Source organism: Thiomonas arsenitoxydans (genome assembly GCF_000253115.1).
GTDB classification, from domain to species: Bacteria; Pseudomonadota; Gammaproteobacteria; order Burkholderiales; family Burkholderiaceae_C; genus Thiomonas; species Thiomonas arsenitoxydans.
The window spans coordinates 1,485,024-1,599,220 of the sequence record NC_014145.1; the positions used below are offsets into that span (position 1 = coordinate 1,485,024).

At 65.1% G+C, this 114,197-nt stretch carries 105 protein-coding genes, 1 pseudogene and 1 riboswitch (2 of these 107 cut by a window edge); of the genes and pseudogenes, 56 read left to right on the top strand and 50 right to left on the bottom strand.

Translation table 11 applies throughout. The features are described from left to right. The 4 genes in view from THI_RS06820 to THI_RS06835 are tightly spaced (at most 19 nt apart) and all read right to left on the bottom strand, a layout consistent with a single transcriptional unit that may run on beyond the window. Window positions 1-331, bottom strand: partial view of a hypothetical protein gene (locus tag THI_RS06820; RefSeq protein WP_013105516.1) — the 5' portion only. It extends 284 nt beyond the left edge of the window; the window shows 331 of its 615 coding nt (coding positions 1-331); the start codon lies at window positions 329-331; the stop codon falls past the left edge of the window. A 6-nt stretch (window positions 332-337) separates the two neighbouring features. After that, complete coding sequence (locus THI_RS06825; RefSeq protein ID WP_013105517.1) at window positions 338-2,353, bottom strand: chemotaxis protein CheA; 2,016 nt, start codon at window positions 2,351-2,353, stop codon at window positions 338-340. A 19-nt stretch (window positions 2,354-2,372) separates the two neighbouring features. Continuing rightward, window positions 2,373-2,930 carry a protein phosphatase CheZ gene (locus tag THI_RS06830; protein WP_013105518.1) on the bottom strand — a complete coding sequence of 186 codons (558 nt, stop codon included), beginning with the start codon at window positions 2,928-2,930 and terminating at the stop codon, window positions 2,373-2,375. Further along, a complete protein-coding gene (locus THI_RS06835; RefSeq protein ID WP_041608586.1) occupies window positions 2,927-3,346 on the bottom strand; it encodes a chemotaxis response regulator CheY in 420 nt (139 codons plus the stop codon). Before THI_RS06835 ends, THI_RS06830 begins: the two co-directional genes overlap by 4 nt. A 155-nt stretch (window positions 3,347-3,501) precedes the next feature. Between THI_RS06835 and THI_RS06840 the strand changes: the two genes are divergently transcribed. The 5 genes from THI_RS06840 (at window position 3,502) to fliW (ending at window position 7,285) form a co-directional block, all read left to right on the top strand. After that, window positions 3,502-5,592, top strand: coding sequence for an EAL domain-containing protein (locus THI_RS06840; RefSeq protein WP_013105521.1), 2,091 nt, complete (start codon window positions 3,502-3,504; stop codon window positions 5,590-5,592). Between the two features lie 107 nt (window positions 5,593-5,699). Then, entirely contained in the window at window positions 5,700-6,044 is a 345-nt protein-coding gene (locus tag THI_RS06845) for a flagellar biosynthesis anti-sigma factor FlgM (protein WP_013105522.1), read from the top strand. Window positions 6,045-6,056: 12 nt separating this feature from the next. Further along, on the top strand, window positions 6,057-6,485 hold the full coding sequence (locus THI_RS06850) for a flagella synthesis protein FlgN (protein ID WP_013105523.1): 429 nt from the start codon (window positions 6,057-6,059) through the stop codon (window positions 6,483-6,485). 24 nt (window positions 6,486-6,509) lie between these two features. After that, complete coding sequence (locus THI_RS06855) at window positions 6,510-6,773, top strand: carbon storage regulator (protein ID WP_013105524.1); 264 nt, start codon at window positions 6,510-6,512, stop codon at window positions 6,771-6,773. A gap of 68 nt (window positions 6,774-6,841) precedes the next feature. Continuing rightward, entirely contained in the window at window positions 6,842-7,285 is a 444-nt protein-coding gene (gene fliW, locus THI_RS06860; RefSeq protein ID WP_041608932.1) for a flagellar assembly protein FliW, read from the top strand. Between the two features lie 53 nt (window positions 7,286-7,338). On the opposite strand, the gene THI_RS06865 is transcribed toward fliW, so the two are convergent. The 16 genes and pseudogenes from THI_RS06865 to flgB form a co-directional block, all read right to left on the bottom strand. After that, entirely contained in the window at window positions 7,339-8,079 is a 741-nt protein-coding gene (locus THI_RS06865) for a flagellar brake protein (RefSeq protein WP_013105526.1), read from the bottom strand. A gap of 11 nt (window positions 8,080-8,090) precedes the next feature. After that, on the bottom strand, window positions 8,091-9,371 hold the full coding sequence (locus THI_RS06870; protein ID WP_013105527.1) for an EAL and HDOD domain-containing protein: 1,281 nt from the start codon (window positions 9,369-9,371) through the stop codon (window positions 8,091-8,093). A gap of 120 nt (window positions 9,372-9,491) precedes the next feature. Next, window positions 9,492-11,924 (bottom strand): glycosyltransferase, encoded by a 2,433-nt coding sequence (locus THI_RS19300; RefSeq protein ID WP_407830057.1) that lies wholly within the window; start codon window positions 11,922-11,924, stop codon window positions 9,492-9,494. Window positions 11,925-12,395: 471 nt separating this feature from the next. Continuing rightward, a pseudogene (locus THI_RS19615) lies at window positions 12,396-13,736 on the bottom strand (glycosyltransferase family 2 protein); the annotation flags it as partial. 14 nt (window positions 13,737-13,750) lie between these two features. Next, window positions 13,751-15,004 (bottom strand): flagellar hook-associated protein FlgL, encoded by a 1,254-nt coding sequence (gene flgL, locus THI_RS06890; RefSeq protein ID WP_013105529.1) that lies wholly within the window; start codon window positions 15,002-15,004, stop codon window positions 13,751-13,753. A 17-nt stretch (window positions 15,005-15,021) separates the two neighbouring features. Continuing rightward, window positions 15,022-17,025: a flagellar hook-associated protein FlgK gene (gene flgK / locus THI_RS06895; protein ID WP_013105530.1), complete on the bottom strand. Its 2,004-nt coding sequence runs from the start codon at window positions 17,023-17,025 to the stop codon at window positions 15,022-15,024. Window position 17,026: 1 nt separating this feature from the next. Then, a complete protein-coding gene (locus THI_RS06900) occupies window positions 17,027-17,425 on the bottom strand; it encodes a hypothetical protein (protein ID WP_013105531.1) in 399 nt (132 codons plus the stop codon). A gap of 38 nt (window positions 17,426-17,463) precedes the next feature. Further along, the gene (gene flgJ, locus THI_RS06905; protein ID WP_013105532.1) at window positions 17,464-18,567 is read right to left on the bottom strand and encodes a flagellar assembly peptidoglycan hydrolase FlgJ; all 1,104 of its coding nucleotides are present in this window, start codon (window positions 18,565-18,567) and stop codon (window positions 17,464-17,466) included. Window positions 18,568-18,589: 22 nt separating this feature from the next. After that, window positions 18,590-19,819 (bottom strand): flagellar basal body P-ring protein FlgI, encoded by a 1,230-nt coding sequence (locus THI_RS06910; protein WP_013105533.1) that lies wholly within the window; start codon window positions 19,817-19,819, stop codon window positions 18,590-18,592. Window positions 19,820-19,833: 14 nt separating this feature from the next. Beyond that, window positions 19,834-20,538 (bottom strand): flagellar basal body L-ring protein FlgH, encoded by a 705-nt coding sequence (locus THI_RS06915; RefSeq protein ID WP_231836433.1) that lies wholly within the window; start codon window positions 20,536-20,538, stop codon window positions 19,834-19,836. 8 nt (window positions 20,539-20,546) lie between these two features. Further along, the gene (gene flgG, locus THI_RS06920; RefSeq protein ID WP_013105535.1) at window positions 20,547-21,332 is read right to left on the bottom strand and encodes a flagellar basal-body rod protein FlgG; all 786 of its coding nucleotides are present in this window, start codon (window positions 21,330-21,332) and stop codon (window positions 20,547-20,549) included. A gap of 46 nt (window positions 21,333-21,378) precedes the next feature. Continuing rightward, window positions 21,379-22,116 (bottom strand): flagellar basal-body rod protein FlgF, encoded by a 738-nt coding sequence (flgF, locus tag THI_RS06925; protein ID WP_013105536.1) that lies wholly within the window; start codon window positions 22,114-22,116, stop codon window positions 21,379-21,381. A 20-nt stretch (window positions 22,117-22,136) separates the two neighbouring features. Further along, window positions 22,137-23,384: a flagellar hook protein FlgE gene (flgE, locus tag THI_RS06930; protein ID WP_013105537.1), complete on the bottom strand. Its 1,248-nt coding sequence runs from the start codon at window positions 23,382-23,384 to the stop codon at window positions 22,137-22,139. A gap of 82 nt (window positions 23,385-23,466) precedes the next feature. Then, complete coding sequence (locus THI_RS06935) at window positions 23,467-24,165, bottom strand: flagellar hook assembly protein FlgD (RefSeq protein ID WP_013105538.1); 699 nt, start codon at window positions 24,163-24,165, stop codon at window positions 23,467-23,469. A 41-nt stretch (window positions 24,166-24,206) separates the two neighbouring features. Next, window positions 24,207-24,623, bottom strand: coding sequence for a flagellar basal body rod protein FlgC (gene flgC, locus THI_RS06940; RefSeq protein WP_013105539.1), 417 nt, complete (start codon window positions 24,621-24,623; stop codon window positions 24,207-24,209). A 14-nt stretch (window positions 24,624-24,637) separates the two neighbouring features. Next, window positions 24,638-25,045, bottom strand: a complete 408-nt coding sequence (flgB, locus tag THI_RS06945) for a flagellar basal body rod protein FlgB (RefSeq protein WP_013105540.1) — start codon at window positions 25,043-25,045, stop codon at window positions 24,638-24,640. Window positions 25,046-25,281: 236 nt separating this feature from the next. Between flgB and flgA the strand changes: the two genes are divergently transcribed. The 24 genes from flgA to fliN all read left to right on the top strand — a co-directional run bounded on the left by flgA (window position 25,282) and on the right by fliN (window position 49,346). Continuing rightward, a complete protein-coding gene (gene flgA / locus THI_RS06950; RefSeq protein ID WP_013105541.1) occupies window positions 25,282-26,016 on the top strand; it encodes a flagellar basal body P-ring formation chaperone FlgA in 735 nt (244 codons plus the stop codon). Window positions 26,017-26,193: 177 nt separating this feature from the next. Then, on the top strand, window positions 26,194-27,171 hold the full coding sequence (locus THI_RS06955; RefSeq protein ID WP_013105542.1) for a GGDEF domain-containing protein: 978 nt from the start codon (window positions 26,194-26,196) through the stop codon (window positions 27,169-27,171). Window positions 27,172-27,250: 79 nt separating this feature from the next. Next, on the top strand, window positions 27,251-28,294 hold the full coding sequence (locus THI_RS06960) for a histidine kinase (RefSeq protein WP_231836435.1): 1,044 nt from the start codon (window positions 27,251-27,253) through the stop codon (window positions 28,292-28,294). Beyond that, window positions 28,291-28,800: a chemotaxis protein CheW gene (locus tag THI_RS06965; protein ID WP_013105544.1), complete on the top strand. Its 510-nt coding sequence runs from the start codon at window positions 28,291-28,293 to the stop codon at window positions 28,798-28,800. The genes THI_RS06960 and THI_RS06965 overlap by 4 nt, the downstream gene beginning before the upstream one ends. Continuing rightward, window positions 28,797-29,846 carry a hypothetical protein gene (locus THI_RS06970; RefSeq protein ID WP_013105545.1) on the top strand — a complete coding sequence of 350 codons (1,050 nt, stop codon included), beginning with the start codon at window positions 28,797-28,799 and terminating at the stop codon, window positions 29,844-29,846. Before THI_RS06965 ends, THI_RS06970 begins: the two co-directional genes overlap by 4 nt. A 94-nt stretch (window positions 29,847-29,940) precedes the next feature. Then, window positions 29,941-31,479, top strand: a complete 1,539-nt coding sequence (locus tag THI_RS06975; protein ID WP_013105546.1) for a flagellin N-terminal helical domain-containing protein — start codon at window positions 29,941-29,943, stop codon at window positions 31,477-31,479. Between the two features lie 115 nt (window positions 31,480-31,594). After that, window positions 31,595-32,026: a hypothetical protein gene (locus THI_RS06980; RefSeq protein WP_013105547.1), complete on the top strand. Its 432-nt coding sequence runs from the start codon at window positions 31,595-31,597 to the stop codon at window positions 32,024-32,026. An 81-nt stretch (window positions 32,027-32,107) separates the two neighbouring features. Then, complete coding sequence (gene fliD, locus THI_RS06985; RefSeq protein ID WP_013105548.1) at window positions 32,108-34,072, top strand: flagellar filament capping protein FliD; 1,965 nt, start codon at window positions 32,108-32,110, stop codon at window positions 34,070-34,072. Window positions 34,073-34,096: 24 nt separating this feature from the next. Further along, window positions 34,097-34,510, top strand: a complete 414-nt coding sequence (gene fliS / locus THI_RS06990) for a flagellar export chaperone FliS (RefSeq protein ID WP_013105549.1) — start codon at window positions 34,097-34,099, stop codon at window positions 34,508-34,510. Between the two features lie 72 nt (window positions 34,511-34,582). Beyond that, window positions 34,583-35,188, top strand: a complete 606-nt coding sequence (locus THI_RS06995; RefSeq protein ID WP_013105550.1) for a PilZ domain-containing protein — start codon at window positions 34,583-34,585, stop codon at window positions 35,186-35,188. A gap of 39 nt (window positions 35,189-35,227) precedes the next feature. After that, window positions 35,228-36,109 (top strand): flagellar motor protein MotD, encoded by an 882-nt coding sequence (motD, locus tag THI_RS07000; RefSeq protein WP_013105551.1) that lies wholly within the window; start codon window positions 35,228-35,230, stop codon window positions 36,107-36,109. Next, entirely contained in the window at window positions 36,106-36,909 is an 804-nt protein-coding gene (locus tag THI_RS07005) for an SPOR domain-containing protein (protein WP_013105552.1), read from the top strand. The genes motD and THI_RS07005 overlap by 4 nt, the downstream gene beginning before the upstream one ends. Window positions 36,910-36,945: 36 nt before the next feature. Further along, the gene (locus tag THI_RS07010) at window positions 36,946-38,073 is read left to right on the top strand and encodes a sigma-54 interaction domain-containing protein (RefSeq protein ID WP_013105553.1); all 1,128 of its coding nucleotides are present in this window, start codon (window positions 36,946-36,948) and stop codon (window positions 38,071-38,073) included. Window positions 38,074-38,202: 129 nt separating this feature from the next. After that, window positions 38,203-39,696: a sigma-54-dependent transcriptional regulator gene (locus THI_RS07015; protein WP_013105554.1), complete on the top strand. Its 1,494-nt coding sequence runs from the start codon at window positions 38,203-38,205 to the stop codon at window positions 39,694-39,696. Between the two features lie 99 nt (window positions 39,697-39,795). Next, entirely contained in the window at window positions 39,796-40,149 is a 354-nt protein-coding gene (fliE, locus tag THI_RS07020) for a flagellar hook-basal body complex protein FliE (protein WP_013105555.1), read from the top strand. 68 nt (window positions 40,150-40,217) lie between these two features. Beyond that, complete coding sequence (fliF, locus tag THI_RS07025; protein WP_013105556.1) at window positions 40,218-41,924, top strand: flagellar basal-body MS-ring/collar protein FliF; 1,707 nt, start codon at window positions 40,218-40,220, stop codon at window positions 41,922-41,924. Then, window positions 41,914-42,930, top strand: a complete 1,017-nt coding sequence (gene fliG / locus THI_RS07030; RefSeq protein ID WP_013105557.1) for a flagellar motor switch protein FliG — start codon at window positions 41,914-41,916, stop codon at window positions 42,928-42,930. Before fliF ends, fliG begins: the two co-directional genes overlap by 11 nt. Window positions 42,931-42,965: 35 nt before the next feature. Then, a complete protein-coding gene (locus tag THI_RS07035; protein WP_013105558.1) occupies window positions 42,966-43,700 on the top strand; it encodes a FliH/SctL family protein in 735 nt (244 codons plus the stop codon). 10 nt (window positions 43,701-43,710) lie between these two features. Continuing rightward, window positions 43,711-45,057 (top strand): FliI/YscN family ATPase, encoded by a 1,347-nt coding sequence (locus THI_RS07040; RefSeq protein ID WP_013105559.1) that lies wholly within the window; start codon window positions 43,711-43,713, stop codon window positions 45,055-45,057. A 92-nt stretch (window positions 45,058-45,149) separates the two neighbouring features. Then, window positions 45,150-45,641: a flagellar export protein FliJ gene (locus THI_RS07045; protein WP_013105560.1), complete on the top strand. Its 492-nt coding sequence runs from the start codon at window positions 45,150-45,152 to the stop codon at window positions 45,639-45,641. 99 nt (window positions 45,642-45,740) lie between these two features. Then, the gene (locus THI_RS07050) at window positions 45,741-47,051 is read left to right on the top strand and encodes a flagellar hook-length control protein FliK (protein WP_013105561.1); all 1,311 of its coding nucleotides are present in this window, start codon (window positions 45,741-45,743) and stop codon (window positions 47,049-47,051) included. Between the two features lie 167 nt (window positions 47,052-47,218). Further along, the gene (locus THI_RS07055) at window positions 47,219-47,788 is read left to right on the top strand and encodes a flagellar basal body-associated FliL family protein (RefSeq protein ID WP_013105562.1); all 570 of its coding nucleotides are present in this window, start codon (window positions 47,219-47,221) and stop codon (window positions 47,786-47,788) included. A gap of 83 nt (window positions 47,789-47,871) precedes the next feature. Continuing rightward, window positions 47,872-48,882, top strand: a complete 1,011-nt coding sequence (fliM, locus tag THI_RS07060; protein WP_013105563.1) for a flagellar motor switch protein FliM — start codon at window positions 47,872-47,874, stop codon at window positions 48,880-48,882. Between the two features lie 29 nt (window positions 48,883-48,911). Next, window positions 48,912-49,346, top strand: coding sequence for a flagellar motor switch protein FliN (fliN, locus tag THI_RS07065; protein WP_013105564.1), 435 nt, complete (start codon window positions 48,912-48,914; stop codon window positions 49,344-49,346). Window positions 49,347-49,367: 21 nt separating this feature from the next. Here fliN and THI_RS07070 read toward each other — a convergent pair whose 3' ends face one another. From THI_RS07070 to mutL, 10 genes are all read right to left on the bottom strand, one after another. Then, window positions 49,368-50,861 carry a methyl-accepting chemotaxis protein gene (locus THI_RS07070; protein WP_013105565.1) on the bottom strand — a complete coding sequence of 498 codons (1,494 nt, stop codon included), beginning with the start codon at window positions 50,859-50,861 and terminating at the stop codon, window positions 49,368-49,370. A 33-nt stretch (window positions 50,862-50,894) separates the two neighbouring features. Continuing rightward, window positions 50,895-53,135, bottom strand: a complete 2,241-nt coding sequence (locus THI_RS07075; RefSeq protein WP_013105566.1) for a chemotaxis protein CheA — start codon at window positions 53,133-53,135, stop codon at window positions 50,895-50,897. Then, window positions 53,132-53,473 (bottom strand): STAS domain-containing protein, encoded by a 342-nt coding sequence (locus THI_RS07080; protein WP_013105567.1) that lies wholly within the window; start codon window positions 53,471-53,473, stop codon window positions 53,132-53,134. The genes THI_RS07075 and THI_RS07080 overlap by 4 nt, the downstream gene beginning before the upstream one ends. A 20-nt stretch (window positions 53,474-53,493) precedes the next feature. Further along, window positions 53,494-53,862: a response regulator gene (locus tag THI_RS07085; protein ID WP_013105568.1), complete on the bottom strand. Its 369-nt coding sequence runs from the start codon at window positions 53,860-53,862 to the stop codon at window positions 53,494-53,496. Between the two features lie 47 nt (window positions 53,863-53,909). After that, the gene (locus THI_RS07090) at window positions 53,910-54,908 is read right to left on the bottom strand and encodes a methyl-accepting chemotaxis protein (protein WP_013105569.1); all 999 of its coding nucleotides are present in this window, start codon (window positions 54,906-54,908) and stop codon (window positions 53,910-53,912) included. A 60-nt stretch (window positions 54,909-54,968) separates the two neighbouring features. Then, window positions 54,969-55,346 (bottom strand): response regulator, encoded by a 378-nt coding sequence (locus THI_RS07095; protein WP_013105570.1) that lies wholly within the window; start codon window positions 55,344-55,346, stop codon window positions 54,969-54,971. 140 nt (window positions 55,347-55,486) lie between these two features. After that, complete coding sequence (locus tag THI_RS07100; protein WP_013105571.1) at window positions 55,487-56,122, bottom strand: response regulator; 636 nt, start codon at window positions 56,120-56,122, stop codon at window positions 55,487-55,489. Between the two features lie 13 nt (window positions 56,123-56,135). Beyond that, window positions 56,136-57,236, bottom strand: a complete 1,101-nt coding sequence (locus THI_RS07105) for a sensor histidine kinase (protein WP_231836437.1) — start codon at window positions 57,234-57,236, stop codon at window positions 56,136-56,138. A gap of 47 nt (window positions 57,237-57,283) precedes the next feature. Beyond that, entirely contained in the window at window positions 57,284-58,213 is a 930-nt protein-coding gene (gene miaA / locus THI_RS07110; protein WP_013105573.1) for a tRNA (adenosine(37)-N6)-dimethylallyltransferase MiaA, read from the bottom strand. Window positions 58,214-58,217: 4 nt separating this feature from the next. Next, entirely contained in the window at window positions 58,218-60,056 is a 1,839-nt protein-coding gene (gene mutL, locus THI_RS07115; RefSeq protein ID WP_176140476.1) for a DNA mismatch repair endonuclease MutL, read from the bottom strand. Window positions 60,057-60,292: 236 nt separating this feature from the next. Here mutL and THI_RS07120 point away from each other — a divergent pair, with 236 nt between their 5' ends. Beyond that, the gene (locus THI_RS07120) at window positions 60,293-60,937 is read left to right on the top strand and encodes a DedA family protein (RefSeq protein ID WP_013105575.1); all 645 of its coding nucleotides are present in this window, start codon (window positions 60,293-60,295) and stop codon (window positions 60,935-60,937) included. Between the two features lie 51 nt (window positions 60,938-60,988). Here THI_RS07120 and lexA read toward each other — a convergent pair whose 3' ends face one another. Beyond that, the gene (lexA, locus tag THI_RS07125) at window positions 60,989-61,708 is read right to left on the bottom strand and encodes a transcriptional repressor LexA (protein ID WP_176140477.1); all 720 of its coding nucleotides are present in this window, start codon (window positions 61,706-61,708) and stop codon (window positions 60,989-60,991) included. A 199-nt stretch (window positions 61,709-61,907) separates the two neighbouring features. Between lexA and THI_RS07130 the strand changes: the two genes are divergently transcribed. Then, window positions 61,908-62,870, top strand: a complete 963-nt coding sequence (locus THI_RS07130) for an asparaginase (protein ID WP_013105577.1) — start codon at window positions 61,908-61,910, stop codon at window positions 62,868-62,870. A gap of 258 nt (window positions 62,871-63,128) precedes the next feature. On the opposite strand, the gene THI_RS07135 is transcribed toward THI_RS07130, so the two are convergent. The 3 genes from THI_RS07135 to THI_RS07145 form a co-directional block, all read right to left on the bottom strand. Next, on the bottom strand, window positions 63,129-63,917 hold the full coding sequence (locus tag THI_RS07135) for a BPSS1780 family membrane protein (RefSeq protein WP_013105579.1): 789 nt from the start codon (window positions 63,915-63,917) through the stop codon (window positions 63,129-63,131). 78 nt (window positions 63,918-63,995) lie between these two features. Then, window positions 63,996-64,937: a homoserine kinase gene (locus tag THI_RS07140; RefSeq protein ID WP_013105580.1), complete on the bottom strand. Its 942-nt coding sequence runs from the start codon at window positions 64,935-64,937 to the stop codon at window positions 63,996-63,998. A 74-nt stretch (window positions 64,938-65,011) separates the two neighbouring features. Further along, a complete protein-coding gene (locus tag THI_RS07145; RefSeq protein ID WP_013105581.1) occupies window positions 65,012-65,359 on the bottom strand; it encodes a hypothetical protein in 348 nt (115 codons plus the stop codon). A gap of 34 nt (window positions 65,360-65,393) precedes the next feature. On the opposite strand from THI_RS07145, the gene polA reads away from it, so the two are divergent. After that, window positions 65,394-68,162 (top strand): DNA polymerase I, encoded by a 2,769-nt coding sequence (gene polA, locus THI_RS07150; RefSeq protein WP_013105582.1) that lies wholly within the window; start codon window positions 65,394-65,396, stop codon window positions 68,160-68,162. Window positions 68,163-68,195: 33 nt separating this feature from the next. Here polA and THI_RS07155 read toward each other — a convergent pair whose 3' ends face one another. Then, a complete protein-coding gene (locus THI_RS07155; protein WP_013105583.1) occupies window positions 68,196-68,900 on the bottom strand; it encodes a fumarylacetoacetate hydrolase family protein in 705 nt (234 codons plus the stop codon). Window positions 68,901-69,134: 234 nt separating this feature from the next. Between THI_RS07155 and THI_RS07160 the strand changes: the two genes are divergently transcribed. From THI_RS07160 to THI_RS07175, 4 genes are all read left to right on the top strand, one after another. Next, window positions 69,135-69,425 carry a FeoA family protein gene (locus THI_RS07160; RefSeq protein WP_013105584.1) on the top strand — a complete coding sequence of 97 codons (291 nt, stop codon included), beginning with the start codon at window positions 69,135-69,137 and terminating at the stop codon, window positions 69,423-69,425. Next, entirely contained in the window at window positions 69,422-71,773 is a 2,352-nt protein-coding gene (gene feoB, locus THI_RS07165) for a Fe(2+) transporter permease subunit FeoB (protein ID WP_079668470.1), read from the top strand. The genes THI_RS07160 and feoB overlap by 4 nt, the downstream gene beginning before the upstream one ends. Next, window positions 71,770-72,072 carry a FeoC-like transcriptional regulator gene (locus THI_RS07170; RefSeq protein ID WP_013105586.1) on the top strand — a complete coding sequence of 101 codons (303 nt, stop codon included), beginning with the start codon at window positions 71,770-71,772 and terminating at the stop codon, window positions 72,070-72,072. The genes feoB and THI_RS07170 overlap by 4 nt, the downstream gene beginning before the upstream one ends. A gap of 89 nt (window positions 72,073-72,161) precedes the next feature. After that, window positions 72,162-73,151: a potassium channel beta subunit family protein gene (locus THI_RS07175; protein ID WP_041609191.1), complete on the top strand. Its 990-nt coding sequence runs from the start codon at window positions 72,162-72,164 to the stop codon at window positions 73,149-73,151. Between the two features lie 32 nt (window positions 73,152-73,183). Here the strand turns inward: THI_RS07175 and THI_RS07180 are convergent, their stop codons facing one another. Both THI_RS07180 and wrbA read right to left on the bottom strand, forming a co-directional pair. Further along, window positions 73,184-73,462 carry a YkgJ family cysteine cluster protein gene (locus THI_RS07180; RefSeq protein WP_041608935.1) on the bottom strand — a complete coding sequence of 93 codons (279 nt, stop codon included), beginning with the start codon at window positions 73,460-73,462 and terminating at the stop codon, window positions 73,184-73,186. Continuing rightward, window positions 73,462-74,064 (bottom strand): NAD(P)H:quinone oxidoreductase, encoded by a 603-nt coding sequence (gene wrbA, locus THI_RS07185; protein WP_013105589.1) that lies wholly within the window; start codon window positions 74,062-74,064, stop codon window positions 73,462-73,464. Before wrbA ends, THI_RS07180 begins: the two co-directional genes overlap by 1 nt. Window positions 74,065-74,264: 200 nt before the next feature. On the opposite strand from wrbA, the gene THI_RS07190 reads away from it, so the two are divergent. The 7 genes from THI_RS07190 to THI_RS07220 all read left to right on the top strand — a co-directional run bounded on the left by THI_RS07190 (window position 74,265) and on the right by THI_RS07220 (window position 82,143). Beyond that, on the top strand, window positions 74,265-76,076 hold the full coding sequence (locus THI_RS07190; protein ID WP_013105590.1) for a bifunctional diguanylate cyclase/phosphodiesterase: 1,812 nt from the start codon (window positions 74,265-74,267) through the stop codon (window positions 76,074-76,076). A 2-nt stretch (window positions 76,077-76,078) separates the two neighbouring features. Further along, complete coding sequence (locus THI_RS07195; RefSeq protein WP_041608936.1) at window positions 76,079-77,032, top strand: fatty acid desaturase; 954 nt, start codon at window positions 76,079-76,081, stop codon at window positions 77,030-77,032. Window positions 77,033-77,203: 171 nt separating this feature from the next. Further along, window positions 77,204-77,336, top strand: a riboswitch (TPP riboswitch). Window positions 77,337-77,367: 31 nt separating this feature from the next. Beyond that, a complete protein-coding gene (gene thiC, locus THI_RS07200; RefSeq protein ID WP_013105592.1) occupies window positions 77,368-79,386 on the top strand; it encodes a phosphomethylpyrimidine synthase ThiC in 2,019 nt (672 codons plus the stop codon). Beyond that, window positions 79,383-80,480: a glycine oxidase ThiO gene (thiO, locus tag THI_RS07205; protein WP_013105593.1), complete on the top strand. Its 1,098-nt coding sequence runs from the start codon at window positions 79,383-79,385 to the stop codon at window positions 80,478-80,480. Before thiC ends, thiO begins: the two co-directional genes overlap by 4 nt. Beyond that, window positions 80,477-80,710 (top strand): sulfur carrier protein ThiS, encoded by a 234-nt coding sequence (gene thiS / locus THI_RS07210; protein WP_050985923.1) that lies wholly within the window; start codon window positions 80,477-80,479, stop codon window positions 80,708-80,710. The genes thiO and thiS overlap by 4 nt, the downstream gene beginning before the upstream one ends. A 1-nt stretch (window position 80,711) precedes the next feature. Then, complete coding sequence (locus THI_RS07215) at window positions 80,712-81,566, top strand: thiazole synthase (protein WP_013105595.1); 855 nt, start codon at window positions 80,712-80,714, stop codon at window positions 81,564-81,566. Window positions 81,567-81,570: 4 nt separating this feature from the next. After that, complete coding sequence (locus THI_RS07220) at window positions 81,571-82,143, top strand: TMEM175 family protein (protein WP_013105596.1); 573 nt, start codon at window positions 81,571-81,573, stop codon at window positions 82,141-82,143. A gap of 3 nt (window positions 82,144-82,146) precedes the next feature. Here THI_RS07220 and THI_RS07225 read toward each other — a convergent pair whose 3' ends face one another. The 4 genes from THI_RS07225 to THI_RS07240 all read right to left on the bottom strand — a co-directional run bounded on the left by THI_RS07225 (window position 82,147) and on the right by THI_RS07240 (window position 87,195). Next, entirely contained in the window at window positions 82,147-83,943 is a 1,797-nt protein-coding gene (locus THI_RS07225; RefSeq protein WP_141130536.1) for an ArnT family glycosyltransferase, read from the bottom strand. 219 nt (window positions 83,944-84,162) lie between these two features. Then, complete coding sequence (locus THI_RS07230; RefSeq protein ID WP_013105598.1) at window positions 84,163-84,486, bottom strand: hypothetical protein; 324 nt, start codon at window positions 84,484-84,486, stop codon at window positions 84,163-84,165. Window positions 84,487-84,571: 85 nt separating this feature from the next. Beyond that, window positions 84,572-85,441 (bottom strand): EAL domain-containing protein, encoded by an 870-nt coding sequence (locus tag THI_RS07235; RefSeq protein ID WP_013105599.1) that lies wholly within the window; start codon window positions 85,439-85,441, stop codon window positions 84,572-84,574. A 2-nt stretch (window positions 85,442-85,443) separates the two neighbouring features. Further along, the gene (locus THI_RS07240; protein ID WP_013105600.1) at window positions 85,444-87,195 is read right to left on the bottom strand and encodes a hypothetical protein; all 1,752 of its coding nucleotides are present in this window, start codon (window positions 87,193-87,195) and stop codon (window positions 85,444-85,446) included. Window positions 87,196-87,391: 196 nt separating this feature from the next. On the opposite strand from THI_RS07240, the gene THI_RS07245 reads away from it, so the two are divergent. Both THI_RS07245 and THI_RS07250 read left to right on the top strand, forming a co-directional pair. After that, window positions 87,392-88,246: a DUF6502 family protein gene (locus THI_RS07245; protein WP_013105601.1), complete on the top strand. Its 855-nt coding sequence runs from the start codon at window positions 87,392-87,394 to the stop codon at window positions 88,244-88,246. After that, on the top strand, window positions 88,236-89,912 hold the full coding sequence (locus tag THI_RS07250) for a DUF5666 domain-containing protein (RefSeq protein ID WP_231836503.1): 1,677 nt from the start codon (window positions 88,236-88,238) through the stop codon (window positions 89,910-89,912). The genes THI_RS07245 and THI_RS07250 overlap by 11 nt, the downstream gene beginning before the upstream one ends. An 80-nt stretch (window positions 89,913-89,992) precedes the next feature. Here THI_RS07250 and THI_RS07255 read toward each other — a convergent pair whose 3' ends face one another. Beyond that, the gene (locus THI_RS07255; RefSeq protein WP_013105603.1) at window positions 89,993-90,316 is read right to left on the bottom strand and encodes a PepSY domain-containing protein; all 324 of its coding nucleotides are present in this window, start codon (window positions 90,314-90,316) and stop codon (window positions 89,993-89,995) included. Window positions 90,317-90,522: 206 nt separating this feature from the next. Between THI_RS07255 and THI_RS07260 the strand changes: the two genes are divergently transcribed. Beyond that, window positions 90,523-92,226, top strand: a complete 1,704-nt coding sequence (locus THI_RS07260) for a multicopper oxidase family protein (protein ID WP_013105604.1) — start codon at window positions 90,523-90,525, stop codon at window positions 92,224-92,226. 2 nt (window positions 92,227-92,228) lie between these two features. Here the strand turns inward: THI_RS07260 and THI_RS07265 are convergent, their stop codons facing one another. From THI_RS07265 to THI_RS07280, 4 genes are all read right to left on the bottom strand, one after another. Continuing rightward, window positions 92,229-92,708: a hypothetical protein gene (locus THI_RS07265; protein ID WP_013105605.1), complete on the bottom strand. Its 480-nt coding sequence runs from the start codon at window positions 92,706-92,708 to the stop codon at window positions 92,229-92,231. A gap of 98 nt (window positions 92,709-92,806) precedes the next feature. Then, the gene (locus THI_RS07270) at window positions 92,807-95,971 is read right to left on the bottom strand and encodes an efflux RND transporter permease subunit (protein ID WP_013105606.1); all 3,165 of its coding nucleotides are present in this window, start codon (window positions 95,969-95,971) and stop codon (window positions 92,807-92,809) included. After that, window positions 95,971-96,975, bottom strand: coding sequence for an efflux RND transporter periplasmic adaptor subunit (locus THI_RS07275; RefSeq protein ID WP_013105607.1), 1,005 nt, complete (start codon window positions 96,973-96,975; stop codon window positions 95,971-95,973). Before THI_RS07275 ends, THI_RS07270 begins: the two co-directional genes overlap by 1 nt. Before the next feature lie 6 nt (window positions 96,976-96,981). Further along, a complete protein-coding gene (locus THI_RS07280) occupies window positions 96,982-98,376 on the bottom strand; it encodes a TolC family protein (RefSeq protein ID WP_231836439.1) in 1,395 nt (464 codons plus the stop codon). A gap of 200 nt (window positions 98,377-98,576) precedes the next feature. Here THI_RS07280 and THI_RS07285 point away from each other — a divergent pair, with 200 nt between their 5' ends. After that, complete coding sequence (locus tag THI_RS07285; RefSeq protein ID WP_041609195.1) at window positions 98,577-99,254, top strand: heavy metal response regulator transcription factor; 678 nt, start codon at window positions 98,577-98,579, stop codon at window positions 99,252-99,254. Then, on the top strand, window positions 99,244-100,788 hold the full coding sequence (locus THI_RS07290) for a heavy metal sensor histidine kinase (RefSeq protein ID WP_231836442.1): 1,545 nt from the start codon (window positions 99,244-99,246) through the stop codon (window positions 100,786-100,788). Before THI_RS07285 ends, THI_RS07290 begins: the two co-directional genes overlap by 11 nt. Window positions 100,789-100,845: 57 nt before the next feature. Here the strand turns inward: THI_RS07290 and THI_RS07295 are convergent, their stop codons facing one another. After that, window positions 100,846-101,430, bottom strand: a complete 585-nt coding sequence (locus THI_RS07295) for a hypothetical protein (protein WP_013105611.1) — start codon at window positions 101,428-101,430, stop codon at window positions 100,846-100,848. A gap of 138 nt (window positions 101,431-101,568) precedes the next feature. Here THI_RS07295 and thiE point away from each other — a divergent pair, with 138 nt between their 5' ends. From thiE to THI_RS07310, 3 genes are all read left to right on the top strand, one after another. Next, entirely contained in the window at window positions 101,569-103,083 is a 1,515-nt protein-coding gene (gene thiE, locus THI_RS07300) for a thiamine phosphate synthase (RefSeq protein WP_013105612.1), read from the top strand. 256 nt (window positions 103,084-103,339) lie between these two features. Continuing rightward, window positions 103,340-104,632, top strand: a complete 1,293-nt coding sequence (locus THI_RS07305) for an NAD(P)/FAD-dependent oxidoreductase (protein WP_013105613.1) — start codon at window positions 103,340-103,342, stop codon at window positions 104,630-104,632. A gap of 22 nt (window positions 104,633-104,654) precedes the next feature. Further along, window positions 104,655-105,185 (top strand): helical membrane plugin domain-containing protein, encoded by a 531-nt coding sequence (locus THI_RS07310; RefSeq protein ID WP_013105614.1) that lies wholly within the window; start codon window positions 104,655-104,657, stop codon window positions 105,183-105,185. A 15-nt stretch (window positions 105,186-105,200) separates the two neighbouring features. Here THI_RS07310 and THI_RS07315 read toward each other — a convergent pair whose 3' ends face one another. Next, complete coding sequence (locus THI_RS07315; RefSeq protein WP_013105615.1) at window positions 105,201-106,829, bottom strand: 3-(methylthio)propionyl-CoA ligase; 1,629 nt, start codon at window positions 106,827-106,829, stop codon at window positions 105,201-105,203. A gap of 57 nt (window positions 106,830-106,886) precedes the next feature. On the opposite strand from THI_RS07315, the gene THI_RS07320 reads away from it, so the two are divergent. Next, window positions 106,887-107,966 carry a transporter gene (locus THI_RS07320; RefSeq protein WP_197535439.1) on the top strand — a complete coding sequence of 360 codons (1,080 nt, stop codon included), beginning with the start codon at window positions 106,887-106,889 and terminating at the stop codon, window positions 107,964-107,966. A 5-nt stretch (window positions 107,967-107,971) separates the two neighbouring features. Here the strand turns inward: THI_RS07320 and THI_RS07325 are convergent, their stop codons facing one another. Both THI_RS07325 and fabI read right to left on the bottom strand, forming a co-directional pair. After that, entirely contained in the window at window positions 107,972-108,889 is a 918-nt protein-coding gene (locus THI_RS07325; protein WP_013105617.1) for a hypothetical protein, read from the bottom strand. Between the two features lie 32 nt (window positions 108,890-108,921). After that, on the bottom strand, window positions 108,922-109,731 hold the full coding sequence (fabI, locus tag THI_RS07330) for an enoyl-ACP reductase FabI (protein ID WP_013105618.1): 810 nt from the start codon (window positions 109,729-109,731) through the stop codon (window positions 108,922-108,924). 77 nt (window positions 109,732-109,808) lie between these two features. On the opposite strand from fabI, the gene THI_RS07335 reads away from it, so the two are divergent. The 4 genes in view from THI_RS07335 to THI_RS07350 are tightly spaced (at most 35 nt apart) and all read left to right on the top strand, a layout consistent with a single transcriptional unit that may run on beyond the window. Further along, window positions 109,809-111,683, top strand: coding sequence for an extracellular solute-binding protein (locus THI_RS07335; protein WP_013105619.1), 1,875 nt, complete (start codon window positions 109,809-109,811; stop codon window positions 111,681-111,683). 35 nt (window positions 111,684-111,718) lie between these two features. Continuing rightward, window positions 111,719-112,738, top strand: a complete 1,020-nt coding sequence (locus THI_RS07340; protein ID WP_050986035.1) for a microcin C ABC transporter permease YejB — start codon at window positions 111,719-111,721, stop codon at window positions 112,736-112,738. Further along, window positions 112,735-113,802: an ABC transporter permease gene (locus tag THI_RS07345; protein ID WP_013105621.1), complete on the top strand. Its 1,068-nt coding sequence runs from the start codon at window positions 112,735-112,737 to the stop codon at window positions 113,800-113,802. The genes THI_RS07340 and THI_RS07345 overlap by 4 nt, the downstream gene beginning before the upstream one ends. After that, window positions 113,799-114,197, top strand: partial view of an ABC transporter ATP-binding protein gene (locus tag THI_RS07350; RefSeq protein WP_013105622.1) — the beginning only. It continues 1,218 nt past the right edge of the window; only the first 399 of its 1,617 coding nucleotides appear in the window; it begins with the start codon at window positions 113,799-113,801; the stop codon falls past the right edge of the window. The genes THI_RS07345 and THI_RS07350 overlap by 4 nt, the downstream gene beginning before the upstream one ends.

The window sequence follows — 114,197 nt, forward strand, 5'->3', positions numbered from 1 at the left end:
AATGCACGGTGGCGGCGTTGTGAATGTTGCGCAGGCTCTCCATCTGCTGCGCATCGCGCAGGGTTTCCATAAAGTGCAGCATCAACGGGTTGATGAGCTTTTGCACTTGTTCGGCGGCAGCCTGCATGGCCTGCGCGCCTTCGCGGAAAGCCTGCGCCACCACGCCGTAGCCGGCGAGTTCCTTGCCGTGGCGCTTGACCAGCACCTGCGCGTTGAGCGCTTTGCGGTCGATTTCGCGCAGGCGTTTTTTCAGAGCGCCCTGAAAGGCGTAGGTGGCATCAGCCACGGCGATGAAGTCGCGGCGCAGGGTGTCGAGAGATTGGTCGTCCATGATGGGTCAGCTCTTGCGTTGCACCCGGGCCAGCGCGGCGCCGTCGAGAATCAATACCACCTCGCCGTTGCCCGAGATGGTGGCGCCTTGGTAGAGGGTGTCGTTGGTGGAGATGTCCAGTGGCTTGACCACCGAGTCTTCGGTGCCCATGGCCTCGGAAACCACCAGCAGCCCCTGCTCGATGAGAATGCCCTCGCTCTGGTCTTTGAGCAGCTCGATCGGGCGGTCTTGCAGCAGTTGGCCGAGATCGATGTAGGGCACGACGCGGTTGCCATCGACCTGCACCATCAGCCGACCGGAGATGGAGTGCACCTGCTCGGGGTCGATGGCGAGCAGGTTTTCTATGGCCGCCACCGGCAGGGCGTAGGTTTCGCGCCGCAGGCGGAAATACAGCACCGGCAGCACGGCCATGGTGAGCGGCAACTCCAGCGTGAGGGTGCTGCCCTTGCCCAGCGTGGTGTCGATGTCGATGCGGCCGCGCAGCGAGGCGACGGTGGAGCGCACCACATCCATGCCGACGCCGCGGCCGGAGAGTTCGCTGACCTGCTCTTTGGTGGAGAAGCCGGGCAGAAAGATGAGTTCGAGCATCTCGCGCTCAGACAGTCGCGCGGCTTCCTGCGCGGTGATGACGCCTTTGGAAATGGCGTGCTGCATGATTTTTTGTGCATTCATGCCGCGACCATCGTCGCCCACCTGAATCTGCACCTTGTCGCCCAGATGGCGGGCGAGCACGCGCAGCACGGCCTCCTCGGGCTTGCCGGCCTGACGGCGTACCTCAGGCTCTTCGATGCCGTGGTCGAGCGCGTTGCGCACCAGGTGAATGAGCGGGCCGGAGAGCGCATCGACCACGGTCTTGTCGATTTCCACGTCTTCGCCCTCGATGTCCAGCCGCACTTTTTTACCCAGGCTGCGCGAGGCGTCGCGCACCACCCGGGGCAGGCTTTGGAACAGGCGCTTGCACGGCTGCATGCGCAGGCGCATGACGGTGTTTTGCAGGTCGTTGACGGCGAGATCGGTTTCGCGCGCCAGCCGGGCCAGGGCTTCGTCTTCCTGCGCCATGCGGGCCACGGCGGCGCTGAGTCGGTTGCGCAGCAGCACGAGTTCGCCGACCTGGTTCATCGCCTGGTCGAGCCGGGTGGAATCGACGCGGATGGAGCTTTCTTCGGCGGCGCTGCCGTTGGCCGAGCGTGCCGACGGTGCCGCGGGCTCGGCTTTTTGCGCGGCTTTTTGCGCAACTTCGGGCGCTGGCGCGCTGGCCTGACCTGGGGCGTGGCCAGCGCCGTGAATCTGGTCGAGCACGCGCTCGAACTCGTCCTGGGTGATCTCGTCGTCGGTACGGCTGGCCGGTGCCGCAACGGCGCCAGCAGGTGCCGCGCCCGGCGCCTGGCCTGTGCCGTAGAGGTCGTCGAGCACGCGCTCGAATTCGTCTTGGGTGATGGAGTCGCCGTTTGCGGAGGCGGAGGCGGGGGAAGTGGGCTCGGCGTCGGCGGTGCGGCGTTCGGCAAACAGCCCGGTGCTGCCGCTGTCGCGTTCGGTCTGCGTGACCCAGAGGCCTTCCCGCGTGGTCTCGGCCGGGGGAGCGGAGCTGGGCGTGGGACTGGGCGACTTGGCCGCTTCCTTGGCCACTTCAGGCAGCGCGGGCGTTTCGCCGCGGGCGAAAGCCTGGATGTCTGCGCCCAATGCGGCCGGGCCGGGGGGGGGATTTTCGCAGCGCGCCATGTCGTCGAGCATGGCGGTGATGACGTCGGTGGCGCGCAGGATGGCGTCGATCATCGGCGCGGTGGCGCGCAGTTTGCCGCTGCGCATTTTGTCGAACAGGTCTTCGAGATGGTGGCACCAGTCCACCATGTTCTGCGCTTCGAGAAAACCGGCGCCGCCCTTGAGGGTGTGGAAGGCGCGGAAGATGGCGCTGAGCGCTTCGCTGTCGTCGGGCTGGGATTCCAGCCGCAGCAACTGGTCTTGGGCCTGGCTCAGCAGCTCGCGCGATTCGGCGAGAAATTCCAGCAGGATGTCGTTGTCCATGATGGTGGGGCGGAAGGTTTCAGATGCCGAGGTCGCGCAGCAGGGCGTCCACGTCATCCTGGGCAAAGGAGGGTCCGGCGTAGGTGGGAACTCCGTTGAGCGGCGCGGCGCTGTCGGCCGCCGGGGCCGAAGCCTCGGGAGTGGCCGCGGGTTGAAGGTGCGGGCCGAGTTGCTCGACGGCGGCACGGATGCGCTGCTCCACCGCCTGCAGCAGATGGATGGTTTTTTTCAACCGCTGCCCGGCGAGATCCTGCCCCTGCTGGCTGGCGAGAATGGTGTGGAACTGTTGTTCCAGGCGGTCGAGGCGCTCGTCGATGAAACCGCCGTGCGTGGCGCGGATGGCGGCGATTTCGGTGAAGCCGTTTTCCACCGCTTCGAGTGTGGACATGGCCTGGGTTTCGGTCAGGCGCAGCGCTTCTTCGAGCGGATGGCTGGCCTCGGGCAGATCGCTGGAGGCGGCCATGATGCGGCGCACGCCTTCGTGCAGCAGGGCGTCGGCCTCGGTGAGCTTGTGCAGCGCGGTGGAGGCGGCCGCGGGCTGCGGCGTTTGCGTGGTGGCGGCGTGGTCGAGACTCATTGGGCCGCTCCCGCCGCCGCGTTGAGGCGCGCCATGATGGCGTCGAGCTTTTCTTTGAGCGTCTGTGCGGTGAAGGGCTTGACGATGTAGCCGTTCACCCCCGCCTGCGCGGCGGCGATGATGTTTTCTTTCTTGGCTTCGGCCGTGACCATGAGCACCGGCAGGCTGCGGATGGCGGGGTTGTCGCTGGCGCGGATGTGTTTGAGCAGGTCGATGCCCTGCATCACCGGCATATTCCAGTCGGTGACGACGAACTCGATACCGCCGGCCTGCAGCCGACGCCAGGCTTCTTCGCCGTTTTCCGCCTCGTCGATATTGCCGGTCACATAGCCGGTCTGCATCAGCAGGCCGCGCACGATGCGGCGCATGGTGGGAAAGTCGTCAACAACCAGGAATTTCAAGGTGGGCCTCGTAATGGTTTTGTCTTGCGTTTGGAGTAACGGCACGCGGGGCGGGAACTTGAATCGCTTTGGCGGCGCGGCCATGGAAATCGAGGCGGACTTGTTTCAGGTCAACAGGATCGAATGTTTCGCTTGCCTGCCCTTGGCTTCGATCAATAGCATGGCGCCCCATGTATGAAAAGTTGAATATCTCAGCCGAGCCGCCAGCGCCCGCCGAGCAGCAGGCGGCCTTGCGTGCGCTGCTTGCTGCGGTGCAGCCCGATCTCAATGGGGTGGTCGAGGCTTTCATCCGGCAGTTCTACGACGAGCTGCTCAAGCAGACCCGGTTTTCGCGCGTGCTCAAGTTGTTGTCGGAGACCGAGTTTTCGCGCCTGCGCAGCAACCAGGAGCGCCATCTGCGCAGTCTGTTTGTCGGCAGCAGCGAAGCTTCGGTGCGGGTGGCGCGGCATGTGGGGCGAGTGCACGCGCTCATCGGGCTCGATGCGTCGTGGCTGGTCGAGGCTTACGGGCTATACACCCGCTTGCTGATCGGTCACTTTGCGGCGTGGGTCGAGCCGTCGGAGCGGGCGGCTTTGCTGCGCTACTTCATCACCCGACTGCAGGATGAGTTGCAGTGGCAGATCGAGGGGCACGAAGACATCGTCCGGCAGTTCGACGCGGCGCTGGTTCGCATCGACGCGGCCATTCTCACGGCGCACACCCTCAGCGATCTGTTGCGCGCCGTGCTCGGCGCGCTGGAAAACATTGAGGGTGTGCTGGCGGGCACGATTGGGCGGCCTGATGCGGCAGGCGTGGTTCAGTTCGAACACGCCTTCGGCAGCCGCTTCAAGTCGCTCTACCTCGACCGCATCGACTCGGGCGAAGCCGCGTTCACCACGGTGCGCGGCGATGCGGCGGAAGGCTTGGGCGTCTCGGGCCGCGCCTGGCGCAGCCGCGAGGTGCAGTACACCGCGTCGTATGCCTGCGATCCGGCGATCCTGCCCTGGAAGGATGTGGCGGACGAGCTGGGCGTGCGCAGCGCCGTGTCCATTCCCATTCTCGACGCCTCGGGCCAGCCCATTGCGTTGATGGATCTTTACAGCAGCTATCCCGGTTTTTTCACCAGTTCGACGCGCCGGGTGTTCGTCGAGCATCTGCAAAAGGTGCTGGGCTTGGCGTTTGCCCGTTATGCGCATAGTCCTTCGGGCGTGGTGCCTTACGCGCGACGGCAGTTCTATGTCGATCTGCTCGATCATTCGGGCCTGCAGATGCGGTATCAGCCCGTGGTCAACCTCAAGACGGGTCGGCCCGAGAAATTCGAGGCGCTCGCGCGGCTGCAGCGGCGCGATGGCGGCGAGCTGATCGCGCCGGGTGAGTTTCTGCCCGTGCTGGGCGCGCACGATATGTGGCGCTTGTTCAGTCTGGGCCTGGAGCAGGCCTTGCATGCCCGGCAGCGCTGGGCGCAGCAAGGCGTCGACCTCGATGTGTCGGTGAACATGCCACCCGTGGCGCTGAGCGATCCGCGTTATGTGGAGCGGGTGGAGCAACTGCTGCGCAGCCATGCGCTCGATCCGCGCCGCCTCACCCTGGAATTGCTGGAAAGCAGCGATCTCGACATTTCGGAGCGGCGCGACGCGCTCTTGGCGCGGTTTCGTGCCACCGGCGTGCGTCTGGCCGAAGACGATCTCGGCTCAGGCTACAGCTCGCTGCTGCGGCTCGACAGCTTTCCGTTCGACGAGGTGAAGATCGACCAGGGCCTGCTGGGCGGGTTGGGCAAGGCGCCGCGCCGGGCGCTCGATTTCATCCAGCATCTCACCCGGCTGGCGCACGATCTGGGCAGCACCGTCGTGGTCGAAGGGCTGGAGTCGGCCGGGCTGGTGGAGGCGGCCATCATTCTGCAGGCCGACGCCGGGCAGGGCTACGGGCTGGCTCGCCCCATGCCCGCCGACGCGGTGGTGGACTGGGTGCACGGATTTCATTTGACGATCAACCGCGATCATCCCCGCACGGCCCTGGGCATCTACGCGGCTCATCTGTTGTGGGAGCAGCGGCTGGCCTATATGACGCCCTGGCCCGACGCGCTGCCGCTCGCGGCCCGCGCCGCCACCGCCTTGCATCATTACATCGAGGTGGAGGGGCTGGAGGGCGGGCCGCTGCACCTGGCCTACCAGCGCCTCATCAGCGCCCTGAGCGAGGGGCTGGAGACGCCGGCATTCGCCCGCGCGCAGCAAGACATGCGTCGGCAGCTCGACCTGCTGGTGCGCGCCGAACTGGGGCAATGAAGGGGCGATAAGGGGGGCATTCGGCGGGAATTGCCAAAAAAGTCACACTTGCCCTAAAGTCCGGCAAAAGCGTGACGTTGAGCACTCCAACAGGAGAGAATGCCACCATGATTCCCATCCAGAATTCCCCCCTATCCAGCGCCTCGACCGCCGCCAGCGGCTCGGCTGCGGCTTCGCGGCGCGCGGGCTCGGTTGTCGGCTCGGTTGCCAATCCGTCGGTTAATCCGGCGGGCGCGGCGGCCACCGAACAGGTCTCCATCTCGGGGGCCGGGCAAATGCTCAACCTTGCCAGCACGCAGGGCGCAACGCCTCCGGCCAGCGACGCGCGCATCAGCGAACTGCAAAACGCCATTCGCAGCGATCAATACGTGGTCAATCCGCAGCGCATCGCTAGTGGTCTATTGCAGGACAGCCAGGCCCTGATCGGCGCGACCAAGCCTGCTTCCAACTGATCTGAACCCGCCATGTCGCAGTCGGTCGATTCTCTGCTTCGCCTGCAACTCGACAAGTTGCAGGCTTTCGACCGCTTGCTGATTGAAGAGCATGCCTGCCTGCTGCGCGCCGCCACAGATCAACTGCCCGCGCTGACCGAGCGTAAAAACAGCCTGCTGGCCGAGATCGACGCGCTGGAGCGCGAACGCATCGTGCAGTTTGGCGCGCAGACCGAAGCGGGCGCTACATCCGCTCCCCCCTTGTGGAGCGCGGTTCAAACCCTGGCGCGCAGCATCGCCGAGGCCAATCAGCGCAACGGCGCCATGATCTCGGCGCTGATGCGCAGCACCGAAGGGGCCTTGCAAATTTTGCGCGGCAACGCTGAAGGCGTCGATCTTTACGGCGCTCACGGCCAGGGCCAACCCGGCAACGGCCCGGTTCGCCTGCAAGTCAGCGCCTGACAACCGACCCGCCGGGCTCGATGCATGCTCATTCTGACGCGCCGCCCCGGTGAAGCCATCCGCATTGGGGACAACATCCGCCTGGTCGTGCTGCAGTCCGCGCCCGGCAAGGTGCGCCTCGGCATTGAGGGTCCGCTTGACTTGCGCATTCTGCGCGAAGAACTCTATGCCCAGATCAGCCAGGGCAACCAGGCTGCGGTGGCGCCGCAAGGGCTGTCTCTGGCGCAATGGGTTTCTGGGTCGGTTGACGCCCCGGTTGACCTGCCCCCTCATGGAGAGTCGAGTTGAGCCTAGCCCAGCCAGAATCCGTTACGACAAGCGCGCTTGCGCAAGTTGGCACAGCGCCGAGCAACGCCATGGAAGTGGCCACGCGCTTTGGCTTGCTTCCCGTTGGGCAAAATCAAATCTGGACGGTGTCGTCGCCGCTGCCGGGATTCGAGACCCTGCAGCGCTTTGTGCTCATCGGCGTGCAAACCGAGCGGCCCTTCTTGTGGCTGCAGTCGATCGACGATGCGGGGGTGAGCTTTTTGCTCGCGCCGGCAGCGCATTTTGGTTTGCGCTATGCGCGGATCGACGCGCAATCCCTGCCTATGGTGATGGTGCTTCTGCCCACGCAGAGTGGGCAGCCGCTGCGCGCGCACGGACAGGCGCCCTTGGTGTTTGATGCGCAGTTGGGGCAGTTCGAGCAGCACATCGTCGAGGCTTCCGAGGTGGAGGGCGATGGTGTTTTCGCGCCCCTGACCGAAGTGCTCGTGCCGCCAGGGCTGATGTCGCGACTGCTGGTGCTGAATCCGCAGTAACGAGGCCGCAGTAACCAAGTCGCAGCAAGGGCGGCACCTGGCAGCCGCCCGGTTCAGCGCCGAGCGTCTCTCAGCAGTTCGCGGTCGCGCCGCTGCACGTACTGTTGCAGGCGCTGCTCGAAGGCCGGGGCCATGTTCAGAAACTGAATGCCGAGCGGGCGCATGGGCTGCCGGGTTTTGGTGTCTCGCAACGCCCCGACAAAACGCACCTCTGCCTCCACCGCCAGCTCCACATCTTCCAGACTGAAGCGCACCATGGGGATGTATTCGCCAGTGGTCAAGGCGTAGTCGAGTGCCGAGGGCACCAGCAGACGCATGCCGTTGACGCTCAGGTCGTGGCATTGGCCGTAAAGCGGTTTGGCACCGCGGCGCTGAAGGTCCACCGTGCTCAGATCGCCCGGTGCGACGGTCACGCGGAAAAAATTGCGTCGCTGCAGGTAATAGAGCTGCTCGGGGTAGGCGATGCGCAGCGCGCCATAACCCTCGTAATCGATGCGCTCGATCAGCTTGGACTGAAAGCCGACGAACACGCCTTCATACCGCCCGATGGTGAAAAACGGCGCGCCATTTTCCAGTCGGCGGTTGCCGCCGTCGGGGGTGAGTTCATCGATGATCAACCAGTGCTTGGGACGGTTGACCACCAGCAGCGCCGAGCTGAATTCCTCGGCGCGATCATGCGGCAGCACGGCCAGTGGCTCGTGGCGCTCGATGATTTTGTGCAGCACATGATCGGCCTTCTGCTCGGAGTTGACCTGATATTCCTCGCGGAACAATTTGGCGGTGACCTCTTTCATGGAGAGCCTTGTCAGATGCCCAGCTCTTCCACCCAGGCGAGCGCGGCCAGATGAACGGAACTGACGCGCCAGCTCTGAATGCCCAGCGCCATGGCGAGGAAGTCGATGTTGTCGAAATCGCGTTGCTCGACGGCGCGGGTGAGCTGCAGATAGCTGCCGAAAATGCCGGTGTTGTCTTTCAAGGCCATGACGATGGGCTCGGACAGGGTGATTTCGGACAGCGCCTTTTCCATCGGCACGCCGAGCATGACGTCGAGCATGGAGAAGATGCCCACCACGAAAGCATTGTCGGCATCTTCGTCGGAAAGCGTGCCCTTGGCCAACAGCTCCATCATGCGGCCGCGGGTGATGGCGGTGCGCGCGATGGCCGGAGAAGCGGCATTGCCGGGCACGGTGGCGAGCAGCAGTGCGAGCCAGCGGAACAGCTTCTTGTAGCCCAGAATGGCGGCGGCATGGCGGAACGAGGTGACTTCGGACATCAGCCCGAAACCCGAGGAGTTGATGTAGCGCAGCAGCTTGAAGGACAGCGCCGGGTCGCGCTTGAGCACCTGCTCGATCTCGTTTAGTTCGGCTTGCCGCATGACCAGATTCATCAGTTGCAGCACATTGGCGTGCGCCGGGTTGATGACCTTGGCGCTGATGGTCTGCGGCCGGGCGAAGTAATAGCCCTGAAAGAAGTGAAAACCGGCGTCGAAATAGGTCTTGAACTGCTCGGGCGTTTCCACGCGTTCGGCCACCAGACGCACATTGCGCTGGCTTTCGGCCTTGCGCTGCAGGGCCACGGCCACGTTGGCCGAAAGGCTCTGAACATCCGCCTTGATGTAGCTGAGAAGCGGCAGCCAGGCGGCATACAGCGAGGCGGCGGCGAAGGGGCCGGCCGCAAGATGAAACCCGCGTTCGCGCAGCGGTTTGAGCTGGGCGGCGACCTCGGCGATGCCGGTGGGGTCGTCGCCATAGATGCGCGGCACTTCGAGCACGATGCGATCCGGGAAAACGATGTCGAGATGTTCGGCCTTGAGGTCTTCGACCACGCAGTTGATGAAGGCGAGTTTTTCGCCGAACAGCCTCTCGGCGCCGATGTTGGAAAGGGCGTTGAACAGCAGCACGCTATCGCTCTCGGCACTGTGCTGGGCGGGCGCGTGTTCGGCCGTGCCGCTTTCGCGTGCGAACAACTCGTAGCCGACGATCTGCTGTTTGCGGTCGACGATGGGCTGGCGCGCGATGTGTGCTTGCATGACCGCGCCCTGTGCTTCGGGCGCGTCGTTGTCTGGCGAGGTGAGGGGGCTGTTCATGGGAACGGAAAATGGAGTCTCGATCGTTGCGTTGATGCTAGCAGCGGCCCAAAGGCGTTGGCCTAGCGCTGGCCCGCCGTGTTGCGTAAAAACAGCCTCGCTTCGTTGTCCGACGTGACTTCAGCGCAGCCAGGCTTTCAGCCAGGTGTCGAGATGGTCTTCCATCATCCAGTCGGCCAGCACCTTGGCGCGTAGCGCGTCGCCCTGGGCGCGCAGCGCGGCGCGGTCGGAGATGGCTTCGCGCAGCGCGCGCGTCCAGTCGCGGTAGCGGTTGGCCACGCGGGTGACGGGAAAATCGCCCTGATACGGCGTGAGATCGGAGCAGATGACCGGATAGCCGAGGATGCCGTATTCCAGCAGGCGCAGATGGCTCTTGGCTTCGTTGAAGGCGTTGTCTTCCAGCGGGGCGACGGCCAGATCGAGATCGAGCGCGGCCAGCCTGGCGGCATATTGATCGAGCGGCACGCCGGGGTGAAATTCCTTGACCAGCGGTTTGAGGGCTTCAGGGCACAGGCCGAAAAACACCCAATCGACTTCACTGGCCGTATCGCGCACCAGATCGGCAATCAGTTCGAGGTCGCCGGTATGGCCCACGCCCCCGGCCCAGCCTACGCGGGGCTTGCTGCGCTCGGCACGCTCAGGTTGCAAATGACCCCAGCGCGCGGCTTCGAGGTAATTGGGCTGCACCACGACTTCGTCGGTGAAATGGGCATAAGCCTTGGCCAGCGGTTCGGTGGCTACCACCAGCCGGTTGCACAGCCCGGCGGCCTTGCGAAAGCGCTTGGCGATGTCTTTATGGATGGTGCTTTTGTGCACGCTTTTGTGCGGCAGATTGGTGATGAGGTCGTCGATCTCGAACACGCGAAACGCCTTGGAGGTGCGGGCGTGGCGCTCCAGCGCCTCGATCTGCGGCCACTCCATCTGCCGCTGCACCACCAAGCTGTCGGGCTGCATGCGCTCCATTTCGGCGGGCTCGAACAGGCGCATGGTCTCCCAGCCCTGGGTGAGCCCGGCGCGGTTGAGCGCGCGCATGGGCGCGATGATGCGGTACTCGCCGCAGCCTTCACGGTCGGCGGGATGGACCAGGATGCGCGGACGGGGACGCCAGTCTGGATCCCAGCTCAGGCAGGGCTGATCGTCGAGCAGAAAGTCGGTGCTCGCAAGGCTAAGGTGGCGGTTGTAGGCGGGGTCGAAGGCGAGCTGCGGTAGCCACTTGGCATACATGGCGTCTTTTTCGGCGGCGAAGCGTTTGAGCTTGGCGTTGTCAGGCTGGGTCTCGGTGCCGCTCTTCTGGCTGGCCGAGCCTTCGTGCATCAGCAGCGCGTAGGGCGTGAACACGATGCGCAGGCCCGCCTCGCGCACTTTCAAACACAGATCGATGTCGTTGTAAGACACCTTGAAAGCCTGTTCGTCCAGACCGCCTACCTGCTCGTAAACGCTTTTGCGCACCAGCAGGCAGGCGCCGGTGACGGCCGAGAGATCTTGCGTGAGCTGGGCGCGGCCGAAGTAGCCGCGGTCTTCGGGCGGGCGGCCGATGAAGGGATTTCCTACAACTCCCAATAGACCCAGCGTCAGCCCGGCATGCTGAATCTTGCCGGGGGGATAGAGCAGCTTGGCACCGACGATGCCCACATCGGGCCGAACGGCGTGGCCCATCATTTCGTCGAGCCAGTCGTCGTGCAGCGCAGCGGTGTCGTTGTTGAGCAGCAGCAGATAGTCGCCGCGCGCGGCGCGGGCTGCGGCGTTGTTCATCGCCGAGAAGTTGAACGGGCCGGGCTGGCGCACCACGCGCAGGCGGCCGCCGAGTTCGGCCTCCTTGGCTTCGATGGCGGCCAGATAGTTGCGCGCATCAATCGTCTGGCTGTCGTTGTCGATGATGAGAATTTCGTAAGCCGGGTACTTGGTTTTTTCGATCACCGACTCCACGCAGCGCTGCAACAGCGGCAACTGGTCGCGCGTGGGAATGAGGATGGACACCAGCGGCCGCGCTTCGGGCAGCGGCCAGCGCACGCGGAACGATGGCGGAAATGGCCCCGGCTGCACCTGCGCCGCGATGCCCAGACGCTCGAAATGGCGCTGCAGGGCCGAGTGCCCGGCTTGCAGAATTTCGGGCACCGACTTTTGCGTATGCCCCGAACCCTGAAGGCGGTGATAGAGCACCTCGGGCACATGGCCGAGGGCGGCTTCTCCTGCCCCCGTGCGCTGCAGATGCTCCCACGCCCGCAGCATCAGGTCGTAGTCTTCCGCGCCTTCAGCCTGCGGGTCGAAGCCACCGAGCGCCTCGAACAGATCGCGCCGGATCAGCAACAGCCCGCCGACATAGGGCAGGCTGCGCAGATAGTCGAGATTGAAGTCGGGCTTGCAATGCGGGTTGGTGTGCTGACCATCGGCGGTGATCTGATCTTCGTCGGTGTAGACGATCTGCCACTGCGGATGCTCGCGCACGGCATGCGCGATGCGGAAGAGCGCATCCGGCGCGAGCTGGTCGCCCGCGTCGATCAGGCCGAGCCAGTTGGCCCCCGAGTTGCGCAACGCAGTGTTTGTTTCACGCATTTGCAGCTCTGGTGTGCTGTGTGAGGCAACCATAAAAGCCTGCGCAGCGAGCCATTGCGCTTCCAGGCTGGCGAGGGTTTGTCGTTGCGAAAAAGCAGCGTTTGGCATCAGGACGAGAGCCGTGACGGCAGGCTCAATACCCTGTTCCGACCAACTCGATATGGCCTCGTCGGCCCACTGGTGTTCTGCCGGAAGCCACCTACCTGCTGGCAACCATGGAAGGGTGATCTTTTGGGTCGGTACAGATACGGGAGCAGTACCTTCACGCCGCGCCATGTCGTCCAAGAGATGTTTTCTTCCTCGAGCGATCACGGCGTCACCGAGATCGTCGTGTCGACGGTATATCTCGATGTAATGCGACAGAAACTTGCCATGATGGGCCGCCAGCATGTTGTCGGCCTGCTCACGGTGGTGTACCACCGCCGTTACCGTTGGGATGTGTACGGGGTCTTTGAGACGGGCGTAGCGCAGCAGCAGATCCCAGTCTTCCAGGTTGTGCAGAGTCTCATCAAATTTTCCGATTTGATCAATGACCTGCCGCCGGTGCGCCCACGTATTGACAGGAATGAAGTTGGCGACGAACAGACGTTGACGAGAGTAGCTGCAGTCGTCTATCTGCTTGCGCCGCTGAAGTTCGTGAATCTGTCCGTTGTCCAGCCGTTCAATCACATAGTCGGATTCGGTATAAACAAAGTCCGCGCCAGTGCGTGCCATCGCTTCGACGACCGTGGAAACGTGGCTAGGCTCAAAGGTGTCGTCATCATCGAGATAAGTGATGATGTCACCCTTAGAGATCGCCAACCCTGTATTGCGTGCAGCAGACAGGCCGCGGTTTGTTCCGTGGCGCACGTACGTCAATGAGCGCCGCTCATCTCCGGTGGGTAGAAGGTGCTCTACACCTGTGCCGCAATCATTGACGACCAGAATTTCCAACCGCGGATAGTTCTGTGCCAGGACGCTATGCAGTGCCCGCGCCAGCAACGCTGGGCGCTGGTATGTCGGAATGATGACCGACACCAACGGCTGCGCCGATAGGGACGGAATCTGCGTATGCCTGTCAGGTTGGCTTTCCTGGGTAGAAGCGAGGGTAAGAAGTTCTCGTGCTCTGGCAACCTGCTCAGGTGAGTAAATTGCGTTGTGCCGTACCGTTATTACGGCGCGCAGTTTGGAATCATCGCGTAAGGCTTGGTCGATCATGCTCGGCCCCGCCTTGCGGTAAGCGAATAGTGGACGGGGGATGTGAACTGCACGAGAACCGCAGACGGCTGCGGCGATCCAGAAGTCCCAGTCACAATAGCCCTGAGCTTCTTGCCGATAGCCGCCGACCGCGTCAAACAAGGTCCGACGATAGAGCGAACAGTAGGGAATAGTGTTTGATCTGCTGAGCGTAAGAAGGTCGAAGGGGCCGCACCGTACCTCCGTTTGCAGATGCCCGAAAAAATGCAGATCAGTAAAGGCGATATCGAAGTTGGGCGACAGCGTGAGGGCATCCAAGGTGGTCTTTAGGAAGCCAGACTCGAGTCGATCATCAGCATCGAGAGGAAGAATGAATTTCCCTCCGCTTGCTCTGATAGCCGTATTGCGGGCGTGGGCTACACCCTGATTGCGAGTGGAAATGCATCGGATGTCGAAGTCTGGGTTGGCATCAATCAGGCGCTGGGCAACGGCTTGCGTGTCGTCCGGACTGCCATCGTTGACGATCAGAATTTCCAAGTCACTGAAACCCTGGCTCAGAACACTCTCAATAGCTTCTTGAAGGAGATGCCCTTGTCTGAAACAAGGAATGACGACTGAGACTTGCGGTTTTTGCATCGGAACTAGATGGGTCAGAGATACTGGAACAAGCTCAACCCCTGTACCTGCGTAAACGCCTTTTGCGCGGCCTGCAGGGCGGTGAGGCTGGACTGGTACTCGGTGATGACCTGTGGGTAGTTGATGCTGGTGAGCTGGGTTTGCTGGGTTTGTAGTTGCAGGGTGAGGCTGGAATTCTGGGTCTGCACAGCCTGCACTTGCTGCAGGCGGCTGCCGATGCTGGCTTGGGCGCTGAGCAGGTTGGTCTGGTTCTGGTCGAGGCTGGCCAGGGCATTACTGATGGACTGTGCGCGCAAGGCATTCGAGCCGGAGGCTTGCGCCGAAGCCGAGAAGGCCTGCGCCAGAGACTGAAAGGTCTGGAACAGGCTTTGCGGCGCGGCGGCGCCGATAGTGAAACTGTCGCCCGACGACGGGGTGCCGACGATGGGCACGGTGATGGCCGGGGTGTTGCCGGGGGGCAGGCTGATGCTCATGCCGGGAGTGAAGCTGCCGCTGGCGACCGGGCTGGCGGAGAACGCGCCGCCGTTGCCGCTGGCCACGGAGTAGGTCATCGACCCACCGCTGCCGCTGAAACTGATCTGGTACTGCGTGCCGTCGACCTGCAGGGTTTGCTGGGCCAGGGCGGTGTTGTTGACGGTGCCGGGCCCGGCGGTGGCGCCGCCGGTGTTGCTGCTGGCGGCGTTCACGCTGAAGGTGCCGTTGCCCGCGCGTGCATTCATGAACAGCGCGTTGCCGGGGTCGCCGATGGCGGTGTTCAGATTAGGGCCGAGCGCGAGCTGGTTCTGCCCGCCATCGCCCTGGTATTGCACGCTGCCATCCGCCTGAATGACGAAGGGCTGGGCGCCGCTCTTGCTGCCGGCGAAAAGATAGTTGCCCTGGCCGTCTTGGGTGTTGGCGTATTGCGCGAGTTGCTGCACATAGCCTTGCATGGTGGCCGCGGCGTTTTGCAGGTCTTGCGAGCTGACGGTGCCGTTATTCATCTGCACCGCGAGTTGCCGCGCCTGGCTGACCAGAGTGGTGACGCTTTGCAACGTAGCGCTTTCGAGTTGCAGCGAGTTTTGCGCGTTCTGTCCGTTTTGCGCGTAGCCGGCCAGGCGGTTGATCTGCCCGGTGAGGGCGACGTTCTGCGCCGCGGCGACCGGCTGGTCTGAGGGGTTGACCAAGGTGCTGCCGGTGGAGAGTTGCTGGCTCAGGGTGTTAAGGGTGTTCTGCTGATTGAGGATGCCGGTGAGACTGGCGGCGTAGAACTGAGAGGTGCTGATGCGCATGGCGATGCCCTTCCTTTTTACTGCACGGCCTGCAATAGCGAGGTGAACAGGCTGTTGCCCACCTGAATGGCCTTGGCCGCGGCCTGATACGCCTGCTGATATTGAATGAGGTTGGTCGCTTCTTCGTCGAGATTCACACCCGAGACCGACTGCTGCGCGGCAGATGCCTGGGCGGCGACGGCGCTGGCCGCGCTCAGTGCGCTCTGCGCCTGGTTGCCCTGCGTGGCGACCTGGCTGACGAGCTGCGAATAAGCGCCTTCGAGCGAGGTGCTGCCGCTTTCGAGCGTTTTGGCGGTTTGCAGCGCGGCCATGGCCTGCGCATTGCCGCCATTGCCACCGCTGGCCGGGCTTAGGGTAAAGGCGTCGCCCGAGACGGCGGTGCTGCCGGCGAGGGTGACGTTCCAGTAGCCGCCCGGCGGGTTGTTGGCGTAAGGGATGGACAGCACCTGCCCGCTGCCGCCCAGGCTCAGGCTGCCGCTGGCCAGCACGGTGGCCGAGCCGGATTGCGTGACCTGAAAGCCCACGGCGCCGCTGGTGCCGCCACTGGTGAGCGTGACCTGCAGGGGGGTCGGCACGCTCGCGCCCGAAATGACCAAGGCGCCGGCGCCGCTAGTGGCGCTGTATTGCCCGGCCGACAGGGTGAGGTTGCCCAGATTGGTGTTGACCAGGCTGCCCGATAGCATCTGCCCCGCGCTGGAAACATAGGGCGAGGCTGCGGCGATTTGCGTGGGGTTGGTGAGGACGGACTGAAAGTTGAGCGCCCCGTAGCGCGTGGGTTGCACCTCAAAGCTGTTGCCCGCCTGCGCCCCGCTGACGTTGACTTGCACGCCGTCGAAGTTCAGCACGGTGGCGCTGCCCGAGGTGCCCACTGTCGCCCCGCTGACGGGCTGGCCCGAGGAAAGATTGGTGACCGACCAGTTACTGCCGTCGTAGTTCAACCGGTAGTCGGCGGTGGTGAGCGCATTGGCATCGACCACGCTGCCGCTGATGACGGCATTGCCGGTATTGGCCGAGCTGGCGAGCACCTGCACCGGCCCGGCCTGAAATAGGGCCGCGCCGAACTGGCCGTTGAGATCGAGCCCCTGCGCCTGCTGGCTGTTCATGGCCGAAGCCAGACCGTCGGCGATGCGACCGAGCGCATTCTGCGCGGGCTGCAGCACCTGGCTGCGGAACTGCAGCAGCCCGCCCAGCGTGCCGCCTTGCAGGCACTGCGACAGCACCGCGCCATTGGAGGCGTAGGCCACTTCGAGCTGCGACGGGTCGTAGGCACTGGGCGTGGTTTTCAGGTCGAACGATTGCGCACCGGCTACCAGCACCTGGCCGTTGCCGGTGAACACATTGACCTGATTGCCGCCTTGCGGCAGCACGGTCACGCCCACCTGGCCCGATAACTGGGTGATGAGCTGATCGCGCTGGTCGAGCAGCGAGTTGGGCGTGCTGCCGGCGCCCGAGAGGGTATTGATCTGAACGTTGAGCTGGGCGATCTGCTGCGTGAGGCTGTTGATGGCGGTCACGCTCTGGCCGAGTTGCTGGTTGACGCCACTCGCCGCGCTTTGCAGTTGCTGCGCCGAAGTCTGAATGGTCTGGGCCAGCGACTGCGACTGGCTGATGAGGCTTTGCCGCGACGGGAGATCGGCCGGATTGGCCGCGACCTGCGCCACGCCGCTGGCGAAAAACTTGTTGATCGAGGTGCTCAGACCCGAGTCGGTGCCAGCGATCAGATTGGCGATGGGCTGGATCTGGGTGTTGAGGGTGTTTGCCCCGCTGGCGGTGGCCGCCGTGCTCCACACCTGCGATTGCAGATAGCTGTTGTAGCTGCGGGTCACGGCGTCGATCTGCGTGCCGTTGCCCAGATACTGCCCGCCATACAGGCTGGGCGTGAGGGTGCTCTGCACCGCCGTTTCGCGGCTGTAGCCGGGTGTGTTGACGTTGGCGATATTGTTGCCCGTGACCTGCAGCGCAGACTGCGCCGCTTGCAAGCCGGTGAGGGCATTGTTGAGAAGCCCGCTGATGCCCGACATCTCATCCCCTCCCTAAAGATTGGCCTTGCGTCTGGCCATACCCTTTGGCCACGCCGCTTGCCGGCCCGTAGGTGGGTTCGGCGGTTTGCCGCTGCGACTGGGTGATGGCCTGCTGCAGCGCCGCGCTCCAGACGGTGAGGCTGTGCTGCAGCGCCAGGGTTTCGTCGCGCAGGGCGGTGACTTCGGCGGTGATTTCCGGGCTGTGGCCCAGCACGGGGTCGCCCGAGCGGCGGCGCTGCGCAAAGCCTTCGAGTGCCTGGAGCAGCGGTTGCCAGATGGGGGTTACGGGCGCGGCGCCTTCGCTGCCGGTATTCACCAGCGCCTGACGCTGCTGGCGCAGCACTTCGGTGAGCGCAGCGACGAGCTGGCGTTCGTCTTGAGGGGGCTGGAGCTGGGACATGGCGGCGGATGCGGGCGCAGGGGGTATGAGAGATAACGTCACTGCGCTGCAGAACTTGAATCCGGCCCTGAATCTACCCCAAGTTGCTGCAGCGCCAGCTGCATGCGCGGGCTGCGGGCGATGGCCACCAGCTTGGCGGCATAGTCGGGATCGGTGGCGTAGCCGCTGCGCTGCAGCGCGTTGGCGAACGCCGAAATATCGTTGCCCTGACCACGGGCCGACTGGTAACGCGGACGGGAGAGCAGGGCGGCGTAGTTGTCCACACTGTCGGCGACGTTCTGGTAAGCGCGGAAGGCGGCCGTGCCCACCGACGCCACGCCATTCTGAAATTCGCGGGTGAGTGTCTGCACGGTACCGCCGGTCCAGCCGCTGCCCGCCTTGACGCCAAACACATTGTTGCCCGGCGCGTGCTGCCCCCAGCCGGTTTCAAGCGCGGCCTGCGCCAGAATGGCCACAGGCGTGACGCCCAGCTGTTTGGCCGCGGTCTGTACGCTGGGCAGAATGCTGGCGATGAACGACTTGGCCTGTTCGAGCGGCGGGGTGGCGCTTTTGGCGGACGAGCTGGGCGCGGTGGGCGAGGTGCCGGGCATCGGGTTGAGCGGCTGCACCGGCAGGGCGTTCTGACGGTAGGTGGCGAGCGACTGTGTCGGCAAGGCCGCAGTCGCGCTGCTGGCCAGCGGAAGCGCACTGGCCTGTGTGTTCACCGCATGTGCGGCGATCGATCCGCTGTCAGCGGGGGTGCCCGAAGGCTGCTGCGACGAGGCGGGGTCGAGTCCGGGGTTGAGTCCGGGGTTGAGTCCGTAGCGGGTGGACAGCTCGCGAGCGATATAAGTGGCCAGCCCCATGCCTTGCCCCTGGCTGAGGGTGGTGGCGAGTTGCTGGGTGAACATCGACTTGAACATTGGCCCCGCGGTGTCGCCTAGCAGATCCGGCCCCAGGCTGGTGGCGTTCATGGCGCTGAGCATTTGCTGCATCAGCAGCGCTTCGAATTGCTGCGCCACGGCCTTGATCGCCTGCGGGCTGCGCGGGTCGGCATTGGCGGCAGCCTTGAGCTGGTTCAGCCCCTGGAACGACAGACTGTTGGACGCCGCTGCGCCGCTGGGCGGCAGCGGGGACAGGGGCGGGCTGGGTGGCGTGGTCATGGCGGATGGGCTCTCGACTCGCTCATATCACTTCGAGCTGGGCGTGCAGCGCACCCGCCGCCTTCATGGCCTGCAGAATGGCGATGAGGTCGTTGGGCGCCGCGCCCACGGCGTTGAGTGCGCGCACCACGGCTTCGAGCGTGACGCCGGGCTTGAACATGAGCAGATTGGCCTTGTCCGCCTTGGCTTTCACATCGGTTTTGGGCACCACCGCCGTTTGCCCCGCGCCGAGCGGGTTGGGCTGGCTGACTTCGTATTGCGTGTTGATGGTGACCGACAGATTGCCGTGCGCCACCGCGCAGGCGCCCAGGGTGACGTTCTGCCCCAGCACCACGGTGCCGCTGCGGGCGTCGATCACCACTTTTGCCGGTGGCGATTCGGGCGAGACGTCCAGCGCTTCGACCTGGCCGAGAAAGGCGGTGCGGTCGCCCGCAGTCAGCGGCGCATTCACCTGAATGACCCCGGCGTTGAGCGCCGTGGCCGTGCCCGCGCCGAAACGCTGGTTGATGGAATCGGCCACGCGGCTGGCGGTGCCGAAGCTGGGGGAGTTGAGCGCAAGGGTGATCGGGCCCGCCTTGTCGAAATTGTTCGCCACGGCGCGTTCGACCGTGGCGCCGTTGGCGATCATGCCCGCGGTGAGAAAGTTGACCTGGGTGCTGTTGCCCCCCGAAGCGGCGCCGAAGCCGCTGACCACCACACTGCCCTGGGCCACGGCGTAGGTCTGGCCGTCAGCGCCTTTGAGCGGGGTCATCAGCAGGGTGCCGCCGGCCAGGCTGGAAGCATTGCCCACCGCCGAGACGGTCACGTTGATTTGCTGGCCAGGCTGCGAAAACGGCGGCAGGTTGGCAGTGATCATCACCGCGGCCACGTCTTTCGGTTGCAGGTTGGAGGCTACGCCGGGCGGCAGGTTGATGCCCAGGCGCTGAAACATGGAGAGCAGCGATTGGGTGGTGTAGGGCACTTGCGTGGCCTGGTCGCCGGTGCCGCCGAGGCCGACCACCAGGCCGTAGCCGACGAGCTGATTCACCCGCACCCCCTGCACGCTGGTGAGATCGCGGATGGCGGCGGCGTGCGCGGGCAACGCCGCGGCGCAGAGCAGGCAGAGCGCCGCCAGCCAGGCGAGTAAGTGGCGATAAGTGGCATGCTCCCCACCCCGGCCCTCCCCGCGAGCGGGGAGTGAGCCATCACTCCTCCCCCACGCCGTGGGGGAGGTTGGGAGGGGGAGGGGTGTGCGCAGTGATTCGGTCGGCATGTCGTCACCCAGTTTCAGAACGGCCACAGCGAGAGGAAGAAGCTCGCTAGCCACGGCACCTTGGCGGCGGCGTACACATCGCCGGTGCCGCTGTATTCCACGCGAGCGTTGGCAATCTGCGTACTCAGCACGGTGTTTTGCGGACTGACATCGGCCGCGCGCACCACGCCGGCCACGCGGATATATTCATGCCCGCCATTGAGCATGACTTCCTTCTGCCCGGAGATTTGCATATTGCCGTTGCTCATCACCTGCACCACGGTAGCTTGCAAGGTGGTGGTGAAAGTATTGCTCTGCGAGGTGGCGCCGTTGCCGCCGAACTTGGTGGACGAGGTTAGCCCCATCGACGGCGAGTAGCCGCCCACGGTGAAGGGTTTGCCGAAAAAGCTCGACAGCCCCGCGCTCACGTCGTCGGACTTGTTCACCGTGGTGTTGGTCGATTTGGTGGCGTTGGCGTTTTCCTGGATCAGCACAGTGATCAGGTCGCCCACGCGGTGCGCGCGGCTGTCCTCGAACAGCGAAACATTCGTGCCCGGCTGCCAGATGGCGCCGTTGGGCGTGTGCGCATTCATCGACTCCGGTTCGGCCGGAATGGGCAGGGGCTTGAGCGAACCGCTGCTGAGATGCTGCGGCGCCGTGGCGCAGGCGCCCAGCAGCAGGGCGAACGCCGCGGCCAGCAACAGGCGCAGACGGTGAGAGTCAGAGCGCAGGAAAGACATCGCGGTCATCACAGATTGTTGTTGACGTACTGCAGCATCTGGTCGGAAGCCGTCACCGCCTTGCTGTTGACTTCGTAAGCACGCTGGGTGGAGATCATGTCGACCAGTTCAGCCACCACGTTGACGTTGGACGACTCCAGATAGCCCTGCCGCACCGAGCCCAGACCGTTGAGCGTGGGCTGGCCGGTGTTGGGCGCGCCGCTGGAGCCGGTTTGCAGATAGAGGTTGTCGCCAATGCTCTGCAGCCCGGTGGGGTTGACGAAGCTGGCCAGTTGCAACGCGCCCACCTGCTGCGGCGCGGCCTGTCCCGGCAGAGTGACGGACACGGTGCCGTCGTTGCCGATGGTCACGCTTTGTGCGCTGGCCGGAATGGTGACGGTGGGCTGCACCAGATAGCCGTTGGCGGTGACGAGCTGCCCCTGGTTGTTGAGCTGGAAGGTGCCGTCGCGGGTGTAGGCGATGGTGCCATTGGGTTCGAGCACCTGAAAAAAGCCCTGGCCGTTGATGGCGACATCGAGCGAGTTGCCGGTTTGGGTGAGGTTGCCCTGCGTCATCAGCCGCTCGGTGGATACCGGGCGCACGCCGGTGCCCAGTTGCAGACCGCTGGGATATTGCGTGCTCTGCGACGACTGCGCACCCGGCTGGGTGAGGTTTTGATAGAGCAGGTCTTGAAACACGGCGCGCGAGCCTTTGAAGCCGCTGGTGTTGACGTTGGCCAGGTTGTTGGCGATCACGTCCATGCGGGTCTGTTCGGCTTCGAGGCCGGTTTTTGCAACGTAGAGCGAGCGGATCATGGCGGTTTCTCTGAAGGCGTGGTGGGGGCGGGCGCGTCGTGGCGGGTCAGCTCACGTTGAGCAATTGCGTGGCGGCCTGATGGTTCTGATCGACGGTCTGCATCAGCTTGGTCTGCATTTCGAACGCGCGGGTGTTGTCGAGAATCTGGATCATGGCCTGCACCGGGTTGACATTGCTGCCCTCTAACGCGCCCACGGCCAGCTGCACATTGCCGTCGGCCGGCGCCGGGCCCTGGGTATCGCGGAACAGGCCGTCGGCGCCGCGCTGCATCTGCGCGGGCGGCGGGTTGACGAGCTGAATGCGGTTGACCACGACCAGCGCGTTGGGCTGGCTGCCCACCGGCACGCCGGAGATGGTGCCGTCGGCGCCGATCTGTACCGACTCCAGCGGCGGCACGGAAATCGGCGCGCCGCTCTGCCCGAGCACAGGCCGACCATCGCTGGTGGACAGAATGCCGCTGGCGCTCACTTGCAGATCGCCGTTGCGGGTATAGGCGGTGTCCCCATTAGTGGCCTGCACCGCGATCCAGCCCGAGCCGCGAATCGCCACGTCGAGATTGCGGCCGGTATGGTTGATCGGCCCTTCCTGCAGGTTCGCGCTGTTGCCTTGCACCGTGGTGTAGGCGCTGGTGGGCAGGGCGTTGCCGTAGACCGGCAAGGCGCGGAACTGCGCCTGCTCGCCGCGGTAGCCGGTGGTGTTCACGTTGGCGAGATTGTTGGTCGTCACCGCTTGCTGACGCAGGACGGCGCGGGCGCCGGTGGCGGCAATCCACAAGGTATCCATGATGGAGGCGAGCTGTTTTATTACAGGCTAAGCAAAGTCTGGACCACCTGGTTCTGCGTCTTGATCGTCTGCGCATTGGCCTGATAAGCCTGCTGCGCGACGATCAGATTGACCAGTTGCGACGATAAATCGACGTTGGACTGCTCCACCGCGCTGGACTGCAGCACGCCCAGCCCGCCGCCGCCCGGCTGCCCGGTGAGCGGCTGGCCCGAGGCATAGGTGGGCACGAAGTAGTTGTTGCCCAGGCGCTGCAGACCCTGCGGCGCCTTGAAGTTGGTGAGGGTGATGAGCCCGAGCTTGGCCGATTGACCGTTGGTGTAGCGGCCGAACACCACGCCGCTGGGATCGATCGACAGATTGCTGAGCTGGCCGACCGACGAACCATCGGTGGTGAGCGAGTTCACCACCGAGGTGGCGTTGTAATTGGTCGAGCCGGCGAAGTTGAGAGTGATGTTGGAAGGTGAGGCGCCGTCTGCCCAGGTGAGGCCGGAGGCCGTTAGCGTGGCCGTGCCGCTGATCGCTCCGGTGGGGGTGAACTGGATGGTGGAGGGGCCGCCGCTGGTGATGCCGCCGGCGGCCGTGGTGCCGTCCACCGAGTAATACACATTCCAAGCCTGTCCGCTGGCCGTGGCGCTACCGGAAGGCAGAGCGTAGTAGGTGGTCAGCAGATGCGAGGTGCCCAAGCTGTCGTACACCGTGCTGGTGGTCGAGTAGTTGTAGCTGGTGGGGTCGCTGGTGCTGAAAGCGGTGCCGCTGGGGATCGGCGTGACCGAGGCATTGAGGTTCAACCCCAGCGTGCCGCTGGTCGTGGCCTTGGGCGCCAGGGTGGTGGTGGTGATCTGCAGCGGGCCGGAGCCGCCGGTGAGCACCCCGCTGACCGCGGGTGTGCCGATGAGCTGGCCGCCCGCAGCATCGACGATGTAGCCGTTCTGGTCGAGCTGGAACTGGCCGTTACGGCCATACACCGTGGCGCCGTTGTAGTTGAACTGGAAAAAGCCGCTGCCGTTGATGGCCACATCGAGCGGGTTGCTCGTGGACTCGATATTGCCCTGCGAGAACTGTTGCGCCACCGTGGCTACCGAGGTGCCGATGCCCACCTGTCCATACTGCGGCGAGGTGCCCGCGATGGCTGCGGCGTAGGTGTCGGCGAACTGGGCGTTCGAGCTTTTGAAGCCCACCGTGTTGGCGTTGGCGATGTTGTTGCCCATCACCTGCAGGTCGGTGGAGGCGGCTTGCAGGCCGGACAGGGCGGTTTGGAAGGTGCTCATGAAATCCCCCGAAAAATGGTGTGGTCTGAAGGCGGTGTGGTGTTGGGTGCTTCGGGCAAACGCTGCGGGAAAACTCGGCTGACTACATCACGCCCACGATGCTCGACAGCGGCACGGTGCTGCTCTGCCCCTCCATCTGGAGTGCGGGGCCATTGCTGCCGTTGAGATAGACCGACTGCACCTTGCCCGTCCCGAAAGGCACGGCCGCAACCGGCTGGCCGGTGCCATCCGTGGCGCTGACGTTGAAGGTGTAGTTGCCCGCAGGGGCCTGCTGCCCGCCGCTGGTCGATCCATCCCAGTTGAAGGTTTGCACGCCGGTGGGCAGGGCGCCGAGTTGCAGCGTGTCGATGGTCTGACCCGAGCTGTTGAGCACCTGCACCTGCACGTTCTGCGCGGCCGAAGCCAGGGTGAAGCCCCCGGCCGTGCCGCCGCTGCTGGGCAGGCTGAGGCTGTTGTTGTCGAACACGACGGTCTGCCCCACCAGATTGGCGGCCTGCAGCCCTTGCGTCTGCGCGAGCTGGGCGGTGAGAGTGGCCATCGACTGCTGCATGCTTTGAATGCCGCTGGCCGTGCTGAACTGCGCGAGCTGCGCCGACAGATCGGTGTTGCTCATCGGGTTCATCGGGTCCTGGTTGGTGAGCTGAGTCACCAGCAGGGTGTAGAAAGTGTTGACATTGTTCAGTCCGCTCAGGCCGCTGGCGGCGCTGCCCGAGGTGCCGCTGCTGCTGCTCGTCTGCAGCGAGGACAGGAAGGAATTGGAGCTGATGGGAGAGGTGCTCATGGCAGGGGTCTTTCAGTCAGTGGCGGGGCGTTCTGGACAATTCACTGGCCCAGCGTGAGGGTTTTCAACAGCAGGTTTTTGGTGGTGGTCATCACATTCACGTCGGCCTGATAGGCGCGCGAGGCGGAAATCATGTTGACCATTTCATCGACCGGATTGACGTTGGGGTAGCTCACATAGCCGTCTTTGTTGGCCAGCGGGTTGCCGGGCTCGTAGACAAGCTTGAGCGGGCCGGGTTTTTCCACCACACCGGCCACCTGCACGCCGTTGACGCCTGCGGGCACGCCGGGGCCGGACAGCGGCTGCGCGGCAAACACCACTTCGCGGGCGCGGTAGGGCTGGCCGTTGGAGCTGACGGCGGAGTTGGCATTCGCCAGATTGCTGGCCACCACGTTGAGGCGGTAGCTTTCAGCCGTCAGGCCGGAATTGGCCACATCGAGGGCGGAGAACAGAGACATGGTGAATGCGCCGCTTAGTTGCCGGTGATGGCGGAGGTCAGGGTTTTGATCTTGCCGGTGAGGAAGGTGAGATCGGCTTCGTACTGAATGCTGTTTTTCTGGAACGCGGCCTGCTCGCGGTTCATGTCCACCGAGTTGCCGTTCAGGCTCACGTTGTTGCCGGCCTGGTAGGCGATGAAATTCGATCCGGCCGGGGCGACGTTGCCCGCGAGTTGCCTGGCGTTCTCGGTCTTGAGCGGCAGGCCGCCGGTTTGCTGCCCGGATAAAGCGGCTTTGAACGCGGCGGAAAAATCGACATCCACCGCCTTGTAGCCGGGCGTGTTCGCATTGGCGATATTGGCCGAGAGCAATTGCTGCCGCTGCGCCCGCAGGTTCAGCGCGGTTTGCAGCGGGGCGAATTCACGGTCGAGGGCGGAAGTCATGGTCGTGGATCGGGTAGTGAGTGGCGCTTTAACTGCAGATTCCATGCCAGGCGCGACTCGCCGGGATCTGCGGGGGCGAGGCGTCGCAAGCGGCAAATGGCACGAGGGAAAGCGGCAAGACCTTGCCGCTCTACAGCTTGGGACGGCAAGCGATGGGCGTCTTACTGAGGGTTCCGGCTGGTACAGACTTTGCGTCAGGAGAAAGGCAAACCCACTACCCGGCGTCACCCTGCTCCATGCCCATCCGTCTTTATTTGTTCTCTGGCCTGCGTCTGCTCGCGCTCGCGTGGGTCGTCAATGTCAGCCTGGGCGTAGCGACATTCGCCTGGGCCGTGCCCGCCGCCGAGAGCCCGGCCACTATCCGCGCGGCGGTGGAGGCGTTCGTGCGCGCGGGGCTGCCCCCGGGCGGGGAAAAGGTAAAGATCGATGTTCAGGGGCCAGCGCCGGGGCTGCGCTTTCCGCAGTGCGCCGATCTGCACACGGCGTATTTTGGCAACGCCAACCCCTACGGCGCGCAAACCGTGGAGGTGCGTTGCACCGCGCCCTCGGTCTGGTCGCTCTACCTGCCGGTGCGGGTGGACCGGCCGCAGGGGGTGGTGGTCGTGGCGCGTGCGCTGCAGGCCGGGCATGTGCTCACTGCGGCCGATCTCACCATGGTCGAGCGCGACGCCACCCGGCTGCCCCCCGGTGCGGTGACCGACGCGCAGGCGCTGGTCGGGCAGGTGCTGCGCTACAGCGTGGCGGCGGGTCAACCGCTGGCGCAGAGCATGCTCACCGGCCCTCAGCTTGTTCACTACGGCCAGTCGGTCAGCCTGATCGCGCAGGGTATGGGTGTGCGTCTGGTGGCGCTGGGGCAGGCGATGGCGGACGGCCGCGTGGGGCAATCGGTGCTGGTGCGCAATGTGCAGTCGGGCCGGGTGGTCAGCGGGATTGTGGACGCGCAAGGGCAAGTTGTCGTCCCACTGCAATAGCTGATCTTGCGGGCGTCAAAAAACCGTCTTCCGGTGGATGAGCCGAGCAGAAAGGGTTGATTGCAGCCCCGTAAGTGCTGAGTGATGCAAAAAATAGGCCATCTACCCCCTTAAAAAGCAAGGAATCGACTGGCACCGGGTTTGCTAATCAGGAATCACCCTTTGATGGAGATTCCCATGCGTGCCCTTGCTTTGTTGCCCAGCGCCGAACCCAAACAGCCTTCCACGCCGACTTGGAGTGTGCTCGAAGGTGGTCTGATCGAAGCGGGCTCCGTAGAGCCCGAGGCTGGACCGGCGGCGGAGACTTCGGCCCTGCGATTGGCGCGGCAGATCTACGCCGCCTGGTTTCAGCGCTGCCTGCGCCAGGGCGGCCATCGCAAAAACCCCGGGGCTGTGGCCGCGTTGCCGCGAGCGGCCATCGAACACCAGCTTGACCGGGCCATCGACCGCAGCGGGCCGGATGCCGCCGAGTTGCTGCCGCTGCACGATGCGCAGCAGCAGCGTCTGGCTGAGCTCGGCGTCTTGATTAGCGCACTGGCCGCCTCCGACAAGCAGCATGTCCGGGCGGTGCAAACCTGGGATCGGCTGATCGAACTCGGCCTCGACACCCTGCAGGGCTTTGCCGATCTGGAGGTGGTGTTCGCCGCCCAGCGCGCGGCGCAAGACCCGCTGACTGGCCTTCCGGGCCGCGCCGCGCTGCAGCAGCGCCTGCAGGGCGAACAGTCGCTGGTGCTGCGCCAGGGCCGCATGTGCTCGGTGGTGATGCTCGACATCGACCACTTCAAGAGCGTCAATGACCAACACGGCCATCAGGCGGGCGACCGCGTGCTCGCCGCATTCGCCCGCCTGCTGCGCGGCGCGCTGCGTCCCTACGACGGCGTCTATCGCTACGGCGGCGAGGAGTTCGTGCTGGTGCTGCCCGGCGCCACCGCAGCGCAGGCGGTGCAAATCATCGACCGCATGCGGCAGACCATCGCGCAGCGCCCACTGGTGCAGACCCAGACCGGCGGCCTGCACATCCGCTTCTCCGCTGGCGTTGCCGCGCTGAACGAGCGCGCGATTGCGCAAACGCTGCGCTGCGCCGATGCGGCGCTGTATCACGCCAAGGCCGAAGGGCGCGATCAGGTGCGCCTCGAACGCGGCCATTGCGCATGAAATCGCCGTTCAGATCGCCGGTCGCGACCGGGTGCGCCGTGCCTCCTTCGTGGAGATGGGCCCCGCATTGAGCGTCACCATGTCCGCATCTGCCCCCCGCCCCCGTCCGCCCAGCGGCCTGCGCCAAGCCAGCGCGCAGGAACTGCTGGCGGCTTTTCGCGTGGATGCGGAGGAATTTTTGCGACTGTTCATCGCCGGCTTGCAACCGCAGCCCACGCGCGAGGACACGCTGCAGGCCCTGGGCAACGCCGCCGAAGCCTTGCGCGGCATTCGCATCGGCGCCGACTTTTTGCAGCTTCAAGCCGTCAGCGCGCTTTGCCGCCGGGGCGAACAGGATCTGCTGCAACAACTGCCCTCGGTCGCATCCGGCGCCGCGCTGCAATGGGAGACCTTGCAGGCGGTGATCGACGGCTTGCGCCAGCACTTGCTGCCGGAGCAGGCCAAGCCGACAGCGGCGCCTGCGGCTTCCGAGCCGCCCCCGCTGCAGCCGCCAGCCGAGCCAGAGCCAGAGCCAGAGCCAGAGCCAGAGCCAGAGCCAGAGCCAGAGCCAGAGCCAGAGCCAGAGCCAGAGCCAGAGCCCGTCGCGCCGATGCGCTTTGCACCGCCGCAGGTGTTTGATCCCGCCCCGGCGCCGATCGCGTCCGCAGAGCCGACCCCGCAAACCCCGCCGGACGAGGCGCAGACGCTCACCGTGCAAACCGCCGTGGTCGGCCCCTGGATCGTCGCAGTTCCTCTCGCGTTGGCGCCTGTGGTTCTGCAGCCCGGCACGCCGCAGTGGACCGGCCCGGACGGGCAGCTTCTGCTATTGCAAGACGATGAGGCGCTGCCCGCGCTCGATCTGCCCGCTTGCTGGCAGGTGCCCGAGCCGCAGCACGAGGCCAGCGGCGCTGCGCTGTTGCTTCAGCCCGATTCGGGCGAGCCGCCTTTTGCAGTGCGGGTGCAGGCGCTTGGCCGCCAGCAAGACCTGCTGTTCTGGCCCATGCCACCGGCCGTGCAGTCGGCCTGCGGCGTGCGCGCGGCGGCGTGGGAGGGCGCGCCGTGGCAGCCAGACACCGGGCAGCCCGTGCTGCTGCTCGATCTGCCCTGGCTCGAAGCGCTCCTGCGGGTGGGGAGCGACCGATGACTGGCACGATCTCCTGGCTGCAGTTCCGCGTGGGCGATCAACTTCATGCGCTGGAGGCGGCCCCGGTGCGCCAGATTTTGCGTTCGCCGAAACTGCTGGCGCTGCCGCTGGCGCAGCGCCACCCGCATTGCGCGGGCCTGATGGCCTGGCAGGGACGGCCCCTGCTGGTGCTCGATCTGGGCGCCTGTCTGCTGCGCCGCCCGAGTTTGTCTCGGGGCGATGCGCGGTTTCTGGTCTGGAGCCAGGCGCAGCAGGCCGGCGTTCTGGCGGTAGATGACGTCGGCGGGCTGCTGCGGCTGTCCGCCACCACGCTTACCCGGCACTGGGCGCCGGTGCAGCCGGGGCTGCGGCCGCCGTGGAACGCCATTCGAGGGCTGTTGCACGCTGGAGCGCCTTCACTCGCCGAGCCTTGCATTCCGCAGGCGCCCTGGGCCGAACCCATCGCCGTGTTCGATGTAGCCGCGCTGTGGCAGGCCTGCTGGAACGCCGGGGGAGCACAACCATGAAGCGCACGCCGCAACGCAGCCTGCTGCTGCTGGGCCTGTTCGCGCTGATCTGGGGCGCGGCGCTGGTGGTTGCCGCAGGTCTTGACGCCGAACCCGCGCTGCTGCTCACCGTCTGGGGCGCGGGGGCGGCTCTGCTCGTGCTGCTGGCGTTCTATCTCGATCTGTCTATTCGTCTGGATTTGTTGCAGGTGCAGCAAGTCTTGCGCGAAGCGGTCGCCGCGCCCGATGCGCAGGCGCCGCTCAAATCGTCCCTGGCCGCCTTCTGGCAGCCGTTGATCGACGCGGCCTCTGCAGCGCGTCAGCCCGTGGAAGACGCCGCGCGAGAGAAGGCCAAAATCGCCGCGCAAACTGCCGCCCAGCTCGCCGCTCTGCAGTCGGCGCTCGAAGCCGAGCGGGCGCAAAGCAGCGCCTGGCAGCGGCAGGCGGCTCAAGCGCAGGCCGAACTGGCTCAGCTCAGACAGCAGGCGCAGGACGCGGCCCGTGCAGTAGCGGCAGCCAAAGCCGAGGCCACTGCGGCGACCTTGCCCGACCCGCGTGAGGCGATCGAGAGCGTCGCGAGGGAACAGCGCGAACAGCAGCAGGCCGCTTGGGCGGAACTGAGTTCGCTGGCCAGCAGCCTCGCCGCCGAGGTCGAGGCGCAGATCGGCGCGGCTGCCCAGCGCGAGGCGACCGCCCAGACGCTCGCCGCCGCCCGCGCCGAAAAACTGGCGCAAGCCGAGGCTGAGCACAAGCACAGCACCGAACAACTCGCGCAAACGGCCGAGGCGCTGGCCCTGCTGGGGCTGAACCTGCGGTTGCAACTCTCGCATCTGGCTGCCAGCCGGGCCGCTGCCGAATTGCTCGAACAAACCGAAGCCGATCTCGACGCCTTGCTCGGGGCCATCGTTCAGCCCAGGGCAGAACCCGGCCCGGTGGCGGAGTCAGCCGAGCAGCCCGCGCCAACTGCGGAGCAAGACCCCTCGCCAGCCGACGCCCTGGCCCCGCTGCTGGAGCGCCTGCATGCCGTTGCGGAGCGGGCGGCGCAGGCCGCGCAAAAAAAATCCTAAAGCGCTGTTGGAGCGTGCCGTTAAGAGGAGTGCGGACAGGGTTGTCCGTATTCGGCACGGATGCCGGATTTCCCCATAGCAAAGGAGCTCCATCATGGCCATTTCCGGCATCATCAACACCAACGTCAACGCGCTGAACACCCTCAACGCACTCGGCGGCACGTCCAGCAGCCTCAGCACCTATATTCAGCAGCTGTCCACCGGCAAGCAGATCAACGGGCCTGCGGACAACCCGGCGGGCTACGCCATTTCGCAGCGCTTTCAAACCCAGATCAACGGGCTGAACCAGGCCGTGTCCAACGGCAACCAGGCCGTTTCGCTGGTGCAGACCGCCACCGGCGCGCTGCAAAACGAAACCAACCTGCTGCAACAGATCCGCACCATCGCGGTTCAGTCGGCCAACGGCTCCAACACCGCTTCTGATCGTCAGTCGCTCCAAGGTGTGGTGTCGCAGTTGCTCGCGCAGGTCTCGACCATTGCCACGCAAACCCAGTTCAACGGTCAGAACATCCTCGACGGCTCCTTCAGCGGTCAGCAGTTCCAAGTTGGCGCCAATGCCAATCAGGTGATCAACGTATCAATTGCCAACAGTCAAGGAAATTCAATCGGGCTCAACACAGTAGGTAGTGGCGGCACCGCCAAACTGTTTGACGGCGCCACGAACGGTGATCTGACCAACAACGGCTATGGCGTGGCTTACACCATAGGCGCCACGACTGGCGCGTACCTCGCAAACACGAACGGAATTGCGATTTCTGGGTCAGTGGGCAGCGCCACAACCGCTGCAACCAATCCAGCAGACTCTGCTTCGATTATCGCTTCCGACATCAACAAAATTTCTTCGCAAACCGGTGTCACGGCCACTGCGTCGACGGCGGCGGTCTTTAAAGCGACTGATGGCTCCTACACGTTCAGCCTGCAAACCAGTGGCGTGGGTGGCGCGGGTACGACGGTCAGCGTGACCGCCAACGTAGCCAATGGCGATTTGTCGGGATTGACCTCGGCCATCAACAACACCACGGCGCAGACCGGTATTTCGGCCAGTGTTGATAGCAATGGAAACTTGAAGCTGAGCCAAGGCTCTGGCGACAATATTTCGATTACAGGTTTTTCAGGAACAGGCACGTTGCAGGCGGTCAATGCGAAAGGTGTCGCTCTGGCTGCGTCGAATGCGAATGCGCTTCTTGCAGCTGCCGGTACCCCCGGTTCTGCCACTACCGCACTGATACAAGGTGCGGTGCAAGTGCAGTCCACATCAGGTTTCAGCCTAGACGCTACTGCCGCAGGGAACATTGGCCTTGCCGCAGTGAGTGGTTTGACAAGTGCATCGAACGTCAATGTCTCGACGGTTGAAGGTGCAAACGCCGCACTTGCGGTGATTGACAGCGCCATCAACGCACTTAACCAGCAAGGCGGCGCGCTGGGTGCGATCCAGAACCGGATTCAGGCTTCGGTGCAGAACTCGCAGACCACCGCGACCAATCTGCAGGCGGCCCAGTCTGTGGTGCAGGATGCCAACATCGCCCAGGCGACCACGCAGTTGTCCAAGTACCAGATCCTGCAGCAAGCGGGCATCTCGACCCTGGCGCAGGCGAACTCGCTTCAACAGAGCTACCTCAAGCTCCTGCCGTAATCGAGCTTGATCGTTTCTCCAGGGGGTTTCCCCGGGCCGCTGCGAGGCGTCCCGGGGGTTTTGCCATCTGCTTCATGCTTTTTGTCTTGGTTTCATTGGCCTGAATGGAGGCATCATGGACGTTCAAAATGCCGTGAATTTTTCTTCGCCGGGCAAGTTACAGACCGGCGCGCCAACAGCACCAATAGCGTCTGCGCCAGTTCCGGGTGCGGGGCCAAACTTGACCCAAGCCGCCGCGACTGCAAGCCCTGCGGCCGCAGGGGTTTTGCCGGGTGCAGCACCCAACAGTTTGCCGCCCGCCACTTTGGCGCAGGCGGCTGACACTTTGCAAAAACAGGTCAGCCAGCAAGCGCCCTCCGTGGCACTGACGGCCGGGCTCGACCCGAATGGCGGTCACCCTGGTCAGTTGCTGGTGGAGCTGAAAGACAAACAAACCCAGCAGGTATTCGTGCGCTACTACGTGCCCTCGCAGCAGGTGGTGAAGGCCGCGGCGCAGAGCCCGGACCAGCCGATGTCGCCCGGCAGTCTGTTGCAGGAAAAAGCCTGACGCGGATCGATTCTTCGGCCCTACAGTTCGGCTGGGGTGTGTCGTTAAAACTCTCAAGCGGTAACGCAATCGGAGCGCAGTATGTCGTCGGTATCCATTTCAGGTCTGGTCAGCGGCATCAACGTGCAGTCGTTGATCACCTCGCTGTCGGCGGCGTATCAGCAGCCCATCACGCTGCTGCAGAACCAGGAACAGTCGTACCAGTCCACACTGAGCGCCTGGGGTTCGGTGCAGAGCAGCCTGTCCAGCCTGCAATCGACCGTGGCGGGGCTGCAGAACGTCACCAGTCTGAACAATCGCTCGGTCAGCCTGAGCAACTCCAGCGCGGTGTCGGGTACGGCCAGCTCCAACGCGCCTCTGGGCACGTATTCGTTGAGCAATATCGTGCTGGCGCAGACGCAGAGCATCTACTCCGGCGATTTCGCCTCGGCGACCAACACGGCGGTCGGCACGGGCACGCTGCAGATTCAGGTGGGCAGCGGCTCGGTCACCAATATCAATATCGACGGCACCAATAACTCGCTCAACGGCATCGCCGCGGCGATCAACCAGTCGGGAAGCGGGGTGAATGCGGCGGTCATTTACGACGGCACCGGCTACCGACTGACGATGACGGGCAATAACACCGGCGCGGCCAACGCCTTCACCGTGAGCACCAGCGGCGCTACGGGTTCGCTGGGCAGTTTGAGCTACAGCGCCAGCGCCTCGGGCGGCATGACGGAGAGCCAGACGGCCCGCAACGCCTCGGTGAGCATCAACGGGCTGGCGGTGACCAGCGCCACCAACACGGTCAGCGGGGCGATTCCGGGGGTGAGCCTGAACCTGCTCGAAGCCAGCGGCTCGACCACCCTCACCGTGGCGAACGATACCAGCGCCTTCGTGACCTCGGTGCAGAGTTTCGTCACGGCTTTCAACACCTTGATGGGCACGCTCAACCAGCTCACCGCCTACACCCCCGGGTCGAATGGCGCGTCCGGCCAGAGCGGCCCGCTCATCGGCAACGCCGGAATTCAAACCCTGCGCACCCAACTGCTCAACCTCATCAGCGGACAGGGCATCGGCACCACGCCGGGCAGCGCCTACACCTCGCTCGGCGCGGTGGGCATCAGCCTTGCGCAAGACGGTACCCTGGCGCTCGACAGCGGCAAACTCAGCTCTGCGCTGCAGAGCAACTACAACGCCGTGGCCGGTTTGTTCGGCCAGGTCGGCTCGGCCACCAATGCCAATGTGCAGTATGTCGGCGCGGGCAACAACACCCAGCCGGGCACTTATGCGGTGAATGTCACCTCTGGCGCCACGCAGGCCAGCGCGACGGCCTCCAACCCCATCGCCAGCGGCGGCATCACCAGTGCGGAAACGCTGGTCATCGGTTCGGGCGCAACCAGCGTGTCGGTGCAGCTCGCCTCGGGTTCCACCATCGACACCATCGTCGCCACCATCAACGCCACGCTGAGCCAGCAGGGTTTGAGCGGCATTTCAGCGATCAACAACAACGGCACGCTGGAGTTCCAGTCGGCCGATTACGGCAGTGCGCAGAATTTTTCCGTGGTGTCCACGCAGCCGGCTTCCGCCGGGAGCACCGGCATCGGCACCACGCTGCTGATGGCCAAGGGCACGGATGTGGTCGGGTCGATCAACGGTCAGACCGGAACCGGGGCAGGGCAGCAGCTCACCGTCACGGGGCCGGGTGCGGCATTGGGCCTGCAGGTCAACATCAGCGGTCAGGCCACGGGCAGCCTGGGTTCGGTCACGGTCAGCCAGGGCATCTATCAGCAGATGAATGCCATTCTGACCCAGGCGCTCAATACCCAAAGCGGGTTTGTTTCGGCCGCGACCAGCGGGCTGAACAACACCATCAAGGGTATCAATCAGCAGATCACCCAGTTGCAGAACAGCGCGGCCTCACAGACCGCATTGCTGCAGCAGCAGTTCAACGCCATGCAGACGCAAGTCGCGCAGTTGCAATCGGTGGGGCAATACCTCACCGCGTTCTTCAATCCGCCTGGCAGCAGTTCCAGCTCCAGTTCCAGTTCGACCGGCGGCTGATCGTCGCCCCATCAGGAGAGTTTCATGAGTGCAGCCGCTTTTGCCATGCGCGCCTATCGCCAGGTAGAAAATCAGGGCATCGCCGGAGACAAGCTCTACGCCCTCGGGCTGGACGGCATTCTCGAATACCTGCGGCGGGCAGAGGCCGCGCTGCGCAACCCGGACGGCAAGGATTTGCCGCTCAAGGGGCAATCGCTCGGGCGCGCTTACCAACTGGTTGAGCACCTGCTGGCCGTGCTGCCTGATGGTACGCAAGAGGGCCCGCAGCTTGCCGAACAGCCGGTGGCCGAACGCCTGGAGCGCATTTATACCTACCTGCTGGCCCGTCTGGCGCAGGCCAATATTTTCGACGACCTGCAGGCCATCGAAGACTGCCGCACCGTGGTCACGGCGCTGCGCGACTCCTGGCATCAGGGCATGGAGCAGGCCGCGGCCTGAGCCGCCTTCCGTGGCGACACGGATTGGCCCGACTATTGCTGCAATGGGACAATGCACGGCAAGGAGAACGTCATGTCCCAGTCCAACGAGCCCGCTGATTTCCCGGATTCCCGGTTTTTCGCCAGCCACCCCGACGCGCTGCACGGCGCTGTGGCAGCGGTGCAGCTCGATGGCGTGTTTCCGCTCGACTGGGTGGAAGAACTCAATCCGCCACAGGCCCGCGCAGAAGTCATGGCGGACAACAACACCCTGCTGCGCGCCCTGCTCATGCTCGACGAACCCACTGTGTCGCACGACAGCGAACATGGCCGCGCCGATCCCATCCAAAATCTGGAGCGCCGCGTCGATCTTTTGCTGCTGATGGCCAGCGCGGCGCTGCGCGGGCTGGGCAATCTGCCGCCGGAGCGGCCCTGTGCGCTGTCTTCGCGCAAGCTGCGCTGGGCCAGCGAGCAGCCGCTCGAAGTCGGGCGGCGTCTGTGGGCGCGCATCTACCTGCGTCATCGCATTGCCTTGCCGTTGGTGCTTTCCGGCCTGATGACCGAACAACGTCCCGATCGCGGCCAGTTCTGGCACACCCTGGAGCTCGATCCGCTCGATCAGCAGGTGCAGAACGACCTCGACCGGCTGATCTTCCGTCACCATCGCCGCCAGGTGGCGCGGAAGCGGCAGGGCGCTTGAACCGCTTTTCTGGCGTAGAGACCTCGAACGAATTGAGTCATGGCCCGTAAAAAAGCCCACGAAGAACACGAAAACCACGAGCGGTGGCTGGTGTCGTATGCCGACTTCATCACCCTGCTGTTTGCATTTTTCGTGGTGATGTATTCGATCTCCTCGCTCAACGAAGGCAAGTACAAGGTCTTGTCGCAGACCATGATCGCCGCCTTCACCGGCCAGCCCACCACGCCCAATCCGGTGCAGGTAGGCCAGCCGTTCAACAGTATGCCCTCGGCCATCGATCTGCCGCCTATTCCCAAACAGCAAAAGCCCGAGATCATCGAGCCAGGCCGAGGCGGGCCGGGGGCCAAGGAAGTGCAAAAGACGTTGCAGGGCGTAGCCGAGAAGATTCAAACGCTGCTGGCCAGCGCCATTCGCAAGGGCGATGTGCGGGTGCGCATGACCCCGCTGGGTGTGGTGATCGACATCCATGACACCGTGTTGTTCGCTTCGGGTCAGGCGGCGCTCACCCCGCAGGCGCAAGACCTACTCAACCAGATCGCCGGGGTGCTGCAGGGGGTGGCCTACCCGATTCAGGTCAACGGTTTTACCGATGACCGGCCGATCAACACCCCACAGTTCGGCTCGAACTGGGCGCTGTCGTCGGCGCGGGCAGTGTCGGTGGTGGAAATGTTCATCGAGCAGGGGGTGAAACCCGAACAGCTTGTCGCTGCGGGGTATGGTCAATATCATCCGGTCGAATCCAACGACACCGCCAAAGGTCGCGCGGCCAACCGCCGTGTGAGCGTGGTGATCGTGTCTCCCCTCAGCAATGCGACCGTGACCGATACGCCTCTTAACCCTGCTGAAACGCGTGACGCGTCGCCCGTTGTGTCGCCTGTTACGCAGTCCGTCACGCCGCCCAGCCCCGGAACGCACTCTTGAACGACGATCTCCAACCCCTGAAAAACCGACTGCGCTGGCTCAATCGCAGCATTCTGGTACTCGGCGTTCTCATCTTGCTGGGCCTCATCGTCTGGGCGGTGGTCGGCCTGCGCAAGCCCACGCCAGGCACCGAGAGTACGGTCATTCATCCCGCTTCCAGCGCTTCCAATAGGGCGGCGCGGGCGGCTTCCGCGGTGGCGGCAGCCGCGCCCAAGCCCGCGATGAGCACGGCGCAGCAGGAACGGGCCGCGGCCGCCGCGATGGACGCGCTGTCTGCGGCCAGCGCGCCAAAGACGGCTGCGGAGACGGCGTCTCAGGCCGCTGGGGTAACATCCGCCGCAGCGCCAGCGGAAGTCGCTTCGGCACCGACCCCGGCGCCAACCGCCGTTGTCGAGACTGCGAGTTCAGCGGTCACTGCCGCAGCCCCGAGCAAACCTGTCGTCAAGCCCGTTGCGAAGCCTAAGCCTGAGCAACACAAGCCCGCGGTTCACGCCCGTACCGAGCCCGCGCGTGCTGCGGCGACCCCAGCGAAGCCGAAGCGCGTTGGGGCGGTGGGGGTTTGCCACGCGGCGGGTTGGTATGTGCAGGTGGGCGCTTTTGGCAAGCAGCAGAGCATTGACCGTCTTGCCAGCAAGCTGCACCGCGCGGGCTACACCCAGGTTTGCGTGGCCGCACAGCAAGTGCGCGGGCTGCATCTGTTCTACGTCGGCCCCTATAGAAATGCAGCATCGGCGCGTGATGCAAAAGCCCCGTTGCACAAGCTCACCGGGGTGGAAGGCATTTTGCGCAAGCTAGGTTGATGCACCCCTCATTCGCGGGGCTGCGAGAATGTCGCCATGCTTGACGACCGCGCACCCCATCTCCTGACTGCCGACAGCCCCGATCTGCTGCTGGGCGAGAGCCCGCCGATGCGCACTTTGCGCGAGCAGGTTCGCCGCGTGGCGCAGACCGACAGCACGGTGCTGGTGCTCGGCGAATCGGGCACGGGCAAAGAGTTGGTGGCACGCACCGTGCATTTGCAGTCGCCGCGCGCGGCCCGACCTTTCGTGGCGGTGAATTGCGGCGCGATTCCTGGCGAGCTCATGGAGAGCGAGCTGTTCGGCCATGAACGGGGCGCGTTCACCGGGGCGCTCAATGCGCGCAAGGGCCGGTTTGAACTGGCCGGGCGCGGCACCTTGTTTCTCGACGAAATCGCCGAGATGAGCCCGCCGCTGCAGGTCAAGATTCTGCGGGTGCTGCAGGAAAAGTGCTTCGAGCGTGTCGGGGGCAACGAAGTGCTGAGCGCGCAGTCGCGCATCGTGGCGGCAACGCACCGCGATCTGGAGCAGCAGATCGGGCTGGGCCGGTTTCGCGAAGACCTTTACTACCGCCTCAACGTGTTTCCGGTGCAGGTGCCGCCGCTGCGCCAGCGCGGCGAAGACATTCTGCTGCTGGCCGAACACGCCTTGCAACGCCTCGAGGCGCAGGGGCTGGGGCAGGTGCGTTTTGGCGACGGCGTGCAGCAGGCCCTGCTGAGTTATCGCTGGCCCGGCAATGTGCGCGAATTGCAGAACCTGATGGAGCGGCTGCTCATCCTGCATGCCGGTTCAATCGTGCGTCTGGCCGACCTGCCGCCCAAGCTGCGCGCCGGCGGCGATCTGGCGCGCGATCCGGGACGAGATTTAAGCGTGACCGAGGCGGCTTTGCCTGAAGTGGCAGCGAACACCGCCGCCGAAGACGACGAGCAAGAGGGGCTGAAAGCGCTGATGCAGGCCATGACCGAGCCCGTCCTGCAGCCTGTTCTGCCCGAAGAAGGCATGGACCTGCGCGCCTACCTTGAGCAGATCGAACGCAGCCTGATCGAACAGGCGCTGCAGCGCAGCCGCCATGTGATCGCGCATGCGGCGCAGCACCTCGGCCTGCGCCGCACCACGCTGGTGGAGAAAATCCGCAAATACGGCCTGGGCGCCGAGGCGCGCGAGTAAATTCGCAGATTGCCGCTGTTGCGAGTGCGGGTGACGGAAAATCGTCACTTCTCAGGCCTTGGTTTTGCTAACTTGCTGCCGGGCTGCATGCCCTCTTGTTTCTTCTCTGCCTGATTTCGACCCTTCCCGATGACCTCCCCGCGAATTTTGCTGATCGACCACGACGCCGCGTGTGGCCAGCGACTTTGCGACGAATTGCAGGGCGCGGGTTGCGTGGCCGCGCTGCATGCGGCGGAAGACACCGCCCTGAAAGCGGTCGAGCAGGGCTGGTCGCCCGATTTGGTGTTTTGCGATGGTGAAGGGGTGGGCATCGACGCGACGCGGGTGCTGGCGCGGCTACACGGCCTGCATCCCACGTTGCCGGTGCTGATGGTGGCGCGGCATGCCTCGGTGCAGGCGGCCGTGCAGGCGCTGCAAAGCGGCGCGGCGGACTATCTGAACGCGCCCCTCGATCTCTCGCAGGCGCTGTCCAAGATTCGTCAGTTCGTGCCTTCGGCGACGGCGCTGACCCCGGCGAAAACCAAGGTCGCCGCGGCTTCGAACCCGGTCGCAAGCCCGGCGCCGACCGCGGCCTCGACAAAGACAACATCGGCGCCCGGACCCGCCAGCGGCCTGATCGCCGAGTCTGCCGCGATGCAGCAGATTCTGACCATTGTCCGTCGCGCCGCGCAGACCGATGTCACCGTCATGCTGCTGGGGGAAAGCGGTGTGGGCAAGGAAGTCATGGCGCGCTATGTGCACGCGCAATCGCCGCGCTCGGCAGGGCCGTTCATCGCCATCAACTGCGCCGCCATTCCTGAAACCCTTCTCGAAGCCACGCTGTTCGGCTTCGAGAAGGGCGCTTTTACCGGGGCAGGGCAGTCGGCGCCGGGCAAATTCGAGCAGGCGCAGGGCGGCACGCTGCTGCTCGACGAAGTGACGGAAATGGCCCCGGCGCTACAAGCCAAGCTGCTGCGCGTGCTGCAGGAGCGCGAAATCGAACGCCTGGGTGGGCGCAAACGCATCGCGCTCGACGTGCGACTGGTGGCCACCAGCAACCGCGATCTGCAGCAGGCGGTGCAGCAAGGCGTGCTGCGCGAAGACGTGTATTACCGGCTGAACGTGTTTCCGGTGCAGATTCCGCCGCTGCGCGAGCGCCGCGACGACATTTTGCCGTTGGCCAAGGCCATGCTGGTACGCCATGCGGCGCAGTTTGGCATGACGCCATCGCCCCAGCTCGATTCTTCAGCGCAGCAGGCCTTGCTGGCGCACCGCTGGCCCGGCAATGTGCGCGAGCTCGACAACGTGATGCAGCGCGCGACCATTCTGAGCCAGGGCGGGGTGATTTCAGCGGCCGATCTGCTGTTTCCGCCGCCCGCCGCCGAAAGCCTTCAGCGCGCTTCGACGCCTACGCAGCCGCAGCTCACGCCGCAAGCACCTACGCCGCAGCCCTTTGCGGGCGATCTGGGCAGCGAGTTGGCGTTGAATGAACGCCAGCTCATCGCCGACGCGCTGCAGCACTGCCAGGGCTCGAAGCAGCGGGCCGCAGAGCGTTTGGGCATCAGCCCGCGAACCCTGCGTCACAAATTGCAAAAGCTGCGCGAAGCCGGGCTGGAACTGCCGGAACTGCCTGATGCACCTTGATGCGCCTTGAACCAGCCATAGCTGGAACGTGTTTTGCTTCAAAGGGGCAAAACACCGGTTTAATCCCGGTTGAATCGACGAAAAATTGCCGGAGGCCTCATGCAGATCGATCCCATGCAAAGCGTGCTTGCCCAGATGCGCAGCCTCACCGCGCAGGCGCAGGCGCGGCCCGCCGACGCGGTGGGCGGCAATGCGGCAGCGGCGCTGGGCGCCACCGCGGCCTCGCAGCAATCCGACTTCGCCGCCACGCTCAAGAGCGCCATCGACGGGGTGAGCGGCGAGTTGCAGCACGCCAACGCCCTGCAGCAGCAGTTCGTATCGGGCACGGGCGATGTGAGTTTGAGCGATGTGATGCTCGCTTCGCAAAAGGCCAGCCTGTCGTTTCAGGCGGTGCTGCAGGTGCGCAACAAACTCGTGTCCGCCTATCAGGACATCATGAACATTCAGGCCTGATCGCCCCATCGCACCAAGCCGTTTCCCTGAATGACATTTTTTTGACGCTCCTCTCCTGACGCCCCCTCATGGCCACGACCACCGCCGCCGCGCTGCAAGACCCCTTGGGCGCCTTCCGCCAGATGAATATGAACCAACGCTTCACCTGGCTGGCGGGACTGGCGGCGCTGATCGCGCTGGTCATCGTCACCCTGATGTGGACGAGCCGGCTCGACTATCAGGTGCTCTACACCAATCTTTCCGAGCGCGATGGCGGCGCGGTCATTGGCGAGCTGCAAAAGCTCAACATTCCCTACCGCATCACCGGCGGCGGCGCGGTGATCGAAGTGCCCTCGGCGCAGGTGTACGCCACCCGCATGAAACTCGCGGCCAACGGTCTGCCCAAAGGTGCGGGCGTGGGCTTCGAGGTGCTCGACCACGAGCCGATGGGCACCAGCCAGTTTGTCGAGCGCGTGAATTACCAGCGGGCGCTGGAGGGTTCTCTGGGGCGCACCATCGAATCGCTTTCGGCGGTGCAATCGGCCACGGTGCATCTGGCCATTCCCAAACCCTCGGTGTTCCTGAGCGAGGCCGAGAAGCCCTCAGCCTCGGTGCTGCTCAAGCTCTATCCGGGCCGGGTGCTCAGCGGCGCGCAGGTGGCGGGCATCGTGCATCTGGTGTCGTCCGCCGTGGCGGGGCTGGGGGATAAAAACGTCAGCGTGGTCGATCAGGACGGCAATCTGCTCACCTCCGGGCAGCGGGCCGACAGCGGCATACAGCCCGACCAGCTGATGTATCGCAACACCATCGAGCAGCAATATCGCAAGCAGATCGAAGCGCTGCTCGCGCCTCTGGTGGGCAACGAGGGGGTACGCGTGGCGGTGTCGGCCGACATCGATTTCGCCAAGACTGAATCCAGCTCGGTGGTTTACGGCCAGGGCCATTTGCTCAGCCAGCAGCAGCAAAGCACCAATTCCAGCGGCGGCGGCACGCTGCCCGCCGGTGTGCCCGGCGCGCTGAGCAACCAGCCGCCGGGCGGGGTCACCGCTCCTTTTGTCATGGGCACGGCTTCCGCGCCGCTCACGCCTCAGCAACTCACTCAGATCACGCCCAGCCTCAAGACGCTGGCACCCACGGCGGCCAGCTCGTCGGCCACGAGCAATTACGACCTCGACAAAACGGTCAGCCATACCCAGCAGCCGGTCGGCTCGGTCAAGCGGTTGTCGGTTTCCGTACTGGTGAACGATCAGGCCAAGGGCGGCAAGCCCGTGCCGCTGAACCCGGCGCAGTTGGGGCAAATGAAGCAGCTGGTGGAAAACGCCATCGGTTTCGACGCCAAGCGCGGCGACACCGTGAGCATTGTCAACATGCCCTTCACTGCGGCGCAGAAAGAGGCCGAGAAGCAGTTGCCCTTGTGGCGCCAGGCTTGGGTCTGGGACGGCGTGCGGCAGGCCGCGCCCTACGTCATCGCCCTGATTCTCGGTTTGATGGCTTACCGCGCCATGCGCAAGGCGGCGAGCGGCGATGTCAAGGCCAAACGTCGCAAAGGCAAGGAAGCCGCCGAGGACGACGAGACCGCGCGTGAAGAGACGCCGAGTGACGGCACGCAAAAGTCATCCGGCCCGGGTGCGGGCGCCGAAATGGCGGCGGGCGGTATGCCCGGTTCGCTGGCGCCAGACACGGTGCAATTGAGCAATACCCTGGAGACGGATGCGGCGATCTCGCGCGAACTGGTCAAGCAAGACCCGCGGCGGGCGGCGCAGGTGGTGAAGGAGTGGCTGTCCGATGGCCAGTGAACAAGCCGATTTCAGCGGACTCGACCGCGCGGCCGTGCTGCTGCTGAGTCTGGGAGAAGACCAGGCCGCGGAGATCATGCGCCATCTCGGGCCGCGCGAAGTGCAGCGTTTGGGCGTGGCCATGTCCAAACTCAACCGGGTGAGCGCCGACCAGGCGCATGCGGTCATGCGCGAATTCCGCGAAAAAATTGAGCAGCAGACTGCACTCGGCCTGGGCTCCAACGAATTTCTGCGCGGTGCGCTGACCAAGGCGCTGGGCGGCGAGCGCGCCAATTCGCTGATCGAGCGCATTCTGCACGGCGGCGAATCGAACGGGCTGGAGAACCTCAAGTGGCTCGAGCCGCGCGCCATTGCCGAGCTGATCAAGCTGGAGCATCCGCAAGTGGTGGCGCTGGTGCTGGCCAATATCGAGCCCGAGCAGGCCGGCGAGGTCTTGCACTTTCTCACCGAGCGCCAGGCCGGCGAAGCCATGTTGCGACTGGCCGCGCTCGACGGCCTGCAGCCCAGCGCGCTGCGCGAGCTCAACGAAGTGCTCGAAGAGCAGCTCTCGGGCGATTCGCAGAGCGTGCAGGTCAGTTCCGTGGGCGGGCCGAAGGTCACCGCCGAGATTCTCAACCGGGTGGAAACCGCGCTGTCGTCGAGCATCATGGAGCATCTGCGCTCGCAGGACGAAGAACTGGCGACCAAGGTGCAAGACCAGATGTTCGTGTTCGACGATCTGATCAATGTGGACGACCGCAGTCTGCAAACCATGATGCGCGAAATTTCGTCGGAAACGCTGATTCTGGCGCTCAAGGGCACCAACAACGCGCTCAAGGAGAAATTTCTCAGCAATATGTCCAAGCGCGCCTCTGAAATGCTGCGTGACGACATGGAGGCCAAGGGGCCGGTCAAGCTCTCCGAAGTGGAGGGGGCGCAGAAGGAAATTCTGCAGATCGCCTCGCGCCTGGAAGCGGCGGGCCAGATTCAGCTGGGCAGCGGCGGCGGCGAACAACTCGTCGGCTGATGCCTGTCGACCCGTAACCGGTTCTCATCGAAACCATGAGCGGCATCATTCCCAAGGAAGACGCGCAGGCCGCGCGGCGCTGGCAGCCGCCGGAAATGGACTCTGCGGCGCGCACCGCCGTGCAGCCCCCGCTTCAGACCGCTGGCGGCCCGCCCACCGCGCAGCAGTTCGAGGCGGTATACGCGCAGGCCGAGGCGCAGGGCCGCGAAGACGGCCGACAGGCGGGCCTGGAACAAGGCCATCGAGAAGGCTACGCCGCTGGACACGCCGAGGGCCTAGCCGCCGGGCGGGCGCAGGCGCAGCAGGAACGTGAGACGCTGCAGGCGCTGCTCTCCCGCGTCACCCAACCCGTGGCCGCGCTCGACGCCGAGGCCGAGACGGCGCTGGTGGCGCTGGCACTGGAACTGGCGCGGCAGGTCATCCTGCAAGAGCTGCGCACTCAGCCCGAAGCGCTGCTGCCCATTGTGCGCAAGGCCCTGGCGGCTTTTCCGGCACAGGCGGGGGCGCCTTCGGTGCGGCTTCATCCCCTTGATCTGGACGTGTTGCGCAACGCCGCGCCCGATCTCGAAAGCAGCGGCGTGACCCTGCTGGCGGACGACGCCCTGCAGCGTGGCGATCTGATCGTGGCCGCTGCCGCGCCGGGGCAGACCGCCACGCCCGACCGCCGCTGGCGCACGCGCTCGCGCGAGGCAGTGAGCGAACTCGATCTGCGCGTGGAAGAGCGCTGGCGGCAGATCATGACCCGGCTGTTCGAGGAGGGTCTGCAATGAGGGGGCTGCAATGCGTCTGACCAAGGTATCGCGCCACTTGCAAAACCTGCAGCATCGCTTGCAATCGGGCGGGCCTCTGCCCCTGGTCTATAGCGGCAGCCTGGTGCGGGTGCGCGGGCTTATTCTTGAAGCGCAGGGGCTGGAGGCGAGTCTGGGCGAGCGTTGCCGCATCAGCACCGAGCAGAACCGTGTCATCGACGCCGAAGTGGTGGGTTTCAACGGCGATCATGTGCAGCTCATGGCGTTGGGCGAAGTGCAGGGCCTCACACCGGGGGCGCGGGTGCATCCCGTGCCGGGCGATATTCGCATTCCCGTCGGGCCCGAGCTGCTCGGGCGCGTGCTCGACGGCAACGGCCGTCCGCTCGACGGCGACGGCGCGCTGCTGGCCTCACACTACACCACCTTGTCCACCCAGCAGATCAACCCGCTGGCCCGGGCGCTGGTGCGCCAGCCGCTCGACGTGGGCGTGCGCGCGATCAATGCGCTGTTCACCGTGGGCCGTGGCGCGCGCATGGGGTTGTTCGCGGGCAGCGGCGTGGGCAAGAGCGTGCTGCTGGGCATGATGGCGCGCAACACCAATGCCGACGTCATCGTGGTGGGCCTCATCGGCGAGCGGGGCCGTGAGGTCAAAGAGTTCATCGAAGACATTCTGGGCGTGGAAGGGCGCAGCAGGGCCGTCGTGGTGGCCGCCCCGGCCGACGCCCCGGCGTTGACCCGCATTCGCGGCGCGCGTCTGGCCACCGCGATGGCCGAGTATTACCGCGACCAGGGGCTGAACGTGCTGCTGCTGATGGATTCGGTCACCCGCTACGCCCTGGCGCTGCGCGAAGTGGCGCTGGCCGCAGGCGAGCCCCCGGCGGCGCGCGGTTTTCCGCCCTCGGTGTTCGCCAAGCTGCCGGCGCTGGTGGAGCGCGCGGGCAACGGGCCGGAGGGCGGCGGCAGCATCACCGCGTTCTACACCGTGCTGATGGAAGGCGACGACCAGCAAGACCCGGTCGCCGACAACGTGCGCGCCATTCTCGACGGCCACATCGTGCTCAGTCGCCGTCTGGCCGAGCAGGGGCACTTTCCGGCCATCGACCTGCAGGCGTCGATCAGCCGCGTGATGCCGGCCATCGCCACTCCGCTGGAACTTCGGCGCATGCAGAAGCTCAAGGAAATGCAATCGCGCTACGCCAGCCAGCAAGACCTCATCGCCGTGGGCGCCTACACCCCGGGCGCCGACCTGCAACTCGACCAGGCGGTGCAGGCGCACGCCGGCATCCGCGAGTTTTTGATTCAGGACATGCACGCCGCTGTCGGCCTGACACAGAGCCGACAGGAACTGGCCGATCTGATGACGCCCTACCTTGTTTGAAATGTCGGGTTTTTGACGATTTCGACAGGGAAGTTTGGGCCTGCCGGGTGCAAGGTTTACACTTTGCCTGAATCAAATTCGGCCCCCAACGCATGACCTACAACAACACCCTCAGCCCGCAACGGCTGGAGACCCTTCAGGCTTTGCATGCGCAAGCCGTAGAGGCCAGTCAGAATGCGGGTCAACTCGTGGGTAAACAGCAGGACATTCTTCGAACCGCGCAGGCGAAGCTTGCACAGCTTGAAAGTTATGCCGCGCAATATCGTGAACAGATCCAGACTCTGGGCACTGCCGGCACCGCCTGGAGTCAGGTGCGCGACCTGCGCGGTTTTGTCGATCGCATCGAATCGGCCATCACCGCGCAGAAAGTCGAACTCAACCGCCAGCAGCTCATCCTGACCGAACTCATGGGGCAATGGACGGCAGCGCGCCAGCGCGAAAAGGCGTTTGAGGTGCTGATCGACCAGCATCAGGCACAAAAACGCCAGGGACAAAAGGCCAGCGCGCTGAAAAACCTGCAGGAATGGGCGGTACGGCGAGCGTCGCAATTCCTGCCCAGCTCGCAGCAGCGGTCTGATTTCTGAAGTCGCAAGATCAGTCAGGCTGCAGTCAGTCAGGCTGCAGTCAGTCAGGCTGGCGCAGGTTTTGCTTAGAACGGGTATCAACTCGTTTGAGCCGCCATCATGCCGCTGATCGTTCCTGTCGTGTCCACCCCTGCTGCGCCACCTGCCGAATCGTCGTCGGCCGGGGCTGCAACGTCTCAGAACGAGACCGGGCCAAGCTTTTCCGACGCGCTTTCGCGTGCGGGCAAGGCGGCGCCTTCGTCGTCGGCGTCCTCAGATTCGGCAAAAGCGCAGAAACCGAGCGAGGCTTCATCTTCAGACGCAAAAGCGACAGCGCAGGCGCAGGGCAAGGCCGATTCGCCGCAGATGCAGTCATCCGCGCCATCACAAGATTCTGCAGCGGCGAATGCGAGCGCATCGGCGCTGGCCCTGCAGACCAGCGGGGCGCTCGAAGCGGCAATGGCGGCAGCGCAAAGCGGCAAAACCTTGCCGCAGGACGACCGCAAGACTGCGCCGAAGGATGCCAGCCCAGCAGCAGTACCTGGCCCCGTGCTCGCCGCCATGCTGCAGGCGCCGGTTGCCACCTCGGTTGCCGCGCCCATTGCCACCCCGACGGCTGAGGCCCAAGACGCCAAAACCTTGCCGACCTCTGCACTGCTGGCCGGACCGCAGAACGACCCGCTGACAGACCGGCAGGCGAACTTCGGGCGCGCGGGAGCGCCAGCTGGCGTCACGACGGGCGACACAACCAAGGGCGCCGAGAGCCTGCCCGCGTGGATGCAGAACCTGGCGGGCAGCGCTGCAGACGCCGCACAGCCCAGCCGATTCGCGGCTCTGCATCAGTCCCTCACCACGGCTTCAGACCTTTCGGCCCTGCAGGCCGCACCATCGAACCATGCCGACGCAACCCCGTCTGTTGTCTCGCCAACTCAGATCGGGCAGGCTTTGACTCTGGGTATGCCACAGGCCAACCAAGTATCGCAGACGGTCTGGGCGGCTACCGTGCCCGCCCATATGGGGTCGCCCGACTGGGGGCAGGCGATGAATCAGCAGGTCTTGCTGGCGGCACAGGGGCAGCAGCAATTCGCCACGCTGCATCTCAATCCGCCGCAACTCGGGCCGCTCGAAGTCCATCTGCAGATGCACGATGGCCAGATTCAGGCGCAGTTTGTCTCCGCGCATGCCGTGGTGCGGCAGGCGGTCGAGGCGGCGCTGCCGCAACTGCGCGATGTGTTTGCCGGGGCCGGGCTGTCGCTCGGCCAGACTTCCGTCGGCACACAAGGCGGGCAGGGCGATCGCCAGCAGGCACGCTCACAGCGTGGCACCTCGGGATCGAACGCGATTGCCGACATCGCCGCAGGCGGAGCACCGGGCGCTTCGGCTGCGCAGGTCTTGCGCTGGCAGCAGGGACTGGTGAACACCTATGTGTGAGAACCTGGGGGTCTTTCATGCTGCGGTCGGTGTGCTGCTCGCAGCGGCGCCCCTTCAAAAACCCCGCCCTTGTGTCGTTAAACCCTGCAGTGAAAACGCATTGATCGTCCTTCACGCGCAAAGGGTGCGCAGCGTGCGCGCCCCAATCAGCACATCAGGAGTGGGGTATGGCGGAACAAGAGGCCAAGGCCAAGGAAAAGGGCGGCGGCAAGACCAAGTTGATCATCATCATTCTGGTGGCGGTGATCGTGCTGATGGCCGGGGGCGGCGCGGCGGCATTTTTTCTGATGAAGCCCAAGGCGGCGCCCACCGCGGCCGAGCTGGCTGCGGAGGCTGCGGCCGAGAAGGCGAAGAACATGCGTTTCATCAGCATGGAGCCGTTTGTCACCAATCTGCAGAGTACCGACGGCACAGTGCATTACCTGCAGGTCAAGATCGATCTCAAGACTTACGATCCTTTGGTTGAAGGCAAGGTCAAGCTCATGACGCCCGAACTCCGCAACAACATTCTGCGCATCCTCGCGGCCCAGTCGATCGACAAGGTCGATTCGGTGGAAGGGCGCGATCATCTGCGCGAAGACATCCTGCATTCGGTGAACAAGGTGCTCGAAGGCGCGCCTGCGGTGGCCGCTGCAGGTGGGGAACATGGCGGCGGGGGCGGCGCGGCTGCCGCTGCGCATGGACATGACGGGGCGCCGATCGACGGCGTGTTTTTTACCGCTTTCGTGGTGCAGTGAAATGAAACAGCCCCGACGCTCGATTTGCTCGCTGCTCCGCGAGGGCAGTGCCCTCTTCCTTATAACGTCTGTGCGGAACTGACATGGTTCAAGACGTCCTCTCCCAAGACGAAGTCGACGCGCTGTTCGGCGGCATTTCAGGCGAAGAGCCGGTGGCCGAACCGGAGGCGGCGGATGAAGGGGGCGTGCGTCCTTACGACCTGGCCAGCCAGGACCGCATCGTGCGCGGGCGCATGCCCACGCTGGAAGTCATCAACGAGCGCTTCGCCCGGCTGTGGCGGGTGAGTCTGTTCAACTTTCTGCGGCGCGCCTCTGAAATCTCGGTGTCGTCGGTGAAGCTGACCAAGTACAACGAGTTCATTCGCGGCCTGGTCGTGCCCAGCAATCTCAATCTGGTGCAGATGAAACCTTTGCGCGGAACCGCGTTGTTCATCTTCGACCCGCGGCTGATTTTCAGCGTGATCGACAACTTTTTCGGGGGAGATGGCCGCTTTCACGCCCGCATCGAGGGCCGCGACTTTACCCCGCTGGAGCAGCGCATCATCAAGCGCATGCTCGACATGGTGTTCAAGGAATACAAAACCGCCTGGGCGCCCGTGCTGCCGCTGGAGCCCGAGCTCACGCGCTCCGAAGTCAACCCGCAGTTCGTCAACATCGCCACCCCGACCGAGGTGGTCATCGTCTCCACCTTCGATGTCGAGATCGAGGGCGGCGGCGGTAGCCTGCACGTGTGCATCCCGTACAGCATGGTCGAACCCATCCGCGACCAGCTCACCACCGGCATGACCACAGACCGCAGCGAGGTCGACCACCGCTGGGTCAAGGCCTTGCAGACTGAAATGCGCGAGGCCGAAGTGGAAATGCGCGTCGAACTGCTGCAACGGCAAATTCTGGTGCGCGAACTGCTGAATCTGCGGGTCGGCGATGTCCTGCCGGTGGACATGCCCGAAACCGTGATTGCCCGCGTGGACGGCATTCCCGTGCTGCTGGGCGAGTATGGCCGGCACGAAGACAAGATGGCGCTCAAGATTCGCCAGCAGCTTTTCCCGGAGGTGCCCGAGAAGGCGCAACTCCTGGCGCACGGCGCGCACTGATTCCGATCCCTTATTCCGCAGGACATTCCATGGCAGAAGACACCTCCACCGACACCGCAGCCGCCGACGATCTGGCAGCCTGGGGCGAAGCCATGGCGGAGCAGGGCGTATCCGCCGAGCCTGCAGCCGCTGCGGCAGAGCCGCCCAAGGTGCAACCCGCCCCCTTCGCCGAACTTCGTGCCGATCAGGGCGGCGGCGCGCCCAACAACCAGCTCGATCTGGTGATGGACATCCCCGTCACGCTGTCGGTGGAACTGGGCCGCACCAAAATCCAGATTCGCGAACTGCTGCAACTGGCGCAAGGTTCAGTGGTCGATCTCGACCGGCTCGCAGGCGAACCGATGGATGTGCTGGTCAACGGCTTTCTCATCGCGCGCGGCGAAGTCGTGCTGGTGAATGACAAGTTCGGCATTCGCCTGACCGACATCGTCAGCCCGACCGAGCGCGCCCGGCGCCTGGCTTGAACTGTTAGAAAAGCCGACGGCTCAAGCCAATCTGAACTGCAGCATGCTTTCCTGCAAAGCCTGCGCGTGCGCATTCATCTCTTCGGCAGTGGCCGCGAGTTGTTCCGAAGCCGAGGCGTTCTGCTGGGTGACGGCGGAGAGCTGCGCCACCGCCTGATTGATCTGCTGCATGCCGGTGGCCTGTTCTTCCGACGCTGCTGTGATCTCCTGCACCAGATCCGAAGTCTTCGAGATATTGGGTGCCATCTGCGCAATCAAGCTACCCGCCGCATCCGCCTGCTTCACCGTCGAAGTCGCCAGATCGCCAATCTCCTTGGCCGCCACCTGAGAGCGCTCCGCCAGCTTGCGCACCTCCGCGGCCACCACCGCAAAGCCCTTGCCATGCTCCCCAGCCCGGGCCGCTTCAATCGCCGCATTCAAAGCCAGCATATTGGTCTGATACGCAATGTCATCGATGATCGAGATGCGCTCCGCTATGGCTTGCATCGCCGAGACCGTGCCCTGCACCGCCGCACCCCCTTCACGCGCTTGGCCTGCCGCCTGCTGCGCCATCGAATCCGTCAGACGGGCGTTATCCGCATTCTGGCGAATCGAAGCGGTCGCCTGCTCCAGCGTGGCCGAGGTTTCCTCCACCGAAGCCGCCTGCTCCGAAGACGACTGCGACAGACTTTGCGAAGTGGCCGACACCTGGGTGGACGCCGAGAGCAACTGCTCGGCCGACGACCGCACCGAGCCGATGACCGAAGTCAGCCGCCCGACCATGTCCCCCAAAGCTGTGAGCAACTGCCCGGTTTCATCCTTCGAGGTGGAAGCCACCCGCACCGACAGATCGCCTTCGGCGACACGCTGGGTCACAGAAACGGCTTCGGCTAGAGGACGGGTGATGGAACGGGTGATGAGCCAGGCAGCGGCGATAGCCAGCAGCAGGGCGAGCACAGCCAGGCCGATGCTGGCATTGCGGGCAGCCACGAAATCGGACTCGCTCTGGGCATAGAGCGTATCGGTCTGACCCCGCAACAACGTCTCAATGGCCGCGGTTTCCTGGCGAACCTCGCGTGACACGATCAAGCCGGATTTGAGGTAATCGGCCGCAGCGGTGCCGAAGTTGCTTCGCTGCATTTCAGGAATCGCGGTCTGTTGCGCCGAACGTCCTTTGGCGATGATGGCGCGCAGGTTGTCGAGCCGGGTCTGCAGTTGCGGGGTGGGTTGCAGAGACTCCAAAGTCTTGAAAGCGGCGTCCGTATTCACACGTTGTTCAGCGATAAGGGCACGATCGGCATCACTGAACTGCTGCGACAGCAGGCTGCGCAGCATGATGCGTGTGGTGTTCTGGCTGCTGTTGGCAATGATGGTGACGGCTCGCTCCTTGGCGAGACGGTTTTGCACCACGAGCTGCATGTGGCTCTGAATGCGAGAGGCTTCGTACAGCCCGAACGCCGCGTTGACAAGCAGAAGAACGATCAGCAGGCCGAAGGCGAGGCTGAGGCGTGTGCCGATGCGAAGGTTGTTGAACATGGAAGGCTCACTTTGTGCGGACGTTGAAGGGGTTCAGTTGCTCAGTGCCGGGGCCTGGCGCCCCTGCGCGCTTCGGCTGGCGCGGCTGATCAGGGGGGCGGCGTCGAGGATGAGCGCCACTTCGCCGTTGCCCAGAATGGTCGAGCCGCTGATGCCTTGCAGGTGGGCGAACAGCGCGCCCAGCGGTTTGATGACGGTCTGATATTCGCCAAGCAGGGCATCGACGACGATGCCAGCGCGCTGCCCGCCGATTTGCGCGACCACCACATTGCTGCGGGTGTTCGGCGAGTCAGCGGCAGAGTCCGCCAAACCGAGCTGTTCGCGCAGATGCAATAGGGGCAACACTTCGCCGCGCAGGTTGATATAGCCCTGCTGCGGCTGGGTGGGCGCAAACTCCATGCACTCGATCACCGCGTCGAGCGGCAGCACGAAGGTGCGCCCGGCGGCTTGCACCAGAAAGCCGTCGATGATGGCGAGCGTCAAGGGCAGGCGCAGGTGCATCTGCGTGCCCACGCCGGCGCTGCTCTGGATGTCGATGCTGCCGCGAATGGCTTCGATATTGCGTTTGACCACGTCCATGCCCACGCCACGGCCGGACAGGTCGGTGACGGCGTCGGCGGTGGAGAAGCCGGGCTCGAAAATCAGCGCCCACACCTCGGCGTCGGGCAGGGCGGCGGCGGCCTCAGTCGAAATCAGACCGCGCTCGACGGCTTTGGCAAGAATGCGCTCGCGGTTCAGCCCGCCGCCGTCGTCTGAAACCGTGATGAGAATGCTGCCCGAGTCGTGACGGGCGGCGAGTTTGAGGGTGCCTTGGGCGGGTTTGCCGCGGGCGGTGCGCACTTCGGGGGACTCGATGCCGTGATCGATCGAGTTGCGCACCAGGTGCATCAGCGGATCGGCGATGCGCTCGACCAGGGTTTTATCCATCTCGGTGTCGGCGCCTTCGATGACCAGGGCGATGTCTTTGCCCAGCTCACGCGACACGTCGCGCACCACGCGCTGAAAGCGCGCGAAGGTTTCGCCGATCTCGACCATGCGCAGCTTGAGCGCCCGCTCGCGGATGTCTTCGACCAGCCGGGTGATCTGCGCGGCGGCTTCGATCTGGCTGGCGTTCTGCGCGTGCAGCGCATTGCCGGCGCTGGCAATCACCAGTTCGCCCACGAGGTTGATGAGGGCGTCGAGCTTGTCGGCGGCCACGCGCAGCATCTGGTTGTCACGGCTGCGTTTGTCTTTGATCTGCTTCTGTTTGTCGAGCGCGGCCTGCACAATGGGCTGGTGCGTGGCGCCTTCGCGCACCAGAATCTCGCCCAAGGGGGCGGCCGGTGCGCCGGTGGCCTGCGCGTCGTGTTGCGCGTTGAGCGCGTCGCTCAATTCTTTCTGCGTCAGCGTGCCGATCTGCACCAGAATGTCGCCCAGCCGCAGGTCGTCTTCGGGCAGGCTGCGAATGAGTTGCACATAGTCGGCAATGCGGCTGTGCGCGGGCAGGATGCGGATGGTGCTGTCTTCCTGCACGAACTCGAACACGGCGGCGATTTCTTCCTTGCTGGCCTCGCTCTTGAAGTTGATCTCGAAACCGAGATAGCTGGTCTCGGCGTCCATCGCGTCGAGCGGGGGCAGGGCGTCGGTCAGGGTGACGAGACCGACGATTTCGCCCAGCCCGCGCAGATAGCGGATGAAGGCCAGCGGGTCCATGCCGTTGCGCAGACTGTCGGCGCCGAAGCGCAGCGACAGATGCCACGATGGCGTCAGCGCCGATCCGTGCGCGAGCACGGTGACGGGGGCGGCTTCCGCCGAGGGGGCGCTCGGTGCGATGGGGCTTTGCTGGGCCACGACCAGCGCACCGCCTGCGGGCTGCTGAGCGGCCTGCAGCCGGGTGACCAGCGCCTGTTCTTCCGGGGTGTCGGCGATGCAGGCACCTTGGCTGTCGATCTGGTCGATCAGTTGCGCGAGGTGATCGCGCCCTTGCAGCAACAGCGCGACGAGTTCGCTGCTGACGGCGAGTTTGCCTGCGCGAATCTGGTCGAGCACGCTTTCCAGATGGTGAGTGAAACGCACGATGCCGTCGAGGCCGAACAGCCCGGCCGAGCCTTTGATGGTGTGGGCCGCGCGGAACAGGGCGTTGATGTGCTCGCCATCCAGGGCGTCATCAATAGCGTCATCAGCGCCGCCTTGGGGTTCGAGTTCCATCAGCCCGCGTTCCATGCCTTCGAGCAGCTCTTGCGCTTCGACGATGAAGGAGCGCATGGCCTGCTGCATTTGTTGTTCGAAGCTCATGCGTGCTCCTTGGGGGCTGTGGTGTGGCCGAACTCGACTACCGGGTCGCCGAAGTAGGCGAGCAGGCCGCAGAGTTCGAGGGCGTCGATGACGGCGGGGCTGTGCCCGCTGAGTTTGAGGCTGTGCTCCAGATTGCTGGCCTGCTGTTTGGCGGCCAGCAGAATCTGTACGCCGGAGGCATCGATCTCGTCGACCGCGGTCAACTGCAGTTCGACCAGGGGATGCTGGGCGATCAGCTCGGCCAGCCGGGTGCGCACCTCGGCGGCGGCATAGATGTCGAGCGCGCCTTGCAGCGTCACGCTGCAAGCCGGGCCGGCTTGATGGGGGATGATGTCCACAGCGTCTCCTCTGGCGGGGTTCAGGGTGCGATGAGTTTGGAGACCGCAGCCAGCATCTGCGCCGGCTGGAAGGGTTTGACCACCCAGGCGCGGGCGCCTGCGGCCTGGCCTTGCGCCTTCATGTCGTCCTGGCTTTCGGTGGTGAGCATGATGATGGGCGTGAACTTGTAGTCGGCCTTCTGCTTGATCTCTTTCACCAGGGTGATGCCGTCCATATTGGGCATGTTCACGTCGCTGATGATGAGGTGGATCTTGCGGCCGTCGAGCTTGGTCAGCGCGTCCACGCCGTCAACGGCTTCAATGACTTCGTAGCCCGCGCTGGCAAGGGCGATGTTGACCACCTGACGCAGTGAGGCGGAGTCGTCGACGATGAGAATGGTTTTGGCCATGGCAATGTGCTTTTGAAAGAGGGGATCGAAATAAGGGTTTGCTGGAGTCAGAAAAAGGTGATGTCGCCGCCGTCTTGCGCGTCCATCGTGGACTGTCCGTCGTGGTTGAGGCGCTGCTCCTGCGTGGTGTAGCCGCCCGCGATGCGCTGCATGAAGGCGGAGGCGTCGAGCGCGGCTTCAGGGTTGCTGGCGCGGCGCGACTGATAGCTCTGTAGTTCGACCACCAGGGCGTCGAGGCTGTCGCGGCTGTGGGTGAGAATCTGGCTGACCCGATCCTGGAACTGCAGCGACACCAGCACATCGCCGATCTCTTCGCGGATACCGCTGCTTTCGCGTTGCAGCAGGTCGGACGAATCGGACAGCCCCGTAGCCACATCGCGCAGGCGGGCGAGCACCTGATCGATGGACGATTCGGATTGGGTGAGGAACTGCTGCTCCTCGATTTGCGATTGCCCGGCCGAGCGGGTGAGCGTCTGGATGGCGCCGGTGATGATTTTCACCTGCTCGCCCATCTTGCGCCCGGTATCGCGCGATTGCGCCGAGAGCTTGCGCACTTCGTCGGCCACCACCGCGAAGCCGCGGCCGTTTTCGCCAGCCCGCGCGGCTTCGATGGCCGCATTGAGCGCGAGCAGATTGGTCTTGGCCGCCAGCGCCGCCACTTCAGTCGCCATCTTCTCCAGCGCCTCGGTGTAGCGCGACATGCCCAACACTTCGCTGACCATGGCGGCGCGCTTGTCCAGCGCGGTGCGCAACTGCTCGAGCACGGCGCCGAGTTCGCCTTCGCTGCGGCGGAATACCGCCACCACGCCTTCGCCGCCATCCATGCCGGCGGCGGCATGCTGCGACGCCTTCACAGCGTTTTCCAGGCGGTTGTGCAGGCTGGAGAAGCGCTGGCTCAAGGCCAGAATGGCGGTCTCCATCTGTGCGCGTCCGGCGTCGATCTGTTGGCCGAGCACGGGTAAGGCCTGAGCGCAGAGGGCGTCGATCTGCTGCGCAGCATCGCTGTGCTGCAGGGCGGGAGGGGAGGTCGTGGCGTCTTGGGTCATGGCGGAGTCAACGCGGGTTATGGGAGGTAGTGTTGCCGGGAGGTTGGGTTGCAGGGAAGTTCAATGGGGCTGCGCGGCCAGTTGGCGCACCAGGGTTTCGAGCCGATCGATGTCGGAACTCTTGTCGAAGAAATAATCGGCGCCTCCATCGAGGCTGCGGGCGCGGTGCTGCGAGTTGGCGTGCTGGGTGAACATCGCCACGCAGATATCACTCCGGCTGGACTTGATGCGCTGCAAAACTTGCAGCCCGCTCTCACCCGGCATTTCGATATCGAGCACGATGAAGCGCACCGCGCCTGCGGTGTCTTGCTGCAACAGCTCCATCGCCTGCTGCCCGCAATCGGCCTGCAGCACGGCTTGCACCCCGTCAATGCCGCACAGCAGGCCGGCCAGGCGCTCGCGCACCATTGCAGAATCGTCGACCACCATCAGTTGCATGACTCAGCTTTCAGAGAATTCAGGATGTATGGGGACATTGTTGGCCTGCGGTCGCGCGGCGAACATCAGCCGCCAGCGGTTTGAAGACTGAGACAAGGGCGCGTTGATTTGTAGGAAATTTCTGACCCGCGTGGATCTGTTCATGCCAATTCATGGTCGAGGACGTAGCGCACCAGATCGGCGTCGCGCTCGAGGTGCATCTTTTGCATCAGGCGGGTTTTGTGAGTGCTGACGGTTTTGACGCTCAAGTGCAGTTCCCGCGCCACTTCGCCCACGGTGCGCCCGGCACCGATGCGCAGCAGCACCTGCAGTTCGCGGTCGCTCAGGGTTTGATGCGCGGGGGCGTCGGCGGCGGCGCCCTCTTGAAAGTGATGCGCCAACTGCTCGGCGACGGTGGCGGTGAGGTAGCGCTTGCCCTGGGTGGCCGCGCGGATGGCGTCGAGCAGCACACCTGGCGCGCTGTCTTTGGTGAGATAGCCGGCCGCGCCGCCGCGCAGGGCACGCAGGGCGAACAAATGCTCGGCATGCATGCTGAGCATGAGCACGGGCAAGCGGGGGTGCGTGGCCTTGATGCGTTTGAGCAGATCGAGGCCGTCGCCGCCGGGCAGAGACACGTCGAGCAGCACCACCTGCCAGGCGGCATCGCGCAGGGCGTCGAGCGCTGCGGCGGTGTCGCCGCACCAGTGCGGCTGCAGCCCCTCGGCTTCGAGCATGCGAACGAGCCCGGCGCCCACAAGGGCGTGGTCGTCAACAATGAGCACGCGGGCGGCGTCCATTTGCGGCTTCGCTTCAGGCGGAGATCGGTTTGCCGGAAGTCGGCGCGTCGGCAGGTGTGCCACGTTCGGTGCAGGGCACGCGCACGCGCAGGGTGGTGCCGTGGTTGGGCACGCTGGCGCAATCGAGCGTGCCGCCGAGCAAATGCGCGCGCTCGCGCATGCCGCGCAAACCAAAGGATTTTTCGCTGGTCTGCGTGGCCGGGGTGAAGCCCAGCCCGTCATCGACGATGTCGAGCGCGATCAGCCCGGGTGTGCGGGCCAGGGTGAGTCGAACGGATTTGGCCTGCGCGTGGCGGGCGATATTGGTGAAGGCTTCCTGCGCGATGCGGAAGATCTGGATGGCGGTGAGGTCGTCCAGCTCACCGGCGCCCTCGATCTGGTGCGAAACGGGAATGCCGTAGCGCTGGCTGAACTCCTCGGCCAGCCAGAGCAGCCCGTCGCTCAGCCCGAGATCGAGCACGGCGGGCCGGAGCTGGGCTGCGACGCGACGGCCAGCGGCGGTGGCGGCATCCACCAGCTGGGTCATGCTGTTGAGCTGCGCGTCGTCGGGCCCGAGGCGCCGGCGCAGCAGGCTGATGTCCATTTTCAACGCGGTGAGCAACTGGCCGAGTTCGTCGTGCATGTCGCGGGCGAGGCGGGCACGTTCCTGCTCGCGTGCGCGCTCCATGTGCGCGGCCATGTCGCGCAGATCGGACTCGCGGCGGCGGGCATGGCTGATGTTGATCATGATGCCGTTCCACTGCACTTGGGTGGCATCGAGCCGCTTCACTGCGGCGCGGATGTTGATCCACTTGATCTCGCCCTCGGTGAGGATGCGGCCCTCCCAGTTCCACGGTTCGCCGTGCAGCGCGCTGGCTTGCACCGAGGCGTGGAAATCGGCCTGATCGGCGGCATGAATTCGCCCGACAAAGGCCGTGCTCGAACGCAGCAGCGCCTGCGCGCTCAGGCCGCAGACCATTTGCGCCGATTCACTGGCCTGGGTGAACTGCAACTGCCCGGCGCGCTGGCTGAGCTGGAACACCAGACCGAAGCCGGAGAGCGGATGTGCGGCCCAGGGCGTATCGTCCGAAGACAGATCTTGAACGGGTGGAGGAGGGCTTTGGAACGGGGGCACGGAGGGCAGCCAGGAGTGGAATTTACATTCCACTTAACGGCGCGCCCTCAGAAAACTTGAATTCTCAGCGGTTCGAGACAGTCGTAAATCTGCCGCTGGGGCATGGAGCGCAGCCAGGTGAGCTGGCGTTTGGCGAGCTGGCGGGTGGCGGCGATGGCCTGCTCGCGGAACTGCTCGGCGCTGATGTCGCCGTCCAGGTAATGCCAGGCCTGGCGGTAGCCCACGGCGCGGATCGAGGGCAGCGCGGGGCTGAGGTCGCCGCGTTGGCGAAGGACGCGCATTTCGTCGAGAAAACCGGCGGCCAGCATCTGCTCGAATCGTTGGGCGATGCGCGCGTGCAGCACGCTGCGATCAGAAGGTTCCAGCGAGAGGATGCGCAGGGGCAAGGGGTCGTCATCCGCGCGCCCGGCAGCCAGATGCGCCGAGAGAGGCCGACCGCTGAGTTGCCACACTTCCAGCGCGCGCTGGATGCGCTGGGCGTCGCCCGGAGCAAGGCGGGCCGCGGTGACCGGATCGACTTCGGCCAGCCGGGCGTGCAGCGCGGGCCAGCCGAGCCGGGCGGCCTCGGCGTCGAGTTCGGCGCGCACGGCAGGATCGGCCTGCGGCAGTTCGGACAGGCCGGACTGCAGCGCCTTGAGGTAGAGCAGGGTGCCGCCGACGATCAGGGGCTGGGCGCCGCGCTGGCGAATTTCTTGGATAAGCCGGCGCGCGTCCGCAGCGAATTGCGCCGCGCTATAGCTTTGCGACGGGTCGAGGATGTCGAGCAGGTGGTGCACGGCCTGGGCGCGCTCGTCAGCGCCGGGCTTGGCGGTGCCGATATCCATGCCGCGATAGACCAGCGCCGAGTCCATGCTGATGAGTTCCACGGTTTTGCCGCGCTGTCGGGCCTGCTGGACGAGTTGCAAAGCCGCGGCGGTTTTGCCGCTGGCAGTCGGGCCGACGAGGCAGAGAACAGGCTGTGGGGTTTGTTGAGTCACGGCTTTAGCGCCCGCGCAGGAACAGGGCGTCGAGGTCGGCCAGGCCGATCTGCCGCCAGGTGGGGCGGCCGTGGTTGCACTGGTCGGCGCGTTCGGTGCGCTCCATATCGCGCAGCAGGCCGTTCATTTCTGCGAGCGTGAGCTGTCGGTTGGCGCGCACCGCGCCGTGGCAGGCCATGCTAGAGAGCAGGGCGTTGCGCCGCTCCTGAAGGCGGCTGCTGGTGCCTTGCGAAATGAGATCGGCCAGCAAACCGCGAGCCAGGCGAATGGGGTCGGCGTGCGCCAGCAGCGTGGGCGTGGCGCGCACCACCAGGCTGCTGGGGCCGGCCCGGTCGAGCTCGACGCCGAGCGACCGTAGGGCATCGGCATGATCTTCCGCCGCGCCCATTTCGGCATCGCTCGCGGCGAACGCGGCCGGGATCAGCAAGGGTTGCACCGCCACCGGCGCATCGGCCTGTTCCGCAGCTTTTAGCCGTTCGTACACGATGCGCTCGTGCGCGGCGTGCATGTCCACGATCACCAGTCCGTGGCGGTTCTGCGCCAGTATGTAAATGCCCAGAAGCTGCGCCAGGGCGAAGCCGAGGGGAAAGTCGTCAGGCTGCGCGGCGGCTAGGTCGGTGGCTTGCGCATAGGGGCGCGGCGCGGCGCTGTCCTGTGCCTGCAAGGGCGCAGCGTCCGCCGTTGCCAAGGGGGCATAAGCGCGCGAGAGCGCGTCCCAGGGGATCGGGCTAGGGCTCGGCCTCGCCACGCCGAAGGCAAGCGCGGCAGTCGTGGGCAGAGCGGAAGGCGGCTGTTCCCACGCGGCGGGCGGTGCGGAGGGATGCGAGGAAGACGCCTCACCGCCCGCCCGGGCCAGCACCTGCTCGACGGCATGACGCACGGCCTGATGCACGGCGGAGCTGTCGCGGAACCGGACTTCCGACTTGGCCGGGTGCACATTCACATCGACCAGCTCAGACGGCAGATCGAGCAGCAGGGCGTACTGCGGCTGCAAGGCGCCGTGCAGCACGTCGGCGTATGCGGCGCGCACGCCGTGGGCCACGGTGCGGTCGCGCACCCAGCGGTTGTTGACAATGATGTGCTGCACATCGGCACGGGCGCGCGCCGCGGTGGGTTTGCAGATCAGCCCGCGTACGGCAAGCGGACCGATCTGGGCGGAGACGGGCAGGGCGTGCGCGCTGAAGGCCTCTCCCAGCACGGCGGCGAGACGATCGAGCCCGTGCGGCGAAGGGTCGCGCTCGAATTGCAGCTTGAGTTGCCCGTCATGCCAAAGCCGCAGGGCGATCTGGGGATGGGCGATGGCGGTGCGCTTGAACACGTCGGCGCACCAGGCGTATTCCGTCTGCGGCGATTTGAGAAATTTGCGGCGCGCCGGCAGGTTGAAAAACAACTGACGCAAGGTCACGCGGGTGCCCTGTTGCGCCGCTGTGGGTTGCACCGCGGCGACCTGACCTGCGCTGGCGTGAATGCGCGCCCCATCGGCCCCGGCGCGGCGGCTGATGATCTCGATTTCGGCCACGGCAGCCATGGCCGCGAGCGCCTCGCCGCGGAAGCCGAGATGCGCGGCGTGGTGCAATTCGTCGAGATCGGCGATTTTGCTGGTGGCGTGGCGCAGCAGTGCCAGGGGCAACTCTTCGGCCGGAATGCCGCAACCATCATCTTCGACCTGCACGCTGCCCAGCCCGCCTTGTTCGAGGCGCACGGTGAGAGCGCTGGCGCCCGAATCGATGGCGTTGTCGAGCAGTTCGCGCAGGGCCGAAGCCGGGCGTTCGATAACTTCGCCGGCGGCAATCTGGCTGATGAGCACGTCCGGCAGCGGACGAATCGGGCGTTGGGGTTGCAGCAAGGCAGGGATACGGAAAGGGTGGCGAGGCCGCAGCGTGGCGGCGGCCGTCCCCTCGTTGAGGGGCTTGGAGACGGATCAACGAGAGGAGAAACGACAAGTCAGCTCAGTATACTTTTCAGGCTGTGCGTAGGCCCATAGCGCTCGGTGGCGCTCAGCCCCGGCTCAGTTTTCTGGCGCAGCATCTGCGTCTTCGGCCTTTCATAGGCTCTCTTCCGGCTTTCAGCCCAAACCGCATGGATCCCCACGCTCTTATCGACCTCATTCTGCACTTCGACGTGCATCTGGCGCAGTTCATCGCGGCGTATGGCCCCTGGGTGTACGGGCTGCTCTTCGGCATTGTGTTCGTCGAAACCGGGCTGGTGATCATGCCGTTTCTGCCGGGCGACTCGATGTTGTTCGTGGTGGGCGCGTTTGCGGCCACCGGGGCGCTCAGCCTGCCGGGGGTGATCGCCGTGCTCTGGCTAGGCGCCGTGCTGGGCGACAGCCTCAATTACCAGATCGGCAAGGCCATCGGCCATAAGGTTTTTTCGTGGCCGGACTCACGCTGGTTCAACCGCCGCGCCTTTGAAAAGGCGCACGCCTTTTACGAAAAATATGGCGGCATCACCATCGTGGCAGCACGGTTCATGCCCTTCATTCGGACCTTCGCCCCGTTTGTGGCGGGCGTGGCCGAGATGTCGTATGGCAAGTTTCTGGCCTACAACATGCTTGGCGCCACACTCTGGACGGGGCTGCTGGTCATGGCGGGTTATCTGTTCGGCAACATTCCGTGGATCAAACACAATTTGGGTGTCATGACCATTGCCATCATCGTGCTGTCGCTGCTACCCGCGGTGTGGGGTTGGTGGAAATCACGTCGGCAGGTGTCGGCGGTCTGAAGCGGCGCACTGACGCAAACGCTTACCTGCTGGTTGTGCGCGCTGTGAACTTCATTGCAGCGAGCCGCGCAGCAGGCCGACGGCGAGTCCCTCAATGGCGAAGGGCTGGCTGGCATCGACGCGGATGGGGGCGAACTCGGGGTTGGCCGGTAGAAGCTCGATGTGATCGGCCTGCAGGCGCAGGCGCTTGACCGTGACCTCATCGCCGATGCGGGCCACCACGATCTGTCCGCTTTGCGCCGTCTGGCTGCTTTTGACGGCCAGCATGTCGCCGTCGAGAATGCCGGCATCGCGCATGCTCATGCCGCGAACCTTGAGCAGATAGTCAGGGCGCACCGAGAAGGCGCCGGGATCGACGTTGAGCGTCTGCTCGATATGCTCTTGCGCGAGGATGGGATGCCCCGCAGCGACGCGACCGACCAGCGGCAGGCAGAGCTGCTCGGCGCCAGGCAGCGCGAGCTGCAGCCCATGGGAGAGATCCGCGCGCAAGCCACTCGCACGCCCCCCCATGGCGCCGGAGGTTTTCCCGGACGTTGTCGTCGACGGCGAGGCGCGCTGCGATTCGGTGATGCGAATGCCGCGCGACGCTCCGGGCGTCAGCTCGATCACGCCCTTACGGGCGAGCGCCTGCAAATGATCTTCTGCCGCATTGGCCGAGCGGAATCCCAGCTTTGCGGCGATTTCGGCCCGGGTGGGCGGGTAGCCCAGTTCGCGCACGGAGGCGGTGATGAGATCGAGAATTTCCTGCTGACGAGGGGTGAGTTTCGAGATGAGACGGCGCATGCGTGGGCTCCGGCAGTTGCACAATAAGTCAGTTTGATGGGCGAGACCGATGGGCAAGGCTGATGGACGAGTTCGCCATGCGAGCCATGTCATCTTTTGGCCATGAAGACGCCCTGATCAGGCTTCCAGCTTGATGATTTTCACAGCACTGTAAATCAAAACAGTCTTTCTGCAAAGAGATTCACACATGACCGATTCTTTTTCTCGCGCGGCCTTGCCGCAGATTGTGGTGTTGGGAACAGGGGGCACGATCGCGGGCGCCGCGACGGGCGACCCCAGTCTGCCGGGTTATACCGCCGGGGTTTTGGGGGTCGACGCGCTGCTACAAAGCGTGCCGGCACTCGGTCGCCTGGCGCAAATCCACACCGAGCAGGTGGCCAACCTCGACAGTAAGGACATGACCTTCGCGGTCTGGACGCAGTTGGCCGAACGCGTGGCCTACTGGCTGGCGCAGCCGCAAATTCAGGCCTGCGTCATCACCCACGGCACCGACACGCTGGAAGAAACCGCCTACTTCCTGCGTTTGGTGCTGGATACCGACAAGCCGGTGATCCTGACTGCTGCCATGCGTCCAGCCACCGCGCTGAACGCCGACGGCCCGCAGAACCTGCTCGATGCCGTGCGGGTGGCCGTGCATCCGGCAGCGCGGGGGCTGGGCGTGGTCTGTGTGTTGCACGGCGTGGTGCATGCCGCTCGCGACGTGACCAAGGCGAATACGCACGCGGTGGAAGCGTTTTCATCCGGCGAGCGCGGCCCGCTGGGTGAGGTTGACGGTGAGGCCTTGCGGCTTTGGCGACAACCCGTGCCGGAGGCAGGGGCGCCGTTTCCCCTACCTGCTGCGAGCGAGTGGCCGCGGGTGGAGTTGCTTACCAATGCGGCGGGCAGCGATAGTGCACTGGTGTGCTGCCTGATTTCGAGCACGGCGCTTCAGCCCCGATTGGGCGGACTGGTCGTGGCCGGCACCGGGGGCGGCACGGTGCACCGCGAACTCGAAGCCGCGCTGCGCTGGGCCGAACAGCAGGGCGTGCGGGTGAGGGTGGCGTCACGCGTCGGCCCGGTACGCGGCGGCGCCGATGATGGCCTCAATGCGGTGAAGCTGCGGGTGCGGCTGCTGCTGGAACTGGCCGCCCAGAACCAAGCAGAGCGCTGAACCCGGATGTTCTCTCGGCGGGGCCAATTGATCCCCACCGGGGGCAGAAAGCTTGGGCCGGTGGGGCGAAAGAGCGGGGGGGCGATTCCTCACCCTATTCGATTCAGCCGCTTTGCAGAGAACTTAGGGTTGATCGACCAAGGTAAGGTTGCGCCGCACCGGGTTTGGATACCTACAGCGGGCGTCCTCGTGCGTGAGCGCATGAGAGGCAAAATAGGGCAAAACGCCCTGTAGTCAGGTGTGCGGTTGTCACCGACATTACTGCGCAAGAGTGCTGGCCTGGGTTTCGCCGACCAGCGATTCATAGCTGGAATAGAACGACAAGATGTAGGCCAGAAAAATGGCGATTGCCACGGGCATGCTGAGCATGGCGGCCAGGGTTTCACTGGCGCCAAGCAGGCTGGCGACGAGCATGATGAGCGTGGGCAGGCTGAGAAAGAGCAGCAACCATTGCACCGCATAGAGCGCAAACGCCTTGATGTTGCGCACGCACAGTACGAAGCTGAAAAACAGCGCCTTGATCGGCGGCATGGCGTGCCAGGCCACCAGCGGCGGGGCGAGCCAGAAGGCGAGCGAGACGGGGATATACGCCAGAGTGGCGGCTATGGCGCCCAGGCGCAGGCTGCCGTCGGCGATGGCGCTGGCCGGCGGTTTGTCACCGAGCAGCAGCAGGCGCAGCATGGCGCCGCCGTCGAACAGGCTGCCGACTCCGAGCACCAGAATGACGGCGAGGGTGTAGAGCACGCCCAGCATCACCATGCTGCGCAGCGCCTGCGGGCCGCTGCGAAAACCGGTGAGCAGCACCGTGGGCCAAAGCGGCTGTTTTTGCGCGACCTGGCGGCTGGCTTGCATGAAGCCCAGGGTGCCGAACTGCACCACGAACAGCGGAAACACCAGGCCGATGATGGGCAGCGCCGAGACGAATCCGGTGACGACGATATAGGCCACGATCATCAACAGCGCCGCCCAGGGCTGCAGCGCCAGACGGCGAAAGCCGCTTTGCACCCAGAGCAGGCCCTCGCGGGCAGAGACGGTACGCAGTTGCATGGCGAAAGACGATGAAAGGTGAAGAGCCGAAGAAGAGAGCCCAAGAAGGGAGCCGACATGGTATCGGCAGGCCCGGGCTCAGGCTGACGCGATGCGCTGACGCAGCACGCGCTCGAAGTGGATGGGGTCGTGCGGGGTGAGCAAGTGGGCGTCGCGCGGCAGGTGATAGTCGGCCAGACGCGAGGTCCAAAAACGCAGCGCGGCCGCGCGCAGGGCGTCGGGCAGCAAGCGGTGTTCGGCATCGCTCATGGAGCGTACGGCGAGGTAGGCGTTCAGCAAGGCGTCAAAGCGGACCGCGTCAAACTCGCCTGTCTGCAGGTGAATGCACCAGTCGTTGAGCGCCACGGCCAGATCGAACAACCAGGTATCGACCCCGGCGAAGTAAAAGTCGAACACGCCGGAGAGCGTATCCCCCTCGAACAGCACGTTGTCGCGAAACAGATCGGCGTGAACCGCGCTGCGCGGCAGCGCGGCATAAGCGGGCGATGCGGCGACCTCAGTCTGGTGCGCAAGCTCAGTGCTGATGAGGGTGCGTTGATCGGCGGTGAGATAGGGCAGGATGTCGGGGATGGTGCGGGTTTGCCAGGCGAGCCCGCGCAGATTGGGTTGCGTGCCCGCGTAGTCGCGTGCGGCCAGATGCATGCGTGCCAGCCAGTGCCCCACTTGCGCGCAGTGCACCGGCTCGGGCTGCAGCTGGCTGCGGCCTTGCAGGCGCGTGACCAGCGCGGCGGGTTTGCCTTTGAGGGTGTGCAAGGTCTGGCCCTGCCGGTCGGGCATGGGGTCGGGTACGGGAATGCCATGCGCGGCCAGATGGTGCATCAGCCCGAGGTAGAACGGCAACTGCTCGGCCTGCAGGCGCTCGAACAGGGTGAGCACGAACCGGCCCTGTGTGGTGCTCAGGAAATAGTTGGTGTTTTCGATCCCGCTGGCGATGCCTTGCAGGTCGGTGCGTGTGCCCAGATCGAAGCGGTCCAGCCAGGAGTCGACCTCTGCTGCGTCGAGCGGTGTGAAAACGGCCATGAACGGGATGGGGAAAGAAAAGGCAGGCTGGAAAAGCAGGTTGAGCGAGCAGGTTGAGCGGTCAGCTCGTCGGTTTATTTGAAAGTGAACACCTTCCACTGCGCCTGCCCTTCCAGATGGGCCGGGTCGGTGCTGGAAGAGATTGAGGGCGGCACCACGTTGTAGGCCGCGCCGCCGTGCAAAGGCTGCACCTGAATCGAGGTGGTGGCGCCGCGCACCTGCTGCTCCTGAATGCGCACCGCACGATCCTGAGTGACGTTTTCGCGCACCCGAGGTTCAGGGAATTTGGGCTTGGGCTGGGTATCTGTCAGCGGCGCCGCAGGCATGGACTGCGCAAGGGCGCCTGGTACCGGATACACGCTGGCGAGCAGCGTGAACAGGCCAAGGGCGGAGACGGTAAGGGCGTGGCGAAACATGTTCATGGGCTGATTTTACGGCGGCATTGATAATGCGCGGATGAATTCCGACGTGCATTCCGACTCCGCCCCCACCCTGCTGCTGGTGGATGGTTCCAGCTATCTCTACCGCGCCTTCCACGCCATGCCCGATCTGCGCGGGCCCGAAGGCCAGCCCACCGGGGCGCTCTACGGCATGGTGGCCATGCTGCGGCGCCTGCGCGAGCAATATCCGGTGGCCAAGGGCTATCGCTACGCGGCCTGCGTGTTCGACGCCAAGGGGCCGACATTCCGCAACGCCATGTACGACCAATACAAGGCGCAGCGTCCGCCGATGCCGCCCGACTTGGTGGCGCAGATCGAGCCGATTCACCAAGCTGTGCGGCTGATGGGCTGGCCGCTGCTGGAGGTGCCGGGAGTGGAGGCCGACGACGTGATCGGTACCCTGGCCGTGCGGGCGCACGCACAGGGCATACGCACCCTGGTTTCCACGGGCGACAAGGACATGGCCCAGCTCGTCAACGACCACATCACTCTGGTCAACACCATGAGCAACGAGGTGCTCGACCCCGCCGGGGTGCAGCAAAAGTTCGGCGTTCCCCCAGATCGTATCGTCGATTACCTCACCCTGGTAGGCGACGCGGTGGACAACGTGCCCGGCGTGGACAAGGTCGGCCCCAAGACGGCGGTCAAGTGGCTGACGGAGTACGGCTCGCTCGATGCACTGATCGAGCAGGCCGAAACCGTGAGCGGCGCTGCGGGTAAAAACCTGCGTGCCGCGCTCGACTGGCTGCCCACGGCGCGCAAGCTGGTGACCATCCACACCGACTGCGATCTGGACGGCTACGCCCAAGCCTTCGACCCCGATCTGCGCCCGGCGCCGGAAGATGCGCAAGCGCTGCTGCCCTTCTTCACCCGCAACGGCATGCGCCGCTTCAGCGCCGAGATGAAGGCGCAGACGGTGAGCGAGCAGGCCGCCCGCCAGGTGTCGCTGCTGGACGGCGCGCCGGCCGCCGAAAAGAGCGCGCCAGGCACCTACGATACCGTTCTCGACTGGGACCGGTTCGACGCCTGGCTGACCCGCATCGACGCGGCCGAGCTCACCGCCATCGACACCGAAACCGACTCGCTCGACCCGATGCGCGCACGGCTGATCGGCATTTCGCTCAGCGTCACGCCCGGCGAGGCCGCCTATCTGCCGCTGGCCCACGCTTACCCCGGCGCGCCCGAGCAGTTGCCCATGGCCGAGGTGCTCGAACGCCTGCGGCCCTGGCTGGAAAACGCCGACAAACCCAAGCTCGGGCAGAACGCCAAGTACGACCGCCATGTGTTCGCCAACGCGGGCGTGACGATTCGCGGCTATGCGCACGACACCTTGCTTGAGAGCTATGTGATCGAGGCGCACAAGCCGCACAGCCTCGACAGTCTGGTGAGCCGCCACCTCGGCCGGGACGACACCCTGAGCTACGAACAGGTCTGCGGCAAGGGTGCCAAGGCCATCACCTTCGATCAGGTGGCGCTCGATGTGGCGACGCGCTATTCCGGCGAAGATGCCGATCTCACCCTGCAGGTGCACCAGCGGCTTTGGCCGCAAATCCAGGCTGATGCTGGGCTGACGCGCATTTACGCGCTGGAAATGCAGGTCAGCGAAGTGCTGCAGCGCATCGAGCGTACCGGCGTGCTGGTAGACGGCGATCTGCTGCGGGCGCAAAGCGGCGAGCTGGGCGCCAAGATGCAAACCCTGGAAGCGCAGGCATTCGAGCTGGCCGGCGGCGCTTTCAATCTGGGCAGCCCCAAGCAGATCGGCGAAATCCTGTTCGACCGCCTGCAACTGCCGGTGCAGAAAAAGACCGCCTCCGGTGCCCCGTCCACCGACGAGGAAGTGCTGGAAAAGCTGGCCGAAGATTACCCGCTGCCGCGCGTCATTCTCGACCACCGCAGCCTGTCCAAACTCAAGAGCACCTACACCGAGAAGCTGCCGCAAATGATCAACCCGGACACCGGCCGGGTGCATACCAACTACGCCCAGGCCGTGGCCGTGACCGGGCGGCTGGCCTCCAACGATCCCAATCTGCAGAACATTCCAGTACGCACGGCCGAGGGGCGGCGCATTCGCGAGGCGTTTGTCGCGCCCAAGGGCTGGCTGATCGCGTCGAGCGACTACTCGCAGATCGAGCTGCGCATCATGGCGCACCTCTCGCAAGACGCGGGTCTGCTCGCTGCGTTCGCCGCCGGGGAAGACATTCACCGCGCGACCGCGGCTGAGATTTTCGGCGTCACTTCGCTGGAAGTCAGCAGCGATCAGCGCCGCATGGCCAAGGTCATCAACTTCGGGCTGATCTACGGCATGAGCGCCTTCGGCCTGGCACGCAACCTCGGCCTGGAGCGCAGCGCGGCGCAGCTCTACATCGACCGCTACTTCGCCCGCTATCCGGGTGTCGCGGCGTATATGGAGCGCACCCGCAAGCTGGCGGCGGAGCAGGGCTATGTCGAAACCGTGTTCGGGCGACGACTGTGGCTGCCCGACATCCACGCCAGCGGGCCGCGCCGGGCGGCGGCCGAGCGCGCCGCCATCAATGCGCCGATGCAAGGCACCGCGGCCGACCTCATCAAGATGGCGATGATCGCCGTCGATGCCGCACTCGTGCGCGAAAAACTGCGCAGCCGGGTGGTGATGCAGGTGCACGACGAGCTGGTGCTCGAAGTGCCCGAGGAAGAAACGCACTGGGTGCGCGAACACATTCCCCGCCTGATGGCGGGCGTTGCCCAGCTCGACGTCCCGCTGCTGGCCGAAATGGGCCTGGGCGCCAACTGGGAGCTGGCGCACTGAGCGTGGCCACTGAGCGCGGCAGATCTGGGGCGGTCAGACGATGCACACCTGCAGCGGCGTCAGGCCGTCTATCGTGCCGTGCAGTACCTGGCCGCGGGTGATGGCGCCGACGCCATCGGGCGTGCCGGTGAAAATCAGGTCGCCGGGTTTCAAGGTGAACAGGGTGGAGAGCCGGGCGATGGTTTCGTCCACCGACCAGATCATCTGCTCCAGCCGCCCTTGCTGACGCAGGGCGCCATCGACCGTCAGCGCAATGGCGCCCGTGTTCAGCTCGGCGCCGGGTTGGCGCGGCGTGATCGGGCCGATGGGGGCGGACTGGTCGAAGGCCTTGCCGATTTCCCACGGCCGACCCTGCGCCTTCATCTGCCCCTGCAGATCGCGGCGCGTCAGGTCGAGGCCGACTGCGTAGCCGTAGATGTGCGCGGCGGCCTGCCTCACGGGGATGTCGCGGCCCGCAGCGCCGATGGCGACGACCAGCTCGATTTCGTGATGCAGATCTTGCGTGACGGACGGGTAGGCGATGTCGCCGGTCAGCCCTGCGGCAACCGCAATCACTGCATCGGCATCGCCGGGCTTGCAGAAAAAAAACGGCGGCTCACGATTCGGGTCTGAGCCCATTTCGCGCGCATGGGCCGCGTAGTTGCGCCCGACGCAATACACGCGGCGAACGGGAAAGGCGAGATCGCTGCCCACGATGGGCAGCAGGGCGGGGGAATGGGGTGGAAAGGCGGTGGGCATGACGGGTTCGGTCTTGGTTTGTTGATCGAGTGTAGGCAGAGAACAGGTCACTCGAGGCGAAATGTGGCGCGGATTTGTGGCGCAGATCCCACGCTGATTCACGCCCTGTTACAGATCGAGCCATCCCGCGTGGGGCAGGTCTTGATCTTCATCAGCCGCTGCGCATACGATATATGAAACGATAAACATTATCATTTGCGCATCATCACAAAGCAGCTTTTTTCAGGTCAGATCATGCACACCGACTCCGTAGTGGTTTCCCTCGCACAGCTTCCCTATGGGCAATGCGCCCAGGTGGTCGATTTCGATGGCGGGCGCGCCATGGTGCAGCGCATGGTCATGCTCGGTATCCGCCGTGGCGTGCCGCTGTGCGTGGTGCACGGCCCCGGGCCGCGGGGCACGGTGGTGCAAGTGGGCGGTGCGCGCATTGCGCTGGGGCGGGGCGTGACCGACAAAATCCGGGTGATGCCTATCGTGGCTTCGGCGGCCGTGGCGTCTGCGGTGCATCAAAAGGCTGCGGCATGAGCGCGTGTCACGATCCGGATTGCGCCGTTTCCCCCGAAGCAGACGCCGGCCTGCCGGTGATCGCTCTGGCGGGCAACCCCAATTGCGGCAAGACCACGATCTTCAACCTGCTCACCGGGGCGCATCAGCATGTGGGCAACTGGCCCGGCGTCACGGTGGAGCAGCGCCGGGGAACGGCCTCCGCGGCGGGGCTGAAGCTTTCGGTGATCGATCTTCCGGGCGTGTACAGCCTGCTGGGCGGGGGCGGCGCCGATCAGGGCGTGGCGCGCAACTTTTTGCTCGATGAGCGGGTGGATCTCATTGTCAACATCGTCGATGCCTCCAACCTCGAACGCCATCTGGCGCTGACCTTCGAACTGCTCGAAACCGGCAAGCCGCTGATCCTCGCGCTTAATATGGTGGACGAGGCGCAGGCGCTGGGGCTAGAGCCCCAAGTGCATGCGCTCTCAAAGCAACTCGGCGTGCCCGTGGTGCCGCTGGTGGCGCGAAAAGGCCGTGGCCGTGCAGAACTGCTCGACACCATACGGGCCGCCCTGCAACAAAAGCCCAGCGCCTTGATGCCGACCTACCCGCCCGAGGTCGAACAGGCGATCGACCAAGTCGGCGCGCAACTTGCCGTGCCCTCGTCGCCACGGCGCCGCTTCGATGCGCTGAGGCTGCTCGAAGGGCTGGTAGTGTCGCCCTCGGCCGAGGTACAGGCCGGCGTGGCGGCGGCGCAGGCGCAGGTGCTCGCCCAAGCTGGCGAAGAAGTGGCCGATCTGGTTGCGGCCGCCCGTTTTGGCTGGGCGCACCAGCTTGCGGCCATTGCCATGCAGCGCACCGGCAAGATGGGGGTGCGTCACCGCGTGACCGATGTGCTCGACCGCGTGGTGCTAAATGAATGGCTGGGCGTGCCGGTGTTTTTGCTGGTGCTGTATCTGGTGTTCGTGGTGAGCTTCAGCGGCGGCAATATCTTTCTCGACTTTTTCGATCAGGCCTCATCCGCGCTACTCATCGGCGGGGTGGGGCATGTGATGCTGCAGGCCGGGCTGCCCGATTGGATGGTGTCCATGATCGCTGGCGGCGTGGGCGGCGGGCTCAACCTGGTCATCTCGTTCATCCCGCCCATCGGCCTCACTTTTCTGTTCCTCGCGTTTCTCGACGACTCGGGCTATATGGCGCGCGCCGCCTATGCGATGGATCGCTTCATGCGCCGCATGGGCCTGCCCGGCAACTCGCTGGTGCCCATGGTCATCGGCTTTGGTTGCAATGTGCCGGCCATCATGGGCTCGCGCATCATCGAAGACCCGCGCGGCCGCCTGCTTACGGTGCTGATGCAGCCCTTCATGTCGTGCTCGGCGCGGCTGACCATCTATATGGCGTTCGCCGTGGTGTTTTTCCGCAGCACCGGCGGGCAGGTGGTATTTCTGCTGTACGTGCTGGGCATCGTGGTGGCGCTGCTCACCGCGTGGATGCTGGGCAAGACGGCCATTCGGGGCGAGCCCATGCCCTTTGTCATGGAGCTGCCGCCCTATCGCCTGCCCAGCCTGCGCAGCGTTGGGCTGCAGGCCTGGCAGCGGTTGAAGGTGTTCATTTTCCGCGTCGGCAAGGTGATCGTGGTCATCGGGGTGGTGCTGTTCGTGCTGCCCGGCATAGGCTGGACGGCCAAGGGCTTGCAGGCGACCGACATCGATCACTCTCTTCTCGCGCAGGGCAGCCAGGCCATTGCGCCGGTGTTCGCGCCCATGGGCATTACCCGGGAGAACTGGCCCGCAGTGTCGGGCCTGCTGGCGGGCGCAGCCGCCAAAGAGATCGTGATCGGCACGCTCAACGGCATTTATCAGCGGCAGCAGGCCTCCGACTTGATGGCGGCTTACCGCCAGCCTGATGTGGGCGCCAAGTTGTGGGAGGCCGCCAAGACCATTCCCGAAAACGCCGTGGCCTTTTTCAACAACTTCCTCGATCCGCTGGGCTTGCACGATCTGCAGTCCACCGACAGGGCCGAGCAGGCCAGCGGCGCCAGCAACGAAACCCTCGCCGGGCTGGCGGCTGCGTTCACCCCGCTGTCGGCCTTCGCCTATCTGGTGTTCGTCTTGCTGTACGTGCCCTGCGCCAGCACCATGGGGGCGCTGCGTCGTGAGGTGGGCTGGGGCTGGATGGTGTTTTCCGTGCTTTACGGCATCGGCATCGCCTGGGCCGCGGCCACGGTGATCTATCAGATCGGCACGTTTGCGCAGCATCCCCCATCGTCTGCCCTTTGGGTGGCCGCTTGCGTTGCCGCCTTTGTGCTGCTGGTGGTGGGCCTGCGGCAATACGGCGACCGCACCGAGCGCCGCGTGGCAACGCAGGGGCTGGAGAGCCTGGTATGAACCCGCTGTTCGCCGTGCGCGATTGCCTGCGCGACAAGCAGCTTGCCAGCGCCGCCGAGATTGCGGCCTGCGTGCAGGTTTCTGCGTCAGTGGTCGAAGACATGCTGGCGCACTGGGTGCAGCGCGGGCTGGTCGAGCGGATCGATGCGCAGGGCGGCACCTGTAGCAGCGGCTCCTGCGGGAGTTGCGGCCAATGCGGCACCCGCAAAACCGCGGCAGCGCTCTACCAGTGGCGCGGTCTGCAGGCCGCCGCGGCATCCCCGGCAAAAGCCCCGGTGTTGATGCTGCGTTCTGCCTGAACTTGGGCGGTTTTGCACGCACGGGGTTTTGCCGGGCGGCCTAAGCTAGCGTTCTTTACCACACGGAGAAGAACGCCATGCACAACCCCATGCTTTATCGCCGTCTTGGCCGCAGTGGCCTGCAAGTCAGCCTGTTTTCGCTCGGCTCCTGGGTGACGTTTCACAATCAGGTCGATGCTTCGGGCGTGCGCGAGATGATGGCCGCCGCGCGCGATGCGGGAATCAATTTTTTCGACAATGCCGAGGTCTATGCCAATGGCGAAAGCGAGCGACTGATGGGTGAGGCGCTGGCGCAGCTCAAGTGGCACCGGCTCGACTATGTGGTGTCGAGCAAGTTTTTCTGGGGGCTCGACGCGGGCACGGCCGAGAAACCGCGCATCAACGGCCGCAACACCCTGAACCGCAAGTATCTGTTGCAGGCGGTCGATGGCAGCCTCAAGCGCATGGGGCTGGATTTCATCGACCTGATCTTTTGTCATCGCCCCGATCCGCACACCCCCATCGAAGAAACCGTCTGGGCGCTGCACAACGTCATCGAGCAGGGCAAGGCGCTTTACTGGGGCACCAGCGAGTGGAGCGCCGACGAGATTCGCGCCGCCTACGAGGTGGCCGAGCGGCACCATCTGCACAAGCCGGTGATGGAGCAGCCGCAATATCACCTGTTCCACCGCAAGCGGGTGGAGCAGGAGTACGCCCGGCTCTACGACGATATCGGCCTGGGGCTCACGACCTGGAGCCCGCTGGCGTCGGGCCTGCTGACGGGCAAATATCGCCAGGGCATCCCCGCAGGCAGCCGGGGCGCGATGCAGAACGTGAGCTTTTTGCGCGACGGCCTGCTCGACGCGCGAAAAAATGCCGCGGTGGGCGAGCTCGAAGCCATCGCCCAGCAGCTCGACTGCAGCGTGGCGCAACTGGCTTTGGCCTGGGTGGCTCACAATCCGCGGGTGAGCTCAGTCATTCTGGGGGCTTCGAAGTTGTCGCAACTGCAGGAGAACCTGGGCGCACTCAGCGTGCTGCCCAAGCTCACGCCAGAAGTGCTGGCGCAAATGGATGCCATTTCCGCGCCGCTGGCGGTCTGATCGGTTAGCTAACGCAAAGCGCCCCGCAGGTTTCAGGGCGCCGTTGCACGTTCCAGTGCAGCTAACCAATGCAGCGCCTGTTCGCGGCTGTCGCCGCACATCTCGGCGCTGGGCTGCAGTCCGCTGCAGCAGGACGGACGCTCGGGCCTGCCGAAAATGGCGCAGCGCAGATCAGCGGTGAGTTGCACGCAGGGCGCGCCCGCTGGCTTGCCCTGCGGCATTCCGGGAATCGGGCTGCTGATCGACGGCGCGATGCAGCAGGCCGCGCAGCGGGGGCGGCAGGCGTGGCCGGGCTCCGCGGCTGGCGGCATCAACCAAACAACTTCTTTGTGATTTCCGCGACATGCTTGCCCTGGTAGCGGGCAATGTCGAGCTCGTTGGCGCTGGGCTGGCGGCTGCCGTCGCCTTTGCTCAGGGTGGTGGCGCCGTAAGGCGTGCCGCCGGTGATTTCGTCCATCTGGGTCAGGCCGGCACAGGCATAGGGCACGCCAACGACCACCATCCCGTGATGGAACAGGGTGGTGTGGAAGGACGTGATGGTGGTTTCCTGCCCGCCGTGCTGGGTGGCGGTGCTGACAAACACGCTGCCCACCTTGCCCACCAGTTTGCCTTGCTGCCACAGTGCGCCGGTCTGGTCGAGAAAGTTGCGCATCTGGCCGCACATATTGCCGAATCGCGTGGGCGTGCCGAAGATCACCGCGTCATAGTCCGCCAAGTCGGCGGGCTGGGCAATGGGCGCGGCCTGATCGGTCTTGGCATGGATGGCAGCCGCGGTTTCCGCCGGCATGGTTTCGGGCACGCGCTTGATGTCCACGCTGCAGCCCGGCACGCTGCGCGCGCCTTCGGCCACGGCGTGCGCCATGGTTTCCACATGACCCCAGGTGCTGTAATACAAAACAAGAATCTTTGCCATTTTCGATGTCCTTTTAGATAACTTTCAGGTGAATCAGGGAGCAGGCCAAAGTGGCGCTGTGAGTCCTATTGTGGTTGAGTTGTCTTGTTTTTGCAGGGCAGGGCTTTGTGTTGCGGCATGCCGACATGAAATCGGCATGACTGTCATCAAACTGTGATGTGGGTGGGATAAAACCGGGCATCTTTCCCGCATTTCGCCCCATGCTTTCTCTCGTACAACCCCAGATCGGCTATCTCGCCATCCTGCTCGACCGGCTGCTTACGCATGGCGAGCTGCGCGTGGAGTTTCAGCCGGTGTTCGATCTGCGGGGTCAGTCGATCCACGCCTTTGAGGCGCTGGCGCGCGGACCGCAGAGCTCGCCGCTGGAGCGACCGGATGCGCTGTTTCAGACCGCGCGGGAGAACGGGCGCTTGTACGAGCTCGATGCCCTGTGCGTGCGCACGAGTTTAGAGACGTTCGCCCGGCTGAATTTGCCGGGGCAGTTGTTCGTCAACGTCACGCAGACCTTGCTCGATTCGGGCTGGCTGGGCAGCTCGGCCGCGCTCGATTTGTTGCAAAGACTGGGCTTGCCGCCGTCGCGCATCGTGTTCGAGTTGCTGGAAAGCGATGATCTGCTGAAAGACGGCGTGGGCATGGAGCAGGCCGAACATCTGCACCGCCTCGGTTTTACGCTGGCGCTGGACGACATGGGGCGGGGTTTCGGCCGCTTTGAAGCTTGGCAGCGCCTGCATCCGCGCTATCTCAAGATCGACCGGGCGTTCTGCGCCGGGCTGGCCGATGATGCGATCAAGGCGGCGTTCGTGCGCTCGATGTTGCTCATGGCCGAGGCCAGCCGTTCTTGGGTGGTGGCCGAGGGCGTGGAGTCGGCCCGCGATCTGCGCGTGCTGCGCGAAATCGGCGTGCAGTTGGCGCAGGGCTTTGTGTTGGAGCGGCCGTCTGCCGCGCCGTCGCGTGAAATGCGCCCGGCGCAACGGGGCTTGATCGAGGCGGCTCAACCCGAGTTGTACCCGCTGGCTTCGCGCGGCAGCGTGGAACAGTCGGCGCTCGGCCTGGCGCGCCCGATCGCTCCGGTGCAGCCGCAAGTACGGCTGGAAGAGGTGCTGCGCCGCTTCGACGCCCAGCCCGATCTGATGTCGATTCCCGTGGTCGATGCGAACGGGCGCGCCCTGGGTATTCTCAACCGCTATGTGCTGGCCGACCGGCTCTGGCGCCCGCATGTACGCGACCTGCTGGGCAACAAACCCTGCGCCCAGGTGATGAGCGCCGACGTGCTCAAGCTCGATGTGAGCAGCAGTCTGCACCAGGCCAGCCAGTTGATCGCCGATGCCAGCTTTCGCCACGCCACCGAGGGCGTGCTGGTCACCGAGCAGGGCGACTATCGTGGCCTGTTGCTGGTGGGCGATCTGCTGCGGCTGGTCAACGAGTTCCAGATCCAGACTGCGCGCTATGCCAACCCGCTGACGCTGCTGCCGGGCAATGTGCCCATCAACGAACAGATCGATCGCCTGCTGGCCTCGGGGCAGTCTTTCGTGGCGGCGTATGGCGATATCGACCACTTCAAGCCGTTCAACGATGTGTTTGGCTACCGGCTCGGCGACGAGGTCATTGTGCTGCTGGCCGATCTGCTGCGGGCGCGCTTTGGGCGGCCGGGCGATTTTGTCGGCCACATCGGCGGGGATGATTTCATCGTGGTGAGCGCCGAGCCCGATGCCGTCGAGCGTCTGCAGACCATTCCGCAGGAATTCGCCGCCGAGATGCCGCGCTTCTTCAATGCGGATCAACGTGAACGCGGCGGATACGAGGCCGTCAACCGCCGAGGCGAAGCGCAGTGGTTCGGATTTCCCACCGTGTCCTTCGGCGTGCTGACTTTGGCTTCGGGGCAGGTGGAATCGCACCGCGAAGTCTCGGCCCTTCTGGTCGAGCTGAAAAAAGTGGCCAAGGCGCAGGCCTACGACCGGGTGTTTATCGACCGGCGGCAGTACGGCCCGCAAATGCCGCCCGCCTTGAGGTGAACATGAGCAGCGCGGCAACCGACCCTCGCAGCATTCCGGCGCGGCTCAATCTGTTGCTCGCGGTCATGGCGCTGACGATGTCAGGCTGGCTGTGGATCGCTCTGCCGCTGCTGCTGCCCGCGCTGCCTGCTTTGGGATGGAGTCTGCTGGTCGTGGTGCTGGCGACCACTTTTTACTGGTCTTTGCTGCACGAAGGCATCCACGCCGTGCTGCTTCCCGACCGGCGCCTGAACGACGCGCTTTCGCGCCTGCTGGCCATCGGCTTTCCGGCGCCGTTTGCGGTGCTGCGGTTCGGGCATCTCAAGCACCACCAGTTCAACCGCACCGCTATCGACCGCAGCGAAGTGTTCGATCCGGCCTTGACCACGCGCAGCGCGGCCGCCTGGCGTTACTACCCGCAACTGCTCATCGGCCTGTATGCCAGCGAAGTGGCCGCGCTGCTGCTGGTGTGGTTGCCGCCGGCCTGGCTGCTGCGGCTGGCACAGCATCTGCCGGCCGAGCCCGGTCTGCCGTCGCTGGCGCAGAGTCTGGAGCGGCAACTGCTCAAGCCCGACACCCTGCGCCCCATGCGTCTGGACAGCCTGGCGTCACTGGTGCTGATGGCGTGCAGCGTCTGGCTCTACGGCGCGCATGTCTGGATGCTGCTGCTGGCGCTGCTGGGCCGGGGGCTGCTGATTTCGCTCACCGACAACGCCTATCACTACGGCACCCCGCTGCACCAGCCGGGCGACGACGTGCGCCATGCCCGCAACCTGCGGCTGCCGCAGCTGGCGTCGGCGCTGATCTTGTACTTCAACTACCACGCGGTGCACCACCGCCACCCGGCGCTGCCGTGGCGCGCCTTGCCCGCAGCCGCGCACCCGGGAGAGATCGCCGCCGCCGCACCGTATGCGGCAGGGCTGCTCGTGCAGTTGCGCGGGCCGATCGCGGTGCACGATCTACCGCGGCGCGGCTGATTGCAGCGCGGGCGAGTTCAGGAGTCTGGTGGACTCGAGGATCGCGGGCGGCAAATTGGCGCTGGGCGTCCGCATCGTCATTTTTCGGCATCCTCGCCCCAAGCCCGACTGACTCTTGGCGGCGGCGACCGCGCCGGTGCGCACTGCTCGCGCAGCGCCTATATACTGCGCCTGAGCTTGTCGGAGCGCCGGGCGAAATTCCCGGCTGAGACTGCGTAACGCAGAATCCGCTGAACCTGATCGGGCTAGGAAGTGCGCCGCGAGTGCGCTTCCAACCTGCGGAGGGAACAAGGCGCCGGTGCAACGGCAGGCATTCATCCATCCCCGGAGGAACCATGTCTGCACTGCCCGAATCCCGCTACAAGGTCGATGCCCCTGAGCTGACCGAGCGCATCACCCGTACCCCCCCCGCCGCGTCCAGCAAGATTTATGTGCAGGGCAGCCGTGCCGACCTTCGCGTGCCCATGCGCGAGATCAAGCTGGCCGATACCCCTGCGGTATTTGGCGTGGAAAAAAATCCGCCCTTCGCGGTCTATGACACCTCCGGGCCCTACACCGATCCGCAGGTGAGCATCGACCTGGCGCGCGGCCTGCCCGCGCTGCGCTCGCCGTGGATTGCCGAGCGCGGTGATACCGAGCGACTGCCCGCCTTCAGCTCCGACACCACGCGCCGCCACAACGCCGATGCGGGTCTGGATGCGGTGCGCTTTCCGCAGTTACCGCTGCCGCGACGTGCCAAGGCCGGCGCCAACGTCAGCCAGATGCACTACGCGCGTAAGGGGCTGGTTACGCCCGAGATGGAGTTCATCGCTATCCGGGAGAATCAGCGGCAGGAAGAAATGCTCGATGCCGGACGGCTGAAGCAGCACCCCGGCCAGCATTTTGGCGCGAACATCCAATCGCGCATCACGCCGGAATTCGTGCGCGATGAAGTGGCGCGCGGCCGTGCCATCATCCCCAACAACATCAACCACCCGGAGAGCGAACCGATGATCATCGGCCGCAACTTCCTGGTGAAAATCAACGCCAATATCGGCAACTCGGCCACCACGTCGAGCATTGCCGAAGAGGTGGAAAAAATGGTCTGGTCCATCCGCTGGGGCGCCGACACGGTGATGGATCTGAGCACGGGAAAACACATTCACGAGACCCGTGAGTGGATTCTGCGCAACTCGCCCGTGCCCATCGGCACCGTGCCCATTTATCAGGCGCTGGAGAAGGTGGGCGGCGTGGCCGAAGACCTCACCTGGGAGCTGTTTCGCGACACCCTGATCGAGCAGGCCGAGCAGGGCGTGGACTACTTCACCATCCACGCCGGGGTGCGTCTGCCCTTCATTCCGCTGAGCGCCAAACGTGTCACCGGCATCGTCTCGCGCGGCGGCTCGATCATGGCCAAGTGGTGCCTCGCGCATCACAAGGAGAGCTTTCTGTACGAACACTTCGAGGATATCTGCGACATCATGAAGGCCTACGACGTGGCGTTCTCGCTGGGTGACGGCCTGCGTCCTGGCAGTATTGCCGATGCCAACGACGAAGCGCAGTTCGCCGAGCTCGACACCCTGGGCGAACTCACGCAGATCGCCTGGAAGCACGACGTGCAGACCATGATCGAAGGCCCTGGCCATGTGCCCATGCAGCTCATCAAGGAAAACATGGACAGGCAGTTGGAGAAGTGCGGCGAGGCGCCTTTCTACACGCTCGGCCCGCTGACCACCGACATCGCGCCCGGCTACGACCACATTACCAGCGCCATCGGCGCGGCGATGATCGGCTGGTACGGCACCGCGATGCTCTGCTACGTCACGCCCAAGGAGCACCTAGGCCTGCCCGACAAGCAGGACGTGCGCGACGGCATCGTCACCTACAAGATCGCCGCGCACGCGGCCGATCTGGCCAAGGGCCACCCCGGCGCGCAGGCGCGTGACAACGCGCTCTCCAAGGCGCGCTTCGAGTTCCGCTGGGACGACCAGTTCAACCTCGGCCTCGATCCGGAAAAGGCCAAGGAGTTTCACGACGAAACCCTGCCGAAAGACGCCTTCAAGACCGCGCATTTCTGCTCCATGTGCGGGCCGAAATTCTGCTCGATGAAAATCACGCAGGAAGTGCGCGAGTACGCCGCCAAACAGGGCGTGGATGCAGAGCAGGCCGTCGAGGTGGGCATGGCGGAAATGTCAGCCGAATTCCGCGCGGGAGGCAGCGAGGTCTATGTGCACGCTCCGCTGCCGGGCCGCCCCAAGGCGGGGCGCGCCCCCTCGGGGGGCGGCGAAGGCGAAGCTGCAGCAGGGGGGGGCGTTTACTCCGCTGCCGGGTTCGCGGGCTCCTGCGCCGCAACAGCAGGAGAACTGAAGACATGACGCGGACTGCTGAAGTGGTGATCGCGGGGGCCGGGCTTGCTGGTCGCCTGCTGGCGTGGCGTCTGCTCAGTGCAGGCGTGCCGGTCACCCTGGTCGATGCACGCGGCCGCGATGATCGCGACCATGCGGCCGGGGTCGCTGCCGCCATGCTGGCCCCCTATGCCGAGCTGGTGGTGGGCGATGCCGATCTGTTCACGCTCGGTGAGCAGTCTTTGGCGCTATGGCCGCAATGGCTGGCCACGGTGCAGGCGCAGACCGGGCAGGCGGTGGACTTTCACCACGAAGGCTCGCTGGTGGTCGCGCACGCGCCCGACTACCCCGGGCTGGCGCACTATGCCGACCTCATCCGCTACCGCCTGCCTGCCGACAAACGCGACGCGGTGCAAAGCCTGGACGGGCCGGGCATCGCCGAACTGGAGCCCGAATTTGCCGGACGTTTCAGCCGCGGTCTTTGGCTGCCGCTCGAAGGCCAGCTCGACAACGGGCAATTGCTGCAAGCCCTGCAAGCCGCCATCGAGCAGGCCATGGCGCGCGTGGGCGGGCAGTGGCTCGATCGCACGAGCGTGCAAAGCGTGCAGGCCCGCTCGGTACACACCACCGACGGCACGCTGATCGAGGCCGATGCGGTGGTGGACTGCCGCGGCGTGAACGCGGCCTGGCCGGGCTTGCGCGGCGTGCGCGGCGAAGTGCTCACCGTGACCTGCCCGGCGGTGAACCTGCGCCGTCCGGTGCGGCTGATCCATCCGCGCTACATGCTCTACATCGTGCCGCGCAGCGAAGGGCGCTTCATCATTGGCGCGACCGAACTGGAGTCGCAGGACACCGGGCCGATCACCGTGCGCTCCATGCTCGAACTCGCCAGCGCGCTCTACAGCGTGCATCCGGCGTTTGGCGAAGCGCGCATCATCCGCGTGGCCACCAGCCTGCGCCCCGCAACCGACGACCATCAACCCGTGTGGGCGCAGCACGAAGGCGTCTGGCAATTGAACGGCTTCTATCGCCACGGCTATCTCGTGGCCCCGGCGATGGTGCAGCGGGCCGAGCGCGATCTGTTGGTTCTGCTGCGCTCGCAGACCGTGGAGACTCTTGGATGAGCACCCCCAATCTTCAAACCGCATCGGCTCTGTCGCTGCAAATCAACGGCGAGGCCGTGCAAACTTCCAGCGCCACACTGGCCGATCTGCTCTCCGAGCGCGGCTATGACACCACGCAGGCTTTGGCTTGCGCGGTGAATCGGCATTTCGTGCCGCGCACCCTTTGGGCGCAACAGGTCTTGCAGCCGGGCGACGCCATCGAAGTGGTCAGCCCCGTGGTGGGAGGATGAAATGGATCTCGCAGACATGAATCAGACGGCTTCTCCCGTGCAACCCCACTGCGCCGTGCTGAGCCAGCCCGATCCCTTGCAGGTTGGCGGCGTCAGCTTGCACAGCCGCCTGTTTCTGGGCACCGCGCGTTATCCGGCGCCCAGCGTGCTCGCCGAGGCCGTGCAGGCCGCGCAGGTGGAGGTGCTCACCGTGTCGTTGCGCCGCTTAGCTCCAGAAAGTCAGTCCGGGCAGGCGTGGTGGCAGCGCATCCGTGAGATGGGGCGGCATCTGCTACCCAACACCGCCGGTTGTCACTCCGCGGAAGAGGCCATCACCGTGGCGCAGATGGCGCGCGAAATTTTCGGCACTCACTGGATCAAGCTCGAAGTCATCGGCGACGACTACACCCTGCAGCCCGATCCCTGGGGCACCGTGGCCGCCGCGCAAACTCTGGTGCGTGAGGGCTTCGCCGTGTTCGCCTACACCACCGACGATCTGGTGACCGCGCTCAAGCTGCGTGACGTCGGGGTCGCCGCCATCATGCCCTGGGCCGCGCCCATCGGCACCGGCGCCGGGCCGCGCAACCTGCCCGCACTGCGCACCCTGCGCGAGCGCCTGCCCGACAGCGTGCTGGTAGTCGATGCCGGCATCGGCACCCCCCACCACGCCGCGCAGGTGATGGAACTGGGTTATGACGCCGTGCTGGTTAACACCGCAGTGGCCGAGGCCGGCGACCCGGTGGCGATGGCCCGCGCTTTTACACTGAGTGTGCAGGCCGGCCGTCTGGCCCACCGCGCGCTGCCCATGCGCACGCGCGAAGTGGCGCAAGCCTCCACGCCCATGGTGGGCGTGCCGTTCTGGCATCAGGGGAGTTGAGCGCGTGAAAAAAGAACGTCTGGAAGCCTTCAGCGATGGCGTGTTCGCCATCATCATCACCATCATGGTGCTGGAATTGAAAGTGCCGCACGGCGAGCATCTCGACGCTCTCCTGCCGCTGTGGCCGGTCTTTCTCAGCTATGTGCTCAGCTTTGTCTATGTGGGCATTTACTGGAACAACCACCATCATCTGTTTCAGGCGTGCGACCGGGTTTCTGGCGCGGTCTTGTGGGCCAACCTGCACCTGCTGTTCTGGCTCTCGCTATTCCCTTTCGTCACCGGCTGGCTGGGGGAAAACCACTTCGCCGAGCTGCCTGCTGCGGTGTACGGCATCGTGCTGCTGATGGCTGCGATGGCCTATTGGATTCTGCAAAAAACACTGATCGCCGCGGAAGGCGAGCGATCGGTGCTGCGGCGCGCCTTGGGCCAGGACTGGAAGGGCAAGCTCTCGCCAGTGCTCTACCTTGCAGGCATCGTGGTCAGTTTTTGGCAGGCCGGGGCGGCGCTTGCGTTTTATGTAGGGGTGGCGCTGCTCTGGCTGGTTCCTGACCGGCGGATTGAAAAAACGCTGCGCTAAGGTTTAGCGTTTGGCGCCGCGGCTGTAAAACACCACGCTGTCCTTGAAAGGCTGGCTGTGCAAGCCGTGGGCGAGCCCGCTGGCCTGCCAGCTTTGCAGCCGCTTGCGCGACACCCACACAGCGAAGGGCTTGCCCTCGGCTCGGGCCTTCAGCAGCGCGTTTTCGTTCACGCAAGTGTTCTGCCGCCTGTCGTCCCGGCAGCCGAACCACAGGTCTTCGCTGGCGCTGTCGATCACGAACAAATGAGGGACGCCGTAGAACAAAAGCGATGCATCATGATCCTCGAAGGTTTGCCAGGAGAACCACACGGTGTCTGCGGGTAAGAGTCGATGCATGACCCCAGCGACCTGTTTCTGCGAGATCTCGGCCGTTTTAGCGACAGCGAGCTGAGCGGAGAAATCCACCATGATCACCGCGCTCAGGCTGAAGACCGCCAGACCGAGGGCCAGCCTGCGCGACCACAGCAGCGCGCCGCCGATGAACGCCGCCAGCGCAACCCCGATGACCAGCGCGGGCAGCCAGCCGAATTGCGCTGCGGGCAGGCCAGAGCGCAGCAATTCGGCATGAAGCGGCGGCGTGAATGTCAACCCCCAGAGGCCCAGCGCGGCCATGCCGAACAGCAGCGCCCCCAGCCCAAGGCGACGGGGCAAGGCGGCGCCGTCGTCATCGGCCCGCAGGGCCGCCTGCAGCCGCACACCCAGCCACCAGGCGACCAAGGGCACCACGGGCAGGAGGTAATACGCTCCCTTGTCGCTCGCAGAGCTAAAGAAAACGGTGAGGATGATTGCGGTGTTGCGCGCCCAGCGCGCTGACGCGGTGGCCGTATCGTCGCCGTGCAAGCGGGGCGCAAACGCGGCGAGCACGGCGAGCAGCGGCGTCCACTGAAAAAAGCCGATCAGCAGCTTGGGGCCGTAGTACCACCAAGGCCCGTGGTGAAAATCATCTGGAATGCGCGTGCCCAGAAACCGGCCGATGGTTTCGTTGACAAAGAAAAACCAGCCAAAACCCGGCAGGATGCGCAGCGCGGCCAGATGCCAGGGGGCCGCAACCAGTACGAAAATGGCGATAGCCCAAGGATCGAGATAGAACTTCAGCAGTTCGCTGCGCTTCCATGCGCCGGGGGCCGCCAGCAGTTGCACCAGGGCGACCAGGCCGAGCAACAGCAGCGCCTCCGGGCCTTTGGTCAGCGTGGCGATCGCCACTGCAACAGCGGCGGCACGCAGCCAGACCCGCTGCCGGCGCTCCACTGCAAGCACCAGCAGAGCCAGGGCGGCCAGCCAGAAAAACACCATCAGCGGATCGAACAGGATGTTGCGGGCGATCAGCACATAGCCCAATGCCGTGCCGGTGACCAGCGCGGCGAACCGGCCCGCAAGCGGCGCGGACACCGCCCGGCCCAACACGATGCACCCGAGCACCGTCAGCCACGCGGCCAGGGCGTCGGGCAGCCGCGCCTGCCAGGCCCCGGCGCCGAAGGCCTTGAAGCTCAGCGCCATCAACCAATAGAGCAGCGGCGGCTTTTCGATGTAGGGAACGCCGTCGAGATGGGGGATGATCCACGATCCGCCATGCGCCATCGCCAGGGCAATGCTGGCATAGAGCGCCTCGTTGGTGTCGCGGATGGGGGCGGCACCCAGACGCCAGAACAGGCTCGCCGCTGCAATCAGCAGCACAAGGCCATCAACCAGAAGACTGGCTCGCCACCGCGCATCGGCCAGCGCCGCGATCCGCCCTGGCTTGTGGGCAGGCGTTGCTGCGGCTTGTGGGGTTGAGCAATGCAGGGAGGTGCTATGACGCATGAAAAGCGAATTGCGAATGGAGTGTGGCAAAGAGTTTGGCAAATTGGCCTATGACCGCCAGGAGCCTGTCGGGCGTGCAAGCGCCACATTTTCGTGAAGACATGCGCTCGTGAAAATGAAAAGCGGATGACGATTTCGTCATCCGCATTGCCCCCTGGAGGGAGGGAGCTGTGAACGCCCACAGAGCGATGGCAGGCGCTGCCCGGGTGCGCGCTCGTCTTAGTCGCCGCCGCGGTCGTCTTCTCCGTGGTGACGATCCCAATGCCTGTGATCGCGCCTTTCGCCGCGGTATTGGGGTCCGGGGGCGTAATAGACCGGAGCCGGAACATATTGCACCGGTGGCGCCACATAGACCGGCTGCGGCGCCACCGGGTAGGCGTTGCCGACGTTGGCGATCAGCCCCGGCACGCCGATGGCCAGTGACCAGAGTGGAGAGTCATCCGCATGCGCGGCGGGAAGCGCGACGACAGTGCTTAGCGCGATTGCCGCCAAGGTTTTTGCGAACAAATGAGGCAAGCGGGGGTGGGAGTTGGTGGTTTGCATGATGGGATGAACGGTTCGGGTTGGAAACGGGTTGACGGGCAGATGGATATTTCGCGTGAAGGCGCGGTGGAGGACATGTCGGGCGTCATAGCGTCGACCGCACGGCGGTTGGCTGCCCCCAGAAAAACCCCTGTCCCCAATGCACGCCGAGGTCGCGCAGCCACTGCAGCGCCGTCTGGCTTTCCACGCCTTCGGCGATGGTGATGAGGTTCAGGTCTAGCGCAAGCTGGAGCAGGTGGCGCATCACCTGCTCGCCCTTGGCCGTGCGCAGGCCCGTCTGCACCAGGCTTCGGTCCAGTTTGAGATAGCGGATGGGCAGGGCCAGCAGATATGGGAAGGCGCTGTGATTGCTGCCGAAATCGTCGAGCGCCAGTTCAAAGCCCAGATCGAGCAAGGGCTCGAGGTTCGCAAGAAGGCGGGCCGGATCGGTGTCGAGATTGCGCTCGGTGATTTCCAGCACCCAAGGTGTCTGGCTTGTATCGGCGCCGCTCTGCCTCTGCCGCCAGTGCCGGTGCTGCTGCGCGAGCTTGTCCATGCAGGACGGCTCAGCCAGGAAAGCGCTGGAGCAGTTGAGGAACAATTTCCCCGGGGCCGCCGCGAACGGTACGGGCTGAGAAGCGGCGGCCATGGCTTGCGCTGTGATGACAGCGTCGATGCGCGGCTCGATGCCTAATTTAGCGGCCGTGCCGATGAACGCCTCCGCCGTCACCACCCGCCCTTGCGGGGTCAGCAGACGCGCCAGCGCCTCCTGGCCCATCGTCTGCAGATCGTCCAGACGCAGGATGGGCTGATAGGCCACGCGCAGCCGCTGTTCCTGCAAGGCCAGCCGCAGTTGGGCGCGCGCAAAGGCGTCGCTGCTGCTGGCGGCGCCCAGCCGTTCCCGCACCCACTGGGCCTGAAGGACGGAGTCTGCAGTAGGCAAGGCCGACGGTGCGATGAGCTCTGGCGCGCCCATGGTCAATGGTCCTGATGGGCGGGATTTTCCTGCAGCGTATCCAGCGGGTTTTCGTTCATCACGAACAGGCCGTTGGAAGCGGGCGCAGCGGTGCTGTAGATCATGTCCTTGGCGCCCATGACGTAATACATCTGGCCAGTGAAGGTGCTGCTTTTTCCGGAGGGATTGGACTGGGTGATGGTGACGCTGGGAGCCTTCAGGATGTAGGGCGTAGTGCGGGTGTTGTTGAGGGAAAAATTGCTGAAGCCCACGCTGGCGCCGGGCTTGAAATCGTCGTCGCTGTAGTTGTGTCCATTCCCGCTGGGTAGAGCCTGACTGAGATCAAGCCCTGCGGTCTGCGGCATGACGCAGGCGCCGAGCACCAGTCCCCCTACTGTGGCGCCCGTACCCATGAGGCGCACGCCAAACATGCCGCTGTTGCTTCCACAGTTCACTCCGTCGCTGCGCTGAGAACTGTATTGCGCGATTTGCGCCCAGCCCGGCTCGCTGTTCTGCGGCACCAGCACCGCATCGAAGCGGGTGAGTACGCCGCCCGACTGGGTGCGGCCGCCCATGCGCAGGCCATAGCCGACGCTGGCGCTTGGGACGCTGGCGGTCGATGAAGCGCTGCTCGCAGGCACACTGGGGCTGGGTGCAGGCGCCGTGCCGCCGACGACAAAGCCGCTCGGCAGCAGCCCGGCCTTGCCGGCCAGCACATAGGTGTTGCCTTGGCCGTCATTCACCGTCAGGGTCATCAGGTTGCCGACGATCACGCCGCTTGCGCTGCCATCGCCAGAACTGATGTTGCCGTTGGCATCGACTGAGACGACAGCGTTCAGAATGCCCGGCGGCAGAGTGCTGACAGGTTGGGGCATCGAGGTTGCGGATGCGGTGGAAGCCGGCGGGGTCGGCAGCATGGGCAGGGCGCTCATGCCCGATTGCGCCAACACGCCCTGCAGGCTGTAAGTGCCGGGGGCCACGGCAGGTGCGCCTTGCTCCAGCACGTCGCCGAGGTCAAGCTCAGGCGCCCAGCGTTCGTCTGACGAGATGTACTGCATCAGCGACTTGAGGTTGCCGTCGCAACTCGGGCCGAGCGTGGTCGACGCCGAGTTCAGCGCACTGGCCGCGTTGTTGGACAGCCCCTGTTTGGCGATGTCATGCGCCATGTCTTCGGTGTCGTGATACTGCGCGGGGCGAGCGCAGTAGCCGTCGGCCACGGCCTTGATCGCGGCGGATAGTGCGAGGATGTCATCGTGATGCTGGGACAGCAGCGCGGCATAAAGAGCGGGCGTGAGGTTGGCATAGCTGCCGCCCGAGGCGATATAGACCGCCAGCGCGGCGGTGGTCACCTGGCTGATGACCAGATTGGGCAAGTTAGCCGATGTGAGCGAGCCCGCGGCGAGCACGGCGCTGCTCGTGCCCAGATAGGCGGTGAGCACCACCTGGCCGTCCGGCGAGGTGGCATTGGCAAACAGCGGTACGGAGGTGTTGGGCAAAGTTGCCTGCACGGTGTAGTTGCCGCTGGCGTCTGCCGTGGCGGTGCCCACCACCACCGAGCCTGGCTGGCCCATGGGGGCAACCGTAGTGAACGTCACCGCCGCGTTGGCGATGGGCGCATCGATCACGGCGCCTTTGAGCGTGGTGTTGGCTGCGACCGGATTGATCTGGGCCGTGCCGCCGCCGCCCCCTCCGCAGGCGCTCAGGCTGATCGCCAGGGCGGCTGCGATGGGCAAGAGTTTTCGGGCGGAACGTGAGCGGGGTTGCGAGGGCTGCATGAGGATCTCCAAGAATGGGTCAGTGGCGCGCCGCATGACGATGCGTGCTGGAATAATAAATGGGAAAAAATAACATGCAATAAAAATCTTGCATTAAACTTCGATCAACGCCTTCAAACGTCTTCACGCACCTCGATCAACCCTCATGGGACGCCCCCCGCGCCGTCTGCCTTGCCCGCCTCCGCCAGAGCATCCAATGCCTGCGTCGGAGGATGTGTTGCGGGCGCTCGCGCAAGTCATGGCGCCGCTGGCGCGCCTGCTGCTGGCCAGTGGCCTGGACTACACCCGTCTCGCCGCGGAACTCAAGCCCCTGTTTATCGAGCAGGCCAGGCTGGAGCTGCTGCGCTCCGGGCAGAAAGACACCGATTCGGCCATCAGCCTGCTCAGTGGCGTGCACCGCAAAGATGTGCGCGAATGGCGCACGAATGGGCTGAGCGGCCGCATCGCGCAGGAGATGTCGATCAGTTCGCAGGTGTTCGCCCGCTGGGTGCAAGACCCTCTTTATCGCGACCGGCGCAAACGCCCCAAGCCTTTGCCGCGTCTGGGGCTGGCGCCGTCTTTCGACAGCCTGGCGCGCAGCGTCACGCAGGACATCCATCCCTTTACCGCATTGACCGATCTGCTGCGCCTCGGGCTGGTGACAGTCAAGACCGTGAAGGGGCAGGAATGGATCGTGCCGCACCGCGAGGGCTTTGTGCCGCCGCCGGGATCGCGTGATCTGCTCGATCTGTTCGGCGCCAATCTGTCCGACCACGCGGCGGCGGCCGTCGGCAATTTGTTGGGGCAGCCGCCCCAGCTCGAGCAAAGCGTGTTCGCCGAGGGCGTGACGCCCGAATCGTCCAGAGAACTGGGCGAGCTGGCGCGCAAGCTGTGGGCGCAGGCACGCGCCGAAATGATCACAGAGGCCACCCGGCGTTATGCGGCCGACCAAGGCCGCGCCGATGCCACCTGCCGCCTGCGTTTTGGCGCCTACTACTGGGCGGAGGATGTCTCGCAGCAGACGCCGCAGCCCGACCCCACGGCAACGGGAGACGACCGTGATGATGCATAAAAATCATTTGCGCAAACTGGGCGCGGTGGCGCTGGTTCTGCTGGCCGCCTTATTGGCTTCCTGTGGGGGCGGTGGCACGGTGGCCACGACGGGCGGCGTCGGCACGGGCGGCACGGGCATTTCCACCGGCACCGTCACCGGCTTCGGCAGTGTGGTGCTCGATGGCACCGCCTACAGCAGCGCCAGCCCGGTTTACTACGCCGGCACCGATCAGGACGAAGAGGCGCAGACTTCCTCCACTGCGGTGAATCTGGGCGACCAGTTGCAGATTCGTCTCGACGCCCAGGGGCATCCGAGCAAAGTGGTCATCGATCCTGAGCTGGTGGGGCCGGTCGCCAACCTGGGTGCAGGCGGCTTCACGGTCAATGGCGTGGCGGTTCGGGTGAACAGCAATGCAGACGCCGGGCCGGTGACCTACTACACCGGGTTGAACGATTTTTCGAGTCTGCAGGGCGGCATGCAGGTGGAGGTACACGGCGCCTATGGCCAAAGTGCCAGCGGGCAGGGCTATATCCAGGCCACGCGTATCGAGCAGTTGCCCGCTAGCAATCCGGTGACGCGGCTGACCGGCGTGGTCAGCCATCTCAATGCGGCGAACGGCAGCTTCCAGATTGGCACCACCCTTGTGCAGACTCAGGCTTCAACCCTGATCACGCCGTCGGGCATGGCGCTGGCGAATGGACAACTGGTGAATGTGTGGAGCAACACGGCACCTGCGGCCAATGGCGCGATTCAAGCAGGCGCGGTCAACGTGCGCACCCTGCGCGGCGTTTCCGGCCCGGCGCAGGTGGGCGGGCTGGTGGCGCAGTTGGCGGGCAGCCGCTTCCAGGTCGCGGGCATCCCGGTCGATGCCAGTGCGGCGAATCTCGCCAGCGCAGTGCAGAGCCTGAGCAATGGCGCGTATGTAGTGGTGCAGGGGCAGGCCGATGCGTCCACCGGGGTGCTCACCGCCACATCTTTGCGCACCTACGCGAACAGCCCCGCGCAGGTGGAATTGCGCGGCACCATCACCGGCTTTGTGAGCGCCAGCAATTTTCTGGTGCGCGGCGTACCGGTGGATGCGTCTGCGGCGAACGTGGTGTTCACCGGCGGCACCGCCGCCTCGCTGAGAAACGGGGTGTTTGTGGACGTGGTCGGCCAAGTGGCGGGCAGCAGCGGCAATCTGGTGACGGCCAGCAGCGTGGCCGTGCTCAGCCAGGCGCCCGATGGCGGCACGGTGGACTATCAGGGCACGGTGAGCGCGGTGAATCTGGCCAGCGGCGTGTTCAGCCTAAGCGTGCAGGACGACGGAAAGACCCAGACCTTCCCGGTCACGCTCGCCCCGAATGTGGTGTTCAGCCATGGGACGGTCGCGCAATTGATCGATGGGGCCAACGTGGAGATCGAAGCCACCAATACGGCGAGCGGGCTGCTGGCCTACAGCGTGTCATTTCAGAAAGTGCAGGCCTCCTCTGGCTCCAGCGATGGGACGTCCTCGCCGGTGCTGGAGGCCAAAGGCACGCTCTACAACCTCACGGCAAGCAGCTTTGAGATCAACGCCCTGACCATCCAGATCAACGGCGTCATGCCCAAGAATGGAAAACTGGTCAACGGGGCGAAAGTTGATGTGAGCTTTATCCAATCCGGTAGCCTGAATCTGGCTCAGGAGATCAGTCTCGACGACTGAGAAAATGGGCCCAAAAAAACCCGGCGGCGCCGGGTTGAAATGAAGCGAGGGTTTTGTGTTGCCTGCTCAGGCGGGGTCGATCAGTCGGCGTTGGCGCCTTCGACACTGTTTTCAAGCACGGCGCCGGTCTGGGCGTCCACGCCCACTTCATGCTCGGTCTGCCCCACTTTGAGGTCGAAGGAATAGCGCAGGCCGCTGCCGCCCTTTTCCTTTTCGAGTTCCTGGTCGGTGATGGTGGCACCAGGGAGGGCTTTGAGAGCGATGGCGCGGGCTTCATCCAGCGTCACCTTGGCTTCCTTGGTGTATTGCGAACTGTCCATGGCATAGGCGGAGCCAGCGGCGCCGGCCAGGCCAAGAGCCAGCGCGCTGGCGAACAGAAATGCGGTTTTGTTGCGTTGTTGCATGATCAAACTCCTTATGAACTCTTGCGAGCGAAACACCGCTGGATGCGGCGATCGCAAACCGTTTGCGATGGAAGGAGTGTCGTCTTCTGGAATGAGCGCACGCTTAGCAAAACGTCACGGTTTTATGACATCTGCACACAACTCGGCAGACGGCATCCGCATACAGTACCCGGTATGTTGACCCAACGATTAAAGAGAGGCGCGCCATGAAATCACCCGCTGAACGCCAGACTGTTGCCAGCGCAGAGGATGCGCCGTTGAATCTGCCCCGTCGCAAAGCGTTGTTGGCGCTGGGGGCGCTGGGCTTTGCGGTTGCCGGGCAGGCGCGCGGCGCTGGAATGGGCGGCATGGCGGGGATGCCGGGCATGGGAGGCATGGCGGGCATGGACATGGGGCAGTCACGGCCGACGGCTGCTGCGCCAGGAGTCGGCGTGTTCAGCCGCGCCTTGCTCATTCCCCCGGAGCTTCATGGCCAGCCGCGCGACGGCGTGCTGCATTACGCCCTGCGTATGGCGCCGGGGCGCAGCATACTGGTGGATGGTCTGCAGACTGCTACCTGGGGCTACAACGGTGCGGTGCTCGGCCCCACGCTGCGCGTGCCGCGCGGCAAAGCCGTGCAAATCGATCTGAACAACGCGCTGGATCAGTCCACCACCCTCCATTGGCATGGCGCGCATGTGCCGGGCGAGATGGATGGCGGGCCGCAAAGTCTCATCGCGCCCGGCGGGCAACGCCGCGTGCACTTCACCCTGCAGCAGCCCGCGGGCTCGCTCTGGTATCACCCCCATCCTGACACCCGTACCGGGCCGCATGTCTATGCGGGCCTGGGCGGCCTGTTTCTGGTGGATGATCCTGCCGACCAACACCTAGGTTTGCCGCAGCAATACGGCGTGGACGATATTCCCCTCATCTTGCAGGACCGCCGTCTCGCTGCCGATGGCCGACTGCTTTACATGACCCGCATGATGGATCGCATGGGCATGAAGGGCGATCGCTTTCTGGTCAACGGTCGCGAGCAGCCGTACTGGAACGCGCCGGCGCAGTGGGTGCGGCTGCGCCTGCTCAATGCGGCCAATGCCCGGGTGTTCAATCTGGCGTTTGCCGATGGCCGCGTGTTTCATGTCGTCGCCACCGATGCCGGTTTGTTGCCGCGCCCGGTGCCGGTGCACAGCTTGTTGCTGGCGCCGAGCGAGCGCGCGGAAATCCTGGTGGACCTACGCGGCGATCAGGGCAAGCGCTTGGTATTGCGCAGCGATTCCGGCGCCGTGGTGCCGGATCTGAGCGCCATGCCGATGGATGCCGATTCCTTCGATCACCAAGGCTTCGAGCTGTTGGAGTTCAGAGTCGGCCCGCCTGCGGGAACCCCAGCACGGCTTCCTGCCCGCATGGTGGATCTGCCCGTGTTGCGTGCCGACGCGCCAGTGCGCAGTTTCACCTTGCAGGGCATGTCGGGCAACATGATGGGCGGAATGGGCGGTATGGAGGGTATGGGGAGCATGCGCAGCGGCTCGCAGGCGATGGATGCGAGCGAAGTCGGTCCTGGCGGCATGAGCCTGGGGGTGGGAGGGCAGAAGCTGTTTTCAATCAACCACCACCACATGGACATGGCCCGCATCGACCAGCGGCTGCGCCTGGGTTCCACCGAGATTTGGGAAGTCGCCAATCAGGGCCATATGGCGCATCCCTTCCACTATCACAGCACCTCGTTCCAGATTTTGAGCCGCAACGGCAGCCCGCCGCCCGCGCACGAAGCCGGGTGGAAAGACACTGTGCTGGTGCGGCGGGGCGAAACCGTGCGGCTCATCGCCCACTTCAATCAACCGGCGGGTGATGCCCATCCCTTCATGTTCCATTGCCACATTCTGGAGCATGAAGACAACGGCATGATGGGCCAGTTCACCGTGACCTGATCTCAGCCGCCAAAGTAACCCGGCAGAATTTTCTCGTGCGTCGTCGGCGGGTTATCGGCCAGCAGGCGTTTGTCGGTGGTGACGATGATCAGCCCGGCCATCGGGTCGCCGAAACCGTGCACGGTGGGGCGTTTTTTCGGCACGGTGCGGCCACCCGGCTCCTTCATCAGTTCGGCGTGCACCGAGCAGTAATAGAACTGCAACCCCGGATGCTTGAACGCAATCGCGTAGGTGCTCACCGGGTGTCCTGGGCCGGGCGTGCCTTGCACGGCGCCATCGAAGCGGGTGCTGGTTTTGCCCGTCAGCGGGTTGTAGCCGATGATGGTGTGCGCGCCGTTCATGTGTACATAGACCGGCGTTGCCTGGGGCGTTGCGGCCGTGGCGGCGAAGCTACCGGGCGCCAGTAGCAGAGCGCCGGCTGACAGCAGCGCGCTTGCCGCGGCATTGCGCGCCCGAGCGCGCAGGGGGTTGGACGTGTGCAAGTTGATCTCCTTGGCGATGGCGGGTTGTGCAACAACCGGCGGCGACCACCGCTTCGTGCCGGTTGCAAACGAGGGATGAGTGTGAGCGGTAAGAGTCTTCATTCGGGCGCCCGGTTCCGGGGATGGGCCACGCCAAAGCGCAGCGCCAGCGAGGGCAGCACGAACAGGTTGTAGAGCAAGCTGGTGAGCAGTCCGCCGAGCAGCGCCACCGCCATCGGCCCTTCGATTTCGCGCCCCGGCGCATGCAGGCCTAGCGCCAGCGGCAGCACACCCAGTGCCGTGACCAGGCTGGTCATCACGATGGCGGCCAAGCGGTCGGCCACGGCGCGCTGCAGGGTATCGGTGTTCCAGTCCAGGCCCTGCTCGCGCTGCAATTGCGCGGCATGGGCAAAGATGAGAATGGCATTGCGCAGGCTGATGCCCATTAGCGCGAGCAGGGCGATCACCGCGCCCAGCGAGAGCACGCCGCCCACTAGCCAGGCGGCGAACACGCCGCCCGCCCAAGCGGTGGGAACCGAGAGCAGCACCAGCAGGACCTGCCGCGTCGTGGTGGAAGCGGCCTGCAGCGGCGTGGCCGCATGCCCCTCCCGCGCATGAGGTCTGCGTCCCAAGGCGATCGACAGCAGCAGGATCAAGCCGGCCAGCACCCCGAGCACGTCCACACCCAGCCGCTGCAGCGTGGCGCTGCGCTGCGCCGCCTCGCCCTCGAATTGCAGGGTGACTCCTGGCGGCAGTTGCACCTGCCGGGCAATGGCCGCGTGGGCTCGCTGCACAAAGCCGGTGAGATTGGTCGATGTGGTGGAGGCCAGCACGGTCTGCTCTCGCTGCCCGCCCAGATGGCGGATGTCCGACGGGCCGCTGGCGGCGCTGATGCGCGCCAGTTGCGACAGCGGCACGAAGCCCAGCGTCGGCGTGTGAATCAGCAGATCGCCCAGTGCCTGCGGATTGCTACGGGCGCAGCGGTCCAGCACCACGCGCACCGGCACCGGAACCGCGCCGTGGAACACCGTGCCGGCGATGCGGCCAGCAAACGCGGTTTGGATGGTCTGCAGCACTGGCAGCGGCTGCAGCCCCCAGCGACGCAGCGCCTGCGCATCCAGGCTGATGTCGAGTTGCGGCACTCCGGGCGGCGCCTGCAACTGCACGCCGGTGGCCGTGGGCAGGCGGCTCAGCACGGTGGCCACTCGGGCGGCCACGGCATCGAGGGTGTGCAGATGATTGCCCAGCACGTGCACCACCAGCGGCGCACCCGCGCCGCTGGCCACGGTGTTGTCCATGCGCTCGGTGAGAAAGCTGTTGACGCGAAAGCTGGCTCCGGCAAAACCGCCGAGCACGCGCTCGATGGCGGCCAGCGCCTGCGCCGAATCTGCCCCTGGTTTGAGATTCACGTCGAGCGAACTGCTTTGCGTGCCGGAGGCGTCGGGCGAGAGCGTGGCGCGGCCGGTGTGCTGCGCCACCAAACGGACTTGGGGCAAGCGTTCGAGCGCCTGGGTCACGCGCGCACCTTCGTCCAGCGAAGCCTGGATGGAGGCGCCCGGCGCCAGCCGCATGTGCACGATGTATTGCCCTTCCTGCAGCGGCGGCAGAAAGCTGCCGCCCATGCCTCCCGTCAGCAGCGCCGCACCGCCAACGAGCAGAACGGTCATGAGTGCCGCGGGCAGCCAGTGCGGCAGCAGACGGTGGAGCAGGGCGCCATAGCCACGTTGGGCGACGCGTACCGGGGCACGAGTATGAAGCCGGTGATCGCGCCCGGCCAACAGCAACGCGGCCAGCGCTGGCGTGACCGTGAGCGCAACCGCAAGCGAGGCCAGCACCGACAGCGCATAAGCCTGCGCCAGCGGCGCGAACAAGCGGCCCGACAGCCCCGGCAGCAACAAGATCGGCACGATGACCAGCAGCACCGCTGCGGTGGCGTAAACCACCGCGCCGCGCACTTCCAGGCAGGCAGCGAGCACGACGCGCAACGGCGGCTGCGGGAGCGCGGCCACAGCGTTGGCGCGCAGTCGGCGCAGGATGTTCTCGACGTCGATCACCGCATCGTCCACCACCACGCCGATGGCGATCGCCAGGCCGCCCAGGGTCATCACATTGAGCGTCACGCCCATCCACACCAGCACGGTGACCGCGGCCAGCAGCGACAGCGGAATGGCCAGCGAGGAGATCAGCGCCGCGCGCCAGTCCAGCAGCGTCAGCGCAATGACCAGCACCACCAGGAGCGCGCCCAGCACGAGCGAATCGCGCACATTGCGCATGGCGATGGTGATGAAGTCCGCCGGGCGGAACAGCTTGGCATGCAGCGCGATGCCCTGCGCCGCGAGCGCGGCCCGGTGCCGCTGCAACACCGCCTGCACCCCGCGCGTCACCGCCAGGGTGTTGGCGCCGTAGGACTCCTGGATTTTGAGGATGACTGCGGGCTGGCCGCTGATACTGGCGCCGCCGATGGCGGGCAGCGAGGCATAGCCCACTTGCGCCACATCGCCCAAAGTGATGGCGCCGTCCGGCGTGGCGCGCAGCACGGTGGCGGCCAGTGCCTGCGGGGTGTCGGCCGCGCCGTGGCTGACCAGCAGCACGCGTTGCTGCGGCGTGGGCATGAAGCCCGCGCCCAGCAGCCCCGTGGCGTGCTGGGTGGCCGCCTGCACTTGCTGCAGATCGAGATGAAAGCGCTGCAGCGCCTGCGGATCGACCCGCACCTGCAGCGCCCGTACCTGCTGGCTGAACACCAGCACATTGGCCACGCCGGGCACGGCCATGAGTTGCGGGCGAATATCCCATTGCGCGATGGACTGCAGATCCATCAGGCTCTTGCGATGCGAAGTCAGCCCGGCCATCAACACCGTGCCCGTACTGGAGGTCAATGGAATCAGCCGCGGCGGCCCGACGCCCGCAGGCAGATGCACGCTGGCGAGGTGTTGCGCCACGCGCCAGCGGTCCTCCTGCAGCTGGGTGTCGGCCTCGAAATACAGCTTCAGGATGGAGATACCCGGCAGGCTTTTCGACGCCACCTGCTTCACCCCCAGCAACCCGCTGGAGGCCGCCTCCAGCGGGTTGGTAACCAGCAGTTCCACCTGCTCGGGCGACAGGCCGGTGGCCTCGGTCTGCACCTTCACCATCTTGGCGGCGAATTCGGGGAACACGTCGGTACTCGCGGTGCGCGCGACGTTCACCGCCAGCGCGGCGAGCAAGACCGCCAGCGCCAGCACCACGCCACGGCGACGAATGCTTAAGGCGATGAGCGCGGCTTGCCAACCCGAGGTGCGGGCCATCAGTCGTCGTCTCCGCCAACCGCGGGCAGGGCGTGCGGTTTCGGTGGCGGCGTCAGCACCAGTCCGGCGCCGCGCGTCACCACATCCACCGCGCCCCAGCCCGGTTGCACATACCCGCCGTGCAGCGGCCAGGCGGTGGACACCTTGCGCGCGGTGAAATGGCGGGCCTTGCCTTCGGCTGCGGTGGCGACGAAGACAACACCCTTTCCGTCAGTCCACACCACACTGCTGGACGGCAGCCTGACGCCAGATTGCGCCCGTGCGGACTGCACTTCGGCCACCAATTCCAGCCCCGGCATCAGACCGGGTGCGGCGGGGGCGATGAGCACCTCGCGCCATCCCTGCAACTGGCTGGAGGCCGCAGCGGCCGGGCCGATGACGCGGGCGTGCACTGTGCGTTGGCTGCCTGGAATATGCAGTTCGACTTGCGCTGTCTGGTGCAGGGCTCGGCCCGGCGGCAAGGTGAGATCGACGATGAGTTCGCTCCCATTCAGAATGGCCTGGCGCAGCGCAGTTTGCCTGCTCAGTTGCGACGCCAGCGCCGTGCCAAGCTGGGCGGTGAGCTGTGCTTGAGCCACGTCCACTGCCGCACGGGCGCTGTCGACCTCGGCCCGCGCTTGCTCGGCCGCCGCCTGCGCTTGCTGCACCTCGGCCAGCGCGACATTTTGTCCGGCCTCGAATAGCCCCTGATCGCGCTCGGCCTGCATGAGGGCGAGTTGCAGGCCACTTTGCGCGACCTTGAGCCGCGACCTTGCCGCGTCCAGTGCACTCAGGCTGCGCAGCAAACCCGATGGGCTCTGGACGGTGGCGCTAGCGGTGAATCGCGTGCGGTAATTCGCGGGCGTGAGGTGCTCGATCCGCAAGTCGGCCGACGCCATCTGCGCAGAGCTCCACAGCACGGGCTGCGGCAAGGCGGCCTGCGCCGAAGTGGCCCCCAGCCAGCATGCGGCCGCGCAACAGGCCGCAAGGCTGAGGCGGGGGAGAGAGGGTTTTTTGCTCTGCATCAGGCTTTACTCCTCGCGCCAGACCACTTGAGACAGATGCGGCGCAACAGTGGGCGGCATGACAGCGGGCGGCGCCGAGTTGGAAGGCCGCGACTGGGCTGCCGAAAGAATGGGTTGCTCGAGCGCGCCCTGCAATGCGCCGAGCGCCTGCCATTGATCGGTGCGCGCTTGCAGCGCCGCCTGCTCGGTGGACAGAAGTCGCAGTTGCGCACGCAGGGCAGGTTCCGGTCCAAGCAGTCCGCGGTGCTGGGCGGCAAGGTCGGCGTTGAGCAATGCCCGATTGGCGGCGATCAATTGCTCGGCCTGGCGCACCCGGTCTTGTGCGGTCTGCAGGGCGGTTTCAGACCGTTCGATGCGCACGAGCACTCGCGCCTGCGTTTGCTTGAGCAGGGCTTCACGCAAGCTCAAACGCGCGCGGGCGGCAGCGATCTGGCCCTGATGCTGGTTGAACAGGGGCAGAGGGATGCGAGCGCCGAGCATCAGACGGTTGACACCCTGATCGCGCTCGGCGCCGGGGGCGATCGACGGCGGCCCGCCGTCGCTCTGGGCCTGCGCCAGCCGCAGGGCGGCCTGCGCCGAGAGCACCTCTTGCCAGGCGGCGCGAACATCGTCGCGCTGTTCCAGCGCCTTGCGCCGCAACTGCGTTAGCTGGGTTGCATCTGGAAGGGTTGGAGGGTTGTGAAGCGCAGAAAAGTCGATTTTCACTCCCTGCAGCGCGGCAACCGGCAGACCCATCGCACCGGCCAGAGCGACGCGGGCGGCGCCTTCCGCGCCGACATCGCGGCTCTTTTGCAGGGCGGCGTTTTGTGCGGCCTGCTGGGCCAACGCGGCGGCCAGTGGCGAGTCCACACCCGCTTGCGCTCGCGCGGCGGTGCGGCCTTGCAAGGCTAGATCGGTTTCCAGCACTCGTTGCTGAAGATGCGCCCTTTGCTGCGCCGCCCAAAGCGAGACATAAGCCTGTTGCACTTGGTCGCGTACCGTCCAGCGCGCGCCGCTCAGCAGCAACTGCGCAGCGTGCACGCCCGCCTCGGCACGCGAGGTCTCTGAGGTGCGTTGAGCTTGCGATTGCAACAGCAGGCCGATGGCCATGCCCACGGTCCACGGGCTCGGCGCCAGCAGCCCGGCCGCGGCGCCGTATTTCAGACCGAACTGCAGACTGGGGTTGGGATACTGGCGGGCGATCTGCAAGTCGGCCTGGGCCAGTTGCGTGTTGGCGCGGCTCACCTTCAGGCTGGGGTGGAAGTAGAGGGCGGCCAGACTCAGATCTTGCAGCGTCCAGGGCTGGGCGATTGGGTGCGGTGTCCCCGTCTGCAGGGCGATGAAACGCTGCAATCGCGGATCGAGCAGGCTGCGGTGTTGCAGTGCATGGGCGCTGGCTTGCGGAGTGACTTCGGGGGGCAAAGCGGGTGCGCTCGCGCATCCGCCCAGCAGCGCTGCGAGCAGAGCTGCAAGTAGCAATCGACCCGCGGGGTTTGATGAGCGTGCTGTCATTCCCGCATGCTGCACTGCGGGGCTTGACGCCGACATGAAGTCCGCATGACGATTCCGTCATGTTGCAGACCGATACGTCGCTCTGCCAGCGGCGAGCCGACAATGCAGGGATGCGAATTCTCATTGTCGAAGACGAGGCCAAAACGGCGGCCTATCTCAAGCGCGGGCTCGGGGAGAATGGCTTCATCGCGGATGTCGCCGTCGATGGCACGGATGGTCTGCATCTGGCGCTGACTCAGCCGTACGACTTGATCGTGCTCGATGCCATGCTGCCCGGCCGCGACGGCTGGAGTGTGTTGAGCGAACTGCGGGCGCGGCAGACCACCCCGGTACTCATGCTCACCGCGCGCGACGGCGTGGCCGATCGGGTACGCGGGCTGGAGCTGGGCGCCGACGACTATCTGGTCAAGCCTTTCGCGTTTTCCGAGCTGCTGGCGCGGGTGCGCAGCGTGCTGCGGCGCGGTGTCACGCGCCTGCCGGAAGTGATGGAAGTGGCCGATCTGCGGGTTGACATGCATCGCCAGCGCGCCGAGCGCGGCGGGCAGCGGCTGGCGCTCACCCCCAAGGAGTTCGCGCTGCTGGCGCTGTTGTCACGACGCGCTGGCGAGGTGCTGTCGCGCACCCTGATTGCCGAACAGGTCTGGGATATGAACTTCGACAGCGACACCAATGTGGTGGACGTACACATTCGTCGCTTGCGCAGCAAGCTCGACGAGCCCTTCCCCGCGCCGCTGTTGCACACCGTCCGCGGGGTGGGTTATGTATTGGAAGTGCGCGATGCAAAGTGATTCGACCGAGGCCGTGGTCGCTTCCCGGCCTTCCCCGCGAACCCAGGCAGGCGAGGGCCGAAAGAGGCAAGGCATGGGCCTGCTGGGCTGGACCGACTTTGCGCTGCGCCGTCTGCGCCAGTACGGGCTGCCGCCGCGCTCGCTGGCGGCCTGGATGGCGGGAGCGTTTTCGCTGACATTGGCGCTCATCCTGCTGGCGGCAAGCAGCTGGGTGTACTGGGGTTTGAGCGCGCGCATGATGCAGGAAGACCGCGAGTCGGTGCTGCGCAAACTCGATACCGTTGCCGCGCTGCTGCAGACCCACCCCGTGCAGAGTGATGAGGTGGGGCAGGAGGCTTATCTCAAGCTGCCGCCGGATGCGCCGCGCGACCTCTACCTGCGCCTGCTGGACGCTCGTGGGGCCGTGCTGCTGCAAACACCGGGCTTTAGCCGTGCGCTGAATGAAGGCGCTTTTCTCACGCCGGGCGTTGAGGGAGCGCCGCGATTGCACGAAGTGCATCTGCCTCACGATCAGCATTACCTCACCGCCCTGCTGCCGCTGACGGCGCGGGTTGCGGCAGGCGCTGCGCTCACACCCATGCGCCTGGAAGTGGCGCTGAACCGTACGGCAGAGTCGCGTATTTTGGCCGATTACCGGCTTCGCCTGTCGGCGGTGCTGCTCGCGGCTATTCTCGCTGCGGCCGCGGCAGGTTATGGCATCGCCTGGCGCGGTCTGCGCCCCTTGCGGCATATGGCCGATTCCGCGCGCGGTATCGGTGCGCAAGACCTGCACAAACGGCTCGATACCCAACGCCTGCCCGCAGAACTGCAGACGCTCGCCCTGGCCTTCAATGCCACCCTGCAACGGCTGGAGGAATCGTTCGGCCGCATCTCCCAGTTTTCCGCCGACATGGCGCATGAATTGCGCACGCCCATCACCAATCTTTGGGGCGGGCTGGAGGTGGCGCTCGGCAGGCCGCGTGAGCCGGGCGAATACCGTGAGGCGCTCGAATCGGCGGTGGAAGAGTGCGAGCGTCTGTCGCAAATGATCCAGACCCTGCTGTTTCTGGCGCAGACCGAGCATCCAGATGCCGCGCTGCGGCTGGAACGGCTGGATGTCGCGCAGGAACTCCGCACCCTGGCCGATTTCTTCGAGGCAACCGCAGCCGAGGCCGAGGTGCGCCTTCATGTGCGGGTGACACCGCAACTGGCCTTTCGAGCCGACCGCATGCTGCTCCAGCGGGCCATGGGCAATCTGATCGGCAACGCCTTGGCGCACACCCCGCGCGGCGGTACGGTGACGCTCTCAGCGCATCCACACAGCGGCGGAATACGTATTGAAGTGGCCGACACCGGCTGCGGCATCGCCGCCGAGCATCTGCCGTATCTGTTCGACCGCTTTTACCGCGCCGATGCCGCACGCAGCCGAAGCCGCGGCGGGTTGGGCCTGGGGCTGGCCCTGGTGCGCAACATCGTGCGCCTGCATGGCGGCGAGGTCAGTGTCGAGAGCATTCCGAATCACGGAACCCGAATGATGCTGGACTGGCCCGCCTGAAACCAGCGTAGAGGCGCTGACAGAGCGCCGCGATGGCCGCCTTGTCTCTCGCGGTTTTCAGTGATTGTCGCGTCCGTGACCGTTGCCTGGCCCATGGTCAGGCCCGTATCCTTGCTGTTCCCGGTCATGCCGATCCGGGCCGCGTCCGTGGTCTGGGCGTTGTCCCGGGGGGCCGCCCTCGGGGCGATAACCGGGGCGGGGCGACTCGGCGCGGAAACGCTTCCATTGCGGATCGCGATCGTAGCGATAAGCGCGGTCTTGGGCCCGCTGCCAGTCGCGATCATGGAATTGGCGCAGGCCGGGCGGAATGCGTGCGGCGGGATGCCACGGGCCGCCGTAGTGCGGGCCGGTGTACCAACGTCCACCGCTGTTGTAGTAATAGACGCCGCCAAGGTAGAACAAAGGCTGCGATACCCCCAGCGCGACATAGCCGCTGAATTCGGGGAGCCAAATCATGGTGGGCGGCGCCGCGACGACTACGGGTGGCGGCGCATACACCGGCTGCGGCGCTACATAGACCGGTTGCGGAGGCGGCGTGCCGATGCTGAACTGAATGCTCACCGGGGGGCCATCAGCGTGCGCAGGCAAAGCCCAGACGCAGGCGCTCAGGAGGAGGGCGGGGAATGCGAGATTTGGTTTCATGGGATACCAACGGAGACGATCAGGGAAAGTTGACAAGTGGGTCTTGCCATCGAACTGTAATAGGCGTGCTCAGCTTACAAGACTTGAGCCGTGGCGCAGCTTGCCTACACTGCGCTAAGTAACCGAGAAAACTCCAATATGACGACGACTGCCTATCTTCTCACCATTGACGCCCATGATCCCACGGGGGGCTCGGGCCAAGCGGCCGATCTTGCCACCTGGGCTGCGCTGGGCTGGCGCGGGACGAGCATCACCACGGCGCTGACCGCGCAGAACTCCTACGGCGTGCAGGGCGTGCAGGCTGCGGAGGTGGCTTTGCTGCGCAATAGCCTGCGGACCTTGCTGGCCGACGGCGAGCCCGCCGCAGTGAAAATCGGCATGATCAGCCATGCCGCGGTGGCCGAGGAGGTGGCGCAGTTTGTCGAAGCGCGGCAGTGCCCGGTGGTGTGGGACCCGCAACTGGCTTCGGCGGACGGCTCTGAGCCTTGGGCCCAGGCGCACGGTGGCGGTCTGGCCATGCGTCTGGCACAACGGGCCGACCTCATCACTGCCAACCGTGCGGAGGCCAGCGCCTTGCTCGATCTGCCTGCCTGGGAGATGGGGCCTCCCCCGGCCGCATGGATCAACGCGATTCGCAGCCGCTGGCTGGAAGCGGGCGCGCCGCATCGCGCCGTGGTGGTGAAAGGCGGCAATGCCTGGGGGGCGCACAGCACCGACTGGTACATCACCAGCAGCACGGTGCTGCCGCTCGTCAGCCGCCGCCTGCCGCGCAGTGCGCATGGCTCGGGTAGCGTTCATGCCAGTGTGTGCGCCGCGCGACTGGCCGAGGGCTGGAGCGTGCTCGACGCCGCTGCCGAGGCGCAGTTGCGAGCGCATGCCGGCATCGATCAGGCCATTGCGGCCGGACCGGGGCGGCCGAACACCCGAACCGACGCGCGGGCTGACAGCGACGATCTGCCCTGGCTGCCGTTGCCGGGGCAGTCTGAAGAGGCACCGCCCGATTTCGCGCGGCTCTCCGGGCAGATCGGGTTTTATCCCGTCGTGCCCGATGCGGACTGGGTGCTGCGTCTGCTGGAGTGGGGCGTGTGCACCATCCAACTGCGCATCAAGGAGATAGAGGGCGCCGAATTGCGCATGCAGATTCGCGAAGCCGTGCAGGCGGCGCGAGAGGTGCCAGGCACGCAGTTGTTCATCAACGACCACTGGCGCGAAGCCATCGAGGCGGGCGCCTATGGCGTGCACCTCGGGCAGGATGATGTGCATACCGCCGACCTGCCCGCCATCCACACGGCCGGGCTGCGACTGGGTCTGAGCACCCACACCCCGGCCGAGATCGCCCGCGCGCATGCGCTTCGGCCCTCCTATATTGCCCTCGGCCCGGTCTTTCCCACCACGCTCAAGGCCATGCCCTATCGCCCGCTGGGCCTGGAGCGCCTGACTCAGTGGCGGCAGTGGTTGTCCCCGCGCTACCCGGTGGTGGCGATCGGCGGCATCAGCCTGGGGCAAATGTCGGCGGTGCGGGCCACCGGGGTATCCGGCGCGGCGGTGGTCAGCGCGGTGACGCAGGCGGTCAACCCGCGCCTGGCCGTGCGCGAGGCCCTGCACATCTGGCCGGCCTGCGCTGACGAAGCCGTGGCGCAGGCGATGGTTTGAAACGCAAAGTTTGAACAGTTGACGCTTCAAAAATGAAGTCTTGCTGAAATTTAGCGTTTGCTTTCCACTGTTCTGTGAAATGTGGTCGCAGGCGTAAATGAATGCAATAAACGAGATGTTTGGTTTGTATTGACATACTCGCTGGACTATGGTCAGTCCATGGCCGGTTGTCGCACAGGTGTCTTGGTGTGGTGAATTCGGTCACCGGGGTTGGGCCCTCTTTCCCCGGATCCACAACTCACTTGAGGAGAACGCCATGAGTGCAGCAAAACCACGGGTCTTGATTCTGGGCGGCAATTTCGCGGGCCTGGGCAGTGCGCAGGAAATCCGCAAGTACGCGGGCGACAGTGTGGACATCACGGTGATCGACCGCAAACCCTACCTGTTGTACGTCCCCAATATTCCGGCAGAGGTATTCGAGAACCGCAACCCGCAGCTCACCATGACCATGGACATCCTGGAGCCGCTGCACGACATTGGCGCGTGCTTCATCCAGGGCGAAGTCACTGCCCTCGATGTGGATGCCAAGCGCGTGGACTATGTGCCCAGTGAGCGCCCCGGCGCAGCGCCCACCTCCACGACCTACGACTATCTGGTGGTGGCCTTGGGCAATCGGCTGGCGTTCGACAAGATCGAGGGCTTCGCGCAGTTCGGCCACACCGTCACCGACAACACCTACGGCGAGGCGCTGCGCCAGTATCTGATGCACGACTACAAAGGCGGGCCGATCGCCATAGGCTCGGCGCGCTTCACCCAGGGCGATGGCGCCAAGGGGCTGGAACCGTATCCCGGCGGCAGCATTCCTGCAGCTGAGGCCGCATGCGAAGGCCCGCCGGTCGAAACCATGCTGGCCTGCGCCACCTGGCTAGGACAAAACGGCAAGGGCGGGCCGGACAAGATCACCGTGTTCACCCCGGCGGCGTTGATCGCGGAAGACGCTGGCGAGAAAGTGGTCGGTCAGTTGCTCGACATCGCCAGCGGCATGGGTTTTCACTACATGAACAAGACGAAGGACATCAAGCGGCTGACCAAGGAGGGCGTGGAATTCGCCAACGGTCAGTCGGTCGAGGCCGAGTTGAAAATCATTTTCCCCGACTGGACGCCGCACGCCTTCCTCAAAGGCTTGCCGATCAGCGACAGCGAGGGCTTCATCATCACCGACTTGCTGATGCGCAACCCAAAATATCCCACGGTCTTTGCTGCGGGAGATTGCGCCGCTGCCACGCTGCCCAAGCTCGGCGCCATTGGCCACCAGCAGGCTGAAATCGTCGGCAAGCAAATTGCCAAGGACATGAAGCGGCTCACGGCCGAGCAGGCCGATGGCAAGCTCCAGCCTGTGGTGTATTGCATTGGCGACATTGGCAACAACCAGGCCTTCTACATCCGCTCCAACTCCTGGTTCGGCGGCGACACCCAGGTGCTCAAGCTCGGTCACATTCCCTATTTGCTGAAGATGCAGTACAAAAATCTGTTCTTCCGCTCCAAAGGCAAGATGCCGCCGTGGGGGCTGGACGCCGCCCGCATCATGGCCGAAAAAATGGCGGCTTGAGCCAGCGCAACGGGAGACCACCATGGACATGACCGATACCTCGAAGGCGACCGCGGCCGCCCCTCCACTCAACCCGACGCAATGGGCCGCGCTAGGCCGTATGGCCGACCGCTATGCGCAGGCCGAAGAACTGGGCAGTTTTGCAGTGAAAAACCTCGGCGGCGAAATGACCGAAGCGGTGCTCACGCTCACTGAACTGGTGCAAGACCCCAAGCTGCTGCCAGCCGTGCGCGAGCTGCTCGCCACCCTCGTCACCCTCTACGAAGTGGGCGCTTTGCGGCAACTGCGCGATAACGCCATCCTCGCGGCAGAGGGGCTGCGCGACACCGACCTCAACGCCACCATGACGAAGATGCTCAAGCTGCCCGACAGAATCAGCGCCGTGATCGATCAGGCCAGTCAAGCCTCCGACGAAAAACACCTCGGCGGCTTCGGCGGCCTGATGCACATGCTGCGCGACAAGGAAGTGCAGCACGGCATCCAAACCCTGGCCCGCATGGCGGGGGCGCTGAACAACAACGACCCTGACAGCAAGGGAGCTGCGGGGCATTGAAGCCCGAGTCTTACCTCAGGCTTGCGGGGACGCGGTCAATTCAGCGCGCAGGCGGTTTTTCAGAATCTTGCCGGTGGCGCCCAAGGGAATGGCCGGGACGAAGACCACATCGTCCGGGATCATCCATTTGGCCACCTTGCCTTCGTAGAACTTCAGCAGCTCGTCGCGCTCCAGCGTGTTGCCTTCGCGCTTGACCACGACCAGCAGCGGCCGTTCGTCCCACTTCGGGTCGGGGCGGGCGATGCAGGCGGCCATGGCCACGGCAGGGTGGGCCATGGCGATGTTTTCCAGTTCGATGGAGCTGATCCATTCGCCGCCGGACTTGATCACGTCCTTGGTGCGGTCGGTGATCTGGATGTAGCCGTCGGCGTCGATGGTGACCACGTCGCCCGTGGGAAACCAGCCGTCCTGCAATGGGCTGGGCGCCTCGCTGCGGTAGTAGTCGCTCGCAATCCACGGCCCGCGCACCAGCAAGTTGCCGGTGGATTTTCCGTCCCACGGCAGGTCGGCGCCGTTGCCGTCTACCACCCGCACATCCACCCCGAAAATCGGCCGCCCCTGCTTGACCTGAATGGAAAATTGCGATGCTTTATCTAGTGCCAGGTGTTTGTTTTTCAGGCTGCACAAGGTGCCCAGCGGGCTCATTTCGGTCATGCCCCAGGCGTGCAGCACGTGAATGCCGAGTTCCTCCTCGAAGGCGCGGATCATGGCCGGGGCGGCCGCGGCGCCGCCGATCACCGTGCGCTGCAAAGTGGGAATTCTGACTTTGTTGTCGCGCATGAAATTGAGCAGTCCGAGCCAGACGGTGGGCACGCCGGCGGCCAGGGTCACGCCCTCGTCGCGCATCAGTTCGAACAGCGATTTGCCGTCGAGCGCCGGGCCGGGGAACACCAGCTTGGCACCGGTCAGCGCCGCCGCGTAGGGAATGCCCCAGGCGTTGACGTGGAACATGGGCACCACGGGCAATACGCTATCGCGCGCCGACAGGTTCATCACATCGGGCAGGGCGGCGGCGTAGGCGTGCAGCACGGTGGAGCGGTGGCTGTAGAGCACGCCCTTCGGGTTGCCGGTGGTGCCGCTGGTGTAGCACAGCGAGGAGGCGGTGTTTTCGTCGAACACGGGCCAGGCGTAGCGGGTGGGTTGCGCTGCGAGCAATTCGTCGTAGCTCAGCACCCCTGGGATGGCCTCGGCCAGATCGGCGGGCAGGGCACCAGTTTCGCACAGCGCCACCCAGTGTCTCACCCCAGGGCAATGCGCGGCGATCGCCTTGGCAATGGGGGCGAAGGTGAGATCGAAGCACACCATGCGGTCGTCGGCATGGTTGATGATCCACGCAATCTGCTCGGGGTGCAGCCGGGGGTTGAGGGTGTGCAAAATGCGCTCGCTGCCCGACACCCCGTAATACAGCTCGAAGTGCCGGTAGCCATTCCAGGCGAGGGTGCCCACGCGGTCTTGCGCCGTCAGCCCCAGCGCGTCGAGCGCGTTGGCGCACTGGGCGGCGCGCTGCTGCACTTGGGCATAAGTGGTGCGGTGAACATCGCCCTCTACCCGGCGAGAGACGATTTCGGTGTCGCCGTGATAGCGTGCAGCGAAATCGAGCAACCCGGAAATCATCAGCGGATGGTTTTGCATCAGTCCCAGCATGGCAGTCTCCTGTTGTGTGATGTTTACCAATTGTTGCACTGCCGGGCTGAGAGGTGCATGACAGGGTATTCACTGGAGTTTGCGATCATTGCGTCTGCCACTCTCGCCACCCTGCCCATGACCGTTCCCGTTTCTGTTTTTGCACCTGGCCAATCCGGCTTGATCTGCGGCTATCTGTTCGATGCACAGGGGCGCGGCCAAGCGCTGGACCTGTACCAAGCCGAGCGTTGGTTCGGTGATGCGGCGCCGACGGACGGGGAGTCTTTCGTCTGGCTGCATTTCAACGCGGCCAATGTCACCGCTGAAAAGTGGTTGCTGGCGAACCTGCCGCATGCCGCGCATTGCTTCGAGACCCTGCGCGAGGGGGTGCGTTCCACCCGGCTGGAAGTGGTGGATCAGGCGCTGGTGGCCGTGGTGAACGATGTGGTGTACGACTTCGCACAGCGCGAATCGCTGCAGGTCTCCACCCTGTGGATGAGTGTGGAGCGGCGCCGGGTCATCAGCGTGCGCATGCAGCCGCTGCGGGCCATCGACCGCCTGCGAATCGCGGTCAAGGCGGGCGAGACGTTTCCCTCGCCGCTGTCGCTGGTCGATCATCTATTGCGCGATCAGGCCGACGAACTCATCGCCATTCTGCGCGGCGCCGCCAGCAAGGTTGATGCCATCGAAGATCAGCTGCTGGCCGGCCGTCTGGGCCGACGCCGGGTGCAACTCGGTGCGCTGCGCCGCAATCTGTTGCGGCTGCAACGCCTGCTGGCGCCTGAACCCGCGGCCATGTTCCGCCTGCTCAGTCGTCCGCCGCAAAGCCTCGGGCCGCAGGACTGGGAGGAACTGCGGCATTCCACCGAGGAGTTCTCGGTGGTGCTGCGCGATCTCGTGGCGCAGCAGGAGCGTATCAAGCTGCTGCAGGAAGAAATCGCCGCCAGCATTGAAGAACGCACCGGGCGCACCCTGTTCGTGCTCACCGCGGTGACGGTGGTGGCGCTGCCGATGAATGTGATCGCCGGCCTGTTCGGTATGAACGTGGGCGGCATTCCTTTCGCGGAAGACAAGGCCGGGTTCTGGACCATGGTGGCCGTGGTGCTGATGGCCTCCGGCCTGCTGGCGTGGCTGCTGTTTCGTCGGCGCGACGACTGACCTCTTTAGCGCGTCACTTCGACCAGCCACATCGAGCCATTGGCCTTGACGCTTTTCTTCGACGACCATTGCGGTTCGAGCACGGTGTGGGCCGAGGGAACGCGAATCCACGCATAAGCGCCGGAGCATTGGTTGTAGCCGTTGTCGTTCTGCCCGCCCAGCGTCCAGCCAGCCGGGGCGAAGTAAGGGTTGTAGGGATCGCGCGCGGAACTGCTGTAGTCCGCCGGGCCCCAGAACGACACCACGATGCTGTCATCCGCGGTTGTTTCCAGCGGGGTGCGCAGGCCGTAAGGCGTGGTGTTGCTGAAGCCCCAAGCGCCGATCTGGCGGGCGCCTGCGACGACCACGACGTAGAGGCTGGCTTCGTCCGCACCATGCCCCGGCGCCTTCACCAGGCTCCAGCTCTGTCCCGCGCCGCCCCGGGCGTTTTCGCTGATGAACAAGGCTGTGCCCGCTTTTTGGTCGGAATAAGTCTGCCCCGGGTTGATCGGCTGAAAGGTGTTGCCCTTGTTGTCGCGCAGCGATTGCAGCGTGGCCGGGCTCTGGGTGAGCACCTGTACCAGCACCAGCGCGCCCTGAGGCGGCGTGTTAACCGGCGGGGTGGACAGCACCGGCAGATCGGTGCCTGCCGAATTGGCGGCGAACGCATGCGCTGCCACGGCAATGCTCTGATGTTTCGAGGGCCCCCAGGGCCGGGCTGCGCCCAGCTCGCCCCCCGTGGGGGTCAAGGAAACTTGGGGCGGCCCTGCGTTTCCTTGAGAGGCGGATGCCGCGGGCGTATAGGCGGTTGCGCCCGCGAGATAGTCAGGCACGCCGCTTGCCCCGGCGATGGACTGGGATGCAGTCCGTTTGCCGCAGCCGGTGAGAAGGAGCGCCGCAGAGATGGCGGCAAAGCACAGCACGGGAACGATTCGTGTCCGCATGGCCCATCCTCCTTCCACGCCGGGCGTGTGTCTTACTCGCCCAGAGCGGCCATGCCGCCGACCACGGCGTGCATGCCGGCATCGACGTGCAGAATCTCCGCGGTGATGCCGGCCGCCAGATCGGACAGCAAAAAGGCCGAGGCGTTGCCGACCTGCTGGGTGTCCACATTGCGGCGCAGCGGGGCGTTGGCCTCGTTGAACTTGAGCATCTTGCCGAAGTCGGCAATGCCCGAGGCGGCCAGGGTTTTGATCGGCCCGGCGCTCACGCCGTTCACCCGCATGCCGCGCGGGCCCAGCGACTCGGCCATGAAGCGCACCGTGGCTTCTAGTGCGGCCTTGGCCACGCCCATGGTGTTGTAGTTGGGCACCACGCGCTCTGCGCCCAGGTAGGTCATGGTGATGAGCGAAGGCATCTGGCCCGCTTCCACCGATTTGATCAGCAGCGGCAACGCGGCCTTGGCCAGCGCGGGGAAGGAATAGGCCGAGATGTCGTGGGCGATGCGGAATCCTTCACGAGAAAGGCCGTCCATGAAGTCGCCGGCAATTGCCTCGCGCGGCGCGAAACCGATGGAATGCACCAGGCCGTCGAGTTGCGGCCAATGGGCCGCCAAGCCGCTGAAGGTGGCCTCGATCTGGGCGTCGTCGCCCACGTCGCAGTCGAACACCAGGGTGCTGCCGAACTCGGCGGCGAATTCGGTGATGCGCTGCTTGAAGCGTTCGCCCACATAGGTGAACGCCAACTCGGCGCCCTCACGGTGGCAGGCCTGGGCGATGCCGTAGGCGATGGAGCGGTTGGACAGCAGGCCGGTGATGAGAATGCGTTTGCCTTGAAGGAATGCCATGATCGGGCGCTTTCAGTTGTGATGCAGTCTTGCAGGGGTTTGCCACGCAGCCGTGGCAAGTCATGCAGAATTCTCGCATGGCACACGCCCTGTCTCGTCCGCTATCTCCCGCCCGCCGCCGCTTGTTGCAAAGCCTGCCGCTGGGCTTGTTTCCGTTTGGGGCGGCGTGGGCGAGTCAGCGGGAACAACAGGCGGAACAACCGGCCTACGCGCTGTACGACCAGCCGAAGTATCCGCCCGGATTCACCCATTTCGACTACGTCAATCCGCAAGCGCCGGTCGGCGGCAGCCTGGTGCTCACGCCGCCCACCGTGGGCGGCAGTTTCGACAAGCTCAACCCCTTCACCCTCAAAGGCAACGCCGCGCCGGGCTTGAACACCCTGGTGTTCGAGACCCTGATGACCGCCAGTTGGGACGAACCCAACACCGTGTACGGTCTGCTGGCCGACGATATTGCCGTGGCGGCAGACGGGCTTTCAGTGCAGTTTCACCTCAACCCGCTGGCGCGGTTTTCCAACGGCGACTCCGTGACCGCGCACGACGTGGCCTACAGCTACAACACCCTCGTCAGCAGCGCGGCCGCGCCGCAGTTCGCCAGTATCTACGCCGACGTGGCCGACGTGGCCGCGCTGGATGAGCGTCAGGTGCGCTTTACCTTCAAGCGGCGCAATCACGAGCTGCCCATTTTGCTCGCGGGCCTGCCGGTGTTTTCGCCCAAGTGGGCGGGCCAGCGCGCGTTCAACGAAGTAATCGACACGCCCATCGCCAGCGGCCCCTACCGCATCGCCCGCACCTCGCAGCAGCGCGACATCACCTACGTCCGCCGCAGCGACTACTGGGGCTGGCATTTGCCCACCCGTCGCGGGCAGTTCAATTTTTCCGAGGTGAGCTACAAGCTTTATCTCGACGGCACGGCGCGGCTCGAAGCCTTCAAGGCGGGGGAGTACGACCTGCTGCAGGAGTTCATCGCCCGCAACTGGGCGCGGCAGTATCGCGGCCCGAAGTTCGACAGCGGCGCGCTGAAAAAACTGGAGCTGCCCAATCACAATCCGGCCGGGTTCCAGGGCTTCGTGGTCAACCTGCGCCGTCCGCAGTTTCAGGACGTTCGGGTGCGTCAGGCGCTGGCGCTGGCGCTCGACTTCCAGTGGCTCAACCGCATGCTGTTCTACGGCGCCTACAAGCGCATCGAAGGCTATTTCGCCAATTCGCCGTTCGACGCGCATGGCGCGCCGGGGCCGGATGAACTGGCGCTGCTCGAACCCTTGCGGGCGCAACTGCCGCCAGAGGTGTTCGGTGTGTTGCCGCGCATGCCATCGACGGCCCCGCCGAACAGTCTGCGCGGCAATCTGCTCAAGGCGCGCGCGCTGCTGGAGCAGGCGGGCTGGCACTGGCGCGATGGTGCGCTACGCAACGCCAAGGGGCAGGCATTGGTGATCGATTACCTCGACAGCCAGGGTTCGATGTCGCGCATCATTTCGGTTTATTCGCAGGCGCTGCAACGGCTGGGCATCACGCTCAACTATCGCCTGGTGGATTTCGCGCTGTACCAGCAGCGCATGGACACTTTCGACTTCGACATGACCACCATCCGCTACGGCGGCAGTACCAGCCCGGGCAACGAGCTGTTCGACCGCTTCGGCTCGCGCGCAGCTTCGGTGCAGGGCTCGGACAATGTCTGGGGTTTGCGCGATCCGGCCGTCGATGCGCTGATCGAGCGCGTGGTGGCGGCCACCTCCATGCAGGCGCTGCAAACGGCCTGCCGCGCGCTCGACCGCGTGCTGGTCTGCGGCTGGTATTCGGTGCCGCAGTGGTACAGCGACACCTTCCGCGTGGCGATTGCCGCACACAAATTTTCCTGGCCGAAGACCTTGCCGCTGTACTACCAGCCAGAAGGCTGGGCAGTGCAATGCTGGTGGGCTAATGCCAAATCCGCTTCCGGAGCGCCGACGTGAATCTCTGGGCCTATATCTTCAAGCGCGTACTGCTGATGATTCCCACCCTGCTGGGCGTGCTCACCCTCACCTTCATCGTGGTGCAGTTCGTCCCCGGCGGGCCGGTGGAGCAGATGGTGTCGCAACTGCGCGGCAAGGAAGGCGGTGCGGCAGGTGAAGCCGCCACGGCGCAAGGCATTTACCGTGGTGCGCAAGGCATCTCGCCCAAGCAACTCGCCGAGCTGCGCCAGCTCTACGGTTTCGACAAGCCGCCGCTGCAGCGCTACCTCGACATGCTGTGGCAGTTCGCGCATTTCGACCTCGGTCGCAGCTATTACCACCACGAAGCGGTGTGGACGCTGATCAAAGAGCGGCTGCCGGTCTCCATCTCGCTGGGCTTGTGGAATTTTTTGCTCACCTATCTGATTTCCATTCCACTGGGCATCGCCAAGGCGGTGCGGCATGGCAGCCGCTTCGATGTGTCCACCAGCATTGCGGTGCTGGTGGGCTACGCCATTCCAGGCTTCGTGCTGGGCGTGCTGCTGCTGGTGCTGTTTGCGGGCGGCACCTGGTTGCAGTGGTTTCCGCTGCGCGGGCTGGTGTCCGACGGCTGGTCGCAATTCAGTCTGTGGCACAAGATCACCGACTACCTGTGGCACATCACCTTGCCGGTGCTGGCGGCCACGGCGGGCAGCTTCGCCATCATCACCATGCTGACCAAGAACGCGTTTCTGGAGGAAATCCGCAAGCAATATGTGTTGACGGCGCGCGCCAAGGGCTTGAGCGAGCGCACCGTGCTGTGGTGGCATGTGCTGCGCAATGCGCTGGTGCCGTTGGTGACGGGCTTCCCCGCGGCGTTCATCGGTGCGTTCTTCGCCAGCTCCCTGCTGATCGAGACCCTGTTCTCGCTGCCGGGGCTGGGACTGCTGTCTTATGAAGCCGTGATGCGGCGCGACTATCCGGTGGTGATGGGCTCGCTCTATCTCTTTACCCTGATCGGACTGTTCACCAAACTGATCGCCGACCTGAGCTATGTCTGGGTCGATCCGCGCATCCAGTTCGGAGCGCTGCGGTGAGCGCCGCCGCGCTGGCGCAGGCGCAGCCCGCGCGCCATCCCTTTCTCACGCAGGGATGGGCGCGGTTCAAGGCGCATCGCCTGGGGCGCTGGAGCCTGTGGCTGTTTCTGCTGCTGTTCGGCCTGAGTCTGCTCGCGCCCGTGATCAGCAACGACAAACCGCTGCTGGTGCGCTATGACGGACGGTTTTATCTGCCGCTGCTGCACAGCTATCCCGAAACCACGTTTGGCGGCGACTTCCACACGCCGACCGACTATCTCGACCCCTACATTCGCGCCAAGCTGTCGGCCCCCGGAAATTTCGCGCTCTATCCCCCCATTCCCTACAGCGCCACCACCATCGATTACTTCGCGCAGCGGCCTTTTCCCTCTTCGCCCTCGGCGCGACATTGGCTGGGCACCGACGATCGCGGGCGTGACGTGTTGGCGCGGCTGATCTACGGCTTCCGGCTGTCGGTGCTGTTCGCGCTGGCGCTCACCGTCACGGGCACGCTGCTGGGCCTGCTCATCGGCGCCGTGCAGGGCTATTTCGGCGGGCGCATCGATCTGTCGGTACAGCGGCTGATGGAGGTCTGGGGATCGATGCCTGAGCTGTATCTGCTGATCATTTTTTCGGCGGTGTTCGCGCCCGGCCTGGCCTTGCTGCTGGTGCTGCTCTCTCTGTTCGGCTGGATGGGGCTGGCCGACTATGTGCGCGCCGAGTTTTTGCGCAACCGGCAGATGGACTATGTGCGCGCCGCGCAGGCGCTGGGGCTGTCGCACGCGCGCATCATGTGGCGGCACATCCTGCCCAACAGCCTGACGCCGGTGGTCACCTTTCTGCCGTTTCGCATGAGTGGGGCGCTGCTGGCGCTCACCAGTCTGGACTTTCTCGGTCTGGGCGTTCCGCCGCCCACGCCCAGTCTGGGCGAATTATTGGCGCAGGGCAAGACCAACCTGGATGCGTGGTGGATTTCAGCGGCAGCTTTCGGCGCGCTGGTGAGCATCCTGCTGCTGCTGACCTTCATCGGTGAGGCGCTGCGCGACGCCCTGGACCCCCGGCACACCGGCGCGGGCCGGGGATGAGCGACATGCCTTCAACCCCTTTGCTCAAAGTACGCGATCTGCAGGTGCGTTTTGGCGCCCAAACCGTGGTGCATGGCGTCGATCTCGACATCGCCACGGGCGAAAAAGTCGCGCTCGTCGGCGAATCCGGCTCGGGCAAGACCGTCTCGGCGCTGGCCTTGCTGCGTCTGCTGGACGGGGCGCAACAGACCGGCAGTGTGACGTTCGACGGGCGCGAACTCTTCACACTGAGCGAGCGCCAGATGCGCGGTCTGCGCGGCAAAGACATCGCCATGATCTTTCAGGAGCCGATGACCGCGCTCAACCCGCTGCATCCGGTCGGGCGGCAGATTGCCGAGGTGCTGGAGCTGCACGAGGCGCTGTCCCGCCGCGCGGCTTGGGCGCGGGCCGTGGAG

Coding starts and splice junctions, on each gene's coding strand:
- THI_RS06825 (WP_013105517.1), bottom strand. CDS start 2,353: ATGGACAACGACATCCTGCTGGAATTTCTCGCCGAATCGCGCGAGCTG.
- THI_RS06830 (WP_013105518.1), bottom strand. CDS start 2,930: ATGAGTCTCGACCACGCCGCCACCACGCAAACGCCGCAGCCCGCGGCC.
- THI_RS06840 (WP_013105521.1), top strand. CDS start 3,502: ATGTATGAAAAGTTGAATATCTCAGCCGAGCCGCCAGCGCCCGCCGAG.
- THI_RS06845 (WP_013105522.1), top strand. CDS start 5,700: ATGATTCCCATCCAGAATTCCCCCCTATCCAGCGCCTCGACCGCCGCC.
- THI_RS06850 (WP_013105523.1), top strand. CDS start 6,057: ATGTCGCAGTCGGTCGATTCTCTGCTTCGCCTGCAACTCGACAAGTTG.
- THI_RS06855 (WP_013105524.1), top strand. CDS start 6,510: ATGCTCATTCTGACGCGCCGCCCCGGTGAAGCCATCCGCATTGGGGAC.
- fliW (WP_041608932.1), top strand. CDS start 6,842: ATGGAAGTGGCCACGCGCTTTGGCTTGCTTCCCGTTGGGCAAAATCAA.
- THI_RS06865 (WP_013105526.1), bottom strand. CDS start 8,079: ATGAAAGAGGTCACCGCCAAATTGTTCCGCGAGGAATATCAGGTCAAC.
- THI_RS06870 (WP_013105527.1), bottom strand. CDS start 9,371: ATGAACAGCCCCCTCACCTCGCCAGACAACGACGCGCCCGAAGCACAG.
- THI_RS19300 (WP_407830057.1), bottom strand. CDS start 11,924: ATGCGTGAAACAAACACTGCGTTGCGCAACTCGGGGGCCAACTGGCTC.
- flgL (WP_013105529.1), bottom strand. CDS start 15,004: ATGCGCATCAGCACCTCTCAGTTCTACGCCGCCAGTCTCACCGGCATC.
- flgK (WP_013105530.1), bottom strand. CDS start 17,025: ATGTCGGGCATCAGCGGGCTTCTCAACAATGCCCTCACCGGCTTGCAA.
- THI_RS06900 (WP_013105531.1), bottom strand. CDS start 17,425: ATGTCCCAGCTCCAGCCCCCTCAAGACGAACGCCAGCTCGTCGCTGCG.
- flgJ (WP_013105532.1), bottom strand. CDS start 18,567: ATGACCACGCCACCCAGCCCGCCCCTGTCCCCGCTGCCGCCCAGCGGC.
- THI_RS06910 (WP_013105533.1), bottom strand. CDS start 19,819: ATGCCGACCGAATCACTGCGCACACCCCTCCCCCTCCCAACCTCCCCC.
- THI_RS06915 (WP_231836433.1), bottom strand. CDS start 20,538: ATGTCTTTCCTGCGCTCTGACTCTCACCGTCTGCGCCTGTTGCTGGCC.
- flgG (WP_013105535.1), bottom strand. CDS start 21,332: ATGATCCGCTCGCTCTACGTTGCAAAAACCGGCCTCGAAGCCGAACAG.
- flgF (WP_013105536.1), bottom strand. CDS start 22,116: ATGGATACCTTGTGGATTGCCGCCACCGGCGCCCGCGCCGTCCTGCGT.
- flgE (WP_013105537.1), bottom strand. CDS start 23,384: ATGAGCACCTTCCAAACCGCCCTGTCCGGCCTGCAAGCCGCCTCCACC.
- THI_RS06935 (WP_013105538.1), bottom strand. CDS start 24,165: ATGAGCACCTCTCCCATCAGCTCCAATTCCTTCCTGTCCTCGCTGCAG.
- flgC (WP_013105539.1), bottom strand. CDS start 24,623: ATGTCTCTGTTCTCCGCCCTCGATGTGGCCAATTCCGGCCTGACGGCT.
- flgB (WP_013105540.1), bottom strand. CDS start 25,045: ATGACTTCCGCCCTCGACCGTGAATTCGCCCCGCTGCAAACCGCGCTG.
- flgA (WP_013105541.1), top strand. CDS start 25,282: ATGCCCATCCGTCTTTATTTGTTCTCTGGCCTGCGTCTGCTCGCGCTC.
- THI_RS06955 (WP_013105542.1), top strand. CDS start 26,194: ATGCGTGCCCTTGCTTTGTTGCCCAGCGCCGAACCCAAACAGCCTTCC.
- THI_RS06960 (WP_231836435.1), top strand. CDS start 27,251: ATGTCCGCATCTGCCCCCCGCCCCCGTCCGCCCAGCGGCCTGCGCCAA.
- THI_RS06965 (WP_013105544.1), top strand. CDS start 28,291: ATGACTGGCACGATCTCCTGGCTGCAGTTCCGCGTGGGCGATCAACTT.
- THI_RS06970 (WP_013105545.1), top strand. CDS start 28,797: ATGAAGCGCACGCCGCAACGCAGCCTGCTGCTGCTGGGCCTGTTCGCG.
- THI_RS06975 (WP_013105546.1), top strand. CDS start 29,941: ATGGCCATTTCCGGCATCATCAACACCAACGTCAACGCGCTGAACACC.
- THI_RS06980 (WP_013105547.1), top strand. CDS start 31,595: ATGGACGTTCAAAATGCCGTGAATTTTTCTTCGCCGGGCAAGTTACAG.
- fliD (WP_013105548.1), top strand. CDS start 32,108: ATGTCGTCGGTATCCATTTCAGGTCTGGTCAGCGGCATCAACGTGCAG.
- fliS (WP_013105549.1), top strand. CDS start 34,097: ATGAGTGCAGCCGCTTTTGCCATGCGCGCCTATCGCCAGGTAGAAAAT.
- THI_RS06995 (WP_013105550.1), top strand. CDS start 34,583: ATGTCCCAGTCCAACGAGCCCGCTGATTTCCCGGATTCCCGGTTTTTC.
- motD (WP_013105551.1), top strand. CDS start 35,228: ATGGCCCGTAAAAAAGCCCACGAAGAACACGAAAACCACGAGCGGTGG.
- THI_RS07010 (WP_013105553.1), top strand. CDS start 36,946: ATGCTTGACGACCGCGCACCCCATCTCCTGACTGCCGACAGCCCCGAT.
- THI_RS07015 (WP_013105554.1), top strand. CDS start 38,203: ATGACCTCCCCGCGAATTTTGCTGATCGACCACGACGCCGCGTGTGGC.
- fliE (WP_013105555.1), top strand. CDS start 39,796: ATGCAGATCGATCCCATGCAAAGCGTGCTTGCCCAGATGCGCAGCCTC.
- fliF (WP_013105556.1), top strand. CDS start 40,218: ATGGCCACGACCACCGCCGCCGCGCTGCAAGACCCCTTGGGCGCCTTC.
- fliG (WP_013105557.1), top strand. CDS start 41,914: ATGGCCAGTGAACAAGCCGATTTCAGCGGACTCGACCGCGCGGCCGTG.
- THI_RS07035 (WP_013105558.1), top strand. CDS start 42,966: ATGAGCGGCATCATTCCCAAGGAAGACGCGCAGGCCGCGCGGCGCTGG.
- THI_RS07040 (WP_013105559.1), top strand. CDS start 43,711: ATGCGTCTGACCAAGGTATCGCGCCACTTGCAAAACCTGCAGCATCGC.
- THI_RS07045 (WP_013105560.1), top strand. CDS start 45,150: ATGACCTACAACAACACCCTCAGCCCGCAACGGCTGGAGACCCTTCAG.
- THI_RS07050 (WP_013105561.1), top strand. CDS start 45,741: ATGCCGCTGATCGTTCCTGTCGTGTCCACCCCTGCTGCGCCACCTGCC.
- THI_RS07055 (WP_013105562.1), top strand. CDS start 47,219: ATGGCGGAACAAGAGGCCAAGGCCAAGGAAAAGGGCGGCGGCAAGACC.
- fliM (WP_013105563.1), top strand. CDS start 47,872: ATGGTTCAAGACGTCCTCTCCCAAGACGAAGTCGACGCGCTGTTCGGC.
- fliN (WP_013105564.1), top strand. CDS start 48,912: ATGGCAGAAGACACCTCCACCGACACCGCAGCCGCCGACGATCTGGCA.
- THI_RS07070 (WP_013105565.1), bottom strand. CDS start 50,861: ATGTTCAACAACCTTCGCATCGGCACACGCCTCAGCCTCGCCTTCGGC.
- THI_RS07075 (WP_013105566.1), bottom strand. CDS start 53,135: ATGAGCTTCGAACAACAAATGCAGCAGGCCATGCGCTCCTTCATCGTC.
- THI_RS07085 (WP_013105568.1), bottom strand. CDS start 53,862: ATGGCCAAAACCATTCTCATCGTCGACGACTCCGCCTCACTGCGTCAG.
- THI_RS07090 (WP_013105569.1), bottom strand. CDS start 54,908: ATGACCCAAGACGCCACGACCTCCCCTCCCGCCCTGCAGCACAGCGAT.
- THI_RS07095 (WP_013105570.1), bottom strand. CDS start 55,346: ATGCAACTGATGGTGGTCGACGATTCTGCAATGGTGCGCGAGCGCCTG.
- THI_RS07100 (WP_013105571.1), bottom strand. CDS start 56,122: ATGGACGCCGCCCGCGTGCTCATTGTTGACGACCACGCCCTTGTGGGC.
- THI_RS07120 (WP_013105575.1), top strand. CDS start 60,293: ATGGATCCCCACGCTCTTATCGACCTCATTCTGCACTTCGACGTGCAT.
- THI_RS07130 (WP_013105577.1), top strand. CDS start 61,908: ATGACCGATTCTTTTTCTCGCGCGGCCTTGCCGCAGATTGTGGTGTTG.
- THI_RS07135 (WP_013105579.1), bottom strand. CDS start 63,917: ATGCAACTGCGTACCGTCTCTGCCCGCGAGGGCCTGCTCTGGGTGCAA.
- THI_RS07140 (WP_013105580.1), bottom strand. CDS start 64,937: ATGGCCGTTTTCACACCGCTCGACGCAGCAGAGGTCGACTCCTGGCTG.
- THI_RS07145 (WP_013105581.1), bottom strand. CDS start 65,359: ATGAACATGTTTCGCCACGCCCTTACCGTCTCCGCCCTTGGCCTGTTC.
- polA (WP_013105582.1), top strand. CDS start 65,394: ATGAATTCCGACGTGCATTCCGACTCCGCCCCCACCCTGCTGCTGGTG.
- THI_RS07155 (WP_013105583.1), bottom strand. CDS start 68,900: ATGCCCACCGCCTTTCCACCCCATTCCCCCGCCCTGCTGCCCATCGTG.
- THI_RS07160 (WP_013105584.1), top strand. CDS start 69,135: ATGCACACCGACTCCGTAGTGGTTTCCCTCGCACAGCTTCCCTATGGG.
- feoB (WP_079668470.1), top strand. CDS start 69,422: ATGAGCGCGTGTCACGATCCGGATTGCGCCGTTTCCCCCGAAGCAGAC.
- THI_RS07170 (WP_013105586.1), top strand. CDS start 71,770: ATGAACCCGCTGTTCGCCGTGCGCGATTGCCTGCGCGACAAGCAGCTT.
- THI_RS07175 (WP_041609191.1), top strand. CDS start 72,162: ATGCTTTATCGCCGTCTTGGCCGCAGTGGCCTGCAAGTCAGCCTGTTT.
- THI_RS07180 (WP_041608935.1), bottom strand. CDS start 73,462: ATGCCGCCAGCCGCGGAGCCCGGCCACGCCTGCCGCCCCCGCTGCGCG.
- wrbA (WP_013105589.1), bottom strand. CDS start 74,064: ATGGCAAAGATTCTTGTTTTGTATTACAGCACCTGGGGTCATGTGGAA.
- THI_RS07190 (WP_013105590.1), top strand. CDS start 74,265: ATGCTTTCTCTCGTACAACCCCAGATCGGCTATCTCGCCATCCTGCTC.
- THI_RS07195 (WP_041608936.1), top strand. CDS start 76,079: ATGAGCAGCGCGGCAACCGACCCTCGCAGCATTCCGGCGCGGCTCAAT.
- thiC (WP_013105592.1), top strand. CDS start 77,368: ATGTCTGCACTGCCCGAATCCCGCTACAAGGTCGATGCCCCTGAGCTG.
- thiO (WP_013105593.1), top strand. CDS start 79,383: ATGACGCGGACTGCTGAAGTGGTGATCGCGGGGGCCGGGCTTGCTGGT.
- thiS (WP_050985923.1), top strand. CDS start 80,477: ATGAGCACCCCCAATCTTCAAACCGCATCGGCTCTGTCGCTGCAAATC.
- THI_RS07215 (WP_013105595.1), top strand. CDS start 80,712: ATGGATCTCGCAGACATGAATCAGACGGCTTCTCCCGTGCAACCCCAC.
- THI_RS07225 (WP_141130536.1), bottom strand. CDS start 83,943: ATGCGTCATAGCACCTCCCTGCATTGCTCAACCCCACAAGCCGCAGCA.
- THI_RS07230 (WP_013105598.1), bottom strand. CDS start 84,486: ATGCAAACCACCAACTCCCACCCCCGCTTGCCTCATTTGTTCGCAAAA.
- THI_RS07235 (WP_013105599.1), bottom strand. CDS start 85,441: ATGGGCGCGCCAGAGCTCATCGCACCGTCGGCCTTGCCTACTGCAGAC.
- THI_RS07240 (WP_013105600.1), bottom strand. CDS start 87,195: ATGCAGCCCTCGCAACCCCGCTCACGTTCCGCCCGAAAACTCTTGCCC.
- THI_RS07245 (WP_013105601.1), top strand. CDS start 87,392: ATGCCTGCGTCGGAGGATGTGTTGCGGGCGCTCGCGCAAGTCATGGCG.
- THI_RS07250 (WP_231836503.1), top strand. CDS start 88,236: ATGATGCATAAAAATCATTTGCGCAAACTGGGCGCGGTGGCGCTGGTT.
- THI_RS07255 (WP_013105603.1), bottom strand. CDS start 90,316: ATGCAACAACGCAACAAAACCGCATTTCTGTTCGCCAGCGCGCTGGCT.
- THI_RS07260 (WP_013105604.1), top strand. CDS start 90,523: ATGAAATCACCCGCTGAACGCCAGACTGTTGCCAGCGCAGAGGATGCG.
- THI_RS07270 (WP_013105606.1), bottom strand. CDS start 95,971: ATGGCCCGCACCTCGGGTTGGCAAGCCGCGCTCATCGCCTTAAGCATT.
- THI_RS07275 (WP_013105607.1), bottom strand. CDS start 96,975: ATGCAGAGCAAAAAACCCTCTCTCCCCCGCCTCAGCCTTGCGGCCTGT.
- THI_RS07285 (WP_041609195.1), top strand. CDS start 98,577: ATGCGAATTCTCATTGTCGAAGACGAGGCCAAAACGGCGGCCTATCTC.
- THI_RS07290 (WP_231836442.1), top strand. CDS start 99,244: ATGCAAAGTGATTCGACCGAGGCCGTGGTCGCTTCCCGGCCTTCCCCG.
- THI_RS07295 (WP_013105611.1), bottom strand. CDS start 101,430: ATGAAACCAAATCTCGCATTCCCCGCCCTCCTCCTGAGCGCCTGCGTC.
- thiE (WP_013105612.1), top strand. CDS start 101,569: ATGACGACGACTGCCTATCTTCTCACCATTGACGCCCATGATCCCACG.
- THI_RS07305 (WP_013105613.1), top strand. CDS start 103,340: ATGAGTGCAGCAAAACCACGGGTCTTGATTCTGGGCGGCAATTTCGCG.
- THI_RS07310 (WP_013105614.1), top strand. CDS start 104,655: ATGGACATGACCGATACCTCGAAGGCGACCGCGGCCGCCCCTCCACTC.
- THI_RS07315 (WP_013105615.1), bottom strand. CDS start 106,829: ATGCTGGGACTGATGCAAAACCATCCGCTGATGATTTCCGGGTTGCTC.
- THI_RS07320 (WP_197535439.1), top strand. CDS start 106,887: ATGACAGGGTATTCACTGGAGTTTGCGATCATTGCGTCTGCCACTCTC.
- THI_RS07325 (WP_013105617.1), bottom strand. CDS start 108,889: ATGCGGACACGAATCGTTCCCGTGCTGTGCTTTGCCGCCATCTCTGCG.
- fabI (WP_013105618.1), bottom strand. CDS start 109,731: ATGGCATTCCTTCAAGGCAAACGCATTCTCATCACCGGCCTGCTGTCC.
- THI_RS07335 (WP_013105619.1), top strand. CDS start 109,809: ATGGCACACGCCCTGTCTCGTCCGCTATCTCCCGCCCGCCGCCGCTTG.
- THI_RS07340 (WP_050986035.1), top strand. CDS start 111,719: ATGATTCCCACCCTGCTGGGCGTGCTCACCCTCACCTTCATCGTGGTG.